This window comes from Lelliottia sp. GFLA7 (genome assembly GCF_056490165.1).
Genome location: NZ_JBWLAQ010000013.1, coordinates 1 through 85,794 on the forward strand (window position 1 = coordinate 1; position 85,794 = coordinate 85,794).

Below are 85,794 nucleotides of genomic sequence, written 5' to 3' on the forward strand. Positions count from 1 at the left end.
CATTCAGAGTCAAGCGTTTATTTTCGCTTTTCTCTGCCGGCGTTCATCGCTGAACCCCGCTGACCCGGCGGCTTGTGTTCCGTTGTTCCGTGTCAGTGGAGGCGCATTATAGGGAGTTATTCCGAGGTGACAAGCATAAATTTCAAAAAAGTTTTCGTTCGCTTATTTTTCAAACTTTACGTTTATTAAACCCGCGCATTGGCCGTTAATTGTGCGATATCCCGCGCAAAACTGGCAACCTGCTGCCAGTCGGTATAGACCACTTCTTTACTTGTATCGGTTTCCCCACCCGTCATCTTCATAATTAAACGAATCATAAAGCGGTCAAGCCAGCGATAACGAGGGTAACGCAGCGCGCCAGCAAACACGGCGCACTGCGTTGGTTGCCACGGAGAGCTCAGCAGGAACTTGCGCGTATAGCTGTTCGTCTGTGGCGTACGCTTCTCTGCTTTACGCGCTACAAGGTTCACAGAATAGAAAGCGCTCGGCAGCGCATTCAGCGTGACAGCATGTTTCTTCACGAAGCGAGCCACCGCTGGATGAAAATGTCCGTACCGAATCGACGCGCCGATCACCACACGGTCGTAGTCCTGCCACACAATCTCTTCCGTACGATTCAGATTCACTACGTCGGCATAAACGCCCTGCTCTTTTAATTCAGAGGCCAGATAAGAAGCAATCTCGCGCGTCTGCCCGTCTCGTGTGGAGAATAGTATTAATGTCTTCACCAAATACTTCCTTAATCGCGCCAGAATGTTGGGGTGAACAGCACCAGCAGCGTAAAGACCTCAAGACGGCCAAACAGCATATTGGCAATCAAGATCCATTTTGCCACCGGATTCATGCTGGCAAAGTTGTCCGCTACCACGCCAAGCCCTGGCCCGAGGTTATTGAGCGTTGCCACGACAGAAGCAAACGCCGAGAAATCATCAACGCCCGTCGCAATAATGGCCAGCATGCTGACGATAAAGACCAGCGCATAAGCAGAGAAGAAACCCCATACCGCTTCGAGGATACGTTCCGGTAACGCGCGGTTACCGAGCTTAATACTGTAGACCGCATTCGGATGCACCAGTCGTTTCAGCTCACGATTCCCTTGTTTAAACAGCAGAAGGATACGAATCACCTTCAACCCCCCGCCCGTGGATCCCGCACACCCGCCTATAAAAGCAGAGCATAAAAGCAAGACCGGCAAGAACAGCGGCCAGCGGGAAATACTGTCCGTCGTGAACCCCGCGGTGGTCGCCATCGACACAACCTGGAAGAACGCCTGGTTGACGGTGGTGACGGCCGAGCTGTAAACATCGTGGAGCCATAAGACCGATGTACAAATCACCACCAGCGTTAGCTGCACCCCAATAAACATCCTGAATTCCGGATCGCGCCAGTACACCTTCAAGCTACGTCCACTTAATAAAGAGAAGTGGAGACCGTAGTTACAGCCGGAGATCAGTAAGAAGACAGCAATAATGGTGTTGATGGTCGGACTGTCGAAATACCCCACGCTGGCGTCGTGCGTGGAGAATCCGCCAATCGCAATCGTCGAGAAGCTGTGTCCAATCGCATCAAACGCAGGCATTCCGGCAAACCATAGGGCCAGCGCGCAGGCAACGGTCAGCAACACATAGATGAACCAGAGGGTTTTGGCCGTCTCGGCGATACGCGGGCGCATCTTATTATCTTTAAGCGGCCCGGGCATTTCCGCGCGATAGAGCTGCATCCCCCCGACACCCAGAATAGGCAGAATCGCAACGGCTAACACGATGATCCCCATACCGCCGAACCACTGCAGCATCTGACGATAAAAGAGAATCGCATGCGGTAACGAATCTAACCCCACCAGCGTCGTCGCGCCCGTGGTCGTCAACCCGGAAAAGGATTCAAAGAAGGCATCGGTGACCGTCAGATTCGGCTGTTCAGCAAAGATAAACGGCAGCGCCCCCACGCTTCCCAGCACGGTCCAGAACAGAACCACGATCAGAAAGCCTTCACGGGATTTCAATTCGCCCTTTTCACGACGGTTTGGCCACCACAGCATTGAGCCAATCACCAGCGCAGCAAAGAAGGTTTGTGTGAACGCCCGCCCCGCGCCGTCCCGATAGATAAGCGCCACCAGTCCAGGGAGAATCATTGTCCCGGAGAAGAGGATAACCAGCAGTCCAACGATTCGGGTTATGGCACGAAAATGCATCTCTGCCGTTTCCTTTGGTATTCAGAAAGTAAGGTGGGGATTATTCTTCAATCGGCAGCAATTGCAACGCACCGCGACTAAAATCAGCCAGTTTTGCTGAAAAAGCCGAGTGCTCCGCCAGAGGAAGTGCCACGCGTAATTGAACCGTCGCCTGGTAATCACTTTGCACAATCACGCCGTTAAATTGCTTAAGCAGCGTTTCGATGCCGGATAACTGAGCGTAATCACACAACAAAGTATATTCGGTTAATGGCGTTTTGCGGAGGGTGTTAAGTTGATTAAGCGCCTGCTGGACACCGCCACCATAGGCCTTAACTAGCCCACCGGTCCCTAATAATATGCCGCCGTAATAACGAACGACGACCGCGGTAATTTCACCGACGCCACTCCCCATCAGCTGAGAGAGCATCGGTTTACCGGCCGTTCCAGCAGGTTCACCATCATCAGAAAACCCCAGCTTTTGCGAATCGTTCGGTGCTCCAGCGACCCACGCCACGCAATGGTGGCGGGCATCGGGATGGTCTGCACGAACTGACTCAACAAACGCTTTCGCCGCCTCCACGCCGTCGGTGTGAGCCAACAGCGTGATAAAACGGCTTTTTTTGATCTCTTCAGAGAAGGTGACCGGCTCGGCCGGTATCAGCCAACTGTCCATCACGCCAGCTTCTGATCTCGCGTCATGTTTTCGATATTGTTTTCGTGAACCACCACGTTATCTTCAATACGAATGCCACCAAAAGGTTTCAGCGCATCAATTTTCTGCCAGTTGAAGTGCTTGCTGAACTGGCCTTCACGCCATGGATTCAGCAGAGAATCAATAAAGTAGATGCCTGGCTCGATAGTCAACACCATGCGCGGTTCCAGTACGCGAGTGCAACGCAGGTACGGATATTTAGACGGCGCCGCCAGATGCGTCCCCGTATCATCCTGCATAAAACCGGCCACATCATGAACCTGCAGACCCAGCGGATGACCAATACCGTGCGGCATAAAAGGCCCGGTGAGATCGTTTTCGACCATCGCCTCTTCGCTCATATCCGTCACAATCTGATGCTTACGCAGCAGCTTAGCGATGCGCTGATGGAACTGAATATGATAGTCAACATAGCTCGTGCCCGCTTTCATGGTGCTGATAAGCGCCAGCTGTTCGTCGTTCACGTCTTTAATCAGGTGCGCAAAATCGGTATCGCTGTTTGCCGCCCAGGTACGCGTCAGATCCGCCGCGTAACCGTTGTACTCTGCACCCGCATCCAGCAGGAAACTGCGAATTTCCGAAGGCGCGCGGTGATCCAGTTTGGTGTAGTGTAGAACGGAGGCGTGCTCGTTCAGCGCCACAATATTCCCGTAAGGCACATCGGTATCACGATGACCCGTCGCCGTCAGGTAAGCCTGATTAATATCGAACTCGCTCATGCCGGACAGGAACGCTTCGTGCGCTGCCTGATGACCATTCACTGCGGTTTTCTGCGCTTCGCGCATGCAGGACAGTTCATAGTCGGTCTTATAAGCGCGGTAGTAATGCAGATAATCGATCACGCCTTTCGGGTTGATTTTGTCTGCCGGAATATCCAGACCCAACGCGCGCTCAGGAACCGGACCGATGTAGGCGATGTTGCCACGCGCAGCAGGTAACTGGCTGCCAATACCGTCCGCTTTCGGCAGCGCGATCACATCCACTTCTTCCGTCCAGAACGTCGTCGGCAACGGTTCAACGTTGTGCCAGTAATCGACCGGCAAGTAGAACCACAGTTTCGGTTTGTTCACGCCATCAACCAGCAACCAGCAGTTTGGAACCTGCGTCACCGGAACCCAGGCTTTGAACTGTGGGTTAACCTTGAACGGATAAGCATGGTCATCGAGGAAGACATTCAACAGCTCACCGGAGTGGATAAGCAGCGCATCGAGTTTAAAACGAGTCAGTACGTCGCGGGTACGTTCTTGCAACGTAACAATATGATTTTTATAAAGTGCTGCCAGTGAGTCCATCATTATTCCTTTCATGTTTGAGCTCTAGTCTTCGCATCTTAGCACACCTCACTTATCCTGCGTGATCTCCGCCGAGCGTGATCCCCGCAGCAATTTCTTAATGATAAATTTGCATTTTATTAACATAAATCCCACACTCGGTCTCATCTGGTATGACCAGATCCACTTGCTGGATTCAGGAGACTGACATGCTCTACAAAGGTGACACCCTATACGTGGACTGGCTGGAAGATGGCATCGCCGAACTGGTGTTTGATGCCCCCGGCTCAGTCAACAAGCTCGATACCGCGACCGTAGCCAGCCTTGGCCACGCGCTGGATGTACTCGAAAAACAATCTGACCTCAAAGGTCTGCTGCTGCGTTCCGAAAAAGCCGCCTTTATCGTTGGTGCGGATATCACCGAATTCCTCTCTTTATTCCAGGTCCCGGAAGAACAGCTCAGCCAATGGCTGCATTTTGCCAACAGCGTGTTTAATCGACTGGAAGATTTACCGGTCCCGACAATTTCGGCCGTTAACGGCTATGCGCTCGGCGGCGGTTGCGAATGCGTGCTGGCGACAGACTACCGTCTGGCAACGCCAGATCTGCGAATCGGCCTGCCGGAAACCAAACTGGGTATCATGCCGGGCTTTGGCGGCTCCGTTCGTATGCCGCGCATGTTGGGTGCCGATAGCGCACTGGAAATCATTGCCGCCGGTAAAGACGTCGGCGCGGATCAAGCGCTCAAAATCGGTCTGATCGACGGCATCGTGAAAGCCGAAAAACTGCGCGATGGCGCGATCAGCATTTTACATCAGGCGATCAATGGCGATCTCGACTGGAAAGCCAAACGTCAGCCGAAGCTTGAGCCGCTGAAACTCAGCAAAATCGAAGCGACCATGAGCTTTACCATTGCCAAAGGCATGGTGATGCAGACGGCGGGCAAACACTATCCGGCACCGATTACCGCCGTGAAAACCATCGAAGCCGCTGCGCGCTTGGGTCGTGAAGAGGCGCTCAAACTCGAAAACCAAAGTTTCGTCCCGCTGGCTCACACCAATGAAGCCCGCGCACTGGTTGGTATTTTCCTGAACGATCAGTTCGTGAAAGGCAAAGCAAAACAGCTGACAAAAAATGTTGAGATGCCAAAGCAGGCCGCCGTTCTGGGCGCAGGCATCATGGGCGGCGGGATTGCCTATCAGTCCGCCTGGAAAGGCGTGCCGGTGATCATGAAGGACATCAATGACAAATCCCTGACGCTGGGCATGACCGAAGCCGCGAAGCTGCTGAATAAACAGCTGGAGCGCGGAAAAATTGATGGACTGAAACTCTCGGGCGTCATTTCGACTATCCATCCAACACTGGAATACAGCGGTTTTGATCGTGTCGATGTGGTTGTCGAAGCCGTTGTCGAAAACCCGAAAATCAAAAAAGCGGTACTGGCAGAAACAGAAGATAAAGTTCGTCCGGATACCGTTCTCGCGTCCAACACCTCTACCATTCCCATTGGCGAGCTGGCGAGCGTTCTGAAGCGTCCGGAAAACTTCTGCGGCATGCACTTCTTTAACCCGGTACACCGCATGCCGCTGGTTGAAGTGATTCGCGGAGAAAAAACGTCCGACGAAACCATCGCCAAAGTGGTGGCGTGGGCCAGCAAAATGGGCAAAACGCCCATCGTGGTTAACGACTGCCCAGGATTTTTCGTCAACCGCGTGCTGTTCCCTTACTTCGCAGGTTTTAGCCAGCTGCTACGCGACGGCGCGGACTTCCGCAAAGTCGATAAAGTGATGGAAAAACAGTTCGGCTGGCCGATGGGCCCTGCCTATCTGCTGGATGTGGTCGGGATTGATACCGCGCATCACGCGCAGGCGGTGATGGCCGCTGGTTTCCCGCAGCGTATGCAGAAAGATTATCGCGACGCTATCGACGCACTGTTTGACGCCAATCGCTTTGGGCAGAAAAACGGTCTGGGCTTCTGGCGCTATAAAGAAGACAGCAAAGGCAAGCCGAAGAAAGAAGACGATGCTGCGGTAGAGGATTTACTGGCCGACGTCAGTCAGCCGAAGCGCGATTTCAGCGACGAAGAGATCATTGCGCGCATGATGATCCCGATGGTCAACGAAGTGGTGCGTTGTCTGGAAGAAGGCATTATCGCCAGCCCGGCAGAAGCTGATATGGCGCTGGTTTACGGCCTCGGTTTCCCTCCGTTCCACGGCGGCGCGTTCCGCTGGCTGGATACGCTCGGCAGCGCCAAATATCTCGATATGGCTCAGCAGTATCAGCAGCTCGGTCCGCTATACGAAGTGCCGGACGGTCTGCGCAACAAAGCCCGCCATAACGAACCGTATTATCCGCCAGTTGAGCCAGCCCGTCCGGTCGGCGCGCTGAAAACGGCTTAAGGAGTCACAATGGAAAAGGTTGTCATTGTCGATGCAATTCGCACCCCGATGGGCCGTTCAAAGGGTGGCGCATTTCGTCACGTACGTGCGGAAGATCTCTCCGCGCACCTGATGCGGAGCCTGCTGGCGCGCAACCCGGCGCTGGAAGCAAGTGCGATTGATGATATTTACTGGGGCTGCGTGCAGCAAACGCTGGAGCAAGGTTTTAACATTGCGCGTAACGCGTCTCTGCTGGCGGAAATCCCACACTCCGTTCCAGCGGTTACCGTCAACCGCCTGTGCGGATCGTCTATGCAGGCCTTGCACGATGCGGCTCGCATGATCATGACCGGCGATGCGCAGGTCTGCATGGTCGGCGGCGTGGAACATATGGGTCACGTCCCGATGAGCCACGGCGTGGATTTCCATCCGGGCATGAGCCGTAACGTCGCCAAAGCCGCTGGCATGATGGGGCTGACCGCTGAAATGCTCTCACGCATGCACGGTATCAGCCGTGAAATGCAGGACCAGTTCGCCGCGCGTTCTCACGCCCGTGCCTGGGCCGCGACGCAATCCGGTGCATTTAAGAACGAAATTCTGCCCACCGGCGGCCACGATGTTGATGGCGTGCTGAAACAATATTACTACGATGAAGTGATTCGCCCGGAAACAACGGTTGAAGCGCTTTCCACCCTGCGTCCGGCATTCGATCCGGTAACCGGCACGGTTACGGCGGGAACGTCATCGGCGCTTTCCGACGGTGCTGCCGCCATGCTGGTCATGAGTGAAAGTCGTGCTCGTGAATTGGGTCTGACGCCGCGCGCGCGAATCCGCTCCATGGCGGTAGTCGGCTGCGATCCTTCGATTATGGGTTACGGTCCGGTTCCGGCGTCAAAACTGGCGCTGAAAAAAGCCGGGCTGACCGCCAGCGATATCGACGTGTTTGAGATGAACGAAGCCTTCGCCGCGCAGATCCTGCCGTGCATTAAAGATCTGGGCCTGATGGAGCAGATCGACGAGAAGATCAACCTCAACGGCGGCGCAATTGCGCTGGGGCATCCGCTGGGCTGTTCAGGTGCGCGTATCAGCACCACGCTGATTAACCTGATGGAACGCAAAGACGCTCAATTTGGTCTGGCGACGATGTGCATCGGGCTGGGTCAGGGGATCGCGACGGTATTTGAAAGGGTGTAAACAGATGTGAAACGCCATCGTCAATAACGCTGGCGTTATCTCAAAGCCATTGATGTCAGAACAAGGCGGCAAGCAATCAAATCCCGATGAGCTTACACAGGTAAGCGATTCGGGTGAGTGAGCGTAGCCAACGCAGTTATGGCATTAATGGCGAAGAGAGAAGGTTTAGTTGCCGTTCTTCCCGCCTGTCAGGGGCGGGTTTTTTATTCTCAGATAAACGCAAACGCATCGCCAAACAGGCGATCTTCACGCGCATCACGTTCGTTACAGAACAGATCGCGGGCAATTTTTGCCATCTCAAAACGGCCTGCAATATAGATATCGTGTCCGGCCAGCGTGCCGTGATCCTGCAACACCGCCGTCAGAACCGTACCGCTGCGCCCACGCCATCCTTCTTCCGGTTGCTCAACCACTGGCTCGATGCGCAGATTTTGGTGGGTCACGCTCAACGCTTCCAGCTCAGACAAGTCGTACAGGTGTTTTTCTTCACGACCACCCCAGTAGATGGTGATATCGCGGTCAGGATTCTGCGCCAGCGCGGTAAGCAGGATGGAACGTACGTAGGAGAACCCCGTCCCGCCCGCGATCAGAATCAGCGGACGGTCTTCGTCTTCACGTAGCCACGCTTCGCCGTGCGGAATATCGACCTGTATTTCATGCTCTTTCAGGATGCGATCCATAACAGCCATGGCATAAAGATTAAGCTCTGACGCACCTATGTGTAACTCAATAAACTCCTGCTCCGCTGGCGTAGACGCCATAGAGAAAGGACGCTTATCACGCTCATCCATCACAACCATCAAATATTGGCCCGCGCGGAAAGAAAATGCCGCCTCGGGAACCAAACGGACGCGATATACGGTGTCGGTAATAGCATCTACCGAGGTCACTTTACAGCTTAAGGTTGTCATTCGCTCTCTCTGTCGGGAAGTCTAAAGGGCTTAACGGTCAGACTCAGGCTTACCGTCATTCAATATGGCTAGCTCGTCCCATATCGCGTCAATTCGCGCCGTCACTTCTGGGTCTTTTTGAATCGGACGACCCCATTCGCGCGAGGTTTCGCCGGGCCATTTATTGGTGGCATCCAGTCCCATTTTTGAGCCAAGACCGGAAACCGGCGAGGCAAAATCCAGATAATCAATTGGCGTGTTTTCAACTAACACCGTGTCACGCGCCGGGTCCATCCGCGTTGTAATCGCCCATATCACATCATTCCAGTCACGAGCGTTAACGTCATCATCACAGACAATAACAAATTTGGTGTACATAAACTGGCGCAGGAAAGACCATACGCCCATCATTACGCGTTTGGCGTGACCCGCATATTGCTTCTTAATGGTTACAACGGCCAGGCGATATGAACAACCTTCCGGCGGCAAATAGAAATCGACAATTTCCGGGAACTGCTTTTGCAGAATCGGCACAAACACTTCGTTCAGCGCCACGCCCAACACGGCGGGCTCATCCGGCGGACGGCCTGTGTAAGTCGAATGATAAATGGCATCGTCACGCTGAGTAATGTGCGTGACGGTAAACACCGGGAAGTTATCAATTTCATTGTAGTATCCCGTGTGATCGCCATATGGCCCTTCCGGTGCCATGTCGCCCTGTTCGATATACCCTTCCAGCACGATTTCCGCGCTGGCCGGTACTTCCAGGTCGTTGGAAATACACTTCACCACTTCGGTTTTCGTGCCGCGCAGCAAGCCAGCAAACGCATATTCCGAAAGGGTGTCAGGCACCGGCGTGACCGCTCCGAGAATGGTCGCGGGATCGGCACCCAACGCGACTGAAACCGGGAAGCGTTCGCCCGGATGTGCCGCGCACCACTCCTGGAAATCAAGCGCGCCGCCGCGATGCGACAGCCAACGCATAATCAGTTTATTTTTGCCGATTAACTGCTGACGATAAATACCCAGATTTTGGCGTTCTTTGTGCGGACCGCGGGTCACCGTCAAACCCCAGGTAATCAGCGGCGCGGCATCTTCTGGCCAGCACTGCATGATCGGGATACGAGTCAAGTCGACCGCATCGCCTTCGAGGATTTTCTGCTGACACGGCGCACCGCGCAGGCGTTTGGTTGGCATGTTCAACACTTGTTTGAACTGCGGCAGCTTATCGAACAGATCGCGGAAGCCTTTTGGCGGTTCCGGCTCTTTCAAAAAGGCGAGCAATTTGCCGACCTCACGCAACGCTGACACGTCTTCCTGCCCCATCCCCATCGCCACGCGTTTAGGCGTGCCGAACAGGTTGCAAAGCACCGGCATGGAATAGCCTTTCGGATTTTCAAACAGCAGCGCAGGGCCACCGGCACGCAGTGTGCGGTCAGCGATTTCTGTCATTTCCAGATAGGGATCAACAGGAAGCGTGATGCGTTTGAGTTCGCCCTGCTTTTCCAGCAGCGCCAGGAAGTCGCGTAGATCGTGGTATTTCATGCAGTTAGTCATGGCCTCTCTGTAAGCGTTTCATTATACGGCGTTCGTCACCAGTACGCTGTAATTTTGTTAAATTAGCGTGAACTTCCACGTCATCATCCCCTTTTGGCCATTATAATCACCTTAGCGATCCCGCCAGGGTTTTGATATGCTTGCGCCGCAAACAAAGGGAAAGAGTGATTATGCAAGCGTGGTATTTACTGTATTGCAAACGTGGGCAGCTCCAGCGTGCGCAGGAACATCTTGAGCGTCAGGCCGTTAATTGTCTGACCCCTGTTATCACGCTCGAAAAAATCCAGCGCGGTAAGCGCACTATGGTCAGCGAACCCCTTTTTCCGAACTACCTGTTCGTCGAGTTTGACCCGGAAGTGATTCACACCACGACCATCAACGCCACGCGTGGCGTCAGCCACTTCGTTCGCTTTGGTGCGCAACCCGCCACCGTTCCTTCTACGGTTATTCACCAGCTTTCTGTCTATAAACAGCCGGACGATATTACCGATCCCGACACGCCCTTCAGCGGCGATGATGTGGTGATCACCGAAGGCGCCTTCGAAGGATTGCAGGCGATATTCTCTGAACCAGACGGCGAAGCTCGCTCGATGCTGCTGCTCAACTTGCTGAACAAACAAGTGCTCCAGAGCGTTGCAAATACTGCCTTCCGCAAAGTTTAAAATCTAACGCCGAACAGGCGACGGACGTTTTCATCAGTCTGCGCGTCAAGCCACTGCCTATCTTCTCCGCGCCAGTGCGCAATGCGCTCAACAATATGCCCAAGATAGGCCGGTTCATTGCGTCGCGACGCGGGTTTCGGCTTCATATCGCGTGGCAGAAGATACGGCGCATCCGTTTCAACCAACAATCGATCGGCAGGAATTACCGGTAATAGCTCGCGCAATTCGATACCGCGTCGTTCGTCACACACCCAACCGGTAATGCCCAGATACAACCCCCGATTCAGGCACTCCACCGCCTCCTGTCGCGAGCCGGTAAAGCAGTGCAACACCGCGCCAGGCAGTTTATCCAGCCACGGTTCCAGCAAGGTTAGAGAGCGCTCATGGGCATCGCGACAATGCATAAACACCGGCATTTCTAATTCTGCTGCGATGGCGAGCTGAGCGGTGAACGCCGCTTCCTGCTCAACGGGTGTGGAAAAGTTACGATTGAAATCAAGACCGCATTCGCCGATGGCAACGACCTCCTCATTTTTCGCGAGCTTATAGAGCGTTTCAGCGCTTTCGTCAGTCCACTGGCTGCTGTCATGCGGATGCACTCCCGCCGTCGACCAGCATCGCTCATATTCCTTTGCCAGCGCTTGCGCATGTTCGCTTTCGTGAAGATTCGTTCCCGTCAGCAGCAATCCTTTCACACCTGCCGCAAACGCACGCGCCACAACGTCATCGCGGTCGTTGGCAAATTGAGGGCTGGTCAAATTCAATCCGATATCAAACATGCGGTCTCCCATATGACAACCGCCCTTTCGGGCGGCTGGTTTTATTCTTCTGTCGTTTTTTCTGGCTCGTCTTCTTCATCATCCTGCGGACGTCGCTTACCCACGTAGAAGCGCGAGAAGAACACGCCGACTTCAAACAGACAATACATCGGTATGGCCAGCAGCGTTTGCGAGAAAACATCCGGCGGCGTCAGCAGCATGCCGACAACAAATGCACCGACCAGCATATACGGACGCTTCTTGCGCAGATCATCAGGCGTGGTCACGCCCATCCAGCACAGGAGAACGATAGCGACGGGCACTTCAAACGCCACGCCGAACGCCATAAACAGCGCCATGACGAAGCTAAGATAGCTGGCGATGTCGGTCGAAACCTGTACTCCTTCTGGCGCGGTATGCGTCAGGAAGCCAAACGCCAGCGGGAAGACCACGAAGTACGCAAAGGCCATGCCGATATAAAACAGCAGCGAACTGGAGACCAACAGCGGGATCACCAGCTTGCGTTCATGCTTATATAACGCCGGTGCCACGAATGCCCACACCTGATACAAAATGACGGGTGCGGAGGCGATCAGCGAAACCCAGAAGGTCAGCTTGATTGGCGTGAAAAACGGCGAGGCCACATCGGTCGCAATCATCGTTGCGCCCAGCGGCATTTGCTTAATCAACGGCGCGGAGACAATCTGATAGATGTCGTTCGCGAAATAAACCAGGCACAGGAAAATCAGCAAAACTGCAATGATGCAGTTTAACAAACGCTTACGCAGCTCAATCAGATGCGCAATGAGTGGTTGAGTATCATCTACTGCCATGTTTACGCTTTATCACTCGACGAGGGGGATGATTCGGAAGCGGGTGCGGTAGCTTTCACTTCTGCGGGCGTCACTTTCGCAACGGATTCTGCCGCAGGTAACGGCTCTTGCACTTCAGGCGCTTGCGACGGCGCACTGGCCTGATGTTCTGCACCCGCAGGCGTCACGCCTTCATGCTGCGCTTCATTACCCTTCACCAGCGGATTACGAATGGTGTTGGCTTCATCGCTCGCTTTTTCGGGATCGTTGACGCTGTAGGAACGTTTCATGGATTCAGCGGCCTCGCGCAACTCATCCATCGACGCTTTCAGCTCCGGCGATAAATTGCTCATGCTCGCTTTTTCAACCTTTTTCAGGCTGTCCTGAAACTCCTGCATTTTGAGTTCCTGCGCCAGTTCATTTTGAACCGTCGTCGCCAGCGAGCGCAGCGCGCGTACCCAGCCTGCAACAGTTTTTACTGCTACCGGTAAACGCTGCGGACCTAAAACGATAAGGCCGATCACGAATACCAGTACCAGTTCACCAAAGCCAATGTCGAACACGAATTACACCTGCTCTTTATCGTGGCGTTTAGCGTCTTCCTTTTTGGCTTCGTCTTGTTTATCAGCGATAGACCTGGCCGTGAAATCCGCATCCTGGTTGGATTTATCCTGCTTATCTTCATCATCACTAATGGCTTTCTTAAAGCCCTTGATGGACGCGCCAAGATCGGAACCGATAGAACCGAGCTTTTTGGTACCAAACAGCAGAACGACGATGACGGCAATGATCAACAATTGCCAGATACTGATACCACCCATACAACATCCTCGATAGATGATTAATTAATCAGGTCACATTATACGTATGCAACCCGGTGATAGCGACGCTAATTCAGCGCGTTTTTCGCCACCCAATAAGCCAAACCACAAGGCCGCCGGCCATCAACCAGGCGGGCATCATTTGCCAGTCTGGTCGATTAATGAGTAGCAATGTTCCGCTCAGCAGCAGGGTTGCGCCAATACCAAAGAGATAGCGCGATTGCCCCTGCCGCACGCGGTTAGACTGAAGCTCGCGGGTGATTTTATCCATACTGTGCTGAAGGTTCTTGCTGTGACGCAAACTGTCATAAATCAGCTCAGGAATCTCCGGCATTTTTTCAATCCAGAACGGGGCTTTCTCTTTAAAAGAGCGCACCAGCGCAGGCAGCCCGACCTGATCCTTGATCCATGACTCAAGGAACGGTTTCGCTGTTTTCCATAAGTCTAACTGAGGATAGAGCTGTCGGCCTACGCCTTCGACGTAAAGTAATGTTTTCTGAAGTAAAACTAATTGCGGTTGTACTTCCATATTAAAACGTCGAGCCGTGTTAAACAGATTCAGCAGGACGTGACCAAAGGAGATTTCGGAAAGCGGTTTCTCAAAAATGGGTTCACATACGGTGCGAATCGCAAATTCAAACTCTTCAACGTTGGTATCGGGCGGAACCCAACCGGAATCAACGTGCAACTCTGCCACCTTGCGATAATCGCGATTGAAGAAGGCGATAAAGTTCTCCGCCAGGTAGCGCTTATCTTCTTTGTTCAACGAGCCGACGATACCGCAGTCAATGCCGATATATTTCGGATCTTCCGGGTGCTCGTAACTGACAAAGATATTCCCTGGGTGCATGTCGGCATGGAAAAAGCTGTCACGGAAAACCTGGGTGAAGAAGACCTGCACGCCACGTTCGGCCAGCAGTTTCATGTTCGTTCCCTGGTTTTCCAGCGCCACGATATCCGACACGGGAATGCCGTAGATACGCTCCATCACCATCATATTCTGGCTGCAATAGTCAGGATACACTTCCGGCACATACAGCATTGGGCTGTTTTCAAAGTTACGACGCAGCTGGATGGCGTTGGCTGATTCACGCAGCAAATTCAGTTCATCGATGAGCGTTTTTTCATACTCGCGCACCACTTCCATCGGGCGCAGTCGACGGCCATCCGGCAGCAAACGCGGAACCCAGCGCGCCAGGCGATAAATCAGTTTCATGTCCGCTCTGATAACCGGCAGGATATCCGGGCGAATCACTTTAATAACGATCTCTTTGCCGTTCTCTTTCAGGCGCGCGGTATGAACCTGCGCAATGGAAGCGGACGCCAAAGGCTTAATATCAAAATCATCAAACCAGGTTTCGACAGGGATATTGCCCATCGCCTCTTCGATCTGCTGCTTAGCCCGCGCACCGTCAAAGGGAGCAACACGGTCCTGCAACAAGGCCAACTGATCGGCGATTTGCGGCGGGAAAAGGTCGCGGCGAGTGGAAAGCATCTGCCCAAACTTAATCCATACCGGACCAAGCTCCTGTAATGCCAGCCGTAACCGTTCGCCCAGCAGCTTGTCCTTATGACGATTAGGCATCCAGAACAGCATGCGCCGCCAAATCCGCAACGGCAGAGTAATTCGCATTTTGGGAATGAGTTCGTCGAGCCCGTAACTTAAAAAGGTGCGAACGATAAAATAGAGGCGCCGAATTTCACCAGGCGTCATTTGCCCTCCAGTTTTTCCAGCCGTTTGGTTAGCGCGTCGACGGCACGTTCAACGGCAGACGTTTCTTCCGCAAACCATGCTAATTCCAGCGTGCCTGGCGCCATACGCCACTCTTCAGTAATCACCTCAGCAACATAGCGTTGCTGACGCTGTAACCCTTTACGCAGGAATGACGAGCCGCCGCGAAGGACCTTGCTAATGCTTTCAGCCGCAATGTCGCCAATGTAGGGCGCCAGCAGTTCAGCCGGATCAAACTCGGCCAGATCGGCAAGGGCGACAAAGTTCTGCACAACCTGCAGATCGCCTTCCACTTCCAGTTCGCCACTGCGAATCAGCGCGGTGAGTTGCTGACGGTCGCGTAACTTCGGTAACACGCTCATATGGGTGATGACTGAGCAGTCGGCCTCGCCTTCCCATTCGCCGACCACATCAAGCTGGCGTTCACTAAAGACCAGCACCAGCGGCGTGGAGAACTCCTTCAAGACAATGCGAAGGACCTTGCCGTTCAGACGCTGGCGAGCTGTTTTTAGCGCCGGAGAGCGATATAGAAACGTATTCAGGACATTTTCGATGCCTGCGGTGACTAAGGGTTTAATAGGCATAGGCCGCTTCCACTCAGAACTTGTAGCCGCGATGCAAGGCAACAACACCGGCCGTCAGGTTGAAATACTCAACGTTCTCCAGCCCAGCATCCTGCATCATCGCTTTTAAGGTGTCCTGATCAGGGTGCATACGGATAGATTCCGCCAGATAGCGGTAGCTTTCGCCGTCATTTGCCACCATTTCACCGATACGCGGTAAAACGTGGAACGAATAGGCATCGTAGGCTTTGCTCAGCGGTTCGATAATAGGTTTGGAGAATTCGAGTACCAGCAAACGTCCACCGGGCTTAAGCACGCGATACATAGAACGCAGCGCTTTTTCTTTATCGGTGACGTTACGCAGACCAAAAGAAATAGTGATGCAGTCAAACGTGTTGTCCGGGAATGGCAGGGCTTCGGCATTTGCCTGAACATATTCAACGTTGCCGACAACGCCAATGTTACGCAGCTTTTCACGCCCCATTTTCAGCATAGAGTCGTTGATATCTGCCAGCACTACGCGGCCAGTGTCGCCAACCATGCGGGAGAATTTCGCGGTTAAATCACCTGTACCACCCGCCAGATCCAGCACGGTTTGACCACGACGAACGCCGCTACAGTCGATAGTGAAGCGCTTCCACAAGCGATGAATTCCGAATGACATCAGGTCATTCATAACATCGTACTTTGCCGCCACGGAATGGAATACGTGGGCAACCATGTCAGCTTTCTGCGCTTTGGCGACAGTCTGAAAGCCAAAGTGTGTCGTATCTTGTGAATCGTCAACCATCTCAGTGCCTGCTAATCCGTCAAATGTTCGTGAAGTGTAACAGATTGGGCGCGTTTGCCCTACGATTCAACCACCCCGAAAGAATCGGTCTGCCTGCGTTTCGGACGACGCTTGTGCGTCTAAATCGTTGTCTTGATTGCCTGTATTTTGCTCACCTGCCCCGTCCCGCAGACGATATTCTTCGTCCTGAGCCGTGGCCTGCTCCACCAATTCCGGATTAATCTCGCGCTTCACTTCAACGCCCAGGCTGCGAAACGCCTCAGCTTGTGAAAGCAGATTTCCTCGGCCAGACGAGAGTTTTTTCATCGCCTGGCGGTAATTATCCTGCGCCCTGTCCAGGCTTTGCCCAACGGAGGTCATGTCGTCCACAAACAGGCGCATTTTGTCGTACAGCTTGCTGGCGCGATCGGCAATTTGCTGCGCGTTACGGCTTTGATGCTCGTAGCGCCACAGGTTAGCGATGGTGCGCAGCGCAACCAGCAGCGTGGTGGGGCTGACGAGCATAATATTGTTTTTCAACGCTTCGGTGATAAGTTCAGGTTGTCTGTCGAGCGCCAGCAAAAATGCCGGCTCGACCGGAATAAACATCAGCACATAATCCAGCGAGCGTAGTCCTGGCAACTGCTGATAATCTTTTCGCCCCAGCAGGCGAATATGATTTCGCATGGAGGCGATGTGCTCCTGTAGCGCGGATTCTCGGGTGAAGTCATCTTCGGCATTGAAGTAACGTTCGTAGGCCACCAGCGTCATTTTGGCGTCAATCACCACGTCTTTACCTTGCGGGAGACGCACGATGACATCAGGCTGCATCCGCGACCGAGTGTCGGTTTCAATACTCACCTGCGTTTCGTATTCATATCCCTCTCGCAGACCAGAGGCCTCCAGCACGCGGGTAAGCACCACTTCACCCCAGTTACCCTGCGTTTTATTGTCGCCCTTGAGCGCACGGGTCAGGTTGACCGCCTCTTGCGCCATCTGCGCATTCAGCTGCTGGAGGTTACGGATCTCATGCGCCAGCGTGTGGCGTTCACGCGACTCCTGGCCAAAGCTGTCCTGCACCTGGCGACGAAAACCATCCAGTTGTTCACGCAAGGGGGTCAGCAAACCATTCAGGCTCTGGCGATTCTGCTCATCAACGCGGCGATTGCTCTGCTCAAAGATACGGTTAGCCAGATTTTCAAACTGCTCGCTCAGGCGCTGCTCGCTGTTGATCATCTGACGGATTTTGTCTTCAGCATGCAGTTGGGTGGATTCCAGACGGGTGGTGACTTCGCGCAGATCGGCTTCTAAAGAGGTGTTGATATCACGCAGATTACGCAATTCATTGTTGAGCAATTCGCACTCATCACGCCAGTGTGCGCTCTGGGTAAGTTGTTGTTTTGCAGCGCTGAGCTCAGCCACCATCTCTTCACGATCGGCCAGCTGATCGGCTTTATGTTGCGCATGCTGGTAGCCGGACATCAGCCAGCCCACACCCGCGCCCACCAGCGCAATCACTGCATAAATTAGGATTGAGATATCCACAACGCCCCCTGCATCAAACCATTACCCGCACAAAATAGAATTGTGCTGTATAAACGTCCAGTTTGAAAGGGGTTTCCTGCGAGGCGCTACGCAAAAAGAAAAGGCCGAACGCGTCGGCCTTTTATCTGAAAGGGGAAACTAGATTAGGCGGCGAGCCGCTTCAACCACGATTTTCACCGCATGGCTTTCGGTTTTCTTCATGGTTTCTGCATTTGGAATTTCTTGCTGGGTGCGGTTAACGATAACACCCGCCACCATACCGGCACGCAGACCCTGGCTTGCGCACATGGTCAGCAGCGTTGCAGATTCCATTTCGTAGTTCATTACGCCCATGGACTGCCATTCTTCCATCGAACCCTTGAAGCGGTTCACTACGCGACCGGAGAAGGTGTCGTAACGCTCCTGGCCTGGGTAGAAGGTATCAGAAGAGGCGGTCACGCCGATGTGGGTCGTTGCGCCCACGGATTTCGCGGCTTCAACCAGTGCAGTGGTACATTCAAAGTCCGCTACAGCTGGATATTCCATTGGCGCAAAGTGCAGACTTGCACCGTCCAGACGCACAGAAGCCGTGGTCACCAGCACGTCGCCGACGTTGATGTGCGGCTGAATAGCGCCAGTTGTCCCGATACGCAGGAAAGTACGAATGCCCAGCTGCGCCAGTTCTTCAACAGCGATAGAAGTAGACGGGCCGCCGATACCGGTCGAACACACGATAACCGCTTTGCCATCCAGCTCAGCACGCCAGGTGGTGAATTCGCGATGCGCAGCCAGCTTGACCGGCTTATCCATCAGCGCGGCGATCTTTTCCACACGCTCAGGATCGCCAGGGACGATAGCCAGCGTAGCCCCTTGTAAATCGTTTTTAGTGAGGCCGAGATGAAAAACATCAGACTTAGACATAGGTGACTCCTCTGTGGGTCGGGTTGTCAGAAGAAGTAAAACGGTACTTTACAGAAGCACCGGGTACATTTTCGTGACAGACCTCACCACGAATGAAAATGATTGCAGTTAATTACCATAAAATAGTGACATGCATCACACTAACAAGTTATATCGTTTACTACTGCACAAAAGATAGCCCGTTTCGGGCACTGTGAATTGTTAACTTGAGGTCTATATTTATTTGCACCAACGGGTACGGAGAATACCATGACTCAAAAAACGAATTTTGCACCTGCCGCCGCCCCTCTCGCGTCAACCATTGTTTCAACGTCTGAAGACGCCATCACGGCAGGCGAAACCTCGATCCCTTCGCAGGGTGAAAACATGCCCGCGTATCACGCGCGTCCAAAGGATGCGGACGGGCCTTTGCCGATTGTCATTGTGGTTCAGGAGATTTTTGGCGTTCACGAACATATTCGGGACGTCTGCCGTCGCCTGGCGCTGGAGGGTTATCTGGCCGTCGCGCCGGAGCTGTACTTCCGTCAGGGCGACCCCAATGAATACGGTGATATCCCCACGCTGTTCAGCAATCTGGTCAGCAAAGTACCGGATGCGCAGGTACTGGCCGATCTCGATCATGTCGCCAGTTGGGCGGCGCGTAACGGCGGCGATGCGCATCGATTAATGGTCACGGGATTCTGCTGGGGCGGACGTATCACCTGGCTCTACGCCGCGCACAATCCGCAGCTGAAAGCCGCCGTGGCCTGGTACGGCAAGCTGGTTGGCGAAAAAACGCTGAATTCACCCAAGCACCCGGTGGATATCGCGGTCGATCTCAACGCGCCCGTTCTTGGCCTTTACGGTGGCGAAGACACGGGGATTTCGCTGGAGAGCGTGGAGACCATGCGTCAGGCGCTGCGTGCCGCGAATGCCAAAGCAGAAATCGTGGTTTATCCGGAGGCTGGACATGCGTTTAATGCTGATTATCGCCCAAGCTATCACGAAGAGTCTGCCAAAGACGGCTGGCAGCGAATGCTGGCGTGGTTCCGGCTGTATGGCGCGAAAAAGGGTTAAGCCGCTCACAATTTAGCGCACGAAGCACAACGGTTGTTTGACTTTTAAACAGCTTTTGGCCGATATAAAAAGTACAGGCGTGTTACTACGTTCCGTAGGCAAGACCTGAAGCCCATTTCTCCTCCCCAGGAGAAATGGGCTTCAGGTCTTTTTTTTTGCTCTGGAGACAGGGGCCAGACATGAATCATTTGCAGACAGCACTGGACGTCATCGCCCATGTGGGTGGCGCTGAGAATATCGAACATATCGAACATTGCTCTACCCGTTTGCGGTTGAGCCTGTATGACAACAGCAAAGTGAATGAAACCGCGCTGGCGAAAATTGACGGCGTGCTGGGCGTGCGCGTCAACGTACAGTGCCAGGTGATTATCGGACATGAAGTGGTTCAGGTTTTTGAGGCGGTGCGTTCTCTGGTCGGCACGACGCAGGGAAGTGCCCACCCACACGCCAATAAACCCAACCGCTGGGCGCAAGCCGTTGATTTTGTGATCAGCGTTTTCCAGCCTTTGGTTCCCGCCATTGCTGGCGGCGGCGTACTGAAATCACTGCTGCTGTTGTTGGATGTCGTGGGCTGGCTCAGCCGCGACAGCTCCACGTACAAAGTGCTGGATAATATCGGCTCTGCCCCACTCTATTTCCTGCCAATCCTGGTGGCTATCACCACCGCAACCAAGCTCAAGGTCAACGTGCTGGTTGCCGTCTCTGCCGTTGCGGTTATGGTATTACCGGCGATGACCAAACAGCTGGCCGATGGCGCAGAATTCATGTCGTTCGATCTGCGCAACGTGGCCTACGCCTCGCAGGTTTTCCCGGCCATTCTGTGCGTGCTGTTTTATGCCCAGACGGAAAAGTTCTTCAACCGTTACTCACCCGGCGCGCTGCGCATTTTCCTTTCACCAATGCTGTCGTTGCTGGTCACCGTTCCCGTCACGCTGCTGATTTTGGGGCCTTTGGGCTATGAACTCGGCGCAGGCCTGGCAACGGTGATTCTGTGGCTTTACGGGAAATTAGGGTTTGTGGCGACAGGATTACTCGCCGCCGCCCTGCCGTTTATGGTCGCATCCGGAATGCACAAACCGATGCTGCCCTACGCCGTGGCATCCATGAGCCAGTTTGGCCGCGAATTGCTGTATCTCCCCGCGTCGCTGGCGCACAACATTGCGGAATCGGGCGCGTGCCTGGCCATTGCGCTGAAAAGCAAAGACAAAGTGCTGAAATCGACCGCGTTTTCGGCGGGCATTTCCGCGCTATTTGGCATTACGGAACCCGCACTTTACGGCGTCACGCTGCTGAATAAAAAAGCGCTCTACAGCGTGATCCTCGGTAGCATCGTGGGGGGCGCTTTTATCGGCTGGATGGCGGTTGAAGCCTTTGCGATTGTAGGGCCAGGCCTCGCCAGTATCTCCATGTTCGTCTCGCCAGATAACCCACTGAATATCCTGTGGGCGTTTGCCGGTGCGGGTCTGTCATTCGCCATCGCCTTTATCAGCGCCCTGCTGTTGTGGCGCGACAAAGTGACTGAGCAAACCGAAGAATTGACGTTCACCCGTCCGATAGAAGGGCAAATCATTGCGCTGGAAAACGTGAATGACGATGTTTTCTCGCGCAAAATCATGGGTGACGGTATCGCGATTGTCCCTTCTCAGGGCGTGCTGCGCGCCCCGGCGGACGGCACCATCGTTAACGTGTTTGAGAGCGGCCACGCGCTGAGTCTCCTCACCGACGCGGGCGTGGAACTGATTTTCCATATCGGGATCGACACCATCAAGCTGCAAGGCGAAGGGTTTTCCCCAAAAGTGCAGGAAGGCCAACACGTCAAAAGCGGCGAAACGCTGATTGAATTTTCTCTTGATACCCTCACCGCAGCAGGTCTCGATCCGGTGGTGATAATGGTGGTCACTAACGGCGAACGTTTCTCGCTCACGCCACAAAGCCACGACGACAACAATCCAAATCCTCACATCATCATGACGCTAAAGGAGTCCGTGTAATGGATAAATCCCTCCCGTTTCCGAAAGGTTTTTTATGGGGCGGCGCAATTGCCGCTAATCAGGCCGAAGGGGCCTGGAACGTTGATGGCAAAGGACCGTCGGTGGCGGATGCCATCACCTGGAAACCCAATCTGTCGCTGAAAGATTATGACGGCCACATGGCGCTGACGGATGAAAATATTCAGGATGCGTTTGAAGGCAAAAACGACACACTTTACCCGAAACGTCGTGGCATCGATTTCTATCACCACTATAAAGACGATATCGCGCTGTTTGCCGAGATGGGCTTTAAAGTGCTGCGCGTGTCCATTGCCTGGTCACGTATTTTCCCGGACGGCGAAGACGCGGCGCCGAATGAAGCGGGCCTGCAATTTTACGAAGAGATGTTCCGTGAACTGCGTCGCCATCACATCGAGCCGCTGGTGACGCTTTCTCACTACGAAATGCCGCTGGCGCTGAGTGAGCGATATAACGGCTGGGTGCACCGCAACGTGGTGGACGCGTTCGTGCGCTTCAGCAATGTCTGCTTCGACCGATATAAAGATCTGGTGCGCTACTGGCTCACGTTTAACGAAATCGACAGCATCCACCGCCACCCGTTTACCACCGCCGGTATCCGCGAGGAGAAAAGCGCGCCGGGCAAAGCGAAACAGGATATTTATCAGGGGCTGCATCATCAGTTTGTCGCCTCGGCGCTGGTCACCCGTGACTGCCACGCCAAAATCCCTGGCAGCCAGGTCGGGTGTATGCTGACCAAACTCACCACCTATCCGCACAGCTGCCGCCCGGAAGACGTCGAGGCGACGCTGAAAAAGAATCTCGAAAACTATTTCTATGCGGATGTGCAGGTCTTCGGGGAATATCCGCCGCTGATCCTGCGCGATCTGGCGAGCCGCGATATTCAGATTGAAATGCAAGCCGACGATCAGCGTATTTTAAAAGATCATACCGTCGATTTCGTCTCGTTCAGTTACTACATGTCGCTGACCGAATCGACGCAGCCGGACGTTGAACGCATCCCGGGTAACACCATTCTTGGGGTGAAAAACCCGTATCTGCCTGCGTCTGATTGGGGTTGGCAAATCGATCCGGTCGGGCTAAAAATTTCCCTGCTCGAACTGTACGACCGTTATCAAAAGCCGCTGTTTATCGTTGAAAACGGGCTGGGTGCGAAGGATATCGTTGAAGATGGCAAGATTCACGACAGCTACCGCATCGACTATTTCCGCGCCCATTTCGAGCAAACTTTGGCGGCTATCAATGAAGGGGTGGATGTGATGGGATTCACCACCTGGGGATGCATCGACATTATTAGCGCAGGCACGTCGCAGATGTCCAAGCGCTATGGCTTTATCTATGTCGATCAGGATGATGAAGGCAACGGCACGTTGAAGCGCCTGAAAAAAGATTCTTTTGGGTGGTATCAGAAAGTGATCGCCAGCAATGGCGCTGACATGAGCTAAACGGCCAGGCCGCAGGAATAACCGTGATTACGATAAAAAAATCGCTCAATAACAGCATGCTGCTGGTCGACAACGATCAGCGGGAGATGATTTTGTTTGGCAAAGGGATTGGCTTTGGCGCGAAAGCGGGGAGCCAAATCGACCTGACGCAGGTGGAGAAAGTCTTCCTGCCGCTGAGCGATCTCAAGTCCCGTCACTTTTTATCGCTCACGGACACCATTCCTGCGGCATTCTTTGAAATAAGCCACGAGATTCTGACGCTCGCCCGCACGCTTTGCGGCGACAAACTCAACTCAGTGCTGCTTTTCACCCTCGCGGAGCATCTGCACTTTGCGGTAGAACGCAGCCGCAGCGGGCAGGTGATTCTCAATAAGCTGAGCTGGGAAGTGAAGCGCTACTACCCGCAAGAATACAGCGTTGGGATGCAGGCGCGGGCAAACGTGAACGCGCAGTTTGGCGTTGACCTGCCGGAGGACGAAGCGGTGAACATCGCTTTTCACCTGATTAATGCCAGCGGTCAGACTGACGACAGTTCGGCGCATCAGCAGGTTGAGTTGGTCAATCGCATTGCCGAAATCGTGCGCTATAAACTGAGCAAAGCCATTGATACGCAGTCGGTCAACTACATGCGGTTTATTACCCATCTACGCTACTTTGCCGAGCGGGTGTTAACCGGGAAAATTGTGGTCAGCGAGACCGAGGATTTTTATCAGGAATTAATGCGCCATCGCCCGGATGCCATGACCGTGGCGTGGGTGATTCGCGATTATGTGCAGGAAAAATATCAACTCACGCTGCCAAAAGATGAACTGACCTGGCTGAGCATTCATATTAGCCGATTGATGGAAGGTCAGGCGTAGGGCTGGCGTTTTCGCCCCCTGCCGCCTGTTTCCCCTCTCCCCAAAGAGGAGAGGGTCATTCGGGCAATTAACCCTGACGCAGGTTCTGCGCGGCTTTCACCATATTCGCGAGCGCGGCGCGGGTTTCCGGCCAGCCACGGGTTTTCAGGCCGCAGTCCGGGTTCACCCACAAGCGCTCTGCCGGAATACGCTGAGCGGCTTTCGCCAGCAACGCCTCGATCCATTCTACGCTTGGCACATTCGGAGAGTGAATGTCGTACACGCCCGGACCGATTTCGTTCGGATAGTCGAATTCTTCGAACGACTCCAGCAGTTCCATATCGGAGCGCGAAGTTTCGATGGTGATCACGTCGGCATCCAGCGCTGCGATGGAATCCATGATGTCGTTAAATTCGCAGTAACACATATGAGTGTGGATCTGCGTGTCGTTCTTTGCCACCGCGGCGTTGATGCGGAAAGCCTCCACGCCCCATTGCAGGTAAGCATCCCAGTCGCTACGGCGCAGCGGCAGGCCTTCGCGCAGGGCCGGTTCGTCAATCTGGATGATGCCGATTCCTGCGGCTTCGAGATCCGCCACTTCGTCACGCAGCGCCAGCGCAATCTGCTTGGCGATGGTTTCACGCGTCACATCCTCTCGCGGGAATGACCAGCAAAGAATGGTCACCGGGCCGGTCAACATGCCTTTCACCGGTTTGTCGGTCAGAGACTGTGCGTACTTCGCCCACTCCACGGTAATCGCTTCCGGACGGCTGACGTCGCCAATCACGACCGGCGGCTTCACGCAGCGGGAGCCATAGCTTTGCACCCAGCCGTTTTGGGTAAACACAAAACCATCGAGGTGCTCACCGAAGTATTCCACCATGTCATTACGCTCGGCTTCGCCGTGCACCAGCACGTCCAGACCCAAACGTTCCTGCTCAATAATCGCCTGCTTGATGTGTTCCGCAATGCCGGTGCGGTAGTTGTTGGCGTCGAGATTGCCTTTTTTGAAGTCCAGACGCAGGCCGCGGATTTCAGTGGTCTGCGGGAATGAACCGATAGTGGTGGTCGGCCACGCAGGCAAGTTGAAGCGCGCACGCTGCGCTTCGGCACGCACTTCATAGGCGTTTTCACGCTGGCTGTCTTTCGCGGTGATCGCCGCCAGACGTTTTTCGACCGCCGCATTATGCACGCGAGTCGAATGACGGCGCGCCTGAATCGGCGCACTCCACTCGACCAGCTTCGCGGTGTCGCCGCTATTCAGCGCATCGCGCAGCAGAGCCAGCTCTTCACATTTTTGCAGGGCGAAGGCGAACCAGCTTTTCACTTCTGCATCCAGTCGCGTTTCGACACTCAAATCGATCGGGCTGTGCAGCAGAGAGCACGAAGAGGCAACCCACAGATCGCGTTTGCCGACGATGTCTTTAATCTGCGCGTATTTCTCGGTCAGATCGGCGCGCCAGACGTTACGCCCGTTCACCAGGCCTGCAGACAGTAGCCAGTCGGACGGCAGACGTTTGTTGAGTTCAGCCACCTCATCTTTGCCGTGAACCAGATCCACGTGCAGACCCTGCACGGGCAGCGCGGTGATGGTATCGAGATTCGGCGTGACGCCTTCGAAATAGGTGGTCAGCAGCAGTTTGGTCTGGCCCGTCAGTGCGTCGTAAGCCGGTTTAAACGCATCCAGCCATTCCTGCGGCAACTCCAGCACCAGCGCGGGTTCGTCGATTTGTACCCACTCAACGCCGCGTTTTGCCAGTTCAGCCAGCACCTGTTGGTACACCGGCAAAATGTCGTTCAGCAGGCTCAGGCGGTCAAACTGCTCGCCTTTCACTTTACCCAGCCACAGATACGTTACCGGCCCGAGCAGAACCGGTTTAATGTTGTGGCCCAGCGCCAGCGCTTCGTCAACTTCATCCAGCAGCTGCGTCCAGGTCAGTTTGAACTGCTGGCCTTTCACGAACTCTGGAACCATATAGTGATAGTTGGTGTTAAACCATTTGGTCATTTCCGCCGCCGCCGCTGGCTCGCCGGTTGGCGCACGTCCACGGCCCAGGCGGAACAGGGTGTCGATATCCACCGATCCATCTTTGTTCTGATGACGAGCCGGCACGTTGCCAAGCAGCAGGCTGGTAGTCAGAACATGGTCGTACCAGGCAAAATCGCCCACCGGCAGCAGATCAATCCCCGCCTGTTTTTGCTGATCCCAGTGGCGAGCACGCAGCTCGCGGCCAACGGCCAACAGCTCTTCGCGGGTGGATTGACCCGCCCAGTAACTTTCTTGTGCTTTTTTCAGTTCGCGGCGCAAGCCAACGCGAGGGAAACCGAGAGTGTGGTTGATTACAGTCATGTGTCATTCCTCTAAGAATTCATTGAATCTGAAGGCAAACTCTAAATAGTTCGGCTGGCAGGAAGGCGGCCCCGCAGCGCATCCCCAGTCACTTACTGAAGTAAGTGACTGGGGTAAGCGAGGACGCCAACGCATCTGCAAGTCGAAATATGACGAGTTTGGACGTCCAGATGTTTACACATCCATAATTGGCGGTTACTGTATATTCCTCAAGCGCAAAATACTCATGCCGAAGTGAAGGACTTTCATGATCGAGATAAAACACCTGAAAACGCTACAAGCGTTGCGGAATTGCGGGTCGCTCGCTGCGGCGGCGGCTACACTGCATCAGACGCAATCCGCGCTGTCACACCAGTTCAGCGATCTGGAACAACGCCTTGGCTTTCGCCTGTTCGTGCGTAAGAGTCAGCCGCTGCGCTTTACGCCGCAGGGGGAAATTTTGCTCCAGCTCGCCAATCAGGTGTTGCCGCAGATCGCCACCGCGCTGCAGTCCTGCAATGAGCCGCAGCAAACGAAATTGCGCATCGCCATTGAGTGTCACAGCTGTATTCAGTGGCTGACGCCTGCGCTTGAGAATTTCCGCCAGCACTGGCCGCAGGTGGAGATGGACTTTAAATCGGGCATGACGTTTGACCCCCAGCCGTCTCTTCAGCAGGGCGAACTGGATCTGGTGATGACGTCCGATATTCTGCCGCGCAGCGGGCTGCACTACTCACCGATGTTTGATTATGAAGTGCGCCTGGTGCTGGCTCCGGATCATCCGCTGGCGGCGAAAACGCGCGTCACACCGGAAGATTTGGCGACCGAAACGCTGCTGATTTATCCGGTGCAGCGCAGTCGTCTGGATATCTGGCGGCATTTCCTGCAGCCGGCGGGCATCAGCCCGAACCTGAAAAGCGTCGATAACACGCTGCTATTGATTCAGATGGTGGCGGCGAGAATGGGTATTGCGGCGCTGCCGCACTGGGTGGTAGAGAGTTTTGAGCGCCAGGGTCTGGTGGTCACCAAAACCCTGGGTGAGGGATTATGGAGCCGGCTGTACTCCGCCGTGCGCGATGGCGAGCAGCGTCAGCCGGTCACGGAAGCGTTTATTCGTTCAGCGCGGAATCACGCTTGCGACCATCTGCCGTTTGTTCGGAGCGCGGAGCGACCCAATGGCGATGCACCCACAGTGAAGCCAGGATCACCGTTCCCCCAATGATAAAGCTCGGCCAGTGCGGCTGTTCCTGCCAGATGGCCAGGTTCACCAGCAGGCCTGCGGGCACGTGAACGTTGTTCATAATGCCCAGCGTTCCGGCGTCTACCTGCGTAGCGCCGTAGTTCCACATAAAATAGCCCAGCCCCGACGCGACCACGCCCAGCCAAATCAGCACGCTCCACTGCACCGTGGTGGTCGGCAATTTCTGCGGATTACCCAGCATGAGCCACGCTATAACCGCGACAATAAGCGCCCCCATATAGAACCACGCAAAGGCATTGTGCTGGGGCATCGGCCGGGTTTCCATCAGGCGTTTATAGCCAACCATGCCAATCGCAAAGCTGATGTTAGCGAGCTGAACGAACATCAGCCCGGTCCAAAAGTGATCGCTCACTTTGTCGTAGCGAATAATCGCTGCGCCCGCCACGGCCAGTAGCGCGCTCAGCACGTAGCCCCAGCGTAAGCGTCGCTTGCTCAGCAAATCATAAATGAGCGTGATATAGAGCGGCGTCAGCACGGTGAACAGCAGGAATTCTGAGACCGACAGATAGACATACGCGCGGAAGCTGAACAGATACATAATGCCGAGCTGCATCGCGCCCACCAGCATATACAGCAGAATGGTTTTGAACGTTTGTCCGCGCAGACGCAGAAATGGCAGGAACACCAGCGCCGCCAGCCCTACGCGCATCAGCACGGAGAAATAGCTATCGACATGCCCGGCAAGATATTCACCGATCAGGCTGAACGAGAAGGCCCACAGAATAGTGGTGATAATGAGTAGCGCCACAATGCTTGTCTCTCAGGAAGAAGGACAGGCATTGTAGCGGACTCTTCGGTTGACAACTGAGCGTTAATTAGTCAGTCGCGACGTTATGACAATTATTCAAGAAATAGCTTACGCAGATAATTCGGTACGGCGTTGTCGCCGTTGGTGCCGATCACTTCCAGCTCCGGGTGCAGATCTTTCAAACGCTGGTGCGCGTTTTCCATGATGCAGCCTTTGCCCGCCATGGAGAGCATTTCAGCGTCGTTCATACCGTCGCCAAAGGCGATGCAATCTTTCAGCTCAAAGCCCATGCGTTTGGCAACCGCTTCCAGGGCATGGCCTTTAGACACACCGCCCGCCATCACTTCAAGACAGGTCAGCGTGGAGAAGCTAACGTTCACGCGATCGCCCCAGCGCGCGTTAATCGCCTGTTCCAGCGGCAGCAGCTCTTCGTGGGTTTCGCAGACGAAAAACACTTTGCTGATCCCTTCCGGCTCCAGCAACGCGGGCTCATACAGCGTGTAGTTAAACACGGCTTCTTTGAAGAAACGCATCTCATCCGGGCGATGACGGTTCATAAACCAGTCGTCGTTGCGATAGACGTTAGTGACGATATTCGGGTTGTCATGCACAACGCCGAACAGATCGGCGGCGATATCGCGATCCAAATCGTGAGTGAAAATCAAATTGCCATCGGTGTCGTGCACGCGCGCACCGTTGGAGGTGATCATGTACGCCTTAATCTCCAGGCCGTCGCGGATTTGCCCGACGTCAACATGATGGCGACCTGTCGCGAAGACAAAATTCACGCCGCGCGCGGTCAGGAGTTTTAAGGTCTCTTTCGCGTACGGCGATAAGGTGTGATCGGGGGAAAGCAACGTGCCATCTAAGTCAGATGCAACAACCTGGTACATAGGGAAATTTAACCTCAATAGGAAATCAGTTATGCCTGTCGAAAAATTCAACAATGGCGTTTAGCGCGACTGAGCGCATGGCGTCCTTTTCAAAAAGGATCTCATGGAACGCACCGTTTATAATCAGCGGTTTCCCCCCTTCGCAAGGGTGACCCGCCGCAGCGCGCAGTTCGCAAAAGCGTTCATGCATGCGGTTATCCACCACACGCTCCTCTTCTGCCTGAATCAATAATGTCGGCGTATTATCGTCACCCACGCCTGCCAGCGCAGACTCACCCGCGAGGATGCCTTCACGGACCCAGTGATACGTTGGGCCGCCCACGCGCAAACGCGGTTCATCGGCATAGAAACGCAAATTACGGCGATACCGCTGCCGACTGTGGGTGAGCACGTTGATCGCAAAGGGCAACGCGCGCCAGCGCCCGGTACCGATCGCGTAGCCTTCGCGAATGCGCTGATGGCCCTCAGCCCAGTCGAGAATATGGCGCACCATCCAGTCCGGAAAACGCATGACGATGCCGAACATGGGCGCCGAGAGCGCAATGGCGTCGCACTGATGATGGGGATAGCGCTGTAAAAACAGCGTGGCGATCGCGCCGCCCATAGAGTGCGCAAGAATATTCCTTTTACGCCACGGACCTGGCTGCACTTCCTGCTGCCAGAACGCGGCGAGATCGTCGACATAATCACTGAAATGATCAACGTGGCCACGATGCGAGTCCGACAGCAAACGCCCGGACCGCCCTTGCCCACGATGGTCGATAATCAGGACATCAAAACCCTGATGGAACAGGTCGTAAGCCAGTTCAGCGTATTTGACGTAGCTTTCAATACGGCCAGGGCACACGACGATCACGCGATCGTTTTTGCTGTCCCGAAAACGCACAAAGCGAACCGGGACATTGTCCACGCCCATGATCTCGGCTTCTTCGCGCTGACGCCAGAAATCGGTCAGCGGCCCCATGGAGAAAGCAGCAAATGCGTTCTCGCGTGTTTCCCAGTCCTTTTTCTGCTGAAACATTGGGTTTCCACCCCTGTAAGCCATGGAATATCGTTTTTTCGTGACGCATCACAAAATGCGCTAACAATAGCGTATTGTGGCATAAAAATAGACGATTCGGGAGTTTCAAATGACCTTCGAGTGGTGGTTCGCTTACCTGCTGACATCCATTATCCTGAGCCTTTCACCGGGTTCTGGCGCAATCAATACCATGACCACCTCCATTAGCCACGGTTATCGCGGCGCAGCGGCGTCAATCGCCGGTTTGCAGACGGGCTTGGGGATCCACATCGTGCTGGTCGGCATCGGTTTGGGCACGCTCTTCTCGCAATCGATTCTGGCCTTTGAAGTACTGAAATGGGCGGGCGCGGCGTATCTGATTTGGCTGGGCATCCAGCAATGGCGCGCGGCGGGTTCAATTGACCTGAACACGCTGGCGAATACGCAAACCCGTGGGCGACTGTTCAAACGCGCCGTGTTCGTCAATCTGACCAACCCGAAAAGCATCGTCTTTTTGGCCGCGCTGTTCCCGCAGTTTATCGTCCCGCATCAGCCGCAGGTGATGCAGTACATCGTGCTCGGCGCGACGACGATTATTGTCGATATCATCGTGATGATTGGCTACGCGACGCTGGCGCAGCGGATTGCGGGATGGATTAAAGGGCCTAAGCAGATGAAGGCCCTGAATAAAGTCTTTGGATCGCTGTTTATGCTGATTGGCGCGCTGCTTGCGTCAGCGCGTCATGCTTAGCGAGAGATGATGAGATGGATGCCAAAGCCGGCGAACAGTGCGCCGGCAAAGCCGTCGATCCATTTTGCCAGACGCTGATAGCCACGTCGCATTGACGGGAGCGCGAACAGACTTGCCACCACGGTAAACCAGGCGAACGTTTCCACCACGATCAGCAGGAAAATCCCCCAACGCGCGCCTGCGCCCACGTCATCACCGACAAACAGGGAGAAGACGGAGCCAAAATAGATAATCGCTTTCGGGTTCGCCAGATTGGTCAGCAGACCTTTCAAAAAGCTGCGGCCACCGGTTGCCAGTTCGACATGAGGTTCGTCCGCCACTTTCTCTTCTTTTTTCAGCGCCCCGCGCAGCATCTGATAACCCATCCAGCACAGGTACAATCCGCCGCCGACCATAATGATGTTATGCAGCCAGGCCATTTTGGCGAGGATCAGATTCAGGCCAAGCAGCGCGACAGCGGCCCACACCATTACGCCCATGGTGATGCCGAGCACACCCATCATCGCTTCTTTGCGGGAACGGCTGACGGCGGTCTGGGATACGAAGAAAAAGTCTGGGCCAGGGCTCATCAGCGCAACGATATGCACCAATGCCACGGTGAGAAAAAGCATTAACATAGTTAACTCGCGGGGAAATAATTCACAGAGCAATCATCCTGGCACTTTTTCGCCGGTCTGACTACTCCTCATCATCACCGTCGGCATGTGAACGAATCAGCGCCATAAACTCTTTACCAAAGCGCTCGAGTTTGCGCGTACCGACACCGTTGACGCTGAGCATTTCGCTGGCGCTGAGCGGCATCTGCTCGGCCATTTCGATAAGCGTTGCATCGTTGAACACCACATACGGCGGAATGTTCTCTTCATCGGCAATGGCTTTACGCAGCTTGCGCAGTTTGGCGAACAGCTTGCGGTCGTAGTTTCCGCCGTAGGATTTCTGCATCACGCGTGGTTTCAGGGCGATAACGCGCGGCACGGCGAGCTGTAGCTCAATTTCACCGCGCAGCACCGGACGTGCGGCTTCGGTCAGCTGAAGCGCAGAGTGCTGGGCAATATTCTGTGTCGCGAAACCCAGGTGAATCAGTTGGCGAATAATGCTCACCCAGTGCTCGTGGCTTTGCTCTTTGCCGATGCCATAGACAGGCAATTTATCGTGGCCCATTTCGCGGATACGCTGGTTGTTCGCCCCGCGCAGGACTTCCACCACATAGCCCATCCCGAAGCGCTGATTGACGCGCCCGATAGTCGACAGCGCCTTACGTGCATCCATTAAGCCATCGTACTGCTTCGGCGGATCGAGGCAGACATCGCAGTTACCGCACGGCTCCTGACGTCCTTCGCCAAAGTAGTTGAGCAGCACCAGACGGCGGCAGGTTTGCGCTTCGGCAAACGCACCCATCGCGTTGAGCTTGTGACGCTCGATATCCAGCATCTGCCCTTGCGGTTTCTCTTCAAGACAGCGACGCAGCCAGGCCATATCAGCCGGATCGTAAAACAGCATCGCTTCCGCAGGCAGGCCGTCACGCCCAGCACGACCCGTTTCCTGATAGTAGGATTCGATATTGCGCGGGATGTCGAAATGCACCACAAAGCGCACGTTGGGCTTATTGATGCCCATTCCGAAGGCGACGGTGGCGACAACAATTTGCAGGTCGTCGCGCTGGAATTTCTCCTGCACGTCGGCACGAATGTGATTTTCTAATCCGGCATGATAGGCCGCAGCGCTAAATCCACGGGTTTGCAAACGCGCGGCGGTATCTTCCACTTTCGCGCGGCTGTTGCAGTAAATGATGCCCGATTTGCCGCGCTGCTCCTGCACATAACGCAAGAGCTGATCCAGCGGCTTGAATTTTTCCATCAGCATGTAGCGGATGTTGGGGCGGTCAAAGCTACTAACCTGGATAAACGGGTCGTTAAGTCCAAGAAGACGGACGATATCCTGACGGGTCGTGTCATCAGCCGTGGCGGTAAGCGCCATAAACGGCAGCGCCGGGAAGCGCTGACGAAGCTGACCGAGCGCGGCATATTCCGGGCGGAAATCGTGTCCCCACTGCGAAATACAGTGCGCTTCATCCACCGCCAGCAGCACCGGATTCCAGTGCGCTAAATGCTCAAGGAAGTTATCCAGCATCAGGCGTTCCGGCGCGATATACAGCAGGCGAATTTGTCCGGTACGGCAACCCGCCATCACGTCCTGCTGCTGTTCGCGGGTTTGCGTGGAGTTGATACAGGCGGCGGCAACACCGTTCGCCAGCAGCTGGTCCACCTGATCTTTCATCAATGAGATTAGCGGTGAAACCACGACCGTCAGGCCGTTCAGCACCAGCGCCGGCACCTGATAGCACAGCGATTTTCCGCCGCCGGTCGGCATAACCACCAGACAATCGCGGCCTTCCAGCACGGTTTCAATGATGGTTTCCTGGCCAGGGCGGAATTGCTGATAGCCAAAGGTTTCTTGTAAAACCTGTTTAGCCAGCGATTCCTGATTCAAAACTTCCGCCTGCGCCACGTTAACCCCATTTGCCAGAAATAAAACAGGCGCTATTTTCAGCGCCTGAGAGAGAAACTTCAACGTTTAACGCAAAAACATTCTTGAGCTTAGAAAAGATCGTTCAGCATCACGCCCACACCCACGCGGGTCTGGTTGAAGTTATAGTCGATGAGCGATTCACCGTAACCGCTGTAAACCTGCGTGTAGATGCGCATATGCTTGGTCACCGGATAGCTCAGGCCCAGTTCCGCGCCGCCATAGCCGGTGTTCCAGTTATATTGCCCCTTCGCACTCAGTACCGCATCACCCAGCTGATAGCCCACTTTAAGTTGATAGTAGCCCATGTACTTGGTGATATCTGGATTATCGTCGGTGCTTCCCAGCACGTACCACGGCTTAACTTCCACCATCCAGTTACCGTTTTGCGCCATCAAACGCGTATAGAGACGGTTCCAGCTGCGGGAAGTGGGGTCGGCGCGGCCATTCGAATCGTGGTTATAACCAAATTCGACGTCGCGTAAGGTCCAGCCAGCAAACTCGTCATCCGTTGCAAAGCCGAGGAACAGCTGCGGCTCGTAGTTGGTTTCGCGGAAGGGGGAAGACTCACCGCTGTTAGACAGCTGCCACCAGGATTTCTGCGTGTAGGACGCGCCCAGCACTGAACTCGGCCCTAAAATACCGCGCCAGAGCGGAAACGCCAGGCTGAGCTGGAATTTAACTTCGTCTTTGCGCGCGTTATCTGACCAACTGTAAGAGCTAATAGCCTCTTTATTGATGTCGCTGGTTTGGGTGTAAATCAGATAGTTAGTGTCATACGGGTAAAGCGTGAACGGATTGTCATGCTCCTGAAGAAGGTTCGCAATAATGCTGCCGTGAACGGCGGGCTTATCATGAACTTCCTTAATCGTGGCTTCCTGCGCAAATGCCGTAAAGGGCAGCGCAATCGCCGCCAGTAACCAACCCAGATACGTCCGCATCGGTGGTGCTCTCCTGCGAAATAAAATTTTGTGAATATTATGAGCAGCTCATTTTACCTATTTCTTCGTTTACGTCTCCCTCTCGTTTCCGAAAGTGGAAATTCGTATGTCAGAAGCATAAAATCAACATCTCATTAACAATAAGGATGTGATTTCTGATGTCAGCCACGCTTACCGCTGAAGACGCTTTGAAACTTGTGGGCGAGATTTTTGTTTACCATATGCCTTTTAACCGTGCGCTCGGGCTTGAACTGGATCGTTACGAGAAAGGGTTTGCCCAACTCAGTTTCAACAATCAGCCGATGATGGTCGGCAACTGGGCGCAAAGTATTTTGCATGGCGGCGTGATCGCCTCCGCGCTGGATGTCGCCGCAGGGCTAGTTTGCGTGGGCAGTACGCTGGCGCGTCACGACACCATCAACGAAGATGAGTTGCGTCAGCGCTTATCAAGGATGGGCACCATCGATTTACGCGTAGACTATTTACGCCCAGGCCGTGGCAATCGCTTCACCGCCACCAGCAGTTTGCTGCGCGCAGGCAATAAAGTCGCCGTCGCCCGCGTCGAATTGCACAATGAAGAGCAAGTTTACATCGCCAGCGCAACGGCCACTTATATGGTGGGTTGAGGCGGCAAAATCGGGTAAAATTACTTCACTTTCTTGTCACGGATTTTACCGATGGATGCTAAACAGACGCGGCAGGGCGTTTTACTCGCTCTTGCCGCTTATTTTATTTGGGGTATCGCACCCGCCTACTTCAAGCTGATTTACTACGTACCAGCCGACGAAATCCTTACCCACCGCGTAATCTGGTCATTTTTCTTTATGGTGGCGCTGATGAGCGTCAGCCGTCAGTGGTCAGGCGTGAAAAAGCTGCTACAAACGCCGAAGAAAATTTTTCTGCTCGCCCTTTCAGCGGTGCTGATTGGCGGAAACTGGCTGCTGTTTATCTGGGCGGTTAACAACCATCACATGCTCGAAGCCAGCCTCGGTTACTTTATCAACCCGCTGGTCAATATCGTATTGGGGATGCTGTTCCTCGGCGAACGTTTCCGCCGCATGCAGTGGGTGGCAGTACTTCTGGCGCTGTGCGGCGTGCTGGTTCAGCTCTGGACGTTTGGCTCGCTGCCGGTCATCGCGTTGGGCCTGGCGTTTAGCTTTGCGTTTTATGGTCTGGTGCGGAAAAAAATCGCCGTCGAAGCGCAAACCGGGATGCTATTCGAAACCCTGTGGTTGCTCCCGCTGGCAGCGATTTACCTGTTCGGCATTGCCGACAGCAGCACCAGCCATATGGGCAGCAATCCGTGGTCGCTGAATTTGATGCTGATCGCCGCCGGGGTGGTCACCACCATTCCGCTGCTGTGCTTTACCGGCGCGGCGACGCGTTTGCGCCTGTCCACGCTAGGCTTCTTCCAGTATATCGGCCCAACGCTGATGTTCCTGCTGGCGGTGATGTTCTACGGGGAAGTGCCGGGGGCCGATAAAATGGTGACGTTTGCGTTCATCTGGGTGGCGTTGGCGGTATTCGTTGCCGATGCGCTTTATACCCAGCGCAGAGTGAAGAAAGGATTGTAGGGTTTAGCCCTCTCCAGCTCGGGAGAGGGCATCTGCATTAAAGCCAGTTGCGGCGCTTGAAGTACAGATACGGCGCCAGCCCGGCAAGCAGCATAAAGATAATCGCGCCAGGGTAGCCAAAGCTCCACTTCAGTTCCGGCATAAACTCAAAGTTCATCCCGTAGCTGGATGCCACCAGCGTTGGCGGCAGGAACACCACGGAGACCACCGAGAAGATTTTGATGATGCGGTTCTGCTCGATGTTGATAAAGCCCATCGCCGCCTGCATCAGGAAGTTCACCTTCTGGAACAGGGATTCGTTGTGTGGCAACAGGGATTCGATATCGCGCAAAATTTCACGCGCCTGCTCAAGCTGACCACTCGGTAAACGCGCTTTACGCACCAGGAAGTTCAACGCGCGCTGGGTATCCATCAGACACAAACGCACTTTCCAGCCGATATCTTCCTGCTCCGCCAGCGTCGAGAGCGCTTCGTCATATTCATCGCCCTGATGGCCTTCCATGATCACGCGGCTCAGCTTTTCCAGATCGCTGTAGATGTTTTCGATTTCATCCGCCAGCTGTTCAATTTTGGTTTCGAACAGATCGAGCAGCAGCTCGTAGGCGTTGCCATCGACCATCGCCTGGCTACGGGCGCGCATGCGGTAGAGCCGAAATGCCGGTAGTTCGCGCTCACGTAAGGTGAACAGGCGGCCATCGCGAATGGTAAATGCCACGGTGGAGTTACCGGCGTGGTCGTCCGCATCTTCATAAAAGAAAAAGGAGTGAATATGCAGGCCGTCTTCGTCTTCAAAAAAACGCGCGGATGCTTCGATATCTTCCAGTTCAGGACGGGTTGCCAGGCTTTGTCCGAGTTCTGATTGTACGCGCAAGCGTTCATCGTCGTCCGGCTCGACCAGATCCACCCATACGGCATCAATGAGGGGCTGTGACTCTTCAGCTTCAAGCCGAATCAGTCGGTTTTTTTCGAGTTGAAATGCGCTCAACATGACCGGGACTCCCAATGCAAAAAATATCGGACAGTTCGGTGGGCACACAGAAACAATAAGGGTTTCAGACCATTAAACAGCCTGACTCAGCGCGACGGGAAAAAACAGATCGCTGACAACCACTAAGGCCATCAGCAAGAGGAGATAGCCTTAGGAGTTGTTCCTGGATGACAGGGAATTGAGCCAGTATGTACTGGGTGTGTCCAAGGCGAATGTCCTCTTAGCGTAATCGTGCGCGCATGTTACGCCAGCTGTAATAGTGGCGTCAACACGCAGCGGAACGCTGAAGGGCATTTAATAGCCGCCAGCTATTAAGGCTAGCAGATTATTACAAAATAATGATATTTTTCTGAAAGTTACACATTTTCCAGACGCGCATAAGCGGCGACCAGCCATTTGATACCCTGTCCCTGGAACGCCACCTGCAGGCGACTGTGCTCGCCGCTCCCTTCCAGATTCACGATGGTTCCTTCGCCAAATTTCGAATGGCGGACGCGCTGGCCCAGCTTGTAGCCGGTGTCGTTTTCCGAGATTGGCGTTCCCATCCGCTGATGGTTAACCGGACGGCTGATGCTGGCGCGCAGGCGCACCTCTTCGACGCAGGCTTCCGGCAGTTCGCCGATAAAGCGAGACGGACGGTGATAGACCTCTTTGCCATACAGACGACGCGTTTCAGCGTAGGTCAGCGTCAGCTTCTCCATCGCACGCGTCACGCCCACATAGGCCAGACGACGCTCCTCTTCCAGACGTCCGCCTTCATCCAGCGACATCTGGCTCGGGAACATCCCCTCTTCCATCCCGACAATAAACACTTGCGGGAACTCCAGCCCTTTGGCGGAGTGCAGCGTCATCAGTTGAACCGCATCCTGCCAGGTATCCGCCTGCCCTTCGCCCGCTTCCAGCGCCGCGTGGGAGAGGAATGCCTGCAGCGGCATCAAATCTTCGTCTTCTTCGTTGTAGCTGAACTGACGCGTTGCCGTCACCAGTTCCTCTAAGTTCTCGATACGCGTCTGGCCCTTTTCGCCCTTTTCCTGCTCATACATCATACGCAGGCCCGAATCCTTCACCACACGGTCCGTCTGAACGTGCAGCGGCATATCGGCGGTTTCTTGTGCCAGGGCGTCAATCAGTTCAATAAAGCGCTGTAACGCGCTTGCTGCGCGCCCGGCCAAGGCTTTTTCCTGCAATAGCTCACGGCACGATTGCCACAGCGTGAGCTGGCGCTCACGAGCAGCCTGACGCACCACGTCCAGGGTGCGATCGCCGATTCCGCGCGTTGGGGTATTCACGACACGCTCAAACGCCGCATCGTCGTTACGGTTAGCAATCAGGCGCAGATACGACAGCGCGTCTTTGATTTCCTGGCGTTCGAAGAAGCGCATGCCGCCATAGATGCGGTACGGCATGCTGACCTGCAATAGCGCCTCTTCGAGAACGCGCGACTGGGCGTTACTGCGATAGAGAATGGCGCATTTTTCCAGCGCGCCGCCGTTGTCCTGCCAGGTTTTGATGCGATTAACCACAAAACGCGCTTCGTCCAGCTCGTTGAACGCGCAGTAGATTGAAATCGGTTCGCCGTCGACGCCGTCGGTCCACAGCTTTTTGCCCAGTCGCCCGTTGTTGTTTTCAATCAGGGCGTTGGCGGCGCTCAGAATATTGTTCGTCGAGCGGTAGTTTTGCTCCAGACGAATAGTTTCTGCGCCAGGGAAATCATTGAGGAAGCGCTGAATGTTTTCGACCTGTGCGCCACGCCAGCCGTAAATCGACTGGTCATCATCGCCCACGATCATCACTTTACCGGTGTCACCCGCCAGCATGCGGATCCACGCGTACTGAATGTTGTTGGTATCCTGGAATTCATCCACGAGGATGTTGGTAAAGCGTTCGCGATAATGCTGAAGAATATGCGGCTTGTTCAGCCACAGCTCATGCGCGCGCAGGAGCAACTCGGCGAAATCCACCAGACCCGCGCGATCGCATGCTTCCTGATAAGCCTGATAAACCTTCTGCCAGGTTTGCTCAACCGGATTGCCAAAGCTTTGAATATGGTGCGGGCGCAGCCCTTCGTCTTTTTGACCGTTGATGTACCACATCGCCTGACGCGGCGGCCATTGCTTCTCGTCGAGGTTCATCGCCTTGATCAGACGTTTCAGCAAACGCAGCTGGTCTTCGCTGTCGAGGATCTGGAAATCCTGTGGCAGATTAGCGTCCATATGGTGCGCACGCAGCAGTCGGTGCGCCAGCCCGTGGAACGTGCCCACCCACATGCCGCCCTGGCTGGTGCCCATCAGCTGGGCAATACGATGGCGCATTTCCGCCGCCGCTTTGTTGGTAAACGTCACGGCCATAATGGAATACGGCGAGCTGTTTTCTACGCTCTGCAACCACGCGATGCGGTGAACCAGAACACGCGTCTTACCACTGCCCGCCCCTGCCAGCACCAGCATATTGGTCCGCGTCGCGGCGACCGCTTCACGTTGTTTGTCATTAAGGCTGTCGAGCAGGTAAGAAACGTCCATTGGCACCGCCAGAAGTCATCTGCCCGGCGGCGTTTTATCTGCCGGACATACTGTTGATTTATACAATACTGCTGGTGATTATATCAGCGTGGTGAGGGATGCCAACCGCGAAATTTCTACGTGTGGCAACAGGCGGCTGTCGACGGTCTGCATCAGGTCGGCGTTTTCAGGTTTGATCCAGCAGGCCTGCATGCCACAGCGGATCGCCCCGGCGACATCAGTCGTCAGATCGTCGCCGACGTGCAGGATTTCGCCCAGCGGCAACGCCAATTTTTCTGCCGCCAGATGATACATATCGCTAAACGGTTTGGAACGCCCATGCGGGCCCGCTCGGAAGACAAACGTAAAATAGTTGCCAAGCCCGAACAGCTCCGGCTGGGCGTTACCGTTGGTGATCGCCACCAGCGGCCATTTTTCGGCCAGCTTCGCCAGCGTATCGTGCGTCTCTTGCGGCACGTCGATTCGGCTGCGCCATTTGGCAAAATTGGCCATTGACGCTTCCGCGCCCAGCGCGGCTTCGGCTGCGGTAAGACCCGCATTGCTCATCGCTTGTTCCACCGCACGACGACGCCATTCGGTCACGTCGTGATAAATGTCTGGCTCCGTCTCGCGCAGCGCCTGACGCAAACGCTGAAAATCGGTGTTTTGCAGGGTTTTTAAGGACGGATGATAATTTTGTACAAACGCCAGCGCTTCCTGTTCGGTGCGTAAAATGACCTGACGGTTGTCATAAAGCGTGTCATCAAGATCAAAAGTCAGCGCAGAAATCTGACCTAATGGGCGGTAAAAACGCATTATTTCCCCCGTTTGGCGCGCGGATGCGCCGAGTCATAAACTGACGCAAGATGTTGAAAATCAAGATGGGTATAGATCTGGGTGGTGGATAAATTGGCGTGACCTAACAGCTCCTGCACGCCGCGCAGGTCACCGCTGGATTCAAGCATATGCGTCGCAAAAGAATGGCGCAGCTTGTGCGGATGGACATGGCTGTTCAGCCCCTGCTTTATGCCCCACTCGGCAAACCGTTTTTGCACGTTGCGCGCCGAAATTCGCTTCCCCAGCTTCGAGAGAAACAGCGCGTTTTCCTCTGCGCCAAACAGCCCGCGCAGATCCAGCCAGTGTTCAATCCAGGCCACCGCATTGCGGCCAATCGGCAAGCGTCGCTCTTTGCTGCCTTTGCCCATTACCCACACTTCGCCGGTATCCAAATCGAGGTGTTTGAGATCTAAATTCACCAGTTCAGACAGACGCAATCCCGCACCGTACATCACTTCCAGCATGGCGCGATCGCGCACTGCCAGCGGATCGTTAAGGTCGATATTGAGCAGGCGATTCACATCATCAACGTCGATATTTTTCGGCAGATGACGCGGGGCTTTGGGGGTAGAAATACCTTTTGCCGGATTGGCGTTGAGTTCGCCCTGGCTGACCAGCCAGTCGAAGAAACTGCGCAACGCCGACAGACGCAGCGCCAGGCTCGCCGGACCCAGACCTTTACGGCGACTGCGCACAACAAGGGCCCGCACGGTCGCGGCATCGCAAAGCGGCCAGCTTTTCAGGCCAATCTCTTCCGCCAGCTGCATGATCGCATCCAACTGGCGCTGATAGTTCAGTAGCGTAATCGGGCTGAGCTGGCGTTCGACGCCGAGATAACGCAGAAAACGCGCGACGAAGGAGCTAAGAGGAGCGTCCGTCATACGCGCTCAATCCAGCGCTCCAGCAGCTCAGGCAGCATTAGGGCGATTTCCTGCAGCAAATGCGTGCCCTGCCCCTGTTCGTAGTGGTGCGCGTCGCGGCTGGTGAATAACATTACGCCCAGATCCCCTTCGCGCCCCATCAGCGACATCGCCACTGAGCCAATCGCTTTGGCTTCCGGCAGTACCACCAGCAGTTCAGGTCCGTTCAGTGGCCCAAGATAGTGATGCTCATGCCCAAGACGCTGGATGCGCAGCGGTTCAAACGTTTGACGATTCAAGGCCAGATGGGTAAAACCGGACGGCGCGCCGATGCGCCAGCGATCGGGGAACAGACGAATGGTCGCTCCCGCCAGGCCTATTTCGCGCGCCCAGCGGTGGAAACGGCTGAGAAACTCTTCCAGGCTGTGCGCCGACGCCAGCCGCGCCTGCAAATTCAGCAGACGATAAAACAGGCTTTCGTTATTGCTGGCCTGTTCCATCAGCAGCGTCATGTTTTCTTCAAGCTGATCGATGTGTTTACGCGAGCGCGCCATGTGCCATTCAACCAGCGACACGGTATCGCGCACGGGATGCGGCACGCGCATTTGTTCAACCACGCGTGCATTGCGGATAAAAAACTCAGGATTGCGCAGCAGATAATCAACAACAGCCCGGTCATCCAGTTCCGTCATTATTTCCTGCAGTTCTTCCCCTGGTTGTTTCATAGATGGATAAACCCGTCATAAACATGTGCCGCCGGGCCAGTCATAAACAGCGGATGACCCGGACCTTTCCAGGCGATATCAAGACGACCGCCCGGCAATTCCACGCGAACCTCTTCTGCCAGTAAACCTTGCGATATACCGACAGCCACGGCCGCACAAGCGCCGCTGCCACAGGCTCGCGTTTCGCCCGCGCCGCGCTCGTAGACGCGCAGGCGGATGTGTTCACGCTTCATCACCTGCATAAATCCGATATTCGCCCGCTCCGGAAAGCGCTCGTGGCTTTCCATGATGGGGCCGAGGATTTCCACAGCGGCCGTATCAACATCATCAACCTGAATCACGCAGTGGGGATTTCCCATCGAGACGACTCCGCACAATACTGTCTGCTCGGACGCGCGCATAATATAGGTCTTTTCCGCTTTGATGGCGCGAAACGGTACGGCTGATGGCTCAAAGTTGGGCTCGCCCATGTTCACGCGCACCAGCTCATCGTCTGTGACGCTTAATATCATGCGGCCATTCGCCGTGCTCACGCAGATATCGCGCTTGTTGGTCAGGCCTTTCAGACGCACAAAGCGGGCGAAACAGCGCGCGCCGTTGCCGCACTGCGAGACTTCACTGCCGTCAGCATTAAAGATGCGATAGTGAAAATCGAGATCCGGATCGTACGGCGGTTCGACCACCAGCAGTTGATCAAAACCGACGCCCACATGCCGATCCGCCAGGCGGCGAATCAGCTCTGGTGAGAAAAAGACATTCTGCGTTACCGCGTCGACGACCATAAAATCGTTGCCAAGGCCATGCATTTTAGAGAACTGCATCATCTACTCCATTGCGCGGGTACCGAAACTGGTTCTCAGTAATTGACCTGGCTTGGGCCACCGTTATCGCCGCGATCGTTGCTCACAGGCGTGGTTGACTCAATCTGACTGTTCACCGGTTTCGTCGGCGGTGGCGCGGATTTATCCGCAGGCGGGAAATAGAGCGGTCCCTTCAGTCCACAGCCGGTCAGGCTAAACAGAGTGACAAGAACGGCAAGCGTTCGAAAAACGTTTTTCATTAGTGGTGGCCCGTAAGTTCATGCTTTCTGTTTCTATCATCGCAGGAGAAGACACAAAAGCAAGAGTTTGCCGCTTTCCTGCAACGGGATTTATTTAGCGTTATACTCCCGCCATCACGAAAAACAGGAACAAAACCATGAATGACAGTGAATTTCATCGCCTTGCCGATAACTTGTGGCAGACCATTGAAGCGCGTCTGGACGACTGGGATGGCGACAGCGATATTGATTGTGAGATCAACGGCGGCGTGCTGACACTAAGCTTTGAGAACGGCAGCAAAATTATTATTAATCGCCAGGAGCCGCTTCATCAGGTGTGGCTGGCGACAAAACAGGGCGGCTACCATTTCAATCTGAAAGGGGACGACTGGATTTGCGACCGTAGCGGCGAGATGTTCTGGGATTTGCTGGAACAGGCGGCGACGCAACAGGCAGGCGAAGAAATCAGTTTCCGAGGTTAACAGTCACTAGCTTCTCGTCAGAGACGGTTTTTGCTGTTAGCACCCTCTCCCGTGGGAGAGGGTCGGTCCGCACTCAGGAAAAATACTGCTGTAACAGCGGCTGGTTTTCGTCCAGGTTCTCCGGAGGGGCTGCAACCATCTGATTGCGGAACGGAAGCACCTGTGCGCGCCCATCGACTTTCACGATCTGATAGAACTGCGGCAGGTTAAAGTTGATGAAGCTTGAGCCGTAGGTAAAGCGATCGTGCGATGACGAATAGAAGCGGCTCACATCGCGAACCAAATCTTCTTTGCTCCCTTCGCAGTGGTGATAAACCTCTGCACGGTTGGTTTCATCCAGAATGTAAATGTTAAATCCAGATTGATCATCCGCTTCTTCGAAGAAGAACTGAATAATCCCTTCGCTGGCAAAACCATCCACCACCTGCGGCAAACTCACCGGATTGGTTTCGACCTGCACGGACAGGCTGTGCAGCTTGTTGTGCGAGATAGCGCCGTAAAACTCGATCGCGTTTTCCAGTTTTTGCACGGACACATTCAGGCGCTCAAAGAACAGGCCCCAGGTCTGGCCAGAAACGCGCAGCGCTTTGAAACGCCCGGTTTCATGGCGGGTGCTCGAAAGACGCAGTTCAATACACTCAGAGACAAGCTGCTGGACGCGAGTACGGATCAGGCCCCGCAGATGCTGGCTATAGCAGAACACTTCGACGCTGTCTGGCGGCGCGGCATCCTGATGCATCTTCCCGAGAATTGTTTTTAACGCCTCGATCATCGCCTGCTCGCCGTTGAAATGCAGCGTTCGCACTTCGTTCCACGAGTTGCGATACAGCAGGTCCACGCTGCCAATCAGGCAATTTTGCTGCTCGCCAAAGCTGAAGACATCCAGTTTGCGGAAATCAAAATGGACAACCTGATTGCGGAACGCCGCCGTCGGGTCGTATTCCAGGTTAACGATAATCGCCAGATGACGAATTTCGCACGGGCTGTAGAGTGCTTTCGGCGTCGGCGCAGGCAGACGCAGCGGGAAGTGATGCGACACGTCCGCGACCATTTCCTGCAGTTTGGCTAAATCAACGACCTCGTTGCCTTTGATAAACAGGCGGGTGCGAGAAGTCAGCAGACCGTTAAACCAGGCCCAGGCCACCAGCTTGTTAAGATAGCGGTTATATTCCAGCGGCTGATGGCTGACGATCGAATCCATGCTTGGGGCACGGTTGTAGAGATACCAGCCGGTGCGGTTCGCGCGACCCGGCGGGACGTAAATAAAGGTCAGATTGAGTTCTGACAGATCCGGTGAAATCTGCGGGTTAACCAGCGTGACTTTACCAGGAAGCGCTTCAAACGCCGCGTAAAGTTTACGGGTCAAGACACCGATATCCTGCGGGCTGGCGGAAACGCTGAGATTATTGCGGCGGGCAAAGCGAATCAGGTTGCGGTAGCTCTGCATCATCGCATCGAGCAATTCGTTGTGCGCTTCACGCACCTGATCGATCTTCCAGTTGGCGCGGTTATCGAGCATGGACAGACGTTCTTCGTCCCATCCCCACTCTTTGACAAGCTGACTGACCACTTCACGACGCCAGCCAACGCATGCGCGTTCGCGGCTGAGTTTTTCACAGACTTTGAGATAGAAACATCGACGCACCAGATCGAGACGCGTGTGGTCATCAATGGCTTTCAGGTATTCGGTAACGCGTTCCAGCATCATGCAGTAAGCATCAAGCCCGAAGGAGACGATTTCCCCATCGTGCAGGCGCTGTTTGATATCTTTTGCCAGCAGGCGTGGCGTGGGGTACTCCCAGGAATACGCCTCAAGCAGCAGCGTTTTTAACACCGCTTTGTACGGTGAATCGATGCTTTTGTAGAGCTGCCACAGGCTTGCGCCAAAGTATTCTTCAGCAGACAGGGAGCTTAAGCCTCCCAGATCCAACCATTCGTTTGGCGTTAATACACCTTGTGAATAGAGCGACATGACGTAATCGTCGTAATGCTCTTCTTCTTCGCACGGCACCATATTCCACAGAATACGCTTACCGGCGAGGCGCACAGCACTGCGATAAAATTCATCCAGCAGTAAAATGTGCTGGGTTGAGCCGCAGTCTTCACCACCCAGACTGCCGCTTTCATTATGGCGGAAACGGTTTTCGTCAATCAGGAAGAAGCTCACTTCTACGCCCAGCGACGCCGCCCAGCTTTCGAGCAGGCTGCATTTACGCTGCAACAGCTGACGCTCTTCGTTATCAAGCCAGGACTGATGGCAAACCCAAATATCCAGGTCAGAAGAACAGCTTTGCCCTACCGATGAGGTACTCCCCATGGTGTAAATGCCGGTAATAGGCAACTCACCTTCTGGAGATTCCTGCGTCGGCATACCGCGGTAGAGTTCGAGTTCGCTGAGGTAATGCTGTTGGGTTTCATCAGGCGTGTAAATGCAGATGCCCTTGGGAACGTTACCGTCAAGGTAGCCCGGCATCAGCGGATGGTGGTAGTGCAATAATGTAGGCAGCAGACTGTAAACCTGTTGGAAAGCAGGTCCCATGGCAGCAAGCGCACGATCCACGCGCAATTGATTTATGGCATCCAGTCTCTGTTTCAGAGTCTCAATATAGAGGTACAAGACATATCGCCTGATGTTTCCGGACGTAGCAACCGTTCAAAACAGCGAAAGATTACGAGCCCGCAGTATTTCAAAAAAGAACCGTTACCCTTTTTCGTCCTTATCATTATGGTGGTACAGACGAAAAAATGGTCTAAAACGTGATCAATCTAACACCTTGCCGATTGACCGTAAAGAAAGATGCGCTACAGACAAGTGTAGCATCGATCTTAACGTGTAAATTCCTTAATACGGCTGCGGATGGCCAGAGCACCGCCTCGTCCCTCTCCCCCTCATCGACCGTAAAACTGACATCCCAGAGTCAACAATGTTAGGATGGGCGGCGGACGATAAGGACGGTAACAAGCATGTTAGACAATGTTTTGAGAATTGCCACACGCCAAAGCCCACTCGCGCTTTGGCAGGCACAATATGTGAAGCAGCGCCTCGAAGCCTGCCATCAAGGGTTGCGTGTTGAACTGGTTCCGATGGTGACGCGCGGCGATGTGATTCTGGATACGCCCCTGGCAAAAGTGGGTGGAAAAGGCTTGTTTGTCAAAGAGCTGGAAATCGCACTGCTTGAGAACCGCGCCGATATCGCCGTCCATTCAATGAAGGATGTGCCAGTCGAATTCCCAGAAGGATTAGGGCTGGTGACAATTTGCGAGCGCGAAGATCCCCGCGATGCTTTCGTCTCAAACCGCTACGCTTCTTTGGATGATTTGCCCAAAGGAAGCGTGGTTGGCACGTCAAGTTTACGCCGTCAGTGTCAGCTGGCTGAACGCCGCCCAGATTTGGTCATCCGCTCTCTGCGCGGAAACGTCGGCACGCGCCTCGGCAAGCTCGATAATGGTGATTATGATGCCATTATTCTGGCGGTCGCTGGCCTTAAGCGCCTTGGGCTGGAATCACGAATTCGCGTCGCGATGCCACCAGAACTGTGCCTGCCCGCCGTCGGTCAGGGTGCCGTGGGGATTGAATGTCGTCTCGATGACGACCGCACCCGCGCGCTGCTCTCGCCGCTAAATCATGATGAAACCGCTATTCGCGTCCAGGCTGAGCGGGCAATGAACATGCGACTTGAAGGCGGCTGTCAGGTTCCGATTGGCAGCTATGCTGAATTGATTAACGGTGAGCTTTGGCTGCGCGCATTAGTGGGTGCGCCAGACGGCTCACAGATGGTGCGCGGTGAACGCCGCGGCTTGCCGCAAGATGCCGAAATGCTGGGCATATCACTGGCCGATGAGCTGCTGAACAACGGCGCGCGCGCGATCCTGGCAGACGTTTATAATGGAGAACCACCAGCATGAATATTCTCGTCACCCGCCCGTCTCCCGCAGGAGAGCAGTTAGTGAGCCGTCTGCGCGCACTTGGGCAGGTGGCATGGAGCTTTCCGCTGATTGAGTTCTCCCCGGGTCGGGCGCTTTCTACGCTCGCCGACTCTCTTTATGCCCTGCAAGAAGGCGATCTCGTTTTCGCATTGTCACAACATGCCGTGGAATTTGCGCAAGCCCAGTTGCAGCAAGAAAACAAACGCTGGCCGACTGCACCGCGCTATTTTGCCATCGGGCGTACCACCGCGCTGGCATTGCATACCGTCAGTGGAATTGACGTTCGCTATCCATTAGATCGGGAAATCAGCGAAGTCTTGCTACAATTACCTGAATTACAAACTGTTGCTGGAAAGCGCGCGCTGGTTCTTCGCGGAAACGGTGGGCGTGAATTATTGGGCGAAACCCTAACGGATCGCGGCGCAGAGGTCACTTTTTGCGAGTGCTATCAGCGCTGTGCGAAATATTATGACGGGGCAGAAGAGGCGATGCGCTGGCATCTGCGCGGCGTGGATACGCTGGTGGTCACCAGCGGCGAAATGCTGCAACAGCTCTGGTCGCTGATTCCGCAATGGTATCGTGAAAACTGGTTACTCCGCTGCCGACTGCTGGTCGTCAGTGAGCGTCTGGCGAACCTCGCCCGGGAATTGGGCTGGCAAGATATTCGGATCGCTGATAACGCCGACAACGATGCGCTGCTGCGCGCATTACAATAACTCTCATAATGGGAAGCCATAATGACGGAACACGAAAAATCCTCCGCCGTGGTTGAAGAGACCAGGGAGACTGTGGAGATCACGCCACAGCCAGAGACGACTGAGAAAACAGTTGAGAAGAAAAACGGCAATAACAAAACCAGTCTGGCGCTGAGCGCTATCGCGATTGCCATTGCGCTGGCGGCGGGCGTTGGCTTGTATGGCGTGGTGAAAAAACAAGCGACGAATCAGTCGGCGACCAGCGATGCGCTGGTGAATCAGATAACGGCCCTGCAAAAAGCGCAAAAAACGCAGAAAGCCGAGCTGGAAAACGTGATTAAGCAACAATCGACGCAGCTTGCCGAAGCCAATACGAAGCAGGAAGAGCTGACAAAACAGCTCGGTGAAGTGCAAGAAAAAGTCGCGACGATTTCGGGGACAGATGCCAAAACCTGGCTGCTGTCGCAGGCGGATTTCCTGGTGAAACTGGCCGGGCGCAAGCTGTGGAGCGATCAGGATGTCACCACTGCCGCTGCACTGCTGAAGAGCGCGGACGCCAGCCTGGCTGACATGAACGATCCAAGTCTTATCACCGCACGTCGTGCCATTACCGAAGATATCGCCAGCCTGGGTGCCGTCTCGCAAGTCGATTACGACGGCATTATTCTTAAAGTCAATCAGCTGTCGAATCAGATTGATAACCTGCGTCTGGCCGATAACAACGATGACGATACCCCGATGGATTCTGACGGCACTGAGCTGTCGAGTTCTCTGAGCGAGTGGCGCATCAACCTGCAAAAAAGCTGGCAGATCTTTATGGACAGCTTCATTACTGTCCGCCGTCGTGACGAGACCGCCGTGCCGCTGTTAGCACCGAACCAGGATGTCTATCTGCGCGAAAACATTCGTTCCCGCCTGCTGGTCGCCGCACAGGCCGTACCACGCCATCAGGAAGAGACGTACAAACAGGCGCTGGATAATGTGTCTACATGGGTGCGTGCTTACTACGACACCAGCGATGCCACTACGACGGCGTTTTTGGATGATGTTGATAAGCTGAGTCAGCAGAACATCACGATGAACGTGCCGGACCAGCTCGAAAGCCAGCCGATTCTGGAAAAGCTGATGCAAACACGCGTGCGTAATTTGCTGGCACAGCCCGGCGTTGCGGCAGAACCCGCAGCCGAAGCGCCAGCCGCTGCGGCTGAAAGCGCCCCGCAAGGAGAGTAGCGATGCTTAAAGTTCTCTTCCTCTTCTTATTGTTGATCGCCGGGATCGTACTGGGGCCAATGCTTGCGGGCCATCAAGGCTACGTGCTGATCCAGACCGATAACTACAATATCGAAACGAGCGTCACGGGCCTGGTGATCATCTTGATCCTCACCATGGTGGCGCTGTTCGCCATCGAATGGATCCTGCGCCGTATTTTCCGCACGGGCGCACATACCCGCAGCTGGTTTGTTGGCCGCAAACGCCGTCGCGCACGCAAGCAGACCGAACAGGCGCTGCTGAAACTGGCTGAAGGCGATTATCAGCAAGTTGAAAAGCTGATGACCAAAAACGCCGATCACGCTGAGCAGCCGGTGGTTAACTATCTGCTAGCCGCAGAAGCCGCCCAGCAGCGCGGCGATGAAATGCGTGCCAATCAGCATCTTGAGCGCGCTTCAGAACTGGCCTCTAACGACCAGATACCAGTTGAAATTACACGCGTGCGTCTGCAACTGGCGCGAGGTGAAAACCACGCAGCGCGTCACGGTGTTGACCGTCTGCTGGAAATCACGCCACGCCATCCGGAAGTGCTGCGTCTGGCAGAGCAGGCTTATATCCGCACCGGCGCCTGGGGTTCATTGCTGGATATTATTCCTTCTATGGCAAAAGCCGACGTGGGTGATGATGAACACCGTGATGCGCTGCAGCGTCAGGCGTGGATTGGCCTGATGGATCAGGCGCGGGCCGATCTGGGTAGCGACGGCCTGAAAACCTGGTGGAAGAATCAGAGCCGTAAAACGCGCCAGCAAGTTCCATTGCAGGTGGCGATGGCAGAACATCTCATCGAATGTGACGATCATGACACCGCGCAGGCGATCATTCTTGATGGCCTGAAGCGTCAGTATGACGATCGTCTGGTGATGGTGATCCCGCGTCTCAAGACCAACAATCCTGAGCAGATGGAAAAAATGTTACGCCAGCAGATCAAGACGGTGGGCGATCGTCCGCTGCTATGGAGCACGCTGGGTCAGTCGCTGATGAAGCACGGCGAGTGGCAGGAGGCGAGCCTCGCTTTCCGTGCAGCGTTGAAACAGCGCCCGGATGCGTTCGATTATGCATGGCTTGCCGACTCGCTGGACAAACAGCACAAGCCAGAAGAAGCCGCAGCGATGCGTCGTGATGGCCTGCTGCTCACGTTGCAGAATAACGGCAGTCAGGTGTAAGCATCATAAAGGAGGCCAAAACGGCCTCCTTTTTTTATTCCCTTTCTCCTGCTACATTCTTTGCAACGTCATTAGAGAGAGAATGCTCCCGCCAATGTAACGATGTCTTTTCATTAACCTTTTTCCCTACACGCGCATTTTGTTGCGTGGAATAAATCGTTCTTGAAAGGACCGTTTTTATGAATACCCTTTTGTATGCGCTTTTTGAAGCGCTGCGACGCCACCATTGGCTGCGCATGCTGGCCTGTGCATTCGTCTTTACCTCTCTGGGGAATGGCTTAACACAGGTCGTTATCTTTGGCTTGCTGTTGAGCTGGAAAGCCCCCGCCTCATTGCTCACAGTCGCCTATTTGTTCGCGACCTTACCCGGATTTATTGGCAGCCTGATAGGAGAAAAACTCTGTCGAGTTTACTCGCCTGTACGCCTGCTAATACTGACGGAGCTCTTTGGCCTGACGGCTCTGCTCTTTCCCTTGCTGGGCATTCATTATCCTAGCGTCACGGCATTATTAGCCGTTCAGTCAACGGAAGCTCTCCTTACCGGGATGAGCTGGCCTGCCCTCACCCTACTGTTCAAGCGGGCTTTAACCACGGCCGAACTCCCTGCCGCAACCTGTCTGGAAAATGTGATTTTTGCTTCGCAAGTGTTGCTAGGGATGGGGTTGGGGATTGTGCTGTTTGACTATCTGTCGGTACTGACTTTGTTGGCGATAGACGCCGCCAGCTTTGTCGGATCTCTCGTGATGTTATCGCTGGCGGGAAGCGCGCTGACGTTAACTACTACAGAGCCTGTAAAAATCACTACGCCAAAACCGTTGCACTGAAAGAAACTTTCCCGGCGACAAAAGCGTAGCCTCCTGCTGCTTCCGGCTCTGGCAGCCGTGGGTGCGCCTGCGATGGCGCTGCTTCCCGCTCTAGCGCAGCATATCAACCCCACCAATGCCGCGGGGCTAGCACTCCCCTTGCTGTTCGCCCGTAGCCTCGGGCAATTGTGCGGACCGATGATGATAAACAGAGACAGTCTTCCGCGCTACGCAAATCGCAATCGTCCTTTGCTGACCTGCCTGAGCATCTTTTTACTGGCTTATGGACTGCTCCCGCTTTTTGCGGGAGTGCATACGGCGGCCCTGGGGATGATTTTTGTCGCGCATCTGGCATCAAACATTGTGTTTGCAGCCGGAACGTACGGGGTATTGAGCCATTTTGAGACGCTACAGGTTTCAGCCGCGAGCGGTAAGGCATGGCGATGGCAAACCCTTAGTGCGTCAGTGTTTACCTGTTTTGCAGCAACGCTTGCCTCAACGCTTGGGGCGGTTCAGGCATTGTATATCGTGTCCGCCAGCGCGTTAATCATTGTGGCGGCAGTGATGGCGCGTTACCGGGAATAATCCATAAAAAAACGCCTGCTAAAAAGCAGGCGTTAAACAGATCTATTCGACAACATATTTGGTGCTTCACTCAACGTTGTGTCCATGGTGTTTGATGAGGCCGAAGCGACATCTGTCGGTGGACGATAAGCACCGTAAATGGCTCTGCGTCATTCCTGAGTTTATGAGGCACTAAGGCGAACATAAGAGGTGGAATGAGCATCTACATGTATATTATTGCATGTTACGTGCCAAGGTTGCATCCAGAACTTATTCGCTTTGCAACATTTTAAGAATTAAGGAATTTTTTCTTTTTGGAGTGAGTACGTGCAGAAAGAGAGAGCGCAAAGCTAACCAAGATGTCTCCTGGCAGAGACACTATAATCCAGTTATGATAATTACCTTATAAATCAGATAGCTATATGTCTCTGAATGGCGACAAACCGTGATAACGTTGTCGGGAAATGACTACAGATTAAGGAATCGCAAAAAACAAAAAACCCCGCCGAAGCGGGGTTCAAAATTGGTCGGCGAGAGAGGATTCGAACCTCCGACCCACTGGTCCCAAACCAGTTGCGCTACCAAGCTGCGCTACTCGCCGAAATACTGCTTTTTTGAATTTCTAGTTCAACTCTTTAAGTCGTGGTGCGAGGGGGGGGACTTGAACCCCCACGTCCGTTAAGACACTAACACCTGAAGCTAGCGCGTCTACCAATTCCGCCACCGTCGCATGTCACAACTTATAATAATGGGGTGGCTAATGGGACTCGAACCCACGACAACTGGAATCACAATCCAGGGCTCTACCAACTGAGCTATAGCCACCACAACTTATTCTTTCACGCGGTTCTGTCTACTTAACAGACCACCGCAGCTCTAGCACCGGGTAAATGGTGCGCCCGACAGGATTCGAACCTGAGACCTCTGCCTCCGGAGGGCAGCGCTCTATCCAGCTGAGCTACGGGCGCTTAGCGCCGTTGCGGGGCTGGATATTACGGAGGTCTCGGCCTGCTGTCTAGTGCTTTTTCAAAATAAATGCGCGTTTGGTTATGCTTTGCGCATTTTGCTGTTTCTAACGCGACTTTTTAGCGTTGAGCGTGTCGACTCAGTCCAAAAAGCTTATACGCGACCGATACCGCAGCCATGAAGATCATGCCGACAAACAGCGACATGCGAGTGTCTTCATTGAAATACATGCCGATCAAAACGCACACCAGGAATGCCATCGTTAAATAGTTCGCCCACGGGAACATAATGGAGCGGAACGGGTGGCTGGCAATTGCTTCTTTATGCGCCTGGCGGAAACGCAACTGGCTGATCAGGATAACAAACCACGGCACCATACCCGGCAATACGCTTGCGCTATAGACGTAGACAAACACGCGCTGCGGATTCGGAATAATGTAATTCAGGCACGACCCTATCAGCAGAATGGCAATAGAAATAGCCACGCCCGCGACCGGTACGCCAGCGCGAGAGACTTTTCCGACGGCTGCCGGAAGCTGACGATTGTTGGCTAATGCATAGAGCATACGCCCGCAGCTGTACATTCCGCTGTTGCAGCCTGAGAGCGCCGCAGTCAGCACCACAAAGTTAATGATACCCGCTGCTGCAGTGATACCAATTTTGGCGAAGGTCAGCACAAACGGGCTGCCGGTGGTGCCAATTTGGTTCCACGGGAATATCGTGACGATAACGAAAATCGCGCCCACATAGAAAATCAGAATACGCCACAGAACTTTGCCCACTGCGCTACGCAGCGTGACCTGTGGGTTTTTCGCTTCACCGGCGGTGATCCCAATCAGCTCTACGCCCTGATACGACGCAACCACAATGCAGAGCGCCGTCAGGAAGCCTTTCCAGCCGCCCGCAAAGAAACCGCCGTGCTCGGTCAGATTGCCAAAACCAATCGCCTGACCGCCGTTACCAAAGCCGAAGAAAATCACGCCAAGGCCCACGACAATCATTACGATAATTGTCGTGACCTTGATCATCGCAAACCAAAACTCAATTTCACCGTATAAACGCACGGCAGCGAGGTTCGCTAATGCCACCAACCCCACGGCTATCAAGGCGGGTATCCACTGCACCATATCCGGGAACCAGAACTGGACGTAGACCCCTATCGCGGTAATTTCTGATATCCCGACCGCCATCCACATAAACCAATAGGACCAGGCCGTGAGATAGCCAAAGAAGGGACTCATGTAGCGGTGGGCGTAGACGGCAAATGATCCGGCAACCGGCTCAAGGAACAGCATCTCGCCCATCGATCGCATAATAAAGAAGACGAACAGCCCGGCGACAATATACGCCAACAAAACGGACGGACCAGCCCATTTCAGCGTACTGGCTGAGCCCATAAACAGGCCAACGCCGATGGTACCGCCAAGCGCTATTAATTCAATGTGTCGAGCTTCCAGCCCACGCTGTAGCTCAGGTTTTTTCTCTGCCATAAATCCTCGGTTGTGTTTGCTTCTTCCGGGCCTACGCCGGTTATTGTTATGGGTAAAGATTTCGCCACAACAGGCCATGCGGCACCGACCGTCGAGATTAACGGTAGGCGCAAAAACACCATGGCACTGCGATGAGCGTGAGAATGGTTTCTTAAATTCTGCCAAATGGCAAACGATGCATTAAATAAATGAATGCATTGCACACAAACGCAGCAGTTTTGCAGGGGAGTTGCAGCGCGAATAGCATATCGCGCTACATTTTGATTACATTTTGCCGGTGTAATGCCAAGCGAGGTATCGCAGGAGTTTTATCTGTCGCGTGATGCGGCTTGGCTGAGACAAGAGACGATACAGCCACTCAAGCCCTAAGTTTTGCCACACTTTCGGTGCACGCTTTACATGACCGGTAAAGACATCGTACGTACCACCCACGCCCATATAGAGCGCGTTGGGGCAAATCATCCGGCAGTCGCGCATCAGGATCTCCTGACGCGGTGAGCCCATCGCGACGGTCACAATCTTTGCACCGCTGTCACGGACGCGTTCAAAAAGCGCCTGACGGTCTTCCGGTTTGAAGTAGCCGTCCTGGCTTCCGACGATATTCACGTTCCACTGCGCACGCAGTTTTTGTTCTGTTTGTGACAGCACCTCTGGCTTGCCACCGATAAGGAATACTGGCGTATTGGCAGCGCCGGCACGTGCCATTAAGGCTTCCCACAGGTCCGCTCCTGCCACGCGCGAGACGCGTGCCTGCGGGTATTTCTTACGTATCGAGCGCACAACGCTGATGCCATCGGCATATTTGAACTCTGCCGCCTCGATGAGGCCTTTTACTTCAGCGTTATCCTCAATGGCCAGCATCTTTTCCGCGTTAATCGCCACCAGCGTACCGGATTTAATCTGTCCATCTGCAGCGCATAAAAAATCCAGCGCATGCTGCATATCACGCCAGCCAATGAGTTGCAGGCCGCGCAACGTGTACATTGGCGCAGAAGTATTGTCAGTCATTATTATCCTTACTCAGACTTGGGAAAGCGTCCTGGCAGTCCGCAGCTCACGTTTGTGAACCAGACCAGCAACGTCAAACAGCCAGTACAACAGCTTCGCCAGTAGCAGGCAGACGCCGAAAACCACCATAAAAAACACCACGCGCGAAACGAATGAATCCAGCCCTTCACGCGCCAAAACAATCATATTGAAAATGGCACCAAAGCAGAAACTGTGCAAAATCGCTGCCTTGTAGCGATTCGGCTCCTCGTTTCCACGGAGGTATAACCAGTCAAACCATTTGATGATTAAACCGACCGCTACCGCGCCTGGCAAAATAAACCAAACGCCCCCCATGACGACCAGAGAGCCGATTAACGTGGGGGAGATCGCCAGCCCAGAGTGGTTGTTCAGCACTTCCCAGGTGAAATAATTCGCCGTGTTCAGCACAATTCCTGGTCGGTCTGGCCATAGCCAGGTGGGGATGAAGACGTAGAAATCGCGCACGATCGGAGCTAGCCCCTGAAATTCGATTTTGTCGTAATTTTGCAGCAGCAACGCCAGGTTTTCCCACGGAGAGAAAGTGTCACGGGTGAGGTACAGGAAGGTATAAAACGCTTCGTCACCGCTCACGTCCAGGCTATAGCGTTTCAGCGCTAGCCAGAACATACCGACAATGCCAAACACACCTGCCGCGACCAGCATCCACAGTGAAATCCAGCCGCGAATGATGCCGATAAACAGGAAGATGGCGAAGGCGATGATGATGTTTGCGCGTGTGCCGCCGACAATCATGTAGGTGAGCATGCCAAATGCCACGGTGCTGACCAGGAAAAACAGCCACGCCTTACTGTCCTGACGCAAAAAATAGACCACCAGCATCGCCGGAATGAAGAAATAGAAGAAGCGTTTAAGCGCTACGCCGGAGACTTCTGCGGAGAAAATCTGGCTATACGAATGCAGCTTAAACAGCAAAAAGCCGTTATGCATAAAGAAGATACCGACGCTAACCAGCGCGATAATCATCAACATTACCCACGTCAGGTGCGTTTCCACCCGATTCATGGTGAACAGCGGGCGACGCGGGGCGTGGTTTACCGTGCGTAAACGCGTTTTATAGGTCACGTAATAAACCGCGTAGAAACAGGTCGCCGATAACAACGCCTGCATCAGAATTTCGGGCGGTGCGACACCCACATCAAAACGGAAGACAAGGATGCTGGTCAGCGGAAAACCGAAGAAAAACGTCAGTAAAAACAACAGCGAAAAGAAGACGTTAAAATTAAAGCGCACGCGGCGAAACTCGAACCAGGTCAAGGTCGCGATAAACAACGAGCTCAGAAGCCAAATCACCAACAGGCCGCTAAATTGCAACTGGCTCATGCGTTGTCTCCCGCAGCAATTCGCAGCGCCCGGTGCCACGGCGTGAGATAGTTAGGGCTGAAAAAGTCGATGGCATTTTTGTCCACCAGTGCCAGTTGACGTTGCGCTTCACGCACCACGTTTTCATTCAAATCATCCGTCGTAAACAGGACGGGAATATTTTGCTCCGCCATATCCTGCCAGAACGGATTTTCACGGTTGAGCACGCACGGGACGCCGGCCTGAATCAGCAGGCACAGCGTTCCAATCCCCTGCTGACGCGCAAAGATGAAGTAACCAAGATCGCATTGACGCAGCAAAGCCAAGTATTCATCAAACTCCAGCTTATCGCTGAGAACCTGCAGATTTTCCGGGCTAAAGAGTGCCAGACCGCTCTGCCGTACCTCGGTAATGTACGCGCCGTTATTAGCAGGATAGCCCATCGGGACGATCACGTTCACCGTATCGCCAAACTGCTGATGCACCGCTTTCAGTGCCGCAATATGTTCGTTGCTGCGATCGCCTGAATTGCCCACCAGGACGGTGAGCTTGCCTTCGCGCCGGGCGTCGATTGCCATCCCATTCAGCGCAGGGTTCATACGTGTCGGGAAATAGAGTAACTCTCCACGAACATTCGGGTGCTGCTTCGCAAAATAATTGAGATCGCCGCGCGTCGCAAACACACAGCCCACTCGCCCCTGGGCCATACGGCGCAGCGGATAGAAGAGGCGGAATTTCCAGCCGCGCGACGCTTCATACAGGTCCGCGCCCCAGATATGCCAGCTAAACTGCGCAGGTTTAATACCGCCACTCAGCAATGCCAGCCACAAACCGGTGTTGAACTGTCCATGAAAGAAGAAACACTGATCGCGGTTAGCTTTCGCTTTGGCGATAACGGCTTTCGCCAGCGTCGCTTTGTCCGCAAAGCAGGTCAACGATAGCGCCGGGTAAGCGTCGCTTAAGCCATTATCCTGCCCAACGAGCATAAATACGCGCGCATCAGCGCTCGTGCTCGCCAGCTCATCATTGAAGAACCGCATAACGGTTTGGTTATGGTGCGGGATATTCGATCCCAACACATGAATCAGTGCAGTCATGCGCGTTTACGCCAAAGTAAAAATACGCCGCAACAGGCAGCGAAATAAACGATGTAAGTCGCCATATAGGCCTGTGATGCCCCCAGCGCGCCGTGCGCAGGGATCAGCCAAAGAGAGAAAGCGGTTAAGAGCGAAAACTGGCTGATTTCCGCCAGGATGTACAAGCGCAGCGACGCTTTTGCAATCACCAGATAGCCAAAAACGTAAGCACCCACTTTCAGTACATCGCCCACCAGTTGCCAGGCAAACAGATCGCGCATCGCGGTAAATTTTGCCGAGAACAGCAGCCAGATGGCTACATCTCGCAGCAACCAGACGGTCAAACTCGCGACAGCCACGGCAGGAAGAACAAAACGCAGAGAGCGGCCAATCTCGCGGGTAATGTCCTGTTTTGACACCAGGCGCGACAAGGTTGGCAGCAAATAAACGCTAAAAGACGCAGTGATAAACTGGAGATAGGCGTCAGAAATACTGCTCACACCTTGCCAGATCCCCACTTCATCCCAGCTGTAGTGCGCCGCCAGCAGGTTTCGCATCATCACGTAGGCCACGGGTAACGTGACGGATGTGATGAGTGCCATCAGGGTAAATTTCCCCAATTGCCCCGCCAGAATTTTGTCCCACTGCGGTTTGAGATAGCTTAGCGGAATCGTGCGTCTGCGCATCAACATCAACGCAGCGGGGATCACGACCAACGCGGGAACCAGCGCCAGGCCAAGCAATGCGCCTTCGTAGCCGCCCAGACGATAGCAAAAGTAATAGGCGATGACGCCAATAAAACTGCCCGCAATCAGCGCCAGCGCGTTCCCGGCCGCATCCCGAAAACCCTTCATCAATGCTAACAGCAGGTTGGCCCAGGCAATGCCCATCTGCACCAGCGCAACCAGGCGCACCAGGCCCTGATAATGGGTGTTGCCGAAAAGCCCCTGACTGATGGGGGCCGCCGCAAGAAGAAATACAACCGCCAGCAACGTCGAGAAACCCAATACCATCGCGGACGAGGTGCCGATCACCTTGCGAAGCGATGCGGCATCGTCATGATGCTGTGCAACGTATTTGGTCACGCCGTTGAAAATACCGGCACCTGCGAGAACCCCAAGCACGGTCACAAGCTGGCGGAAATTGCCGGCCTGACCAACACCTGAGGGGCCGTACGAGACGGCCAGAAGTTTAACCACTAACAGCCCGGTGCCAATCTTTACGAGCGTGGACGCGGCGGTCCACACCGATGCTTTCGCCAGAGACATATCAGTGGAAATAGCTCAGAAGCGTATTAATCACCGTGCGCTGATTGACCGGCGCGAGGTTGTAGAACAGCGGCAGACGAAGCAAACGCTCACTTTCTTTCGTGGTGTAGCGGTCTTCACCGGCAAATCGACCGAACATTTCTCCTGCCGGGCTGGAGTGAAGCGGGATGTAATGGAACACCGCCATAATTTCGGCTTCTTTCAGATAGGCAATCAAATCGCTGCGATCGTCGTTATCGCGCAGTTTGATGTAAAACATGTGGGCATTGTGTACGCAATCCGCCGGGATCGTCGGCAGTTCAATCCGCCCTTTTTTCGCCAGCGGCGCCAGAGCGTCGTAATAGGTTTGCCATAAGGACAAACGCTGCTGATTGATACGCTCGGCGGCTTCGAGCTGCGCCCACAGGAATGCAGCCTGCAGATCGGCCATCAAATAGCTGGAGCCGATATCGCGCCAGGTATATTTATCGACCTGACCACGGAAGAACTGGCTACGGTTGGTGCCTTTTTCGCGGATCACTTCCGCCCGCTCCACCAGCGCGCGATCGTTAATCAGCGTCGCACCGCCTTCACCGCCCGCGGTATAGTTTTTGGTTTCATGGAAGCTAAAACACCCGATGTGACCAATCGTCCCCAGCGCACGGCCTTTATAAGTCGACATCACGCCCTGCGCGGCATCTTCTACCACAAACAGATCGTGTTTTTTGGCGAGCGCCATAATGGTGTCCATTTCACAGGCCACACCCGCGTAGTGAACCGGAACAATCGCTCGCGTTTTGTCAGTTATCGCGGCTTCAATCAGGGTTTCATCAATATTCATCGTATCCGGGCGGACATCAACAAACACGATTTTCGCCCCGCGCAGTACAAAGGCATTCGCCGTGGAAACGAAGGTATAACTCGGCATGATGACTTCGTCACCCGGCTGGATATCCAGCAGCAGCGCAGCCATTTCCAGTGATGCCGTACAGGATGGCGTCAGCAACACCTTGACGCTGTGGAAACGCTGCTCCATCCACTGCTGGCAGCGACGGGTATAGCCGCCGTCTCCGCAAAGCTTACCGCTGCCCATAGCAGACTGCATGTATTCGAGTTCGGTTCCCACAACGGGAGGTGCGTTAAATGGAATCATAAGGTCACCTGTAAAGCCAGTAAGCGGTTGTGTCAACGTTGGCACCACTCGCAATATAACGTTTAAGCGCGGCGGTGTTGCCCATCTGGGTCGCCACCCGCAAAGTTGATAGCTGACGCGCCGCCGCCCAATGCGCTGCGGCATGCATCAGTTTGTCACCCATACCGCGTCCAGCGAGCAGACCGATGCGCGCTTCGCTGTCATTCAACTGGCGCAGGGAAACAAACGCCTGAATCTCACCGTCGGTTGCGCGAAAGACCAGGCATTCATGATCAAACGTGCCTTTTACCGCGTTTTCGATCCACTGGGCGTAAAAGCGGCCACTGTCATCCGCCGCATACCACGGCGCACGAAAACGGCTCTGCGCAAAAGCGCGTGCAGCCATCTGGCGCAGCACAGGAATATCCTGCTCCGTTGCCCTTTCAGCAGCGGACGGGACCTGATGGGCGATCGCCATTTTCAGGTCTACTTCACCTTCGACAAGCTGGAAGCCCATCTGCTGAAGTGCATCAAGACAATCGGCATCGGCGGCAGGAATTTTTGCCTGCACGCGCTGCCACGGCGCGAAATCGGCCACCGAAAGTGCCGGTGCGTTATCGCGAAAGCGCACAACCGCCGACGGGATGCCAAAAAACTGGCTTTCCCAATCGAGTGGCTCAAGCACGCCGTGCAGTTCACTCAACGCCACACCCCTTTGGTGTCGACAATGTGGTTCTGACGCACGGCATCGCCGCCGAGCGCTTTAAATTCTTTGTGATCGACCAGCAGGACCAGTACATCGGCGGTTTTCAGCGCGTCGTCTAAGGTTGCGAGCTGGCAAATGCCAGTCAGTTTCTTCGGCAACGTGTGAATATTAGGCTCAACGACCAGCGTTTCACCCGTATGCCAGGTGGCTATCATCTCAGCAATCCCCATCGCTGGGCTTTCGCGAAGATCGTCGATGTTTGGCTTGAACGCCAGGCCAAAGCAGGCAATTTTTACGTCGCTGGCGCGTTTGCCGCTGTCAGCGAGAAAATCTGCCACCGTCGCTTTAACCTGATTCATAACCCAATGCGGTTTGCCGTCGTTCACTTCACGCGCGGTGCGGATCAGACGCGCCTGATCAGGGTTTTGCGCCACGATGAACCACGGATCAACCGCGATACAGTGGCCGCCTACGCCAGGGCCGGGCTGAAGAATATTGACGCGGGGATGGCGATTCGCCAGACGGATAAGTTCCCATACGTTAATCCCCTGATCGGCGCAAATCAGCGACAACTCATTGGCGAACGCGATGTTCACATCACGGAAGCTGTTTTCCGTCAGCTTGCACATTTCAGCCGTGCGGGAGTTAGTGACCACACACTCGCCTTCGAGGAAGATGTTATAAAGCTCGCTGGCGCGCGTCGAACAGACGGGGGTCATCCCGCCAATCACGCGGTCATTTTTGATCAGCTCAACCATCACCTGACCTGGCAGCACACGTTCCGGGCAATAGGCGATGTTGATATCAGCCTGCTCACCCTGTTGCTGCGGGAAGGTTAAATCCGGGCGAGCCTCTGCCAGCCACTGGGCCATTTGCTCAGTCGCCCCGACGGGGGACGTTGACTCCAGAATCACCAGCGCCCCTTTTTTCAGCACGGGTGCAATCGATTTTGCTGCCGCTTCGACGTAAACCATATCTGGCTCGTGATCGCCCTTGAACGGCGTCGGGACAGCAATCAGATAAGCATCCGCTTCAACGGGTGCGGTCGTTGCTTTCAAAAAACCGCCTTCAACCGCGGTTTTTACTACTTTGTCGAGATCGGGCTCCACAATATGAATTTCACCCCGGTTGATGGTATCAACCGCGTGCTGGTTGATATCCACTCCGACAACCTGCTTTTGACGCGATGCAAAGGCTGCCGCAGTAGGCAGTCCAATGTAGCCAAGACCAATGACAGAGATGGTTGTAAAACTCATAGCGATACCCGATTGTGTTTAAGTGCATGCAAAATACGGCTGCAGGCCTCACCGTCACCATAAGGATTATGGGCGTGGCTCATGGCCTGGTACTCTTTTTCGTCGCGCAGCAGGTTTGTTACCTCGTCCACGATACGTTTCATATCTGTGCCCACCAGACGCACGGTTCCGGCTTTCACGGCCTCCGGTCGTTCAGTGGTTTCGCGCATCACCAGCACCGGTTTACCCAGCGATGGGGCCTCTTCCTGAATACCGCCTGAGTCGGTCAAAATTAACCAGGCGTGATTCATCAGCCAGACGAATGGCAGATAATCCTGCGGCTCAATCAAAATGATATTGTCGATATGGCCCAGAATGCGGTTGACCGGTTCGCTGACGTTCGGGTTGAGGTGGACAGGATAAACAATCTGCACATCACTGTTCTGCGCGGCGATCTCCGCCAGCGCGTGACAGATTTGCTCAAACCCGCGCCCAAAACTTTCGCGGCGATGGCCCGTCACCAGAATCATTTTTTTGTCAGGAGAGAGGAATGGATAACGCTCGGATAACTCTGCGCGCAGCGTTTCGCTGGCCAGAACGCGATCGCGAACCCAAATCAGCGCATCAATCACCGTGTTCCCGGTGACAAAAATTTTGTTATCCGCGATATTTTCGCGCAGCAGATTCTGCCGGGAGTTTTCGGTTGGCGCAAAGTGGTACATCGCCAAATGCCCGGTCAGCGTACGGTTCGCCTCTTCTGGCCACGGAGAATAGAGATCGCCCGTGCGTAAACCCGCTTCGACGTGCCCGACAGGAATGCGCTGATAAAAAGCGGCCAGGCTTGTTGCGATGGTGGTGGTGGTATCACCATGAACCAGAACAACGTCTGGCTTAAATGACTCCAGAATGGGTTTTAACCCTTCCAGAATGCGGCAGGTAATTTCGGTCAATCCTTGTCCCGGTTTCATAATATTGAGATCGTAATCCGGGACAATAGAAAAGAGATTTAAGACCTGATCAAGCATCTCCCGATGCTGCGCAGTGACGCAAACTTTCGCCTCAAACCAGGGATCATTTGCCAACGCATGGACCAGCGGCGCCATCTTGATGGCCTCCGGCCTTGTGCCAAATACGGTAAGTACTTTCACATCGATTCTCTTCGATTAGGCGATGAAGGCCGAAGCCTTCATCGTAGACGGCGTTCTTAAATTGTGCGACGACGCGTGAGTGCCACCCCTGCGCCAATCAGCGCGCCCACAATACCCCACATAATCATCAGGAATGCGCGACGCGGACTATCGCGTTTTACAGGTTCTTCAGGCGTTCGCAAATAACGATAGGTCTGAAAACGTGGGTCGAGCGTAGGCCCTACATTCAGCGTGTTCAGCATGGCGCGGTTTTGATCGTAATCGAGGTCAAAATCGGGCCCAACGGCCTGCAAATTCTCCAGGCGAGCCTGAAGCATAGGGCGTCCCAGCAGGAACATCTCTGAATCTGGTAATTCGTCGGCGGGTACATCGGTTTCACTGCGAGAAATATTGCGTTGTTCAGCAATTTTCAGAGCCTGTTCGATGTTGTGTACACGGCGGGAGAAAATCGTTTTAGCCACTTCTTCCTGGCGTTTGACCTGCGCTTTCATCTGGATAGTTCGCGCAGCCCAGGCACCTTTGAGCTCATCGTTCAGATGACTGGCCGCCCGCTGGCTGGCAAAAGCGACGTACTGACGCAGCAGATTGTTGGCGTCTGGCGCGGTTTCAGCGATCAGCTTCACGTTATCATTGATGTTACGCATAGCATCGCCAGGCATAAACTGGATGTTATCAATCATATCATCAAGAAGCGCGGCATCCGCTTTGCTGTTACCGACCATGCGTTGCTTGTAATAATCCGTCTGCGACCAAAAATCACGACGGGTATCCCATGAAGCCAACTGCATGATGAACTCTTTGTACGACTCATCCATCACCGAAGGTTGATCGGTAGACGCAAGACTTGCCTTGATATCGAGATTGCGCAGGAATTGCTGCTGGGAGTAAAAACCTCCCAGCATATTCACCGTTGGACGGTCAGTAATCGCTGTCGCACTCCATTCTTGTTTTGCAAAAAAGGTATACGCCAACGCGAGCAGCGCGAAGGCCAGCGCGATTCCTGCAATCCACAGCTTGCCCGCCCACAAAACACGAAACAAACCACGAATATCCAGTTCATTCTCAGTTACTACTGATTTCGATCCTGCCAACGGTTGAGTCATCACAATCCCGGTTTTACTTAGTTAGTGTTGGATTTTTATCACTGTTTTTACGCATCCGGCGTTTTACACGTTTGATAAAGCGCGCGACTTTCCATGCGCGTTTAATACAGTATCCGTACAGGAAGAATGCTAGCAAGAATAATACCAACATTACCCATTCAGGAATAAAATGTGCATATTCTGCAGCCACACCGATACCCGCCAGAAGCGCGGCAGCAAGGGTGATCAGCACAAATGCCTGACGTGAAGTAAAGCCCGCACGCATGATCAGATGATGAATATGCTGGCGGTCAGGAGAAAAAGGGCTCATCCCTTTGCGAAGTCGACGGTACATGATCGCGACCATGTCCATCAGGGGAATAGCAATAATCCACAGCGCCGTGACCGGGCTGATAGGGTGCGTTTTTCCCTGCGTAGTTTCTAACAAAATCCAGATAACGGTAAAACCAATCAGCGTACTGCCCGCATCGCCCATAAAGACTTTATAGCGACGTCCAAGCACACCCAGGTTCAAGAGGATATAAGGCAGGATGGCGGCGATCATGGCGAAACACCACATCGACAGGCTGTACTGGCCATCAAACCATAAAATAATGCCGATAGCGGCAAACGAAACGGATGATAGCCCGCCGAGCAAGCCATCGATCCCATCAACCATATTAAAGGCATTGATGGCTGCCCAAACGGCGAAAAGCGTCAGGAAGAAACCGAACGGCCCGAGCACCATTTCCCAGGTGCCAAAAATATAGCCGAGGCTGCTGAGATACAGTTTGCCGACAACCATCATAATGATGCCGATGGCAGCCTGAACCGATGCACGGAATTTTACGCTGATATCAAATCGGTCATCGAGAGCACCTACTAACACCAGAACACCCGCGCAGGCCAGATAGAGCGCCGCGTGAGGAATATAATAATCTGCGATACCGAACGTGAAGCAAATGCCTGCGTAAACGGAGATCCCGCCGACTAATGGGATCAGACCTTGATGACGTTTACGATAGTTAGGCTTGTCCACTAACCCTATTCTCTTGGCCACTTTTCGGGCAAAGAATAAAAAACAGGTTGTGAATAAAAAAATACTGATTAGCTCAGTAACCGCCGTGAGTAGATTCACAATGCTTGCTCTCAACAAATGTTAGTCCTGGAATTATAACCATGAAGCCACCGCTCCCGAAGGATTAAAGCTGGCCTCTTACAACTCCCTTTGTATGTTTTTCAATCAATTAATCTTTGACGTTACAAACATTCTGATTGTCGCATCGGCAGGTCAAAAATGGGAGTCTGCGGTTATAGCGTATAGTCCAAAAAAAGAAAACGCCACGTAAAAACGTGGCGTTTGCTGGGTTTATTTGTTTTACGAGCGTTTCATCATGTCGAAGAAATCATCGTTGGTCTTCGTCATTGCCAGCTTATTGATGAGGAACTCCATTGCGTCGATTTCGCCCATCGGGTGAATAATCTTACGCAGGATCCACATTTTCTGCAGCTCTTCCTGAGTAGTGAGCAGCTCTTCTTTACGCGTCCCTGAACGGTTGTAATCAATCGCTGGGAAGACACGCTTCTCGGCGATTTTACGTGCCAGGTGCAGTTCCATGTTACCGGTGCCTTTAAACTCTTCGTAGATAACTTCATCCATTTTAGAGCCGGTATCAACCAGAGCTGTCGCGATAATCGTCAGGCTTCCGCCCTCTTCAACGTTACGCGCAGCACCAAAGAAACGCTTCGGACGGTGTAATGCGTTCGCATCCACACCACCAGTCAGTACTTTACCGGAAGCAGGAACTACGGTGTTGTAAGCACGCGCCAGACGAGTGATGGAGTCGAGCAGAATAATAACGTCTTTCTTGTGCTCAACCAGACGCTTAGCTTTCTCGATAACCATTTCAGCAACCTGAACGTGGCGAGAGGCTGGCTCATCAAAGGTAGATGCAATCACTTCACCTTTCACCAGACGCTGCATCTCTGTTACTTCTTCTGGACGCTCATCGATCAGCAGAACCATCAGTACGCAATCAGGATGGTTGTAAGCAATGCTCTGCGCGATGTTCTGCAGCAGCATGGTCTTACCTGCTTTCGGTGGTGCCACGATCAGACCACGCTGACCACGACCAATTGGAGACGCCAGATCCAGAACGCGAGCCGTCAGGTCTTCGGTAGAACCGTTACCACGCTCCATGCGCAGGCGAGAATTCGCGTGCAGCGGCGTTAAGTTTTCAAACAGGATCTTATTGCGCGAGTTTTCAGGTTTATCGTAGTTAACTTCGTTAACTTTCAACAGCGCAAAGTAGCGTTCACCCTCTTTAGGAGGACGAATCTTACCTGAAATGGTGTCACCAGTACGGAGGTTGAAACGGCGGATTTGGCTAGGGGATACGTAGATGTCATCAGGACCGGCGAGGTAGGAGCTATCTCCAGAACGGAGGAAACCAAATCCGTCTTGCAATATCTCCAGTACACCGTCGCCAAAGATATCTTCGCCACTCTTAGCATGCTGCTTCAGGATGGCAAAAATGATGTCCTGCTTGCGCATACGAGCCTGGTTTTCAAGGCCCATGTTTTCGCCGAGAGTAATCAGCTCAGAAACCGGCGTATTCTTTAATTCGGTAAGATTCATAATGGTGTGGGTTCTTAAACTCGGGGTAAATCTCGAACTTAATTTGTGAATGGTATGGAAGGGTCATCCATGCCTGTTTGCGGCCATCAACTCATGTCTGTTCGCTGTCTGGTTACAGGGAAAGAACGCAGCTCTGAAACGACAAGACGGATTGAGTGACAAGCCCGGAATCTAGCAACTTCACGCACTGTGAGTGTCAACAATGGGAAGCATCGGGTAAAACAAGAACGACAAGGTATGTTTAAATCGAAGTCATAAGTAACTTAGCACGACTAAAGCCGGGCGTCCAGAGATCCGAATCAATTCGGAATTCCAGACGCCACAGGCCGAGAGACCTTACGCCAGATTCGCGTCCAGGAACTCTTTCAACTGACCTTTGGACAGTGCGCCCACTTTGGTCGCAGCCACTTCGCCGTTTTTGAACAGCAGCAGTGTCGGGATGCCACGAATGCCGTATTTCGGCGCGGTGCCCGGGTTCTGGTCGATGTTCAGCTTGGCAACCGTCAGTTTGCCCTGATATTCGTCAGCGATTTCATCCAGAATCGGAGCAATCATTTTGCAAGGACCACACCATTCAGCCCAGAAATCGACGAGGATCAGCCCGTCAGCTTTAAGTACGTCCGTGTCAAAACTATCGTCAGTCAGGTGAATAATTTTATCGCTCATATATAACTCCACAGGAATAAGCCTGGCGTGTTGGTGTAGGATTAATCAACGACGTGTTGATGTAGCATTAACCAACTAAAGGTTGACTTTATTTCACCGGATACGCTTTCGTAAAGCAATAGTAAGCTGATATTCTACCACACTATGAGCAAAACACATTTAACAGAACAGAAGTTTTCCGACTTCGCCCTGCATGCAAAAGTCATCGAAGCCCTTGAAAATAAAGGCTTCCATTACTGCACGCCCATTCAAGCTCTCGCCCTGCCGCTCACGCTGGCGGGTCGCGATGTTGCAGGGCAGGCGCAAACCGGTACTGGCAAAACGATGGCGTTTTTAACGTCAGCGTTCCATTATTTACTCTCAAACCCGGCAATGGCTGACCGAAAAGTTAACCAACCGCGTGCGCTGATTATGGCCCCAACGCGAGAACTTGCGGTGCAGATCCATGCTGACGCAGAACCCCTGGCGCAGACCACTGGCTTAAAGCTGGGTCTGGCTTATGGCGGCGATGGTTACGATAAACAGCTGAAAGTATTAGAAAGCGGTGTTGATATTCTGATCGGCACCACTGGCCGTCTTATCGATTACGCTAAGCAAAACCACATTAACCTCGGTGCGATCCAGGTTGTGGTACTCGACGAAGCAGACCGTATGTACGATCTGGGCTTCATTAAAGATATCCGCTGGTTGTTCCGCCGCATGCCGCCTACGCCGCAGCGCCTGAATATGCTTTTCTCTGCCACCCTCTCTTATCGCGTCCGTGAACTGGCGTTCGAACAAATGAACAACGCCGAATACGTCGAAGTTGAGCCGGAGCAGAAAACGGGCCACCGTATTAAAGAAGAGCTTTTCTATCCTTCTAACGAAGAGAAAATGCGTCTTCTGCAGACCCTCATCGAAGAAGAGTGGCCAGATCGCGCCATTATTTTTGCGAACACCAAACACCGCTGCGAAGATATCTGGGGCCATTTGGCTGCGGACGGTCATCGCGTGGGCCTGCTGACGGGCGACGTCGCGCAGAAAAAACGTCTGCGTATTCTCGAAGATTTCACCCGTGGCGATCTGGATATTCTGGTTGCGACTGACGTTGCTGCACGCGGCCTGCACATCCCAGCCGTTACGCACGTCTTCAACTACGATCTCCCTGACGATTGCGAAGATTACGTTCACCGTATCGGCCGTACCGGTCGCGCTGGTGCAAGCGGTCACTCTATCAGCCTAGCCTGTGAAGAGTACGCGCTGAACCTTACCGCGATTGAGACCTACATCGGTCACTCTGTTCCGCAGAGCAAGTATAATCCGGACGCGCTGTTGAGCGAACTGCCACCGCCGAAACGCCTGACGCGTGCACGCTCTGGCAATGGTCCGCGTCGTACTGGCGCGCCGCGTAATCGCCGTCGTCCGGGCTAAAAATGATGATCACCGGTTCCTCGCTCTATGCCGCTATTGATTTAGGTTCGAATAGTTTTCATATGCTGGTAGTGCGCGAGGTGGCGGGGAGCATTCAAACCCTGACACGCATTAAGCGTAAGGTCCGTCTCGCGGCGGGCCTGAGTCAAGATAACCACCTTTCTCCCGAAGCGATGGAACGCGGCTGGCAATGCCTGCGTCTCTTCGCTGAACGTCTGCAGGACATCCCGCACAATCAAATCCGCGTTGTGGCGACAGCTACCTTACGTCTGGCGGTCAACTCTGTTGATTTTATTGCTAAAGCGCAGGAGATTCTCGGCTGTCCGGTACAGGTGATCAGCGGCGAAGAAGAAGCGCGTCTGATTTACCAAGGTGTCGCCCATACCACTGGCGGCGACGATCGTCGTCTTGTTGTGGATATTGGTGGTGCAAGCACGGAACTGGTCACCGGTACAGGTGCCCAGGCAACGTCGCTGTTTAGCCTGTCGATGGGATGCGTTACCTGGCTCGAGCGCTATTTTACCGATCGCAATCTCGCCCTGGAAAATTTCGACGTGGCGGAAAATGCCGCGCGTGAAGTCCTGCGCCCGGTCATGGACAAACTGCGTTATCACGGCTGGAAAGTGTGCGTCGGGGCGTCGGGTACGGTTCAGGCACTGCAAGAAATCATGATGGCGCAGGGTATGGACGAGCGTATTACGCTTGCCAAACTGCAACAGCTCAAACAGCGCGCCATCCAGTGTGGTCGCCTTGAAGAGCTGGAAATCGAAGGCTTGACGCTGGAGCGTGCGCTGGTTTTCCCAAGCGGCCTGGCGATCCTGATTGCCATTTTCTCCGAGTTGGACATTCACTGTATGACGCTTGCGGGCGGTGCGCTGCGCGAAGGGCTGGTTTACGGTATGTTGCATTTGGCGGTAGAACAGGATATTCGCAGCCGTACGCTGCGTAATATCCAGCGCCGCTTTATTGTCGATACTGAACAGGCACAGCGCGTTGCACAATTGGCTTCCAGCTTCGCGAATCAACTCAAGACAACGTGGGCACTTGAGCCATTAAGTCAGGATTTGCTCATCAGCGCCTGTGCGCTGCATGAAATGGGTCTGAGCATTGATTTCAAACAGGCGCCCATTCATGCCGCCTATCTGGTACGAAATCTTGATCTGCCTGGATTTACCCCAGCGCAGAAAAAACTGCTCGCCACCTTGCTTCTGAACCAAACCAATACTGTCGATCTCTCCTCTTTGCATCAGCAAAATGCCGTACCACCGCGCGTTGCCGAACATCTCTGCCGGCTTCTGCGTCTGGCGATTTTGTTTGCCAGCCGCCGCCGCGACGATTTGCTGCCCGCAATCAAGCTTGAGGCCGAAGGTGAAAACCTGACGCTCACGCTTCCAGAAGATTGGTTAGATAATCATCCACTTGGCGCAGAAATGATTGAGCAGGAATACCAGTGGCAAAGCTATGTCCACTGGGCTTTAGAGGTAAAATAGCGGGTTATTTCTCTTTCGCTTTTGCCAGCATCGCGCGGATATTCGCCACGTTCGCCTGCCCTTTGTGCATTCTTTCTTCCGCGGTAATCACTTTGCGTTCTTGTTCCCACTGCAAATCATCCTGCGGTAACTCCAGCAGGAATCGACTCGGTTCTGGACGCACCATTTCGCCATATTGACGGCGCTCTTTGCACAGCGTAAAGGTCAGCTCTTTCTGGGCGCGTGTGATTCCTACATACGCCAGTCGACGCTCTTCATCGACGTTATCTTCGTCAATGCTGCTCTGATGCGGCAGTAATCCCTCTTCCATCCCGATTAAATAGACATACGGAAATTCAAGCCCTTTAGACGCATGCAGCGTCATCAGCTGAACCTGATCCGTCTCTTCATCGCTCTCACCGCGTTCCATCATATCGCGCAGGGTAAATCGGGTGACGACCTGCGTCAGCGTCATTGGCTCATCAATTTCGGAGCCTTCCAGCATTTCGGTCATCCACGTAAAGAGCTGATTAACGTTTTTCATGCGCATTTCCGCCGCTTTAGGGCTCGCGGACGTCTCATACAGCCAGGATTCATAGTTGATACCATGAATCAAATCGCGCACCGCCGAGACCGGTTCGCGCTCGGCGAGACGCTGGATTTCGCCCAGCCACTGGGTAAAGCGCGTGAGCGATTCATAACCACGCCCGGTCAGCGACTGACTAAGGCCCATATCAAAGCTGGCGGTGAACATACTTTTATTGCGCGTCATCGCCCACTCACCCAGCTTTTGCAGCGTCGCCGGGCCGATTTCACGCTTCGGTGTATTCACGATACGCAAAAACGCACTGTCATCATCCGGATTGGTGAGCACACGCAGATAAGCGAGTAAATCTTTGATTTCCGGGCGAGAGAAAAACGACGTGCCTCCCGAAATTTTGTACGGGATGCGGTTTTGCATCAGCATCTTTTCAAACACGCGCGACTGGTGGTTGCCGCGGTAGAGAATCGCATAGTCTTTGTACGCGGTTTTATTCACGAAGTGATGGGCAATCAACTCGCCAGCCACGCGCTCAGCCTCATGCTCTTCATTGTTGGCGCTAAGCACTTTGAGTTCCGTGCCGTAGCCCAGTTCGGAGAAAAGCCGCTTTTCAAAGACATGGGGGTTATTGGCGATCAGGATGTTTGCCGCCTTCAGGATCCGCCCTGAAGAGCGGTAGTTCTGCTCCAGCTTAACCACCTGTAATGCCGGGAAATCTTGGCTCAACAGCACCAGGTTTTGCGGACGAGCACCACGCCAGGAATAAATCGACTGGTCGTCATCGCCAACCACGGTGAAGCGTGCGCGCTGTCCCACCAGCAATTTCACCAGCTCATACTGGCTGGTGTTGGTGTCCTGATACTCATCCACCAGCAGATAACGAATCTTGTTTTGCCAGCGCTCCCGCACCTCTTCATTACGCTGTAAAAGCAGCGTCGGCAGCAGAATCAAATCGTCAAAATCGAGAACATTACAGGCTTTGAGGTGGTCGTCGTACAGGCTGTAGCAGTGCGCAAAGATCCGATCGCGCTCGCCTTTGGCACTCGCGGCAGCCTGAGAGGGCGTCATCAGATCGTTTTTCCAGTTTGAGATCGTCGAGATCAGCTGCTGGAGGATCAGCTTGTCGTCTTCGATCCGCCCTTCAGTCAGTTCTTTGAGCAGCGCCACCTGATCGGTATCGTCAAATAATGAGAAATTGGATTTCATCCCCAACGCGGCATATTCGCGCTTGATGATATCCAGGCCCAGCGTGTGGAACGTCGAAATCATCAGGCCGCGCGCTTCTTTGCGCCCCAGCGTTTGCCCGACGCGCTCTTTCATCTCGCGCGCGGCTTTGTTGGTAAAGGTCACCGCGGCGATATGACGTGCCTGATAGCCACAGCCACGAATCAAATGCGCGATTTTATTGGTAATCACGCGCGTTTTTCCGGATCCCGCCCCCGCCAGCACCAGGCAAGGTCCGGTGACGAATTCGACAGCTTGTTGTTGTCCGGGGTTTAAACGCATATGCAGGTCACTCAATGAAAGTCGGGAGAGGAGGAAAACGCGTGGTAGTATAGCGAGCCTAATCCATACCACTCAAGGCACGATCATGGCAAAAACAGCAGCAGCACTGCATATCCTTGTTAAAGAAGAAAAACTGGCATTAGATCTTCTGGAACAGATCAAAAACGGCGCAGACTTCGAGAAGCTGGCGAAGAAACACTCTACCTGCCCATCCGGTAAAAAAGGCGGCCACCTGGGTGAATTCCGTCAGGGCCAGATGGTGCCGGCGTTTGATAAAGTGGTGTTCTCCTGCCCGGTGCTGGAGCCAACTGGCCCGCTGCACACCCAGTTCGGTTACCACATCATTAAAGTGCTTTACAGGAATTAATAAAAAGCCCGGTGAATTCAAGTTCACCGGGCTTTTTTAATAGTGAAAAGCGATTTCTCTGAGTATTTCGATTTGCCGCCAACGCATCGGCAAGTCGAAAGGCGACGAGGAATCAGCCTGCGACAGCAATACGCTTCATATCTTTCATATAACCACGCAGCGTATGACCCACGCTTTCGATTGCATGGCTGCGGATCGCTTCGTTCACGTCACGCAGCTGAGCGTTGTCTACCGCGCCTTCAGCAACTGCTTTGCCCAGGTCGCCTGTCTGCAGGGTCGTCATGAACTCTTTCAGCAACGGTACACAGGCATAAGAGAACAGATAGTTACCGTACTCGGCGGTATCAGAGATGACCACGTTCATTTCATACAGACGCTTACGCGCAATGGTGTTCGCGATCAGCGGCAGCTCGTGCAGTGATTCGTAGTAAGCAGACTCTTCGATGATGCCGGAATCAACCATGGTTTCGAACGCCAGCTCAACGCCCGCTTTCACCATCGCGATCATCAGAACGCCTTTATCGAAGTACTCTTGCTCGCTGATTTTACCGTCAAACTGCGAAGCGGTTTCGAACGCGGTTTTGCCGGTCTCTTCACGCCAGGTCAGCAGGTTTTTATCGTCATTCGCCCAGTCAGCCATCATACCGGAGGAGAATTCGCCGGAGATGATATCGTCCATGTGTTTCTGGAACAGCGGAGCCATAATCTCTTTCAATTCCTCTGACAGCGCATAAGCACGCAGTTTTGCTGGATTAGACAGACGGTCCATCATCAGCGTAATTCCGCCCTGCTTCAGCGCTTCGGTGATGGTTTCCCAGCCGAACTGAATCAGTTTTTCTGCGTACGCCGGATCGGTACCTTCTTCCACCAGCTTGTCGAAGCACAGCAGAGAACCGGCCTGCAGCATGCCGCACAGAATGGTTTGCTCACCCATCAGGTCAGATTTTACTTCTGCCACGAATGAGGATTCCAGAACGCCCGCACGGTGACCGCCGGTTGCAGCAGCCCAGGCTTTGGCAATCGCCATGCCTTCGCCTTTTGGATCGTTTTCCGGGTGAACGGCGATCAGCGTCGGAACACCGAAACCACGTTTGTATTCTTCACGCACTTCGGTGCCTGGGCACTTCGGCGCAACCATCACCACGGTGATGTCTTTACGAATTTGCTCGCCCACTTCAACGATGTTGAAACCGTGAGAGTAACCCAGCGCAGCGCCGTCTTTCATCAGCGGCTGAACGGAACGCACAACGTCGGAGTGCTGTTTGTCTGGCGTCAGGTTAACAACCAGATCCGCCTGCGGCACCAGCTCTTCGTAAGTGCCCACTTTGAAGCCGTTTTCAGTCGCTTTACGCCATGATGCGCGCTTTTCAGCAATCGCTTCTTTACGCAGGGCGTAAGAGATATCCAGACCGGAGTCACGCATGTTCAGGCCCTGGTTCAGACCCTGTGCGCCACAGCCGACGATGACCACTTTTTTACCCTGAAGGTAGCTTGCGCCATCGGCAAATTCGTCGCGCGCCATGAAGCGGCATTTGCCCAGCTGCGCCAGCTGCTGACGCAGATTCAGTGTGTTGAAGTAGTTAGCCATGGTGGAACCTCGTGATGTTGTGTTGTGGTGCTTATTATTCGGTTTACTTCGCTTATGCGAGAATGAACTTACTATATGACAGGAAATTTATTGCGGAAATTGATATATTCACAACGTCACGTTGCAATTTCTGCAACGTAAAATCGTGGAGTGCGTCCTGTGGATTTACGCGATCTGAAAACCTTTCTGCATCTGGCGGAAAGTCGTCATTTTGGCCGCAGCGCACGGGCGATGCACGTCAGTCCTTCCACGCTTTCCCGGCAAATCCAGCGCCTCGAAGAGGATCTCGGTCAGGCACTGTTTGTTCGCGATAACCGCACCGTCACGCTCACGGAAGCGGGCGAAGAATTGCGCGTCTTCGCCCAGCAAACGCTTTTGCAATATCAGCAGTTGCGCCACACCCTCGATCAGCAAGGCCCATCGCTATCGGGCGAACTCCATATTTTTTGTTCTGTGACGGCGGCGTACAGCCATTTACCGCCCATTCTTGATCGCTTCCGCGCAGAGCATCCGTCCGTTGAAATAAAGCTCACCACCGGCGATGCCGCCGACGCGATGGAAAAAGTGGTGACGGGTGAAGCGGATCTGGCGATTGCCGGTAAACCGGAAATGTTGCCCGGCGCGGTGGCGTTCTCGATGCTGGAAAATCTGGCAGTGGTGTTGATCGCCCCGGCGCTGCCCTGCCCGGTACGTAATCAGATCTCTGTGGAGGAGCCTGACTGGTCAACGGTGCCGTTTATCATGGCCGATCAGGGCCCGGTTCGCCGCCGCATCGAGCTATGGTTCCGTCGGCAGAAAATCAGCAATCCGTCCATTTACGCCACGGTAGGCGGGCACGAAGCAATGGTGTCGATGGTGGCGCTTGGATGCGGCGTGGCGTTGCTCCCGGAAGTGGTGTTGGAAAACAGTCCGGAACCGGTGCGTAATCGCGTGATGATTTTAGAGCGCAGCGATGAGAAGACACCGTTTGAACTGGGTGTGTGCGCACAAAAAAAGCGGCTGCATGAGCCGCTTATTGACGCTTTCTGGCAGATTTTGCCGAACCACTAGCCCGCCAGGAAGAACCTGAACGCCGGATTATGGGTTTCGTCATGACAATCGTAGCCCAACTCGTTCAGCCGCGTTTCGAAATCTGGCTCGTGCTCGCCCAGCTCAAAGGCGGCCAGCACGCGTCCGAAATCCGTACCGTGGCTACGATAATGGAACAGGGAAATGTTCCAGTGCGTTCCCAGCGTATGAAGGAATTTCAGTAACGCACCCGGTGATTCCGGGAACTCAAAGCTGAACAAACGTTCCTGCAACGGCTTAGACGGACGTCCACCCACCATATAGCGAACGTGCAGCTTCGCAATTTCATCGTCGGAGAGATCAACGACGCTGTAGCCGCCGTCGTGCAGCAAACTCAGGATCTCTTTGCGCTCTTCCACGCCACGGCTCAAACGCACACCAACAAAAATACAGGCGTCTTTGGCATCGGCAAAACGGTAGTTAAATTCAGTGACCGAACGCCCGCCGAGCAGTTGGCAGAATTTCAGGAAGCTGCCCTTCTCTTCCGGAATGGTCACCGCCAGAAGCGCTTCACGCTGTTCGCCCAGCTCGCAGCGTTCGGAAACATAACGCAAGCCGTGGAAGTTGACGTTAGCGCCAGACAGCACATGCGCCAGGCGTTCGCCGCGAATGTTGTGCTGCGCGATGTATTTTTTCATCCCCGCCAGCGCCAGCGCACCCGACGGTTCCGCAACCGCACGAACATCTTCGAACAGATCTTTCATTGCCGCACAAATGGCATCGCTGTCGACGGTAATGATGTCGTCGAGATATTCCTGACATACGCGGAAGGTTTCATCGCCAATACGCTTCACGGCAACGCCTTCGGCAAACAATCCCACACGCGCCAGATCGACAGGATGACCCGCATCCAGCGCCGCTTTCAGGCAGGCGGAGTCTTCCGCTTCAACGGCGATAACTTTGATTTGCGGCATTAACTGCTTGATGAGCACCGCGACGCCTGCGGCAAGGCCGCCACCGCCGACCGGGACAAATATCCGATCGAGGTGCGCATCCTGCTGCAACAGCTCCAGCGCCAGCGTTCCCTGGCCGGCAATGACCATCGGATGATCAAACGGCGGTACCCAGGTAAAACCCTGCTGCTGCGCGAGGTCGATCGCTTTCGCTTTGGCTTCGTCAAAGTTGGCGCCGTGCAATAACACTTCACCGCCAAAACCGCGTACCGCATCGACTTTGATATCAGCGGTTGCTACGGGCATCACGATGAGCGCTTTCACGCCCAGACGCGCGGCAGAAAACGCCACGCCCTGCGCATGGTTGCCCGCAGAAGCCGTAATTACACCGCGTGCTTTTTGCTCCTCGTTCAGCCCGGCCATCATCGTATAAGCGCCGCGCAGCTTGAAGCTGTGCACAGGCTGACGGTCTTCGCGCTTCACCAGAATCACGTTATCAAGACGAGACGAGAGCTTGTCCATTTTTTGCAGCGGTGTGACTTGCACTGCCTCGTAGACTGGCGCACGCAGCACCGCCCGGAGATATTCCGCCCCATCGGGGGCGGCGGATAAGGGTTGTGATTCGGCCATCATTAGCCCCCAAGTTTGGATTTATCGCGCACCGCGCCTTTGTCAGCACTGGTGGCAAGCGTGGCGTAGGCACGCAATGCGTAAGAAACCTCACGCTGGCGATCTTTTGGCGTCCAGGCTTTATCACCGCGAGCGTCTTGCGCTTCGCGTCGCGCTGCAATTTCTTGATCGCTCAACTGGAGCTGAATGCCACGGTTTGGAATGTCGATTTCAATCAGATCGCCGTCTTCGATAATCGCGATATTCCCGCCGCTCGCCGCTTCTGGTGAAACGTGACCGATAGAGAGTCCAGAAGTGCCGCCCGAGAATCGGCCGTCGGTGATCAGCGCACAGGCTTTGCCCAGGCCCATCGACTTCAGGAAGGTCGTTGGGTAAAGCATTTCCTGCATGCCCGGTCCGCCTTTTGGCCCTTCGTAGCGAATCACCACCACGTCACCTGCAACCACTTTACCGCCCAGAATCGCCTCAACGGCATCGTCCTGGCTTTCATACACTTTCGCCGGACCAGTGAATTTCAGAATACTGTCGTCGACGCCTGCGGTTTTAACGATACAGCCGTTTTCGGCAAAGTTACCGTACAGAACCGCCAGGCCGCCTTCCTGGCTGTAAGCATGCTCCAGCGAGCGAATGCAGCCTTCGGCGCGGTCATCATCCAAAGTATCCCAACGGCAGTTTTGCGAGAATGCTTTGGTGGTACGAATCCCGGCAGGGCCCGCGCGGAACATGCTTTTCACCGCATCGTCTTTGGTGAGCATGATGTCGTACTGCTCAAGCGACTGCGGCAGCGTCAGCCCGAGAATGTTTTTCACTTCACGGTTCAACAGCCCGGCACGATCCAACTCACCCAAAATCCCCAGAACGCCACCGGCACGGTGAACATCTTCCATGTGATATTTTGGCGTGCTCGGCGCGACTTTACACAGCTGCGGCACTTTGCGGGAGAGCTTGTCGATATCACTCATCGTGAAGTCGATTTCGGCTTCCTGCGCCGCCGCCAGCAGGTGCAGAACGGTGTTGGTTGAACCGCCCATGGCGATATCCAGCGTCATGGCGTTTTCGAATGCGGCTTTGTTGGCGATGTTACGCGGAAGCGCGCTGGCATCGTCTTGCTCGTAATAGCGTTTGGTCAGCTCAACGATGCGCGTCCCGGCACTCAGGAACAGCTGCTCGCGATCGGCGTGCGTCGCCAGCAGTGAACCGTTGCCCGGCTGAGAAAGACCCAGCGCTTCGGTCAGACAGTTCATGGAGTTGGCGGTGAACATACCGGAACAGGATCCGCAGGTTGGACACGCGGAGCGTTCCACCTGATCGCTTTGTGCATCGGAGACTTTCGGATCCGCGCCCTGAATCATCGCATCGACGAGATCGAGCTTGATAATCTGGTCAGAGAGCTTGGTTTTACCAGCTTCCATCGGACCGCCGGAAACAAAGATCACCGGAATGTTCAGACGCAAGGACGCCATCAGCATCCCTGGGGTGATTTTGTCGCAGTTGGAGATACAGACCATGGCGTCGGCGCAGTGGGCGTTCACCATGTATTCCACGGAGTCGGCGATCAGTTCACGCGACGGCAGGGAATAAAGCATGCCTCCGTGGCCCATGGCGATACCGTCGTCCACCGCGATGGTGTTGAACTCTTTTGCCACGCCGCCGGACGCTTCGATTTGCTCAGCGACCAGTTTGCCGAGATCGCGCAAGTGCACATGGCCCGGCACAAACTGGGTGAAGGAGTTCACCACGGCGATAATCGGCTTACCGAAGTCGTCGTCGGTCATCCCGGTTGCGCGCCACAGCGCGCGGGCACCGGCCATATTGCGGCCGTGAGTGGTGGTGGCAGAACGATACTTAGGCATGCTTAATCTCTCTCATGAGTGGGACGGTGCGTGCCGCCCCAAAATTATGCTTATGAATTAACTTGATCCAACCAGCCCCATTTATCTTCCGTTTCACCGGTGAAGAGGCCAAAGAATGCTTGCTGAATACGTTTAGTGACCGGGCCACAGCGGCCTTCGCCTACCTGGATGCCGTCAACGCTGCGAACGGGGGTGATTTCTGCCGCCGTTCCGGACATGAATACTTCGTCGGCAAGATACAGCGATTCGCGGGATAGCACCTGCTCGCGCACTTCAATATCCAAATCTTTCGCCAACTTGATGATGGCGTCGCGGGTGATACCCGGCAATGCAGATGAGGTAAACGGCGGCGTGAATAAGATGCCATCTTTCACTTCAAACAGGTTTTCACCCGCACCTTCAGAGATGTAGCCATTCACATCCAGGGCGATACCTTCCTGGTAACCGTGGCGGCGCGCTTCGCTACCCACTAACAGTGAAGAAAGGTAGTTACCACCGGCTTTCGCAGCGGTCGGGATGGTGTTTGGCGCCACGCGATTCCAGGAAGAGACCATGGCGTCGATCCCCTGATCCAGCGCGTCAGCACCTAAATATGCCCCCCATGGGAAGGCGGCAATGATCACATCGGTGGTGTAACCGTCTGGCGGGTTTACGCCCATTCCGACATCACCCACGAAGACCAACGGGCGAATATAGGCGCTGGTCAGGTTGTTTTGACGAATCACGGCGCGGCACGCTTCCATCAATTCATCAACGCTCTGAGAGACAGGAAAACGGTAGATTTTGGCCGAGTCACGCAGACGCTGCATGTGTTCGCGATGACGGAACACCACCGGTCCTTTGTGAGAATCGTAGCAACGGATACCTTCAAAAACGGAGGTGCCGTAGTGCAGGGCGTGGGACATTACATGGATCTTCGCGTCTTCCCAACGCACCATCTCACCGTTGAACCAAATGTAATCCGCTTTCTTCGTGGTCATTTTTCTTCCTATTGCGCTCAGGCGCGAATTTGTTGTGATGCGGTTGTGCTCTGGCAGATGGCGACATGGGCAACATCAACCAGTTTACTTAGCTGACTAAACAGTAAGTCGACCGACCGTGGGCTGGCAACGGTCAATTCGATATTTATGTTCTGGGCATCGGTAGCGGTTTCCATATTCATGGCGCAAATCTGAAAACCACGATGGCGCACTACGCGCAGCACGCGCTCTAACGTTTCCGGGTTGAAGCGAGCCTGCACGGCGACCTGATGTTGCATCATGATAATTTCTCCAGCATTTGTGCGTTACTGGCACCGGGTGGTACCAATGGCCAGACATTCTCAAGCTCGTCGATTGAGACATGAAGCAGATAGGGCCCCTCGCTGGACAGCATGGTGTCGAGTGCCGCTTCAACCTGGTCTTTACGGGTGATGTGTTGGCCTGGGATGCCGAAGGCGCTAGCTAACACGAGGAAATCGGGGTTATCGGTAAGGGTTGTTTCGCTGTAGCGTTCGTTGAAGAACAACTGCTGCCACTGGCGAACCATCCCCAAACGCTGGTTATCCAGTAACAGGATTTTCAGCGGTAATTGTTTACGCTTAACGGTGCCCAGTTCCTGAACGTTCATCATGAACGAGCCGTCACCCGAGACGCAGATAACCGTATCGTTGGGACGCGCAACCTGCGCACCCACCGCTGCGGGTAATCCAAATCCCATGGTGCCTAAGCCGCTCGAGGTGATGAAATTTTCCGGGCGGGTGTAGGTCATGTGCTGTGCGGACCACATCTGATGCTGACCGACATCGGTGGTGACCACGCTGTTAGCCGGTTTACGATCCGACAACTGCTTTAACAGCAATGGCGCGTAGATTGCTTCGCCCGGGTGGTCGTAACGCCAGGCATTTTCTGTGCGCATCTGCGCCGTATGTTCACGCCATTTGTCGATCGACAAAGACTGCTGCAGTGCTGGCAATAAAGCATTCAGGTCGCCCTGCAGTGTCACATGAGCCTGACGCAGTTTGTGCATTTCGGCGGGGTCGATATCCATGTGGATCACTTTCGCATTCGGCGCAAACGTATTCAGCTTACCGGTCACACGGTCATCAAAGCGGGCGCCCACTGCGATAAGTAAATCGCACTCTTGAACGGCCAGATTAGCGGCTTTCGTCCCGTGCATACCCAACATACCCAGATAGTACGAGTAATCAGCATCCACCGCGCCGAGGCCTTTCAGTGTGCAGGTTGCAGGCATTTGAGTGACGTCGATAAACTCCCGCATAGCCGGAACCGCCTGCGCCATGCCTACGCCACCGCCGATATACAGGATGGGTTGCTGCGCCAGCGCCAGCATCTGCCGGGCTTCTTCTACTTCCGAGTAAGGGAAAGCATCTTCCGTTTCAACCGTGGAAAAATGGGGCTCCAGATCGCCCATTGCGAGCTGGATATCTTTAGGAATGTCGATCAGGACCGGACCCGGACGGCCTGAGTTTGCCACCTCAAAGGCTTCTGCCATTACGCGTGGCAGTTCTTCCAGAGACTGCACCAAAAAGCTGTGCTTGGTGCAGGCTAGTGACAAACCCAGAACGTCCACTTCCTGAAACGCATCTGTACCAATCAGGGGCAACGCCACCTGACCGGTGATTGCCACAACAGGAACGGAATCGAGTAACGCATCAGCCAGGCCGGTGATCAGGTTAGTCGCCCCAGGACCGGAAGTCGCCATACAAACGCCGGTTTTCCCCGTGGCTCGGGCGAAACCAATCGCCGCCATTGCCGCGCCCTGCTCGTGTCGGCACAACAGATGTTCCACGCCGCCGTCATACAGTGCATCGTAAATCGGCATAATTGCGCCTCCTGGATATCCGAACACCATCTCGACTCCCTGCGCGCGCAACGCATGTACTACCCACTGTGCCCCATTCATAGTCAGTTCCCCGTCATACTTCGAGAGAAACAGTATTTTATGCTAGTCATCATTATCTGCTCCTCGTTTAAGTTTTTAAGTCATAAAAAAACCCCCGGACCTTTCGGTGCGGGGGTCTTAGTTCGTTAAGGCTTGTTTTTTAAGCCTTTCCTCGTCCAAGTGCAGCCCCGCACGGTGGGATAATAATCACCACCACGCTAATTACGACTAGGCTAATCACTTGTAGAAGGGCTTTCATATTCAGTTATTTTTGCATCTTGTTCGAAGGAATACCTAAAGAGGTAACACAGATATTGATTTGAAGACAAGGAATATTTACGGCGCATTCATTTGGCTAACGAATCGTTTTGTTAAAAATGATTGTTTTATATAAGAAAGTTATAAAATGAAGATTTTTCATTATTTTTTTCAATCTGGCGTCAGGTGATACACCGGCTTACTTCGAGTTGCGAGCGTGATTCAAGCATTATGCAAACATTGCATAATGTCTTAAAAAAACGTGAAAGCGCCTCGTAATGCTACAAATTGCTGCTAAAAAACGAAAAATAATCCAGGCATAGTGACATCAAAAGGAGACGTTCATGTCACTGTCTGTTGTTTATACCCGCGCTGCTTTAGGAGTGCAGGCTCCGCTCATCTCTGTTGAGGTTCATTTGAGTAACGGTCTCCCAGGCTTAACACTTGTCGGGCTGCCCGAAACGACAGTGAAAGAAGCCCGAGATCGCGTTCGTAGCGCCATTATCAATAGTGGTTATACCTTTCCGGCAAAAAAGATAACCATCAACCTGGCGCCTGCAGACTTGCCCAAAGAAGGCGGGCGATATGATTTACCTATCGCTATAGCGCTTCTCACCGCCTCTGAGCAACTTAACGCCCCCAGACTGAACACGTACGAGTTTGTGGGCGAACTAGCGCTTACAGGTGCGTTACGTGGCGTTCCAGGCGCAATCTCCGGGGCGTTAGCCGCCTTACAGGCGGGAAGAGAGATTATCGTTGCTGCCGAGAATGCATCAGAGGTCAGCCTGATCGAGAAAAAGGGTTGCCTGATTGCCAATCACCTACAAGAAGTCTGTGCTTTTCTCGAAGGCCGTCATGAGCTTGCCGAGCCCGAGGAAAATCGTCTAGTGGTATCAGACTCTCTTGACGACCTGAGCGATATCATTGGCCAGGATCAGGGAAAGCGTGCGCTGGAAATCACTGCGGCCGGTGGTCATAACCTTCTGCTTATCGGGCCGCCGGGGACAGGAAAAACGATGCTGGCAAGTCGACTGAACGGTCTGCTCCCACCACTAAATAATCAGGAAGCGCTTGAGAGTGCCGCAATCATAAGTCTGGCGAATTCAATATCATTGAAGAAGCAATGGAAGAGACGACCGTTTCGTTCTCCTCATCATAGCGCCTCACTCTGTGCGATGGTCGGCGGCGGCTCTATTCCTGAGCCCGGTGAAATCTCTTTAGCTCATAACGGAATTCTTTTTCTTGATGAGTTACCGGAGTTTGAACGACGGGTTCTGGATGCATTACGTGAGCCTATCGAGTCCGGACAGATCCACATTTCGCGTACACGAGCGAAGATTAGCTACCCCGCGCAGTTTCAGCTCATTGCCGCCATGAATCCAAGCCCATCAGGGCATTATCAGGGCAATCACAACCGGAGTACGCCTGAACAGACGCTTCGCTACCTGGGGAGGTTGTCAGGGCCCTTCCTTGACCGTTTTGATTTGTCTCTGGAGATCCCGCTGCCACCACCGGGAGTGCTTAGCCAGACAAACTCTACGGGTGAAACCAGCGTGACCGTGCGGGAAAGAGTGATCATTGCACAGGCACGACAGTTGAAGCGCCAAAATAAGCTCAATGCACGTCTCGATAACGCCGAGATTCGCCAGCGTTGTCGTTTGTCAGAGGAGGATTCCCGTTGGCTAGAAGAGACGTTAACGCGGCTTGGGCTTTCAGTGCGGGCCTGGCAACGCTTATTGAAGGTCGCACGCACTATTGCAGATTTGGAGAGTTGTGGAGATATCGAGAGGAGGCATTTGCAAGAAGCATTAAGCTATCGCGCGATAGATCGTCTGCTGCTGCATCTGCAAAAGATGCTGACGTAAAAAAGGGGCCTAAGCCCCTTTCTCATTATATCAATCGTCCGATTCGGTGTAGTCTTCTGCGCCTTCTACCTGTGGCTTACCGCCAGACAGTGTATGAAAACGCTTTGGTCGCTTAATACGACCCATGTACTTGATCCACACACGTTCTATTTCAGATTCCGGCTCACGTTCCCCACGGCAAACGGCAACAAACTGTTTTTCGTCTTCCGTTGCAGGCTCACGTTTCCCCAGATCTAACTCGTTAAAAGCGTAACCATGACGTTCAAGCAGTTGCGCTTCTTTAATGGTGAAGTCACCATGACGAGAGAACCCACGCGGATAATTTTTATTGTCAAAAAAACGATTAGTCGTCGTAAAGCTTTCCGCCATCCTACACGCTCCTAATTCTTTGGCCGAGCTATTTATGGCGCGGAGTATTAGTTACGCTTGACAGAGTGTAAAACAAAAGATTTAAATCATAACGACAAATAATTTTGCGGAGAAAGATGTGGATACGGAATTGCTAAAAACTTTCCTCGAAGTGAGCAGAACGCGTCACTTCGGGCGGGCAGCAGAAGCGCTTTATCTGACGCAATCAGCCGTCAGTTTTCGTATTCGCCAGCTAGAAAACCAGCTTGGTGTGAATCTTTTTACCCGTCATCGCAACAATATTCGCTTAACTGCTGCCGGGGAAAAGCTCCTCCCTTACGCAGAAACATTGATGAACACCTGGCAGGCCGCGCGAAAAGAAGTCGCCCACACCTCGCGATACAATGAGTTTTCCATTGGGGCCAGCGCGTCTTTGTGGGAATGCATGCTAAGTCAGTGGCTTACCCGTTTATACCGATCACATGATAATTTGCAGTTTGAGGCCAGGATCGCACAGAGACAATCGCTTGTGAAGCAGCTGCATGAGCGCCAGTTGGATCTTTTGATTACTACCGAAGCCCCTAAAATGGATGAGTTTAGCAGTCAGATCCTTGGACAGTTTAGTCTCGCACTCTATGCCTCTGCGCCTTCAATGATGAAAGCGGATCTGACCTATTTGCGCCTGGAATGGGGACCTGATTTTCAGCAGCACGAAACGGGTTTGATTGCAGCAGATGATGTCCCGGCTCTGACAACGAGTTCAGCTGAGATGGCTTGTCAGCAATTAGCGACTCTTAAAGCATGCACCTGGTTGCCCGCTCGTTGGGCCGATAAGAAGCCCAATTTGCACACTGTTACGGATTCAACAACGCTACCCAGACCGCTTTACGCCGTTTGGCTTCAGAACAGTGATAAGCAGGTGCAAATAAAGGATCTTTTAAAAATCAATGTGATGGATTGATAGCTGAAGGCTTGCAAGGATGCAGGTTTTGGGGATTTCGAAACAAAAAAAATCCTTTGCCTAAGCAAAGGATTATATATGGCAGGGGCGGAGAGACTCGAACTCGCGACACCCGGTTTTGGAGACCGGTGCTCTACCAACTGAGCTACGCCCCTAAATTTTCTTACTATTAAGCCTGCTTGTTTAGCAGGCTTAATTTTTATAATAAGTGGCGGAACGGACGGGACTCGAACCCGCGACCCCCTGCGTGACAGGCAGGTATTCTAACCGACTGAACTACCGCTCCACCGAAGACTGCTGTAACCACCGGATTTATGCACCGGCTTACTACTTAATTTGATGCCTGGCAGTTCCCTACTCTCACATGGGGAGACCCCACACTACCATCGGCGCTACGGCGTTTCACTTCTGAGTTCGGCATGGGGTCAGGTGGGACCACCGCGCTAAAGCCGCCAGGCAA

General features: G+C 53.9%; 75 protein-coding genes, 6 tRNA genes, 1 rRNA gene and 1 pseudogene. 23 read left to right on the top strand and 60 right to left on the bottom strand.

What is annotated here, in order from left to right:
• Positions 1–185: 185 nt before the first annotated feature.
• The 4 genes from hemG to pepQ are packed head-to-tail and all read right to left on the bottom strand — an operon-like array spanning position 186 to position 4,177.
• On the bottom strand, positions 186–728 hold the full coding sequence (gene hemG / locus AC07RN_RS20175) for a menaquinone-dependent protoporphyrinogen IX dehydrogenase (RefSeq protein ID WP_015960905.1): 543 nt from the start codon (positions 726–728) through the stop codon (positions 186–188).
• A gap of 11 nt (positions 729–739) precedes the next feature.
• The gene (trkH, locus tag AC07RN_RS20180) at positions 740–2,191 is read right to left on the bottom strand and encodes a Trk system potassium transporter TrkH (RefSeq protein WP_015960906.1); all 1,452 of its coding nucleotides are present in this window, start codon (positions 2,189–2,191) and stop codon (positions 740–742) included.
• 40 nt (positions 2,192–2,231) lie between these two features.
• Positions 2,232–2,846 (bottom strand): IMPACT family protein, encoded by a 615-nt coding sequence (locus AC07RN_RS20185; protein ID WP_235135793.1) that lies wholly within the window; start codon positions 2,844–2,846, stop codon positions 2,232–2,234.
• Entirely contained in the window at positions 2,846–4,177 is a 1,332-nt protein-coding gene (pepQ, locus tag AC07RN_RS20190; RefSeq protein WP_015960908.1) for a Xaa-Pro dipeptidase, read from the bottom strand. Before pepQ ends, AC07RN_RS20185 begins: the two co-directional genes overlap by 1 nt.
• A gap of 188 nt (positions 4,178–4,365) precedes the next feature.
• On the opposite strand from pepQ, the gene fadB reads away from it, so the two are divergent.
• Both fadB and fadA read left to right on the top strand, forming a co-directional pair.
• A complete protein-coding gene (gene fadB, locus AC07RN_RS20195; protein ID WP_478337148.1) occupies positions 4,366–6,555 on the top strand; it encodes a fatty acid oxidation complex subunit alpha FadB in 2,190 nt (729 codons plus the stop codon).
• A 9-nt stretch (positions 6,556–6,564) separates the two neighbouring features.
• Entirely contained in the window at positions 6,565–7,728 is a 1,164-nt protein-coding gene (fadA, locus tag AC07RN_RS20200; protein ID WP_449553764.1) for an acetyl-CoA C-acyltransferase FadA, read from the top strand.
• 209 nt (positions 7,729–7,937) lie between these two features.
• Here the strand turns inward: fadA and fre are convergent, their stop codons facing one another.
• Positions 7,938–8,639 (bottom strand): NAD(P)H-flavin reductase, encoded by a 702-nt coding sequence (gene fre / locus AC07RN_RS20205; RefSeq protein WP_015960911.1) that lies wholly within the window; start codon positions 8,637–8,639, stop codon positions 7,938–7,940.
• Between the two features lie 30 nt (positions 8,640–8,669).
• Complete coding sequence (ubiD, locus tag AC07RN_RS20210) at positions 8,670–10,175, bottom strand: 4-hydroxy-3-polyprenylbenzoate decarboxylase (RefSeq protein WP_015960912.1); 1,506 nt, start codon at positions 10,173–10,175, stop codon at positions 8,670–8,672.
• A gap of 170 nt (positions 10,176–10,345) precedes the next feature.
• Between ubiD and rfaH the strand changes: the two genes are divergently transcribed.
• Positions 10,346–10,837 carry a transcription/translation regulatory transformer protein RfaH gene (rfaH, locus tag AC07RN_RS20215; RefSeq protein ID WP_478337170.1) on the top strand — a complete coding sequence of 164 codons (492 nt, stop codon included), beginning with the start codon at positions 10,346–10,348 and terminating at the stop codon, positions 10,835–10,837.
• Here the strand turns inward: rfaH and tatD are convergent.
• The 9 genes from tatD to udp all read right to left on the bottom strand — a co-directional run bounded on the left by tatD (position 10,834) and on the right by udp (position 18,737).
• On the bottom strand, positions 10,834–11,616 hold the full coding sequence (gene tatD / locus AC07RN_RS20220; RefSeq protein WP_478337149.1) for a 3'-5' ssDNA/RNA exonuclease TatD: 783 nt from the start codon (positions 11,614–11,616) through the stop codon (positions 10,834–10,836). The two genes, rfaH and tatD, sit on opposite strands and share 4 nt — an antisense overlap.
• 41 nt (positions 11,617–11,657) lie before the next feature.
• Complete coding sequence (tatC, locus tag AC07RN_RS20225) at positions 11,658–12,428, bottom strand: Sec-independent protein translocase subunit TatC (protein ID WP_133632673.1); 771 nt, start codon at positions 12,426–12,428, stop codon at positions 11,658–11,660.
• 2 nt (positions 12,429–12,430) lie between these two features.
• Complete coding sequence (tatB, locus tag AC07RN_RS20230) at positions 12,431–12,970, bottom strand: Sec-independent protein translocase protein TatB (RefSeq protein ID WP_015960916.1); 540 nt, start codon at positions 12,968–12,970, stop codon at positions 12,431–12,433.
• Between the two features lie 3 nt (positions 12,971–12,973).
• Positions 12,974–13,228, bottom strand: a complete 255-nt coding sequence (gene tatA, locus AC07RN_RS20235) for a Sec-independent protein translocase subunit TatA (RefSeq protein WP_059180705.1) — start codon at positions 13,226–13,228, stop codon at positions 12,974–12,976.
• A 73-nt stretch (positions 13,229–13,301) separates the two neighbouring features.
• Complete coding sequence (gene ubiB / locus AC07RN_RS20240; protein ID WP_478337150.1) at positions 13,302–14,942, bottom strand: ubiquinone biosynthesis regulatory protein kinase UbiB; 1,641 nt, start codon at positions 14,940–14,942, stop codon at positions 13,302–13,304.
• A complete protein-coding gene (gene ubiJ, locus AC07RN_RS20245) occupies positions 14,939–15,544 on the bottom strand; it encodes a ubiquinone biosynthesis protein UbiJ (protein WP_015960919.1) in 606 nt (201 codons plus the stop codon). The genes ubiB and ubiJ overlap by 4 nt, the downstream gene beginning before the upstream one ends.
• Before the next feature lie 13 nt (positions 15,545–15,557).
• Positions 15,558–16,313, bottom strand: a complete 756-nt coding sequence (gene ubiE / locus AC07RN_RS20250) for a bifunctional demethylmenaquinone methyltransferase/2-methoxy-6-polyprenyl-1,4-benzoquinol methylase UbiE (protein ID WP_015960920.1) — start codon at positions 16,311–16,313, stop codon at positions 15,558–15,560.
• A 66-nt stretch (positions 16,314–16,379) separates the two neighbouring features.
• Positions 16,380–17,837: a DNA recombination protein RmuC gene (rmuC, locus tag AC07RN_RS20255; RefSeq protein ID WP_478337151.1), complete on the bottom strand. Its 1,458-nt coding sequence runs from the start codon at positions 17,835–17,837 to the stop codon at positions 16,380–16,382.
• Positions 17,838–17,975: 138 nt separating this feature from the next.
• Positions 17,976–18,737: a uridine phosphorylase gene (gene udp / locus AC07RN_RS20260; protein WP_015960922.1), complete on the bottom strand. Its 762-nt coding sequence runs from the start codon at positions 18,735–18,737 to the stop codon at positions 17,976–17,978.
• Positions 18,738–18,986: 249 nt separating this feature from the next.
• Here udp and AC07RN_RS20265 point away from each other — a divergent pair, with 249 nt between their 5' ends.
• The 4 genes from AC07RN_RS20265 (at position 18,987) to AC07RN_RS20280 (ending at position 24,107) form a co-directional block, all read left to right on the top strand.
• Entirely contained in the window at positions 18,987–19,793 is an 807-nt protein-coding gene (locus tag AC07RN_RS20265) for a dienelactone hydrolase family protein (RefSeq protein ID WP_478337152.1), read from the top strand.
• 179 nt (positions 19,794–19,972) lie between these two features.
• Complete coding sequence (locus AC07RN_RS20270; RefSeq protein ID WP_449553771.1) at positions 19,973–21,784, top strand: beta-glucoside-specific PTS transporter subunit IIABC; 1,812 nt, start codon at positions 19,973–19,975, stop codon at positions 21,782–21,784.
• Complete coding sequence (locus tag AC07RN_RS20275; protein WP_478337153.1) at positions 21,784–23,247, top strand: glycoside hydrolase family 1 protein; 1,464 nt, start codon at positions 21,784–21,786, stop codon at positions 23,245–23,247. The genes AC07RN_RS20270 and AC07RN_RS20275 overlap by 1 nt, the downstream gene beginning before the upstream one ends.
• 23 nt (positions 23,248–23,270) lie before the next feature.
• Positions 23,271–24,107, top strand: coding sequence for a PRD domain-containing protein (locus AC07RN_RS20280; RefSeq protein ID WP_449553773.1), 837 nt, complete (start codon positions 23,271–23,273; stop codon positions 24,105–24,107).
• A 67-nt stretch (positions 24,108–24,174) separates the two neighbouring features.
• Here AC07RN_RS20280 and metE read toward each other — a convergent pair whose 3' ends face one another.
• On the bottom strand, positions 24,175–26,436 hold the full coding sequence (metE, locus tag AC07RN_RS20285; protein WP_478337154.1) for a 5-methyltetrahydropteroyltriglutamate--homocysteine S-methyltransferase: 2,262 nt from the start codon (positions 26,434–26,436) through the stop codon (positions 24,175–24,177).
• A 247-nt stretch (positions 26,437–26,683) separates the two neighbouring features.
• Between metE and metR the strand changes: the two genes are divergently transcribed.
• Positions 26,684–27,637 (top strand): HTH-type transcriptional regulator MetR, encoded by a 954-nt coding sequence (gene metR, locus AC07RN_RS20290; protein WP_015960928.1) that lies wholly within the window; start codon positions 26,684–26,686, stop codon positions 27,635–27,637.
• Here metR and AC07RN_RS20295 read toward each other — a convergent pair.
• The 3 genes from AC07RN_RS20295 to pldB all read right to left on the bottom strand — a co-directional run bounded on the left by AC07RN_RS20295 (position 27,525) and on the right by pldB (position 30,338).
• Entirely contained in the window at positions 27,525–28,424 is a 900-nt protein-coding gene (locus AC07RN_RS20295) for a carboxylate/amino acid/amine transporter (protein ID WP_478337155.1), read from the bottom strand. The genes metR and AC07RN_RS20295 overlap by 113 nt on opposite strands.
• Positions 28,425–28,516: 92 nt before the next feature.
• Complete coding sequence (gene yigL / locus AC07RN_RS20300) at positions 28,517–29,317, bottom strand: sugar/pyridoxal phosphate phosphatase YigL (RefSeq protein ID WP_015960930.1); 801 nt, start codon at positions 29,315–29,317, stop codon at positions 28,517–28,519.
• A 25-nt stretch (positions 29,318–29,342) separates the two neighbouring features.
• Positions 29,343–30,338: a lysophospholipase L2 gene (gene pldB / locus AC07RN_RS20305; protein WP_478337156.1), complete on the bottom strand. Its 996-nt coding sequence runs from the start codon at positions 30,336–30,338 to the stop codon at positions 29,343–29,345.
• Between the two features lie 109 nt (positions 30,339–30,447).
• Here pldB and rhtB point away from each other — a divergent pair, with 109 nt between their 5' ends.
• On the top strand, positions 30,448–31,068 hold the full coding sequence (gene rhtB, locus AC07RN_RS20310; RefSeq protein ID WP_235134290.1) for a homoserine/homoserine lactone efflux protein: 621 nt from the start codon (positions 30,448–30,450) through the stop codon (positions 31,066–31,068).
• Here the strand turns inward: rhtB and rhtC are convergent.
• The 3 genes from rhtC to pldA form a co-directional block, all read right to left on the bottom strand.
• Positions 31,065–31,685 carry a threonine export protein RhtC gene (gene rhtC, locus AC07RN_RS20315; RefSeq protein WP_133632658.1) on the bottom strand — a complete coding sequence of 207 codons (621 nt, stop codon included), beginning with the start codon at positions 31,683–31,685 and terminating at the stop codon, positions 31,065–31,067. The genes rhtB and rhtC overlap by 4 nt on opposite strands.
• 61 nt (positions 31,686–31,746) lie before the next feature.
• Complete coding sequence (gene recQ / locus AC07RN_RS20320; RefSeq protein WP_235134292.1) at positions 31,747–33,576, bottom strand: ATP-dependent DNA helicase RecQ; 1,830 nt, start codon at positions 33,574–33,576, stop codon at positions 31,747–31,749.
• 89 nt (positions 33,577–33,665) lie between these two features.
• The gene (pldA, locus tag AC07RN_RS20325) at positions 33,666–34,535 is read right to left on the bottom strand and encodes a phospholipase A (RefSeq protein WP_015960935.1); all 870 of its coding nucleotides are present in this window, start codon (positions 34,533–34,535) and stop codon (positions 33,666–33,668) included.
• Between the two features lie 158 nt (positions 34,536–34,693).
• On the opposite strand from pldA, the gene yigI reads away from it, so the two are divergent.
• Together yigI and rarD are read left to right on the top strand one after the other, a co-directional pair.
• Positions 34,694–35,161 (top strand): acyl-CoA thioesterase YigI, encoded by a 468-nt coding sequence (gene yigI, locus AC07RN_RS20330; protein ID WP_015960936.1) that lies wholly within the window; start codon positions 34,694–34,696, stop codon positions 35,159–35,161.
• 51 nt (positions 35,162–35,212) lie between these two features.
• On the top strand, positions 35,213–36,109 hold the full coding sequence (gene rarD, locus AC07RN_RS20335) for an EamA family transporter RarD (protein ID WP_015960937.1): 897 nt from the start codon (positions 35,213–35,215) through the stop codon (positions 36,107–36,109).
• A 37-nt stretch (positions 36,110–36,146) separates the two neighbouring features.
• Here the strand turns inward: rarD and corA are convergent, their stop codons facing one another.
• From corA to lptM, 8 genes are all read right to left on the bottom strand, one after another.
• Complete coding sequence (corA, locus tag AC07RN_RS20340) at positions 36,147–37,097, bottom strand: magnesium/cobalt transporter CorA (RefSeq protein WP_015960938.1); 951 nt, start codon at positions 37,095–37,097, stop codon at positions 36,147–36,149.
• A gap of 150 nt (positions 37,098–37,247) precedes the next feature.
• Positions 37,248–37,391, bottom strand: coding sequence for a YsgD/CorL family protein (ysgD, locus tag AC07RN_RS20345; RefSeq protein ID WP_353647195.1), 144 nt, complete (start codon positions 37,389–37,391; stop codon positions 37,248–37,250).
• Positions 37,392–37,453: 62 nt separating this feature from the next.
• Positions 37,454–39,616: a DNA helicase II gene (gene uvrD / locus AC07RN_RS20350; protein ID WP_015960939.1), complete on the bottom strand. Its 2,163-nt coding sequence runs from the start codon at positions 39,614–39,616 to the stop codon at positions 37,454–37,456.
• Between the two features lie 78 nt (positions 39,617–39,694).
• Positions 39,695–40,411 carry a 5-amino-6-(5-phospho-D-ribitylamino)uracil phosphatase YigB gene (gene yigB / locus AC07RN_RS20355; protein WP_478337157.1) on the bottom strand — a complete coding sequence of 239 codons (717 nt, stop codon included), beginning with the start codon at positions 40,409–40,411 and terminating at the stop codon, positions 39,695–39,697.
• Positions 40,411–41,313, bottom strand: a complete 903-nt coding sequence (gene xerC / locus AC07RN_RS20360; RefSeq protein ID WP_478337158.1) for a tyrosine recombinase XerC — start codon at positions 41,311–41,313, stop codon at positions 40,411–40,413. The genes yigB and xerC overlap by 1 nt, the downstream gene beginning before the upstream one ends.
• Entirely contained in the window at positions 41,310–42,017 is a 708-nt protein-coding gene (locus tag AC07RN_RS20365) for a DUF484 domain-containing protein (protein WP_015960942.1), read from the bottom strand. The genes xerC and AC07RN_RS20365 overlap by 4 nt, the downstream gene beginning before the upstream one ends.
• The gene (dapF, locus tag AC07RN_RS20370) at positions 42,014–42,838 is read right to left on the bottom strand and encodes a diaminopimelate epimerase (protein ID WP_015960943.1); all 825 of its coding nucleotides are present in this window, start codon (positions 42,836–42,838) and stop codon (positions 42,014–42,016) included. The genes AC07RN_RS20365 and dapF overlap by 4 nt, the downstream gene beginning before the upstream one ends.
• Positions 42,839–42,873: 35 nt before the next feature.
• Positions 42,874–43,077, bottom strand: a complete 204-nt coding sequence (gene lptM / locus AC07RN_RS20375; protein WP_015960944.1) for an LPS translocon maturation chaperone LptM — start codon at positions 43,075–43,077, stop codon at positions 42,874–42,876.
• A gap of 137 nt (positions 43,078–43,214) precedes the next feature.
• On the opposite strand from lptM, the gene cyaY reads away from it, so the two are divergent.
• Complete coding sequence (gene cyaY / locus AC07RN_RS20380) at positions 43,215–43,538, top strand: iron donor protein CyaY (RefSeq protein ID WP_015960945.1); 324 nt, start codon at positions 43,215–43,217, stop codon at positions 43,536–43,538.
• 73 nt (positions 43,539–43,611) lie between these two features.
• On the opposite strand, the gene cyaA is transcribed toward cyaY, so the two are convergent.
• Positions 43,612–46,155 (bottom strand): class I adenylate cyclase, encoded by a 2,544-nt coding sequence (gene cyaA / locus AC07RN_RS20385; RefSeq protein WP_015960946.1) that lies wholly within the window; start codon positions 46,153–46,155, stop codon positions 43,612–43,614.
• A gap of 347 nt (positions 46,156–46,502) precedes the next feature.
• On the opposite strand from cyaA, the gene hemC reads away from it, so the two are divergent.
• From hemC to AC07RN_RS20410, 5 genes and pseudogenes are all read left to right on the top strand, one after another.
• A complete protein-coding gene (gene hemC / locus AC07RN_RS20390) occupies positions 46,503–47,444 on the top strand; it encodes a hydroxymethylbilane synthase (protein WP_015960947.1) in 942 nt (313 codons plus the stop codon).
• Positions 47,441–48,181: a uroporphyrinogen-III synthase gene (hemD, locus tag AC07RN_RS20395; RefSeq protein ID WP_478337159.1), complete on the top strand. Its 741-nt coding sequence runs from the start codon at positions 47,441–47,443 to the stop codon at positions 48,179–48,181. Before hemC ends, hemD begins: the two co-directional genes overlap by 4 nt.
• Before the next feature lie 21 nt (positions 48,182–48,202).
• Positions 48,203–49,390 carry a uroporphyrinogen-III C-methyltransferase gene (gene hemX / locus AC07RN_RS20400; protein ID WP_478337160.1) on the top strand — a complete coding sequence of 396 codons (1,188 nt, stop codon included), beginning with the start codon at positions 48,203–48,205 and terminating at the stop codon, positions 49,388–49,390.
• Positions 49,391–49,392: 2 nt separating this feature from the next.
• Entirely contained in the window at positions 49,393–50,592 is a 1,200-nt protein-coding gene (gene hemY, locus AC07RN_RS20405; protein WP_235134296.1) for a protoheme IX biogenesis protein HemY, read from the top strand.
• A 179-nt stretch (positions 50,593–50,771) separates the two neighbouring features.
• Positions 50,772–51,980: pseudogene (locus AC07RN_RS20410) on the top strand (MFS transporter).
• 503 nt (positions 51,981–52,483) lie between these two features.
• Here the strand turns inward: AC07RN_RS20410 and AC07RN_RS20415 are convergent.
• The 17 genes from AC07RN_RS20415 to trxA form a co-directional block, all read right to left on the bottom strand.
• Positions 52,484–52,560: transfer RNA gene (locus tag AC07RN_RS20415), tRNA-Pro, on the bottom strand.
• A gap of 42 nt (positions 52,561–52,602) precedes the next feature.
• Positions 52,603–52,689, bottom strand: a tRNA-Leu gene (locus AC07RN_RS20420).
• Between the two features lie 19 nt (positions 52,690–52,708).
• Positions 52,709–52,784, bottom strand: a tRNA-His gene (locus AC07RN_RS20425).
• A 66-nt stretch (positions 52,785–52,850) separates the two neighbouring features.
• A tRNA-Arg gene (locus tag AC07RN_RS20430) sits at positions 52,851–52,927 on the bottom strand.
• A gap of 117 nt (positions 52,928–53,044) precedes the next feature.
• The gene (gene thrP / locus AC07RN_RS20435; RefSeq protein WP_041689561.1) at positions 53,045–54,415 is read right to left on the bottom strand and encodes a bifunctional threonine/serine APC transporter ThrP; all 1,371 of its coding nucleotides are present in this window, start codon (positions 54,413–54,415) and stop codon (positions 53,045–53,047) included.
• Between the two features lie 264 nt (positions 54,416–54,679).
• Positions 54,680–55,423 (bottom strand): lipopolysaccharide N-acetylmannosaminouronosyltransferase, encoded by a 744-nt coding sequence (wecG, locus tag AC07RN_RS20440; RefSeq protein ID WP_478337161.1) that lies wholly within the window; start codon positions 55,421–55,423, stop codon positions 54,680–54,682.
• 12 nt (positions 55,424–55,435) lie between these two features.
• Positions 55,436–56,785, bottom strand: a complete 1,350-nt coding sequence (gene wzyE / locus AC07RN_RS20445; RefSeq protein WP_478337162.1) for an ECA oligosaccharide polymerase — start codon at positions 56,783–56,785, stop codon at positions 55,436–55,438.
• Positions 56,782–57,861 carry a TDP-N-acetylfucosamine:lipid II N-acetylfucosaminyltransferase gene (locus AC07RN_RS20450; RefSeq protein ID WP_478337163.1) on the bottom strand — a complete coding sequence of 360 codons (1,080 nt, stop codon included), beginning with the start codon at positions 57,859–57,861 and terminating at the stop codon, positions 56,782–56,784. Before AC07RN_RS20450 ends, wzyE begins: the two co-directional genes overlap by 4 nt.
• The gene (gene wzxE, locus AC07RN_RS20455; protein WP_235134301.1) at positions 57,858–59,108 is read right to left on the bottom strand and encodes a lipid III flippase WzxE; all 1,251 of its coding nucleotides are present in this window, start codon (positions 59,106–59,108) and stop codon (positions 57,858–57,860) included. The genes AC07RN_RS20450 and wzxE overlap by 4 nt, the downstream gene beginning before the upstream one ends.
• A gap of 1 nt (position 59,109) precedes the next feature.
• Positions 59,110–60,240, bottom strand: a complete 1,131-nt coding sequence (rffA, locus tag AC07RN_RS20460; RefSeq protein ID WP_478337164.1) for a dTDP-4-amino-4,6-dideoxygalactose transaminase — start codon at positions 60,238–60,240, stop codon at positions 59,110–59,112.
• Between the two features lie 4 nt (positions 60,241–60,244).
• Entirely contained in the window at positions 60,245–60,922 is a 678-nt protein-coding gene (gene rffC / locus AC07RN_RS20465; protein ID WP_478337165.1) for a dTDP-4-amino-4,6-dideoxy-D-galactose acyltransferase, read from the bottom strand.
• Positions 60,919–62,181, bottom strand: a complete 1,263-nt coding sequence (gene wecC, locus AC07RN_RS20470) for a UDP-N-acetyl-D-mannosamine dehydrogenase (RefSeq protein ID WP_478337166.1) — start codon at positions 62,179–62,181, stop codon at positions 60,919–60,921. Before wecC ends, rffC begins: the two co-directional genes overlap by 4 nt.
• A complete protein-coding gene (wecB, locus tag AC07RN_RS20475; protein ID WP_235134304.1) occupies positions 62,178–63,308 on the bottom strand; it encodes a non-hydrolyzing UDP-N-acetylglucosamine 2-epimerase in 1,131 nt (376 codons plus the stop codon). Before wecB ends, wecC begins: the two co-directional genes overlap by 4 nt.
• A gap of 56 nt (positions 63,309–63,364) precedes the next feature.
• Complete coding sequence (gene wzzE, locus AC07RN_RS20480; protein WP_235134305.1) at positions 63,365–64,411, bottom strand: ECA polysaccharide chain length modulation protein; 1,047 nt, start codon at positions 64,409–64,411, stop codon at positions 63,365–63,367.
• Positions 64,412–64,424: 13 nt separating this feature from the next.
• The gene (gene wecA / locus AC07RN_RS20485; protein WP_478337167.1) at positions 64,425–65,528 is read right to left on the bottom strand and encodes a UDP-N-acetylglucosamine--undecaprenyl-phosphate N-acetylglucosaminephosphotransferase; all 1,104 of its coding nucleotides are present in this window, start codon (positions 65,526–65,528) and stop codon (positions 64,425–64,427) included.
• A gap of 240 nt (positions 65,529–65,768) precedes the next feature.
• Positions 65,769–67,028 (bottom strand): transcription termination factor Rho, encoded by a 1,260-nt coding sequence (gene rho / locus AC07RN_RS20490; protein ID WP_015960963.1) that lies wholly within the window; start codon positions 67,026–67,028, stop codon positions 65,769–65,771.
• A 336-nt stretch (positions 67,029–67,364) separates the two neighbouring features.
• Positions 67,365–67,694, bottom strand: coding sequence for a thioredoxin TrxA (gene trxA, locus AC07RN_RS20495; protein WP_006179218.1), 330 nt, complete (start codon positions 67,692–67,694; stop codon positions 67,365–67,367).
• A gap of 144 nt (positions 67,695–67,838) precedes the next feature.
• On the opposite strand from trxA, the gene rhlB reads away from it, so the two are divergent.
• Together rhlB and gppA are read left to right on the top strand one after the other, a co-directional pair.
• Positions 67,839–69,104 (top strand): ATP-dependent RNA helicase RhlB, encoded by a 1,266-nt coding sequence (gene rhlB / locus AC07RN_RS20500; protein ID WP_015960964.1) that lies wholly within the window; start codon positions 67,839–67,841, stop codon positions 69,102–69,104.
• Positions 69,105–69,109: 5 nt separating this feature from the next.
• Entirely contained in the window at positions 69,110–70,594 is a 1,485-nt protein-coding gene (gppA, locus tag AC07RN_RS20505; RefSeq protein ID WP_478337171.1) for a guanosine-5'-triphosphate,3'-diphosphate diphosphatase, read from the top strand.
• Between the two features lie 4 nt (positions 70,595–70,598).
• Here gppA and rep read toward each other — a convergent pair whose 3' ends face one another.
• Complete coding sequence (gene rep / locus AC07RN_RS20510; RefSeq protein ID WP_015960966.1) at positions 70,599–72,620, bottom strand: DNA helicase Rep; 2,022 nt, start codon at positions 72,618–72,620, stop codon at positions 70,599–70,601.
• A gap of 85 nt (positions 72,621–72,705) precedes the next feature.
• Here rep and ppiC point away from each other — a divergent pair, with 85 nt between their 5' ends.
• Positions 72,706–72,987 (top strand): peptidylprolyl isomerase PpiC, encoded by a 282-nt coding sequence (ppiC, locus tag AC07RN_RS20515; protein ID WP_015960967.1) that lies wholly within the window; start codon positions 72,706–72,708, stop codon positions 72,985–72,987.
• A 112-nt stretch (positions 72,988–73,099) separates the two neighbouring features.
• Here the strand turns inward: ppiC and ilvC are convergent, their stop codons facing one another.
• The gene (gene ilvC, locus AC07RN_RS20520) at positions 73,100–74,575 is read right to left on the bottom strand and encodes a ketol-acid reductoisomerase (RefSeq protein ID WP_478337168.1); all 1,476 of its coding nucleotides are present in this window, start codon (positions 74,573–74,575) and stop codon (positions 73,100–73,102) included.
• A gap of 159 nt (positions 74,576–74,734) precedes the next feature.
• Here ilvC and ilvY point away from each other — a divergent pair, with 159 nt between their 5' ends.
• On the top strand, positions 74,735–75,625 hold the full coding sequence (ilvY, locus tag AC07RN_RS20525; protein ID WP_015960969.1) for an HTH-type transcriptional activator IlvY: 891 nt from the start codon (positions 74,735–74,737) through the stop codon (positions 75,623–75,625).
• Here ilvY and ilvA read toward each other — a convergent pair.
• From ilvA to ilvL, 6 genes are all read right to left on the bottom strand, one after another.
• Positions 75,622–77,166, bottom strand: coding sequence for a threonine ammonia-lyase, biosynthetic (ilvA, locus tag AC07RN_RS20530; RefSeq protein WP_478337172.1), 1,545 nt, complete (start codon positions 77,164–77,166; stop codon positions 75,622–75,624). The two genes, ilvY and ilvA, sit on opposite strands and share 4 nt — an antisense overlap.
• Before the next feature lie 2 nt (positions 77,167–77,168).
• Positions 77,169–79,019: a dihydroxy-acid dehydratase gene (gene ilvD / locus AC07RN_RS20535; RefSeq protein WP_015960971.1), complete on the bottom strand. Its 1,851-nt coding sequence runs from the start codon at positions 79,017–79,019 to the stop codon at positions 77,169–77,171.
• Between the two features lie 50 nt (positions 79,020–79,069).
• Positions 79,070–79,999, bottom strand: coding sequence for a branched-chain amino acid transaminase (locus AC07RN_RS20540; protein WP_015960972.1), 930 nt, complete (start codon positions 79,997–79,999; stop codon positions 79,070–79,072).
• A 17-nt stretch (positions 80,000–80,016) separates the two neighbouring features.
• Complete coding sequence (gene ilvM / locus AC07RN_RS20545) at positions 80,017–80,280, bottom strand: acetolactate synthase 2 small subunit (protein WP_015960973.1); 264 nt, start codon at positions 80,278–80,280, stop codon at positions 80,017–80,019.
• Entirely contained in the window at positions 80,277–81,923 is a 1,647-nt protein-coding gene (gene ilvG, locus AC07RN_RS20550; protein WP_478337169.1) for an acetolactate synthase 2 catalytic subunit, read from the bottom strand. The genes ilvM and ilvG overlap by 4 nt, the downstream gene beginning before the upstream one ends.
• Positions 81,924–82,062: 139 nt before the next feature.
• On the bottom strand, positions 82,063–82,161 hold the full coding sequence (gene ilvL, locus AC07RN_RS20555; protein WP_071818784.1) for an ilv operon leader peptide: 99 nt from the start codon (positions 82,159–82,161) through the stop codon (positions 82,063–82,065).
• Positions 82,162–82,504: 343 nt separating this feature from the next.
• Here ilvL and AC07RN_RS20560 point away from each other — a divergent pair, with 343 nt between their 5' ends.
• Complete coding sequence (locus AC07RN_RS20560; protein ID WP_449553789.1) at positions 82,505–84,025, top strand: YifB family Mg chelatase-like AAA ATPase; 1,521 nt, start codon at positions 82,505–82,507, stop codon at positions 84,023–84,025.
• Positions 84,026–84,055: 30 nt separating this feature from the next.
• On the opposite strand, the gene AC07RN_RS20565 is transcribed toward AC07RN_RS20560, so the two are convergent.
• Entirely contained in the window at positions 84,056–84,394 is a 339-nt protein-coding gene (locus AC07RN_RS20565; protein ID WP_015960976.1) for a MaoP family protein, read from the bottom strand.
• A gap of 118 nt (positions 84,395–84,512) precedes the next feature.
• Between AC07RN_RS20565 and hdfR the strand changes: the two genes are divergently transcribed.
• Positions 84,513–85,334, top strand: a complete 822-nt coding sequence (gene hdfR / locus AC07RN_RS20570) for an HTH-type transcriptional regulator HdfR (RefSeq protein ID WP_449553790.1) — start codon at positions 84,513–84,515, stop codon at positions 85,332–85,334.
• Positions 85,335–85,413: 79 nt separating this feature from the next.
• On the opposite strand, the gene AC07RN_RS20575 is transcribed toward hdfR, so the two are convergent.
• The 3 genes from AC07RN_RS20575 to rrf form a co-directional block, all read right to left on the bottom strand.
• A tRNA-Trp gene (locus tag AC07RN_RS20575) sits at positions 85,414–85,489 on the bottom strand.
• A gap of 54 nt (positions 85,490–85,543) precedes the next feature.
• A tRNA-Asp gene (locus tag AC07RN_RS20580) sits at positions 85,544–85,620 on the bottom strand.
• Positions 85,621–85,675: 55 nt separating this feature from the next.
• Positions 85,676–85,791, bottom strand: a 5S ribosomal RNA gene (rrf, locus tag AC07RN_RS20585).
• Between the last annotated feature and the right edge of the window lie 3 nt (positions 85,792–85,794).

What these genes read in the sequence shown, in the direction of transcription:
- trkH (WP_015960906.1), bottom strand. Translation starts at nt 2,191, where the DNA reads ATGCATTTTCGTGCCATAACCCGAATCGTTGGACTGCTGGTTATCCTC.
- AC07RN_RS20185 (WP_235135793.1), bottom strand. Translation starts at nt 2,846, where the DNA reads ATGGACAGTTGGCTGATACCGGCCGAGCCGGTCACCTTCTCTGAAGAG.
- pepQ (WP_015960908.1), bottom strand. Translation starts at nt 4,177, where the DNA reads ATGGACTCACTGGCAGCACTTTATAAAAATCATATTGTTACGTTGCAA.
- fadB (WP_478337148.1), top strand. Translation starts at nt 4,366, where the DNA reads ATGCTCTACAAAGGTGACACCCTATACGTGGACTGGCTGGAAGATGGC.
- fadA (WP_449553764.1), top strand. Translation starts at nt 6,565, where the DNA reads ATGGAAAAGGTTGTCATTGTCGATGCAATTCGCACCCCGATGGGCCGT.
- fre (WP_015960911.1), bottom strand. Translation starts at nt 8,639, where the DNA reads ATGACAACCTTAAGCTGTAAAGTGACCTCGGTAGATGCTATTACCGAC.
- ubiD (WP_015960912.1), bottom strand. Translation starts at nt 10,175, where the DNA reads ATGACTAACTGCATGAAATACCACGATCTACGCGACTTCCTGGCGCTG.
- rfaH (WP_478337170.1), top strand. Translation starts at nt 10,346, where the DNA reads ATGCAAGCGTGGTATTTACTGTATTGCAAACGTGGGCAGCTCCAGCGT.
- tatD (WP_478337149.1), bottom strand. Translation starts at nt 11,616, where the DNA reads ATGTTTGATATCGGATTGAATTTGACCAGCCCTCAATTTGCCAACGAC.
- tatC (WP_133632673.1), bottom strand. Translation starts at nt 12,428, where the DNA reads ATGGCAGTAGATGATACTCAACCACTCATTGCGCATCTGATTGAGCTG.
- tatA (WP_059180705.1), bottom strand. Translation starts at nt 13,228, where the DNA reads ATGGGTGGTATCAGTATCTGGCAATTGTTGATCATTGCCGTCATCGTC.
- ubiB (WP_478337150.1), bottom strand. Translation starts at nt 14,942, where the DNA reads ATGACGCCTGGTGAAATTCGGCGCCTCTATTTTATCGTTCGCACCTTT.
- ubiJ (WP_015960919.1), bottom strand. Translation starts at nt 15,544, where the DNA reads ATGCCTATTAAACCCTTAGTCACCGCAGGCATCGAAAATGTCCTGAAT.
- ubiE (WP_015960920.1), bottom strand. Translation starts at nt 16,313, where the DNA reads ATGGTTGACGATTCACAAGATACGACACACTTTGGCTTTCAGACTGTC.
- udp (WP_015960922.1), bottom strand. Translation starts at nt 18,737, where the DNA reads ATGTCTAAGTCTGATGTTTTTCATCTCGGCCTCACTAAAAACGATTTA.
- AC07RN_RS20265 (WP_478337152.1), top strand. Translation starts at nt 18,987, where the DNA reads ATGACTCAAAAAACGAATTTTGCACCTGCCGCCGCCCCTCTCGCGTCA.
- AC07RN_RS20270 (WP_449553771.1), top strand. Translation starts at nt 19,973, where the DNA reads ATGAATCATTTGCAGACAGCACTGGACGTCATCGCCCATGTGGGTGGC.
- AC07RN_RS20275 (WP_478337153.1), top strand. Translation starts at nt 21,784, where the DNA reads ATGGATAAATCCCTCCCGTTTCCGAAAGGTTTTTTATGGGGCGGCGCA.
- metE (WP_478337154.1), bottom strand. Translation starts at nt 26,436, where the DNA reads ATGACTGTAATCAACCACACTCTCGGTTTCCCTCGCGTTGGCTTGCGC.
- metR (WP_015960928.1), top strand. Translation starts at nt 26,684, where the DNA reads ATGATCGAGATAAAACACCTGAAAACGCTACAAGCGTTGCGGAATTGC.
- yigL (WP_015960930.1), bottom strand. Translation starts at nt 29,317, where the DNA reads ATGTACCAGGTTGTTGCATCTGACTTAGATGGCACGTTGCTTTCCCCC.
- pldB (WP_478337156.1), bottom strand. Translation starts at nt 30,338, where the DNA reads ATGTTTCAGCAGAAAAAGGACTGGGAAACACGCGAGAACGCATTTGCT.
- rhtB (WP_235134290.1), top strand. Translation starts at nt 30,448, where the DNA reads ATGACCTTCGAGTGGTGGTTCGCTTACCTGCTGACATCCATTATCCTG.
- rhtC (WP_133632658.1), bottom strand. Translation starts at nt 31,685, where the DNA reads ATGTTAATGCTTTTTCTCACCGTGGCATTGGTGCATATCGTTGCGCTG.
- pldA (WP_015960935.1), bottom strand. Translation starts at nt 34,535, where the DNA reads ATGCGGACGTATCTGGGTTGGTTACTGGCGGCGATTGCGCTGCCCTTT.
- yigI (WP_015960936.1), top strand. Translation starts at nt 34,694, where the DNA reads ATGTCAGCCACGCTTACCGCTGAAGACGCTTTGAAACTTGTGGGCGAG.
- rarD (WP_015960937.1), top strand. Translation starts at nt 35,213, where the DNA reads ATGGATGCTAAACAGACGCGGCAGGGCGTTTTACTCGCTCTTGCCGCT.
- corA (WP_015960938.1), bottom strand. Translation starts at nt 37,097, where the DNA reads ATGTTGAGCGCATTTCAACTCGAAAAAAACCGACTGATTCGGCTTGAA.
- ysgD (WP_353647195.1), bottom strand. Translation starts at nt 37,391, where the DNA reads ATGCCCTTCAGCGTTCCGCTGCGTGTTGACGCCACTATTACAGCTGGC.
- uvrD (WP_015960939.1), bottom strand. Translation starts at nt 39,616, where the DNA reads ATGGACGTTTCTTACCTGCTCGACAGCCTTAATGACAAACAACGTGAA.
- yigB (WP_478337157.1), bottom strand. Translation starts at nt 40,411, where the DNA reads ATGCGTTTTTACCGCCCATTAGGTCAGATTTCTGCGCTGACTTTTGAT.
- xerC (WP_478337158.1), bottom strand. Translation starts at nt 41,313, where the DNA reads ATGACGGACGCTCCTCTTAGCTCCTTCGTCGCGCGTTTTCTGCGTTAT.
- AC07RN_RS20365 (WP_015960942.1), bottom strand. Translation starts at nt 42,017, where the DNA reads ATGAAACAACCAGGGGAAGAACTGCAGGAAATAATGACGGAACTGGAT.
- dapF (WP_015960943.1), bottom strand. Translation starts at nt 42,838, where the DNA reads ATGCAGTTCTCTAAAATGCATGGCCTTGGCAACGATTTTATGGTCGTC.
- lptM (WP_015960944.1), bottom strand. Translation starts at nt 43,077, where the DNA reads ATGAAAAACGTTTTTCGAACGCTTGCCGTTCTTGTCACTCTGTTTAGC.
- cyaY (WP_015960945.1), top strand. Translation starts at nt 43,215, where the DNA reads ATGAATGACAGTGAATTTCATCGCCTTGCCGATAACTTGTGGCAGACC.
- hemC (WP_015960947.1), top strand. Translation starts at nt 46,503, where the DNA reads ATGTTAGACAATGTTTTGAGAATTGCCACACGCCAAAGCCCACTCGCG.
- hemD (WP_478337159.1), top strand. Translation starts at nt 47,441, where the DNA reads ATGAATATTCTCGTCACCCGCCCGTCTCCCGCAGGAGAGCAGTTAGTG.
- hemX (WP_478337160.1), top strand. Translation starts at nt 48,203, where the DNA reads ATGACGGAACACGAAAAATCCTCCGCCGTGGTTGAAGAGACCAGGGAG.
- hemY (WP_235134296.1), top strand. Translation starts at nt 49,393, where the DNA reads ATGCTTAAAGTTCTCTTCCTCTTCTTATTGTTGATCGCCGGGATCGTA.
- thrP (WP_041689561.1), bottom strand. Translation starts at nt 54,415, where the DNA reads ATGGCAGAGAAAAAACCTGAGCTACAGCGTGGGCTGGAAGCTCGACAC.
- wecG (WP_478337161.1), bottom strand. Translation starts at nt 55,423, where the DNA reads ATGACTGACAATACTTCTGCGCCAATGTACACGTTGCGCGGCCTGCAA.
- wzyE (WP_478337162.1), bottom strand. Translation starts at nt 56,785, where the DNA reads ATGAGCCAGTTGCAATTTAGCGGCCTGTTGGTGATTTGGCTTCTGAGC.
- AC07RN_RS20450 (WP_478337163.1), bottom strand. Translation starts at nt 57,861, where the DNA reads ATGACTGCACTGATTCATGTGTTGGGATCGAATATCCCGCACCATAAC.
- wzxE (WP_235134301.1), bottom strand. Translation starts at nt 59,108, where the DNA reads ATGTCTCTGGCGAAAGCATCGGTGTGGACCGCCGCGTCCACGCTCGTA.
- rffA (WP_478337164.1), bottom strand. Translation starts at nt 60,240, where the DNA reads ATGATTCCATTTAACGCACCTCCCGTTGTGGGAACCGAACTCGAATAC.
- wecC (WP_478337166.1), bottom strand. Translation starts at nt 62,181, where the DNA reads ATGAGTTTTACAACCATCTCTGTCATTGGTCTTGGCTACATTGGACTG.
- wzzE (WP_235134305.1), bottom strand. Translation starts at nt 64,411, where the DNA reads ATGACTCAACCGTTGGCAGGATCGAAATCAGTAGTAACTGAGAATGAA.
- rho (WP_015960963.1), bottom strand. Translation starts at nt 67,028, where the DNA reads ATGAATCTTACCGAATTAAAGAATACGCCGGTTTCTGAGCTGATTACT.
- trxA (WP_006179218.1), bottom strand. Translation starts at nt 67,694, where the DNA reads ATGAGCGATAAAATTATTCACCTGACTGACGATAGTTTTGACACGGAC.
- rhlB (WP_015960964.1), top strand. Translation starts at nt 67,839, where the DNA reads ATGAGCAAAACACATTTAACAGAACAGAAGTTTTCCGACTTCGCCCTG.
- gppA (WP_478337171.1), top strand. Translation starts at nt 69,110, where the DNA reads ATGATCACCGGTTCCTCGCTCTATGCCGCTATTGATTTAGGTTCGAAT.
- rep (WP_015960966.1), bottom strand. Translation starts at nt 72,620, where the DNA reads ATGCGTTTAAACCCCGGACAACAACAAGCTGTCGAATTCGTCACCGGA.
- ppiC (WP_015960967.1), top strand. Translation starts at nt 72,706, where the DNA reads ATGGCAAAAACAGCAGCAGCACTGCATATCCTTGTTAAAGAAGAAAAA.
- ilvC (WP_478337168.1), bottom strand. Translation starts at nt 74,575, where the DNA reads ATGGCTAACTACTTCAACACACTGAATCTGCGTCAGCAGCTGGCGCAG.
- ilvA (WP_478337172.1), bottom strand. Translation starts at nt 77,166, where the DNA reads ATGGCCGAATCACAACCCTTATCCGCCGCCCCCGATGGGGCGGAATAT.
- ilvD (WP_015960971.1), bottom strand. Translation starts at nt 79,019, where the DNA reads ATGCCTAAGTATCGTTCTGCCACCACCACTCACGGCCGCAATATGGCC.
- AC07RN_RS20540 (WP_015960972.1), bottom strand. Translation starts at nt 79,999, where the DNA reads ATGACCACGAAGAAAGCGGATTACATTTGGTTCAACGGTGAGATGGTG.
- ilvM (WP_015960973.1), bottom strand. Translation starts at nt 80,280, where the DNA reads ATGATGCAACATCAGGTCGCCGTGCAGGCTCGCTTCAACCCGGAAACG.
- ilvG (WP_478337169.1), bottom strand. Translation starts at nt 81,923, where the DNA reads ATGAATGGGGCACAGTGGGTAGTACATGCGTTGCGCGCGCAGGGAGTC.
- ilvL (WP_071818784.1), bottom strand. Translation starts at nt 82,161, where the DNA reads ATGAAAGCCCTTCTACAAGTGATTAGCCTAGTCGTAATTAGCGTGGTG.
- AC07RN_RS20560 (WP_449553789.1), top strand. Translation starts at nt 82,505, where the DNA reads ATGTCACTGTCTGTTGTTTATACCCGCGCTGCTTTAGGAGTGCAGGCT.
- AC07RN_RS20565 (WP_015960976.1), bottom strand. Translation starts at nt 84,394, where the DNA reads ATGGCGGAAAGCTTTACGACGACTAATCGTTTTTTTGACAATAAAAAT.